The sequence below is a fragment of the Micromonospora sp. CNZ309 genome, assembly GCF_002846525.1.
In genome coordinates this window covers 1-113,266 of the sequence record NZ_PJNG01000001.1, presented here as the reverse complement: position 1 = coordinate 113,266, position 113,266 = coordinate 1, and the positions used below count along the sequence as shown (strand labels likewise).

Here is a 113,266-nt window from a genome sequence, read left to right as displayed (position 1 = left end):
GTGAGGCGCTGCTGGGCGGCGTCCCGGTCGCCCTGCACCCGCACCGTGTACTGGTGGTAGACGTGCCGGGCGGCGTCGGCGACCGGCGGGGTGACCATGCCGGTGATCTTCGAGTCGAGGAACTTGGCGTTGGCCCGGCGCTGCTCGGTCCACTCGCCCAGCTGGCCCAGCTGGACCCGGCCGATGGCCGCCGCGACGTCGGTCATCCGCATGTTCGCGCCGACGATCTCGTTGGCGTACCGCTGCTCCATGCCCTGGTTGCGCAGCAGCCGCAGGGTGCGGGCCAGCTCGGCGTCGCCGGTGCTGACCATGCCGCCCTCCAGGGCGTGCATGTTCTTGGTGGGGTAGAAGCTGAAGCAGCCGGCGGTGCCGAAGGCGCCGACCGGGGTGCCGTTCAGCGCGGCCCCGTGGGCCTGGGCGGCGTCCTCGACGACGGCCAGGCCGTGCCGCTCGGCGATCGCCATGATCCGGTCCATCGCGGCGGGGTGGCCGTAGAGGTGGACCGGCATGATCGCCACGGTGCGCGGGGTGACCGCGGCGGCGACCGCCTCGGGGTCGAGGCAGAAGCTGGCCGCCTCGATGTCCACGAAGACCGGCTCGGCGCCGACCAGCCGGACGGCGTTCGCGCTGGCCGCGAAGGAGAACGACGGCACGATGACCTCGTCACCCGGGCCGAAGCCGAGGGCCATGAGGGTGAGCTGCAGGGCGGAGGTGCCCGAGTTCACCGCGACGCAGTGCCGCCCGGCGACCAGCTCGCCGAACTCCTCCTCGAAGGCCGCGACCTCGGGACCCTGCACCACCCGGCCACTGCGGAGCACCCGAACAGCCGCTTCGATCTCGGCGTCACCGATGATCGGCCGCGCTGGGGGAATGAACTCTGGGTGCGGCCCAGCCATGGGGCATCCTCCTGTGTCAGATGGTGCTCGGGTGGGGTTCGGGGTGCGATACTAGCCCGTTACGGATCGGGTCGAGACCGACGAGGTCAACGTTCACGCACCGGCCCGGTGGGGTTCAGAAGCGGTCAGGGACCGGGTGTCCCACACCGCCGGCTCGTCGAGGGACGGACCGGTACATGCTACCCGTAGCGCCGCGACGATCGCGGCGGCCATGCGGGCGATCTCCGGCGTGTCAAGAGGTGTCCGCGAAATTGCCAGCCGCCAGTAGACCGGCCCGACGATCAGATCCGCCGCGCCGCGCCGGTCGGCTCCCGCCGGCAGCTCGCCCCGCTCGACCGCCCGGCCGATGACGAGCTCGCCGATCCGGTCCTGGTAGCCGGCGAGCGCGCGCTGGAGGGTCTCGGCGATCTGCGGGTTGCGCGCCGCCTCGGCGAGCAGGTCCGGGATGATCTGCGAGGCCAGCGGGTGGCGCAGCGCCCCGGCGGCGACGAGCAGCAGCAGCTCCACGTCGCCGCGCAGGCTCCCGGCGTCGACCATGGGCAGCTTGCGCCCGGCGACCGCGGAGACCATGTCGAGCACCAGTTCGAGCTTGGAGCGCCACCGGCGGTAGATCGCCGTCTTGCTGACCCCGGCCCGCCGGGCCACCGCCTCTATCGACAACCGGCCGTAGCCGACCTCCGCCAGCTCCTGCGTGACCGCGCGGCGGATGGCCGTGGTGATGTCGTCACGGAGCACCGCCGCACCGGCCGGCACCCGCCTCTTATCGGTCTTCACGTGCAACAATGTAGCGCAGCGACGGTACGGTTGCGTCCCGACGTGTTTTCCACTACGGTTCGCCCGGCGACGAGGCGGCGCTCCGCACCGGCCACGCTCTCCCGTCGTCGCGCGCAACCCGTTGGCACGAAAGAGATCGGAGCGCCAAACCATGGCCAACACCACGGTGGCCGACCCGGATTCCGGGCTCACCGGGGCCCAGCTCGCCAAGCGGTACGGGCTCCGGTTCGCCGGCGAGCGGCCGTCCCTGGGCGAATACGCGGGGCAGCTCTGGCGCTACCGGCACTTCATCGCCGCGTACGCCAACGCCAAGCTGGTGGCGTCGTTCAGCAACGCCCGGCTCGGGCAGCTCTGGCAGGTGCTCACCCCGCTGACCAACGCGGCGGTCTACTACCTGATCTTCGGCGTGGTGCTGGCGCAGAACAGGACCCCGAACTTCATCGCCTACCTCTGCACCGGCCTGTTCATCTTCAACTTCACCCAGACCGCGGTGCAGACCGGCACGCAGTCGATCACCAGCAACCTGGGCCTGATCCGGGCGCTGCACTTCCCCCGCGCCTGCCTGCCGCTGGCCGTGACCATCACCCAGTTCCAGCAGCTGCTCGGTTCGATGGTGGTGCTCCTCGTCATCGTGCTGGTGACCGGCGAGCCGATCACCCTGGCCTGGCTGATGCTGCCGCCGGCGATCCTGCTCCAGACGGTCTTCAACGCCGGGCTCACGATGGCGGTGGCCCGGATGGGCTCGAAGCTGGCGGACCTCAAGCAGGTCATGCCCTTCGTCTTGCGCACCTGGATGTACGGCTCCGGGGTGCTCTACAGCGTGGACCTCTTCAGCGAGCAGCTGCCGTCCTGGGCCTCCGGGCTGGTCGAGCTGAACCCGGCGCTGGTCTACATCGAGCTGGCCCGGTACGCGCTGCTGGAGAACACGCCACTGCTCAGTTCCTCCCTGCTCCAGCTCTGGGTGACGGCGCTGGGCTGGGCGATCGTGATGGGCGTCGGAGGTTTCATCTACTTCTGGCGGGGCGAACAGGAGTACGGCCGTGGTTGAGCACTTCGAGTCGTCCAACGACGTGACGGTGACGCTGCCCAAGGTGCAGGAGCGCATCCCCACCGTGGTGGTGGACGACGCGCACGTCATCTACCGGATCCACAAGGGCGCCGGTGGGGGCGGTGGCCCGGTCGGCGCGCTCAAGCGGATCGTGAGCCGCACCTCGGCGCCGAACATCCGGGAGGTGCACGCGGTCAAGGGGGTCAGCTTCACCGCGTACCGGGGCGAGGCGATCGGGCTGATCGGCAGCAACGGCTCCGGCAAGTCGACCATGTTGCGCGCCATCGCCGGCCTGCTGCCGGTCAACCGCGGCGCGGTCTACACGCAGGGGCAGCCGTCGCTGCTCGGGGTCAACGCGGCCCTGCTCAACGACCTCTCCGGCGAACGCAACGTCGTGCTGGGCTGCCTGGCCATGGGCATGTCGCCCGAGGAGGTGCAGCGGCGCACCCCGGAGATCATCGACTTCTCCGGCATCAACCAGCGGGGCGACTTCGCCTCGCTGCCGATGCGCACCTACTCCTCCGGCATGGGGGCCCGGCTGCGCTTCTCCATCGCCGCGGCCAAGAAGCACGACGTGCTGCTCATCGACGAGGCCCTCGCCACCGGCGACAAGATCTTCCGCAAGCGCAGCGAGCGGCGGGTGCGGGAGTTGCGCGAGGGCGCCGGCACGGTGTTCCTCGTCAGCCACCAACTCTCCTCGATCCGGGACACCTGCGAGCGGACGATCTGGCTGGAATCGGGCGTCCTGCGCATGGACGGCCCGACCGACGAGGTCGTCCGGGAGTACGAGGCGTTCAGCGGCAAGTAGCGCCCCGGCGCACGTACGGCATCCGCCCGGTGCCGGCCGACCGCGTCGCCCCGTGGGGGCGGCGCGGTCCGCGCGTTAAGGTTCATCCGGTCGCCGCCCGGGCGGAACCTTCTGTTCACGCACCCTGAGAGTGAGGCTTCGGCAATGACGCAGGACCACACCGCTGGCCCGACCGCCGCACCGGAGAACCCGGCACCGTGGCGGCCCTCGCGGACGGTGGCGGTGGTGCTGGCCGGCGGCACCGGGACCCGGCTGGGCCTCGGCATCCCGAAGCAGCTGCTCAAGATCGCCGGCAAGCCGATCATCGAGCACACCCTGGCGGTCTTCGAGGCGGCGCCCGAGATCGACGAGATCGTCGTGCTGATGGCCACGGGGCACGTCGCCGACGCCCAGCAGATCGTCGACAAGGCCGGCTTCCGCAAGGTCACCAAGGTGATCGAGGGCGGCGACACCCGCAACGCCACGACCCGGATCGCGCTCGACGCCGTCGGCGAGGGCGACTGCAACATCCTCTTCCACGACGCGGTGCGGCCCCTGGTCAGCGGCCGGATCGTCCGGGAGTGCGTGAACGCGCTCTGGACGTACTCGGCGGTCGACGTGGCGATCCCGTCGGCCGACACGATCGTCCAGGTCGACGAGGACGACTGCATCACCGACATCCCGGTGCGGTCCTCGCTGCGCCGGGGCCAGACGCCGCAGGCGTTCCGCTCGGGCACCATCCGCGAGGCCTACCGGCTCGCCGAGGGCGACCCGCACTTCGCCGCCACCGACGACTGCGGGGTGGTGCTGCGCTACCTGCCCGGCACCCCGATCAAGGTCATCGACGGCTCCGACGAGAACATCAAGGTCACCCACCCCGTCGACGTGCACCTGGCGGACAAGCTGTTCCAGCTCGCCGCCGCGCAGGCGCCCCGGGTGACCGACGAGCGCAGCTACACCGAGGAGCTGACCGGCCGGACCATCGTCGTCTTCGGCGGCAGCTACGGCATCGGCCACGACCTCGCCGAGCTGGCCCGCCGCTACGGCGCGCAGGTCTTCCCGTTCAGCCGCTCCAGCACCGGCACCCACGTCGAGCGCGCCGAGGACGTCGAGGCGGCGCTGAAGACCGCCTTCGAGGCCACCGGCCGGATCGACCACGTGGTGGTCACCGCCGGCATCCTGGAGAAGGGCGCCCTCGCCGAGATGGACCAGGACACCATGGACCGGGTGCTCCAGGTCAACTTCGTGGGGCCGGTCATCGTCGCCCGCCAGTCGCTGCCCTACCTCCAGCAGACCAAGGGCCAGCTGTTGCTCTACACCTCCAGCTCCTACACCCGGGGCCGGGCCCGCTACGCGCTCTACTCCTCCACCAAGGCGGCCCTGGTCAACCTCACCCAGGCGCTGTCGGACGAGTGGGCGGAGTTCGGCGTACGCGTCAACTGCGTCAACCCCGAGCGGACCGCGACCCCGATGCGCACCAAGGCGTTCGGCGAGGAGCCGGAGCACACCCTGCTCGCCGCCGAGACCGTCGCCCGGTCGTCGCTGGACGTGCTGATCTCCGACCTGACCGGACAGGTCATCGACGTGCGTCGCGCGCCCGGCGAGGTGCCGGCCCAGCCGGGGCCCGCGCGGGCCGAGCGGGACGCGAGCCTCGCCGACGCCGGCTGACGGCGGATTTCGGGCCACGGCGGGAAACGGAGCCGACATGCGTGGTGACCTGGTTCGGAAGCTGCTCGCCCGCGCGCTGGCCACCGGCCTGGCGGTGCTGGCGTTCCTCGTGGTCGCGCTGACCGGCGCGACCGGCTGGGGGCTGGGGCTGGCCGTGGGCGCCCTCGCGGCGGCCGCCTGGGAGCGGCGGGTACGCCCGGGCGCCGACAACGCGGCGGAGACCGCGCTGGTCGCGGCGGCGATCCTGGTCGGCTACGCCCGCCGCCTCGACGCCGGCTTCGATCCCGCGCTGGCCGCGACCGCGCTGGTCCTGCTGGGGCTGGTGCTGCTGGTCAATCCGCTGCGGGACGCGGGCGGCCTGGAGGTGCGCGCCGCGAACCTGCCGGTGCGCTCCTGGACGCCGCTGGTCGCCGCCCGCCTCGGCGACGCCCTGTCGGGGCTGCTGGCCCTGCTGGCGCTGGCGGCCGTCGCGAACCTGCCGGCCGGCGTCGCGCTGGCGGCCGTGCTGCTGGTGGCCGCCGGCGCCGGGGCGGTCGGGCTGGACCTGGCCCGGCGCCGGTTCCGCCCGGGTGCCGGCGGTTCGGCGGTGTCCCGCGCGCTGCGCCGGCACCAGCCCGAGTTCCTGCTGCACTTCTCCGCGCCGCCGGGCTCGGAGTACCAGGTCACCATGTGGCTGCCGTACCTGGAGCGGATCGACCGGCCGTTCCTGGTGATGGTGCGCGAGCCGGAGTTCCTGTCGTTGATCGCGGCGGCCACCAGCGCGCCGGTGGTCTACTGCCCCACCACCAGGGCGATGGACGAGGCGCTGGTGCCCAGCCTGCGGGTGGCCTTCTACGTCAACCACGGTGCGAAGAACAGCCACTGCATCCGCTTCACCCAGCTGACCCACGTCCAGCTGCACCACGGCGACAGCGACAAGGCCCCCAGCGCCAACCCCGTCTCGGCGATCTTCGACCGGATCTTCGTCGCCGGCCAGGCCGCCATCGACCGGTACGCCCGCGCCGGCGTGGACATCCCGGCGGAGAAGTTCGTCGTCGTCGGCCGCCCGCAGGTCGAGTCGATCGAGGTACGCCCCGAGCCGGCGTACGGCCGGGCCAACCCGACCGTGCTCTACACGCCGACCTGGACCGGGCACAACGCGGACGCGAACTACTGCTCCCTGCCGGTGGCCGAGACCCTGCTGCGCCGGCTGCTCGACCGGGGCGCGACGGTGATCCTGCGCGCCCACCCGTACACCTCGCAGAACCCGGCCTCCGCCCGGCAGCTGGGCCGGCTCACCGAACTGCTGGCCGCCGACCGGGCGCGCAGCGGCCGGCAGCACGTCTTCGGCACCGCCGCCAGCCGGGAGCTGACCCTCACCGAGTGCGTGAACCGCTCGGACGCGCTGATCTCCGACGTGTCCGGGGTGATCTCCGACTACCTCTACTCGGGCAAGCCGTACGCGGTGACCGACATGGTGGGCTCCGGCGACCGGTTCGGCGAGCAGTTCCCGCTCGCCGGGTCGGGCTACGTGCTGCGGCGCGACATGTCGAACGCGGACGAGGTGCTGACCGCGCTGCTGGACACCGATCCGCTGGCCTCGGCCCGCTGGGTCACCCGGAGCCGCTACCTGGGCGACTTCCCCGCCGAGACGTACGCCGAGGCGTTCCTGACGGCCGCGCGGCGCCAGCTCGACGAGGGCTGGAACCCGCCGGCCCCGCGTACCGCCGGCGGGCCCGGCCTGCCGGTCGATCCGGACGAGGCGACGCTCTCCCCCGCCACCTGACACGCCCGGCCGGCGGCGACGGGTCAGCGGTAGGGCTCGACGAGGTCCAGGACCGTCCCGGGGGCCTCCACGTGGGCGTTGTGCCCGAGGCCGGGCAGCGTGGCGACCGGCACGCCCAGCTCCTTGAGCTGGGCGTCGGTGACCATGGGGTCGTGCTCGCCACGGGCCAGCAGCACCGGCACGTCGGTCGCCGCCAGCAGGGCCGGCAGCTCCGGCTCGCCCACGTCGAACGCGGCGGGGTCCATCGCCAGCCGCCAGCGGCCGTCGACCTGCCGCAGCCCGGCCTCCACGACGGGATGGTCCGGTGCGAAGAGCCCGGTAAGGCCGGCCACCCGCAGGTAGCGGCGGGCCGCTTCGTCCCGGCTCGCGAACCAGGTCACCGGACGGGCCGCCAGCTCACCCGCCTTCGCCAGCTCGGCCGGCGACCAGACCGCCTTGATGCCGACCCCGACCACGGCCTCGACCGGCACCCCGGCGCCGCGGGCGGCGAGCGCCAGCCCGACCACCCCGCCGAGGGAGTGCCCCAGCACGACGAGCCGGTCGTCCGCCGTCAGCCCGGCGGCGATCCGCGCGGCCAGGCCCGCGAACGAGTACTCCGGCAGCGGCGGCGACCAGCCGTGACCGGCGAGGTCCGGCGCCAGCCACCGTCCCGCCCAGCGGCGCTCCAGCAGCGGCGCGCAGGGCAGCCACACGTCGCCGGTCGCGCCCATGCCGTGCAGCAGCAGGAGCACCCGCCGGCCGTCGCGGTCACCCGATTCATCGACCATGCCGCGCAGTCTGTCACCCAGCGGGGCGCCGGGCGAGGGCCGTGACCCGGACACGACAACGGGCGCCGGCCCCCGGGGTGGGGGGCCGACGCCCGTCGGTGTCGCTCAGGCGGAGTAGCCGCGGGTGGCGGCCCAGTTCGCCAGGGCGATGGTGCTCATCCAGTACGACGCGGTCGCCGGGTTCGCCGAGTCGGCGATCTTCACGAGCCGTCCCTCGTCCTGGTAGCCGACCACGGCCACGTAGTGGCCGCCGGGGAACGAGTGCCAGCCGCCGTCGGTGTCCGTGGCGCTGCCGGCGACGTTCACCACGACGCCCCGCCCGTCGCCGATGGCCGCGACGACGTCGGCCTGGAGCCGGTCCATCTGCGCCGGGGTGGCGGCGCCGCCCGGGATCATCCGGGTCCGGTACGGCTCGCCCTTCACCGTCGCGTTCAGCACGCGGGTGGTGTCCTGGGCCGAGTCGGTGCCCATCTGGTCGGTGCCCAACTGGGCACCGAGGGCGTCCTGGCTGCGCGCGATGCCGGCGGCGCTGAGGGCGTGCCGGACGGCCGCCGGACCGCAGTTGTAGAACGTGGTCTGGGCCTGGTAGTCGTAGTCCAGGCTCTTCGCGGCCGGTGGCTTCGGCGGCTCCGGCTTGCGGGTCAGGTCCGGGTCAGGGGCGGTGCTGGTGGCGCTGGCCGACGGGGCGGCGCTGGCGGCGGCCGGGGCCGCGCTGGACGGGGCCGTCGCGATCCGGGCCTGCCCGCGCGAGGCCGCGGTGGCCTCGCGTGGCTCGCTCGCGGCGACCGGGGCCTGCGCGGCGGCGGGGGCCTCGTCGGCTCCGGCCAGCAGCGCGCCCGTGCCCGACGCCAGCACGAGCGCCGCGGCGGACGCGGCGGCCAACTGGTACGGACGCTCGGACGTGAGGCGACGTAGCTGTCGCCTGAGGTGGTGCTTCACGGTTTCCTCCACGGGCTCGGGGGTGAGCGGCCGGCGGTCCGCGCCGAGGGCAGGGCGGACCGACCGCGCGGACGGGCGTCCGTGCGGGTGGTGGGCCACTCAGGGGATGCGCCCGGGATGCCGGGCGACGAACGGTGACCGGTCGGTCAGCTCGCTACCTGCGAAGGGGCGAGCGCGGGCACCGCGGCGCCGTGGAGACGGCGGAACAACCGGGGGGTGGGTGGGTGCTGCACGAGGATGGAACTCCTTCCGACGCCGCCGACCGGGTTAGCTGACGGATTCGGGCGGGAAGAACGCCCTACCACAGGCCTGCGGCCCACGGATTCACCCCACGAAGCACTGGGTCCCCGGCTCGTCGTTCACGATTAGGCGGGTCGGTGCGGCGTCGCCTCTGAGCGATCGGGTACCGCACCGGACGCGCCGACATTACTGGCCGGTCCGCGCCCTGCCAACCCAGCCCCACCTGCTTAAACCTTGATCTGGGCGCAATTTTTGCGGGCAGCTCGCCACTGACGTGACTCAATGGGACGACCGTTTCGGCCGGCGCCCGAGGGTGACAACGGGACGAGTGGCGGGCATCGACCCCGAAACCCCGGCGGGAAACGACCCGGCCGCGCCCGGTGACCGGTTCGGCGTCGCGGTGACCGGCGTCACGAAAACGGTCGGGCCTTCCCGACGGGTGGGATTTCCGCCCGGGGCGGTCAGCGCGAGTCGACGTACGCCGCCGGGTGGTCGGCGGGCCGGGGACGCGGCACGGCGTCGCCCCGCTTCCCCGGTGGTGGCCCGGAGGCGCCGGGGTCCGTCCCGCCGTCGTCCCCGCCCCGCGGCGTCGGGCGGGCCGTCCTGCGCGGGGTGAGCAGCCGCATCATCGGCGTCTCGACGAAGCGGTGCAGCAGGGCGGCCAGGGCCAGGTTGACCAGCAGGAAGCCGAGCACCACCGCCAGCCCCCACCAGCCGGGGAACCCGACGCCCCAGTCGCCGGTGAACCGCAGGACGCTGATCATCACCAGGACGTGCACCAGGTAGAAGGCGAAGGAGACCTCGCCGAGCCAGACCATCGGGCGGGACCGCCACGGCGAGCGCCGCCCGCGTACGTCGGCGTCCGCCGCCGCCGCGATGACCAGGATGTACGCCACGGAGAGCAGCGCCGCCCACAGTTCGGCGCGGACCCACTGCGCGGCGAGCACCCAGGTCGCCACGAACACCAGGCTGGCCACCGGCAGGCTCGGTCCCCGCCACCGGCCGCGCCGCATCAGCTCGGCGGCGGCCACGCCCATCCAGAACTCCAGCGACCGCACCGGCGGGAAGATCTGGGTGAACCACCACCGGCTCTCCTCCGGCACCAGGGACTGGGCCGGCCAGAGCGCCAGGATCAGCAGCGGCACCGCGACCACGACGGCCCACAGCGCCCACGGCCGGGCCCGGCGGATGAACGGCAGGGCCAACGGCAGGCAGAGGTAGAAGAAGAACTCGCAGGACAGCGACCAGCTGACCGTGTTGATGCTGTAGAAGTGGCCCGGCCGCGGGTCCCAGGCCTGGAGGAGGAAGAGGTTCTCCACCGCGACGACCCGGTCCACGGGGTCGGCGAACCAGGCCGCGACCGCCAGGGCCGCCACCCACAGGACCACGTGGCTCGGCCAGATCTTGGCCACCCGGCGGCGCCAGAACGCCCGGCGGGTGTCGCTGGGCCGGGCCGACCAGACCAGCACGAAGCCGCTGAGGATGAAGAAGAACTGCACGCCGGAGAGGCCGAGGGCGAAGGCCCAGTCCACGACGGCCTTGTGGCCGGGCTCGGCGATGATGCCCATCGTCGCGACGTGGAAACCGAAGACGAGCAGGGCGGCGACCCAGCGCAGCCCGGTCAGCGACGGCAGGCGGCTGGCCGGGGACGCGGGCCGGACTGCCGGCGCGGCGGTCGCGGTCCCCGTCATGCCGGCATCCCGGCGATCCGCAGGGTCACCAGCACGTACGTCTCCTCCTCGGCCCGTCGTCGGGCACCTGCGCGGGGGCCCGTCGGCGGCCCACCGGTCGGCGCCGCCCCGCCGGGCACCCTACCCGGCGGCCCTGAGACTCTTTTCCGTCCCGTCCGTGAGTGTCCGTTTCCGTCCCACCGGGCGGCGCGCGTTCCCCCTGCTCCTCGGTGACCGTTGCGTCCCGAACCGTGACGGGCGGCGACAGCCTCCGGATCCGCGCCGATCGGTGGCTAGTATTCCGGGACCCGGAGGCCACGAGAGGCGGGGACTGATGCACCAGCGGATCCTGATGCGGGCGAAGAAGGGCCCCTTCGACGTCTACTCGCCGGAGGAGACGCACGAACGGAACTGGATCGGCGACAACAACGGCAACCTGGTCTTCAGTCACGCCGCCCACAAGCTCCTGCGTACCGCCACCGCCGAGATCACCTCGACCGAGTTCAGGATCGACCCGCGCGACGCGGGCATGATCAACGAGCGGTACGACGTCTACGTGGTGCCGCTCGCCAACGCCTTCCGGCGCAGCTACGCCCACCGCGTCGAGGTCATGACGAAGCTCATCGAGCAGCTCAAGATCCCGGTGGTGGTGCTCGGGGTGGGTGTGCAGACCGACATCCACGGCGACCGGGAGTACCTGCGCCCGATCGACGACGTCGTGACCCGCTTCGTACGGGCCGTCCTCGACCGCTCGCACAGCATCGGCGTACGGGGCGAGATCACCCGCGACTACCTGCGCGCCCTGGGCTTCTCGGCCGTCGACGTGATCGGCTGCCCCTCGATGTTCCTGCACGGCGACGGCCTGCGGGTGGAGAAGCGCAAGGCCGCGCTGGAGCCGGAGGACCGGCTCGCGCTCACCGTCTCACCGTACGTCACCTCGATGGCGGAGATCATCGCCAGCCACCACGCGCGGTACCCGAACCTGCGCTACCTGCCGCAGGACCTCAAGACGCTCGGCACGCTGCTCTACGGCGACGCCCCCGCCGACCGCGGCCGGTCCAGCAAGATCCCGATCCACACCTCGCACCCGCTGTTCACCGAGGACAAGGTGCGGATGTTCGTCGACCCCTGGACCTGGATGGACTACCTCTCCGGGTTCGAGTTCGCGTTCGGCACCCGGATCCACGGCACCATCACCGCGCTGGTCTCCGGCACGCCCGGCTACCTCTTCGCCCACGACTCGCGCACCCTGGAACTCGCCCGGTACTTCGACATCCCGCACCGGGTGATGAAGGAGGTGCCGGTCGACGTCGACGCCGCCCAGCTCTACGCGGAGGCGGACTACACGGCGCTCAACGCGGGCCACAAGTCGCGCTACGAGACCATGCTCGCCTTCCTGGCCAAGCACGACCTGGGCAACGCCTTCGCCGACGGCGACAGCGCGGCCCGGTTCGACGCGCAGGTGCGCTCCACCGCCTTCCCGCCGGCCGTACGCCCCGCCGCCGCGACCCCCACCGACGCGCTGCTGGAGCGGATCCAGTGGCTGCGCGACCGCAACGCCGCGCTGCGCAAGGAGACCGAGGCCCTGCGCGGGCAACGGCTCCAGACCCGGGTGAAGCAGGTGATCGGCGGCCGGGTGCGCCGGATACTGAACCGCTGAGCCCCGCCCCACCGTCGCGGTCGCCGCCCCGCCTGGCGGGCCAGCGGGCCGCGCGTCCGTACACCTGTACCAACACGGCGGGTAGGCTGGGCGGATGACCGGGGCCACCTACCAGCCGTCGATGCTCGACCTCACCGCCGCCGGGCCGTCGCTGTCCCCGCTGGCCGGCCGGCTGCGCCGGCACCCGCTCAGCCACGGCGCGTGGGTCGACCACCTCCCCGGCTGGGTCACCGGCTCCGACGAGGTGTTCGACGTCCTGCTGCGCGACGTCCCCTGGCACGCCGAGCGCCGCACGATGTACGACGCCGAGGTCGACGTGCCCCGGCTGCTCTGCTGGTACGCCGGGCACCGACCGCTGCCGCACCCGCTGCTGAGCGAGGCGCGCGCCGCCCTCACCCGGCACTACGCCCCCGAGCTCGGCGAGCCCTTCGTCACCGCCGGCATGTGCCTGTACCGCTCCGGCCGGGACAGCGTCGCCTGGCACGGCGACACCCAGGGCCGTTCCGCGCACACCGACACGATGGTCGCCATCGTCTCGTTCGGCTCGCCCCGCCCGCTGCTGCTGCGGCCCTGCGGCGGCGGCGACAGTCTGCGCTTCCCGCTCGGCCACGGCGACCTCGTGGTGATGGGCGGCTCCTGCCAGCGCACCTGGGAGCACGCCGTGCCCAAGACCTCCCGACCCGTCGGGCCCCGCGTCAGCGTCCAGTTCCGCCCCGCCGGCGTCGCCTAGCCAGGGCGGCCCGCAGGGCCGCACCGGGCCTCTGCTAGAAACGACTCCTGGGTTTCACCTGCGCCCCCGTCACCTCTTCACGACGCGAAGGGCGTTCCATGACCCAGTCCTCCACCGAGCCGCGCTCCCGTTGGTCCGCGTGGGCGGTCCACGGCGACGGCCGGTCCATCCGCCCCGGCGACGTGGTCCACCCCGGCGAACGCCTCTCCTGGCCGCGAACCCTCGGCGTCGGCGTGCAGCACGTCGTGGCGATGTTCGGCGCCACCTTCACGGTGCCGCTGATCACCGGGTTCCCGCCCGCCACCACGCTCTTCTTCTCCGGGCTCGGCACGCTGCTGTTCCTGCTGATCACCGGCAACCGGCTGCCTTCGTACCTCGGCTCGTCCTTCGCCTTCATCGCGCCGGTGCTGGCGGCGAAGGCCGGCGGGGACATCGGCCCGGCGCTCGGCGGCATCGTCGTCGCCGGCGCGGCGCTGGCCGTCGTCGGGCTGGTCGTCCAGCTCGCCGGGTCGCGCTGGATCGACGCGCTGATGCCGCCCGTGGTCACCGGGGCGATCGTCGCGCTGATCGGCCTGAACCTCGCCCCGGTGGCCTGGGACGGCGACGGCAGCGGCACCGGCGTGAAGGCGCAGCCGCTGATCGCGGTGGTGACCCTGGCCGCGATCCTGCTCGCCACGGTGGCGTTCCGGGGCTTCCTGGCCCGGCTGTCCATCCTGCTCGGGGTGGGGGTCGGCTGGGCCCTCGCCGCCGCGCTCGGCAGCCTGGATCCGAAGGCGGTCGACGGGCTGCGCGACGCCGCCTGGGTCGGCCTGCCCGAGTTCCACGCGCCGAGCTTCAGCCTGCGCGCGGTCGTGCTGGTGATCCCGGTGATCCTGGTGCTGATCGCCGAGAACGCCGGGCACGTCAAGGCGGTCGCCGCGATGACCGGCCGCAACCTGGACCGGGACATGGGCCGGGCGTTCATGGGCGACGGGTTGGCCACGATGCTCGCCGGCTCCGGCGGCGGTTCCGGCACCACCACGTACGCGGAGAACATCGGCGTGATGGCGGCGACGCGGGTCTACTCCACCGCCGCGTACTGGGTCGCCGGCCTGACAGCGGTCCTGCTGGGGCTGAGCCCGAAGTTCGGGGCGCTGATCCTCACCGTGCCGGCCGGCGTGCTCGGCGGCGCCACCACCGCCCTGTACGGCCTGATCGCCATCCTCGGCGCGCGGATCTGGATCGAGAGCCGGGTGGACTTCCACGACCCGGTGAACCTCATGACCGCCGCCGTCGCGGTGATCGTCGGCGCGGCCAACTACACCCTCACCGCCGGCGACCTCTCGTTCAACGGCATCGCCCTGGGCACCGCCGCCGCCCTGATCGTCTACCACGGCATGCGCCTGGTCGCCCACCTTCGCGGCACCACCCCCACCCCAGCACCCTGACCCCACCCTGTGACCCCACCCCACGCTCCCCGGCCCGGCCCGGCCCCCGCTCCCGCTCCCGCTCCCGCTCCCGCTCCCGCTCCCGCTCCGGCGATCATGAGGTTGACCGACGGGAAGCGGACATTTCACGCCGCTAACCTCATGATCGACGGACAGAGGACAGAGGGCGGGGGCGGGGGCAGAGGGCGGGTGGATGGGGACGGGAAGGGGGCCGGCTGCAGTGCAACCGGCCCCCTTCTTCGGCGGCGGTCAGTCGCGGTCGATCTGGTGGCCGATGACCGTGGGGCCCAGCATCACGGCGAAGCCGGAGCCGTCGCGGCGCGGGTCCGCCGCCGGCAGTTCCACCGGCTCGCCGGTCGCCGTGGCGCCGACCGGCCGGGGCCCGACCCAGGCGACGGCCACGTCCGTCTCACCCTTGAGGAAGCGATGGGCGCGCACGCCGCCGGTCGCCCGCCCCTTCGCCGGGTACGCCTCGAACGGCGTGACCTTCACCGTGGCGCCCGTGGAGGTGACCACCATCGGCTCGCCGTGACCCGGGTCGTCGGTGCGTACGGCGCCGAAGAACACCACGCGGGCACCGGCGGGCAGGTTGATACCCGACATACCGCCGCCCTTGATCCCCTGCGGCCGGACGATACCGGCGGCGAAGCGCAGCAGCGACGCCTCCGAGGTGACGAAGGTCAGCGTCTCCGCGCCGTCGGTGAGCCAGGTCGCCCCGACCACCTCGTCGCCATCCCGCAGGCCGATCACCTCGAACTCGTCGGAGCGTACGGGCCACTCCGGCGCGCAGACCTTGACCACGCCCTGCCGGGTGCCCAGGGCCAGGCCCGGGGATCCCTCCGAGGTGGGCCCCAGCGGTGCCAGACCGACCACGGTCTCCCCCGGCTCCAGCGGCACCACCTCGGCGGCGGCCATCCCGCCGCGCAGTGAGACCGTGCCCGCCTGCTCGGGCAGGACCGGCAGCGGCAACACGTCGACCTTGAACGCCCGGCCGGCGCTGGTCACCAGCAGCACCCGCCCCCGGGCGGTGGAGTGCACGACGGCGCGTACGGCATCGTGCTTGACCCGGCCGTGCCGTCGGCGGCCCTCGGACGCCTCCTCCGACTCGGCCGCCGTCCGGGCGACCAGTCCGGTCGCGGAGAGGATCACCTGGCAGGGGTCGTCAGCCACCTCGAGCGGGCCGGCCGGCGCGGACGCTGCCAGCACCTCCTTGAGGTCGCCGTCGACGAGCGTGGTGCGCCGCGGCGCACCGAACTGCTTGACCACCGCCGCCAGCTCGTCGGAGACGACCTTCTTCAGCACCTTGGGGTCGTCGAGGATGGTGGAGAGCTCGGCGATCTCCTTGCGCAGCTTCTCCTGCTCGGCCTCCAGCTCGATGCGGTCGTACTTGGTCAGCCGGCGCAGCGGAGTGTCCAGGATGTAGGTGGCCTGGATCTCGGAGAGCCGGAACTTCTGCATCAGGCCGTCCTTGGCGGCCTGGGCGTCCTCGCTGGCCCGGATGAGCTTGACCACCTTGTCGATGTCGAGCAGGGCGATCAGCAGGCCGTCGACCAGGTGCAGCCGCTCCTCGCGCTTGCGGCGGCGGTAGGAGCTGCGCCGGGTCACCACCTCGTAGCGGTGGGCCAGGAACACCTCCAGCAGCGCCTTCAGCCCGAGGGTCCGCGGCTGCCCGTCGACCAGCACCAGGTTGTTGACGCCGAACGACTGCTCCAGCGGGGTGAGCCGGTAGAGGTCGGCGAGCAGTGCCTGCGGGTTGACGCCGACCTTGCACTCGACCACGAGGCGGGTGCCGCTCTCCCGGTCGGTGAGGTCCTTGACGTCGGCGATGCCGGTGAGCCGCTTGGTCTTGTTGACCTCGTTGGTGATGGCCGCGATGACCTTCTCCGCGCCGATGCCGTACGGCAGTTCCACGACGGTGATGGCCTGCCGGCCCCGGCTGCCCTCCAGCGGACCGATCTCGACCTTGCCCCGCATCCGGACGACCCCGCGCCCGGTCTCGTAGGCCCGCCGCACCTCGTCGAGCCCCAGCAGCAGGCCGCCGGTGGGCAGGTCCGGACCGGGGACGAACTCCATCAGCTTGTCGAGCGTGGCGTCCGGGTGGTTGATCAGCCACCGGGCGGCGGAGACGACCTCACCGAGGTTGTGCGGGATCATGTTGGTCGCCATGCCGACCGCGATGCCCGACGCGCCGTTGACCAGCAGGTTGGGGAACGCGGCGGGCAGCACCGTGGGCTGGGTCAGCGAGCCGTCGTAGTTGGGCTCGACATCGACCGTGTCCTCACCCAGCTCGCCGACGAGCAGCATCGCCTCGCGCGACATCCGGGCCTCGGTGTATCTCGACGCCGCCGGCCCGTCGTCCGGGCTGCCAAAATTTCCATGCCCGTCGATGAGTGGCACGTTCAGCGAGAAGCTCTGAGCCAGCCGGACCATCGCGTCGTAGATGGCGGTGTCGCCGTGCGGATGGTACTTGCCCATGCAGTTGTGGACCACGTAGCCCTCGGCCACGAAGGCGTGCTCGTCGGAGTCGACCTGGATGTCGTAGGTGGTGGCGGAAGCCACCACCTCAACGGAGACGACCCGCAGGAACGACCGCCCGGCCAACGCCTCGAGTCGGCCAGCGAGGGGCGAACCGATGCGCCGGAGTTTGCGAACCCAACCGTCCCGCTCCGCGCGCCAAAGCGGAAACGACCGCTCCGACAAGGGCAGGCCGTTGCGGTCCTTGCCGTACCGCACCTTGCTCCCGGGGCCTGACAGGGACGCCCGGAAGGCGTTGCCGTCCTCGTCGCGGAACCATCCACCGCCCTGATGGGCGTTGGTGAAATCCTGCATCACCGGCCGGCACGGCAGGCGGTCGTTGCCCTGTTTGCCCCCGTATCGATAGCCCAGCTCGACCACCCGCCGGAGGCCGTCGCTCTTGTAACCGATGCGTACCCAGGGCAGGAGCAACTCGGCGACCACAGCAGCATCCCGGCCGGTGACGGAGAGGCCGAGAAGCGGGCGGTGGCCGTCGCGTCCGCTGTTCCAGTGGTGACCGTGCACCCCCAGGTCGGCGAGCATGGAGTAGATCTGACGCACCAACACCTCGCTGGTGCTCACGAAGACGAGTTCGCGGTAACGCTTGCGGATGTAGCCGTCACCGTCGAAGAAGCCGGCGAGGAAAGGCGCCCATGCGGAACGATCTGCGAGCACGTCGTCGGGCACACGCTTCGCGTGACTGAGTGGCGTGCCGGCCTCGAGCAGCCCCTCGTGCCTGGCGAACGTGAGGATGTGCTGGTCACGATGGCACGGATCGCTTGCTTCGCGCTTGCCTCGGGAGGCGTTCAATCCGTTCGCGATGGCCCACCCGTGGGCGACGTCGAGCGGTTCGACGTCGCACATGTGCAGCCGTACGCGGCCGTCCGCGTCGCGGGACCGATCGACGGCGAAGCCTTCGGCCACCACGAGCCCACGGACGTAGTCGTACGGGTCGCCACCAGATGCGGGTGCCGTCCCTCGGCGCGTCCCGTACGCGACGGTGAGATGTCCGGTCAGGTCTCGGGCTTCCACCCACCGGACAGCCAGGTCTCCATCCACCACGCGAAACCGCTGCCCGGGCGTCACGACCATGGTGTGGCCATTGCTCCACGTGACCCGGACCAGGTCCGATTTCGGGTTCCGATAAGCAGCGACCACCGGGATGGCCGCCCCGTCGCCGTCCAACACGAGGTCACCGACGTCGACATCTTCGATCGGCCGCAGACCCCCGGGCGTCGAGACCAGGGTCCCGGCGACGAAGCAGTCGCCGACGATGCGGGCGGACTTGACGTGCCCCCGGTCGGGGCGGTGCCCCTGCTCGTACATGGACCAGAGGATGCGCCGGTGCACCGGCTTGAGGCCGTCGCGGGCGTCGGGCAGGGCCCGGGAGTGGATCACCGAGAAGGCGTACTCCAGGTAGGAGTCGGAGACCTCGGTGACCAGCGGGTTGTCGAAGACCCGCGCGCCGGCCTGGTCGAAGGCGGACAGGTCCGCCTTGGCGCGGTCGTCCTTACGGCGTGCCATCGTTCAGTTTCCCTCTCGGCGGGCGGTGCTCATGCGTCGATCGCCTCGCGGTCGACCCGGTCGGCGGAGTCGATCAGCCAGTTGCGGCGCGGCTCGACCTTCTCTCCCATCAGCAGTTCGAGGATCCGCTCGGCGGCGTCGACGTCGTCGAGGGTGATCCGGCGGACGGCGCGGGTGGCCGGGTTCATCGTCGTCTCCCACAACTCGTCGGCGTCCATCTCGCCGAGACCCTTGAAGCGCGGGATCGGGGTGACGATCTGCTTGCCGGCCTTCTCCAGCTTGCGGACCGTCGCCTCCATCTCCGCCTGGGTATAGGTGTAGATCGTCTGCGGGTTGCGCCCCCTGGTGGTGATCTTGTGTAGGGGCGGCATCGCCGCGTAGAGGCGGCCGGCCTCGATCAGCGGTCGCATGTAGCGGGCGAAGAGCGTGATCAGCAGGGTGCGGATGTGCGCGCCGTCCACGTCGGCGTCCGCCATGATCAGCACTCGGCCGTAGCGCATGGCCGACAGGTCGAACGTGCGACCGGAGCCCGCCCCGAGCACCTGCACGATGGCCGCGCACTCGGCGTTGTCGAGCACCTGCTGGAGGTTGGCCTTCTGCACGTTGAGGATCTTGCCTCGGATCGGAAGAAGCGCCTGATACTCGGCAGAACGGGCAAGTCGCCCCGTCCCCAACGCGCTGTCGCCCTCCACGATGAACAATTCACTGCGCTCGATGCCCGCCGCGCGGCAGTCGACCAGCTTCGGCGGCATCGACGCGCCCTCCAGGGCGGTCTTGCGCCGGGCGGCGTCCTTCTGCTGCTTCTGGGTCAGCCGCACGCGCGCCGCGTCGACGATCTTCTGCAGGACCGTACGCGCCTCGGCCTTGGTCCGCCGGTCCTCCAGCCAGGCCTTCAGGTGCTGCTCCACCAGCGTCTGGATCACCTTGGTGATGCCCGCGGTGGAGAGCTCGTCCTTGGTCTGCGAGGTGAACTGCGGCTCCGGGATCCGCACGTGCACGACGGCCGTCATGCCCTCCAGGACGTCGTCCAGGGTGGGCGGATCCTCCTTGGCCTTGAGCAGGCCACGGGTGTTGCGGACGGCCTCCGCCAGGGTACGCGCCAGACCCCGCTCGAAGCCCTTGCGGTGGGTGCCACCGTGCGCGTTGCGGATGGTGTTGGTGAAGCACTCGACGGTGCGCTCGTAGCCGGTGCCCCAGCGGAAGGCCACCTCGACCTCGGCCCGACGCTGCACGTTGGACTGCATGACGCCGTTGGCGTCGGCGGCGTTCTCGCGGTAGGTGCCCTCGCCGGTGACCATCAGCATGCCCGAGACGGGCCGGTCGCCGGCCGGCGCGAGGAACTCCACCATGTCGGTCAGGCCGTTGGGGTAGTGGAAGCTCTCCTCGGTCGGCTCCTCGCCGGTGTGGTCGCGCAGCGTGTAGCTGACGCCCGGCACCAGGAACGCGGTGTTGCGCAGCTTCATCCGCACCGCGTCGGCGTCCAGCGTGGCGCCGGTCTCGAAGTAGCGCGTGTCGTGCCACCAGCGGATCGACGTGCCGGTGCGCTGGCCGCGCTTCATCGCGCCGACGATCTGCAGCCCGGGCCCCGGGGTGAACGCGGCGTCGGGCCCGTCGCCGTCGAAGACTCCCGGCACGCCGTGCCGGAACGACATCGCGTGGACCTTGCCGCCCCGACGCACGGTGACGTCGAAGCGGCGGGACAGCGCGTTGACCGCCGAGGCGCCGACGCCGTGCAGACCGCCGGAGGTCTTGTAGCCGGAGCCGCCGAACTTGCCGCCGGCGTGCAGCCGGGTGAGCACCAGCTCGACGCCGGAGATGCCGGACTTGGCGTGCACGTCGGTGGGGATGCCCCGCCCGTCGTCGTCGACCTGGACCGAGCCGTCGGCGTGCAGCGTCACCTCCACCTTCGTGGCGTGGCCGGCGACGCCCTCGTCCGTGGAGTTGTCGAGGATCTCGTTGACGAGGTGACCCACGCCACGGCTGTCGGTGGAGCCGATGTACATGCCGGGCCGCTTCCGGACGGCGTCCAGCCCCTCGAGGTGCGTGAGGTCGTCGGCCCCGTACAGGGTCTCAGGCTCTGCGGTCAACTGGTCGTACTCCCAGGTCTCGGCGATGTGGTGCCGCGTCCGACGTCGCGGGTCGGCCGGCGCGCCGCAGCGAGCCTAACCGGGAGATGCGACAGGACGACGGCGCCCCGCAGCGAGGCACGCGGCTGGCGGCGGGGCGGGCCCGGGCGGCGGGGTCGCGCGGTCCGTCCGGTTCCGGCGCATCGGAGCCACCGTGACCGGTTTGCGAACGAGCCGGCGGCGGGTGGGGCCCAGCCGTGACAACAACGGCGCCCCGACCGGCCTTCCCGGCGCGGCGCGCCGGGGCGGATGTGTCCGCCATCGAAAGTTTCTGTTACCGGTCCATTGACGCCCGTCGCGTCCGGATGATGTGATCTCGCTCTCAGAGGATCTTTCATATTTCGATGGACAGATGGAGGACGTGATGTCCAGGTTCCGTCGTACCGCACTCGCGGCGGCGCTCGCCGTGGCCACCGCCACGCTGTCGACCGCCGTAGGGCTGTCCGCCCCGGCCTCGGCAGCCCCGCCCACCGCCGCGGTGGCGCTCGGCGACAGCTTCATCAGCGGCGAGGGCGCCGGGGCGTACACCCCGGTCGCCGACGTCAACGGGGTCGCCCAGGGCTTCCCGGGCTGGACCGCCGCGAACAGCAACGCGTACTTCTGCCACCGCTCGGCGAACGCCTCGCTGCACCGGGCCAACCTGCCGGGCATCCAGGACCGGTTCAACCTCGCCTGCTCCGGCGGCCAGCCGCACGACATCGCCGCCGCCTCCTCGGCCCGGGCCAACGGCCGCCAGGTGGCCGCCCAGCTCGACCAGCTCCGCGCGGTCGGCCGGACCCACGACATCGACCTGGTGCTGCTCGGGGTCGGCTCGAACAACAGCTCGTTCACCTTCGGCCAAGTCGCGGAGAAGTGCGCCAACCGCTTCATCGCCGACGCCTGGACCGGCTGGTGGGAGTTCTGGGCCTACCTCGGCGGACCGGTGGAGCAGAAGCCCTGCACCGACGCCGACCTGGCCACCGCCGCCCAGTGGAGCGCCGCGACCGCCGAGACCACCTCGGCCGTACGGCAGCTGCTCACCACGCTGCGCGAGATCGACGCCGACGGCCAGCACCGGATCGTCCTGCAGGACTACACCAACCCGCTGCCGTTCGACCTCGAGCCGCGCTTCCACGAGGAGGACGGCCGTAGCGACACCCGGGACAAGTTCCGCGCGCTGGGCGCCGAGCGGTACGCGGCCGGCTGCCCGATCCACCGGGCCAGCCTGCTGCCGGGGCACCGCTTCTCCCAGGGGCTGGGCACGATGGTGAAGTCCACCCGGGACACCCTGGCCGCCGAGTTCCCCGGCGCGGACCTGGTCTACCTCAACGTGCAGCGGGCCTTCGACGGCGCCCGGCTGTGCGAGTCCGGCACGAGCCCGACCGGCACCCTCGCCACCCCGATCCGCCTGCAGGACAGCCCGCCGAACGGCGTCTTCGTCACCAGCCTCGCGGGCAAGGACAAGATCGCCATCCAGCGGATCGCGAACACCTGCGTGAGCTACTTCCAGACCTGCCAGGAGTCGTGGCACCCGAACGCCGCCGGTCACCAGGTGCTCGGGCAGTGCCTGACGGGCGCGGCCACCACCGGTGCGCGCTCCGTGGCCTGCGTCCGCGCCGGGGACGGCTCGATCACGGTCTCCTGACCGCGACACCTCCCGGGACCCGGAACCCCGTGCCGTTCGGCGCGGGGTTCCGCCGCGTCCGCCCACCGAACGGCGGCGGGCAGGCGGCACGGCCCGTGGGCAGGCGGCACGGTCGCGGCCGGGGGCGGGTCAGTCGCGGGTGGCCGCGCCGAGCACGTGCGGGGCGGCCGGGGCCGGGAGCGCGCTGTCGGGGAAGCGGAACGCGTCCAGCTCGGTGACGGTGAAGCCCGCCGCCCGGATCGCGGCCACCGTGTCGCGGCCGGTGTGGCAGCCGCCGCAGAACAGCGGCCACACGGTCGCGTCGACCAGCCGCTGGACGCGGCGCAGGCCGGGCGTCTGCGCGCGTACGTGCTCGAAGAAGCGCACCTGCCCGCCGGGCCGCAGCACCCGGCGGGCCTCGCGCAGCGCGGCGGCCTGGTCGGCCACCGAGCAGAGCACCAGGGACAGCACCACCGCGTCGGCGTCGCCGTCGGGCGCCGGCAACGCCTCGGCGAGGCCGTCGACCACCTCGACGGGTACGGGCGCGTCGGCCGCCGCCACCCGCGCCGCCGCCCGCAGGCGGGGTTCCGGCTCGACCGCCAGCACCCGCTCGACGGTGCCCGGGTAGTGCGCGAAGGTGCGGCCGTTGCCGGCACCGACCTCGACCACCCGGCCCGCGAGGCCGGCCACGAGCCGGCGGCGGTGGGCGGCCGCGCCGGCGGCGTCCATCGCCACGCTCGCCCGCGCGAACACCCGGGCGAACACCGGGTGGGAGACCGCATCACGGGACATCGTCGCTCCTCAGACCGGATCGGGTACGGCCCGCCGGCCGACCGGGGGCGGCGTCGCGCCCGGCGCCGGTGCCGGGCGGGGGCGGGGCAGGCCGAGGGCGAGCAGCACCGGGCCGGTCGGCCCGTCGACGAGCCCGCCGAGGGTCACGCCGTCCAGGACGGCGAGGAAGGCGTCGCGGGCCCGGCGCAGCTCGCCGCGCAGCCGGCAGGCCGCGCGCAGCGAGCACGCCGGCTCGTCGCAGGAGACCACCTCGTCGTCGCCCTCGAAGGCCCGCACCACGTGCCCGACCGTGGTGTCGCCGCCGCCCTCGGCGAAGGCCACCCCGCCGGAGCGGCCCCGGATGGTGACGAGCACGCCGAGCCGCTGCAACCGCTGCACGACCTTGGCGACGTGGTTGCGGGGCAGGTCGAGCTGGTCGGACAGCTCGTCCACGGTCATCCGTCGCGGGTTCGCGGCGGCGAGCATGGCGATGCGCAGCGCCATGTCGGTGGACCGGTTGAGCTTCACGTCTCGACCCTAGCCACCGCGGTCGAGCCCCCACCACGGTCGACCGGACCCGGGATGTGATCCGGACGACCCTCGACCCGGGACCTTCGGCCCTGAAGAGGTATCTCGAATACCTGTTTTGCTGTCGGGGTTCGAGCGGTTCACCTCAGAAGGAGACAGTCGTGCTCTCGGAGTCCTCAGCAGCAGTGGTGACGGCGACCCTGCCCGCCGTGCAGGCGCACGGCGAGGCGATCACCGGCCGGTTCTACCAGCGGATGTTCGACGCGCACCCCGAACTGCTCGACATCTTCAACCGCAGCAACCAGGCCACCGGCACCCAGAAGGCCGCGCTCGCGGCCGCCGTGGTCGCGTACGCGGAGCACCTGACCGGCGGCAGCCACGCGCCGTGGGGGCCGATCCTGGACCGCATCGCGCACAAGCACGCCTCGCTCGGCATCACCGCCACCCAGTACACGATCGTCGGCCGGCACCTGCTCGCCGCCGTCGGCGAGGTGCTCGGCGACGCCGTCACCGCCGAGGTGGCGGCGGCCTGGGACGAGGTCTACTGGCTGCTGGCCTGCGAGCTGATCGCCCGGGAGGCCCGCCTCTACACCGAGGCCGGGCTGGCCGAGGGCGAGCCCGTGTGGCGCGACTGGCGGGTCACCGCCCGGACCACCGAGGCGCTGGACGTCGTGTCGTTCACCCTGGTCCCGGCCGACGGCGGACCGGTGCCCACCTTCGTCCCGGGCCAGTACACCTCCGTCGCCGTCGACCTGGACGGCGGGCGCGGTCAGCAGATCCGCCAGTACAGCCTCTCCGGCTGCCCCGGCGCCGCGCACTGGCGGATCACCGTCAAGCACGTACGCGGCGTCGGCGGCGCCCCCGACGGCATGGTCTCCACCTTCCTGCACGAGCGCGTGGGCGTCGACGACGTCCTCCGGCTCAGCCCGGCGTTCGGCGAGGTCAGCGCGGTGGCCGGGGAGGGCCCGCTGCTGCTGGTCAGCGCGGGCATCGGCCTGACCCCGGCGATGGCCGCGCTGGAGCACCTGGCCGCCACCGAGCCGCAGCGCCCGGTGGTGCTGGTGCACGCCGACCGGGCCGGCGCGGCGCACGCGTTCCGCGGCGAGCTGCCGCGCCTGCACGCCGCGCTGCCCAACCTGCGCACCGCCCTCTGGTACGAGGACCTCACCGACGGCGAGCTGGCCGGGGTGACCGCCGAGGTCATCGCGGGCCGGGTCGACCCGGCACTGATCCCGCTCTCCCCCGACGCCCACGTGCACCTGTGCGGGCCGTTGCCGTTCATGAACACCGTCCGGGGCGGCCTGCTGCGCCGGGGGGTGCCCGTGGAGCGGATCGCCTACGAGGTCTTCGGGCCGGGCATGCTCCACGACAACCGGTCCTGACCTGCTGTCGTCGGCCGGTCACGGGCGGTGGGGCGGTTCGCCCCGCCGCCCGTCGGCGTCTCCACACCCGACGGAGAGTCCCTCACGACGAGCTGGGCGGGTGGCGGTTAGGAGGGGAGGTCCAGGGTAGGGACTCCTGCGGCGGGGTCCGCCAGGCGGCGAGGAGACGCCCCGGGGCTCGACCGGGTCCCCGCCGACGGGCCGGCCGATGGAGGAAGCACATGCGTATCGCGATGATCTCGGAGCACGCCAGTCCGCTCGCCGTCGGAGGGGCGGGGGAGTCCGGCGGTCAGCACACGCACGTGGCGGAACTCGCCGCCGCCCTCGTGGGCGAGGGGCACGACGTGCGCGTCTACACCCGGCGCGACTCCACCGCCCCGCCCGACTCCGTGCTCACCTCCGACGGCTACCAGGTGTGCCACGTGCCGGCCGGGCCGGCGCTGCGGGTGCCGAGAGACGAGCTGCTGCCGCACCTGGGCGAGTTCGGTCGGTGGCTGGCCGGCCAGTGGCGCGACGGCGACTGGGTGCCGGACGTGGCGCACGCCCACTTCTGGACCAGCGGGCTGGCCACCCTGCACGCCGGCCGGCGTACCGGGGTGCCGGTGGTGCTGACGTACCACAGCCTCGGCTCCGTCAAGCGGCAGACGAAGGGCGGCCGGGACACCAGCCCACCAGGCCGGGTGGGCTACGAGCGGGCCCTGGGCCGGGCCGCGGACCGGGTCATCGTGCAGTGCCAGGACGAGGTGGGTGAGCTGGTCCGCCTCGGCGTGCCCCGGTCCCGGATGACGCTGGTCCCCGCCGGGGTCAACCAGGAACTGTTCCGTCCCGAGGGGCCCGTCGCCCCGCGCGATCCGGCCCGTCACCGGATCATCACCGTGGGACGGCTGGTGGAACGCAAGGGCATCCAGGACGTCGTACGGGCCCTGCCGGCCGTCCCGGACGCCGAGTGCGTGGTGGTGGGCGGACCGCCCGCGAAGCTGCTGCCGGCGGACGGCTTCGCCCGCCGCCTCCGCGCGCTCGCCGAGTCCTGCGGGGTCGCCGACCGGGTGAAGCTGCTGGGCGGGCTGCCCCGGCAGGAGCTGGCCCCGTGGTACCGCTCGGCGGACCTGCTGGTGGCCGCCCCCTGGTACGAGCCGTTTGGGCTCACCCCGCTGGAGAGCATGGCGTGCGGGGTGCCGGTCGTCGGCACGAACGTCGGCGGGATCGCCGACAGCGTGGTCGACGGCCTGACCGGCGACCTCGTGCCGCCGCGCGACCCCCGGATCCTCGGTTCCACGGTCCGCCGGCTGCTCGCCGACAAGGTCCGTCGTTTCGCGTACGCGACGGCGGCGCTGGACCGGATCCGCAACCGGTACTCGTGGAAGCGCTGCGCCGAGCAGCTGAGCGCGGTCTACGCCACGGTCAGCACGGTCGGCCGCCCCGCTCCGGCGGTGGCGTGACGCGGACGGCCCGGGGGCGTCACGCCGGCGATCCGACGGCACGCGCGTGACGCCCACCACCTGATGGTTACCCGTCGGTAGCCTCGGGCCGTAGCCTGGGGCGGTGAACGCGACGGGGGAATACCGGCAGGAGTTCGTCGAGGTCGACGGGGCCCGCCTCGGGCTACAGGTGTATCCCGATCCGGACGGCGTCACCGACGCCCCGCTCGTGCTGATCACGCCCGCCATGGGGGTCCGGGCGCGCTACTACCGCCCGTTCGCCGCCGCGCTGCGGGCCGCCGGCCTGGCCGTGGCGGTGGCCGACCTGCGCGGCACCGGGGAGAGCACCCCGGAACCGAGCCGCGCCTGCCGGTACGGCTACGCGGAGCTGACCGCCGACGTGGGCGCCGCGCTGGGGTCGCTCAAGGCCCGGCGGGACGGGCGCAGGACGCTGCTGCTCGGGCACTCCCTCGGCGGGCAGGCCGCCCTGCTGCATCTCGCCGTGCACGGCGGGCACGACGTCGACGGGCTGGCGCTGGTCGCCGTCGGCGTGCCGTGGTGGCGCAGCTATCCGGGCCTGCGCGGGTACGGCGTCCTGCCGTACACCCAGGGGATCGCGGCGACCGCCCGGCTGCTCGGCGTCTGGCCCGGCTGGGGCTTCGGCGGCCGGCAGGCACGCGGCGTCATCCGGGACTGGGCGCACACGGCGCGGACCGGGCGTTTCCCGCACCTGGACGGGGTGGACGCCGAGGCGGCCGTGCGGGCGCTGCGCACCCCCGTGCTCGCGGTCAGCGTCGACGACGACCAGTACACCCCGCACGAGACCCTCGACCACCTGTGCGCGAAGCTGGCCGCGGCGCCCGTCGCCCGCGAGCGCTACACGGCGGCACAGGCCGGCGCCCGGATGGACCACTTCACCTGGGTACGCGCGAGCGGGCCGCTGGCGGCCCGGGTGGCCCGCTTCGCGGCGGACCTGCCGGCCCGCTGACCGCCCTCAACCGACCCGCAGCGCCAGCAGGGCGACGTCGTCGTCCGGCTCGGCGGTGAGCCCGGCGAGCAGCGCGTCGCAGAACGCCTCCAACGGCAGGTGGCACAGCCGTCCGGCCGCCGCCCGCAGACGTTCGATGCCGGCGTCGATGGGCAGGTCGCGGCGCTCGACCAGCCCGTCTGTGTAGAGCACCAGGGTCGCGCCCGGTTCGAGGTCGGTCTCGTGGTCGCGGCGCGGCAGCGGCCCGACACCGAGCAGCGGGTCCGGGTCGGTGACCAGCAGCCGCGCGGTGCCGTCCGAGTGCACGAGCACCGGCGGCGGATGGCCGGCGTTGCACCAGGTGAGGTGCGCCGCCCGCGGGGCGTCTGCGGCGCCCGGGACGCGCACGTGCCCCACCACGGCCGAGGCGAACGTCGACACGCCCAGCCCGCGCAGGGCCCGTTCGAGCCCGGCGAAGATCGCCGCCGGCGGCTCGCCCAGCACGTACGCGACGCCGCGCAGCGTGCTGCGGATCTGGGCCATCGCGGCCATCGCGGCGCGGTCGTGCCCGGTGACGTCGCCGATCACGACGGTGGTGGCCCCGTCGGCGGCGGGGAACGCGTCGTACCAGTCCCCGCCGACCTGCTCGTGCTCCACCGCCGGGTGGTACCGCACCGCGATGTCGAGACCGGCCACCGGCGGCGGGTCGGAGAGCAGACTGCGTTGCAGCGTCTCCGAGGTGCGCCGCTGTTCCCCGTGCACCCGGATCCGGTCGAGCGTCTGCGCGCACTGCGCCGCGAACGCGCCCAGCACCTCCACCTCGCGCCGCTCGAACGGGTGCGGCGCGCGCCAGCCGACGGTCAGCGCGCCGAGCAGCCGCTCCCCCACCCGCAGCGGCAGCGAGGCCCACGCCTCCAGCCCCGTGGTGTCGACGACCTCCGCCATCTCCGGCGCGAAGTCCAGCGCGGCGGCCCGGTGGGGCAGGAACACCGTGCGACCCGCGTACGCCGAGACGCTGGACGGCAGCGGACCGGTCAGCGGCAGTTCGGCGTAGCGGGCGCGGGCGCCACCGCCGAGGCTGTCGGTCAACGTCAACCGCAACAGGTCGGTGGCGTCGCGCACGGCGACGGCGCCGCCGTCGGCGCCGAGCGCCCCGAGGCCCCGGTCGACGACCACCTCGGTCAACTCCGCGACGCTCTCGCAGCCGGCCAGGTCGGCGGCCAGGTCGACCAGGGTCGCGAGGCGCCGGTTGGCCACCGCGTGGGCCTCCAGCGCGCCGCGCAGTTCCTGCGCACGGGCGTACAGGTCGGCCTCGGCCGCCTCCATGCGCCGCCGGAAGCTCTCGCCGCGGGCCTGTTCGTCCCTGGTCCGCTGCCGCTGCCGGACGAAGTCCGTGACGTCCTCGGGCCGGTGCAGCAGCAGCACGACGCGCCCGTGGTCGTCGAGGATCGGCACGTTCATCGGGCTCCAGTACCGCCGCACGAAGCCGCCGACGCCGTCGGGGATGTCGTAGCGCTGCAACGCCATCGTGTCCGCCCGCCCCGTCTCCCGCGCCCGCAGCAGGGAGGCCCGCAGGTTCGGCACCCCGGTGCCCTCCGGGTCGTCCGGGTTCGCCGGGAACGCGGCGAACAGTTCCCGCCCGAGCAACTCCTCCCGGGTACGGACGGTGGCGCGCAGGTACGCCTCGTTGACCTCGACGATCACCAGGTCCGGATCGAGCACCAGGTACGGCGACGGCGCGGCGTCGAAGATCCGCGCGTGGTCCACCGCCGCCGGCCCGCCCGACCGGTCCCGCCCGTCGCCCACGTCCCTCGCTCCCGACCTCGCCCGTCCCCGTACGCCCGTCCCGGACGGCCCTGCGCCGCCCGGGACGCCGCTGATCACTCGTCGGTGTCGACGGGCACCATCTCGCCGTCGCGCTCCACACGGGTCTCGCCGCGCTCGGCCGGCGGCGGCACCTGGGCCGTGGTCTTGCGCGGATCGTTGTCCGGGTGCATCAGCACCGCGTCGGTCGACGCGGTCTTCTCCCGGCTCTCCTCCGGCTGCGACATCGGCTACCCCTCTCGTCGGGTCGTCCGACGACCTACCCGCCACCGGCCCCGCCGACTCCTCCCGGCCCCGTCCCGTCGTCGACCGGGTACGGACGCCGGCCCGGTATCTGCGCCGCCGGGGCGTATCAGCAGGTGACGGGCGGGATTAGCCGACCGGGCGGCGGGTATGCCGCACCGCCCGACACGGTGGAAGGGGATCAGATGTCCGAACGACACACCGCACTGCGCTCGATGCACGATCTGGGCCTGGCAGCCTGGTTCGGGGGCTCCCTGATGGGAGCGTTCGGTGTCAACGGCGCGGCGGCACAGATGAACGACTCGACCCAGCGGTTGCCGATGGCCTCGGCCGGCTGGGCCCGGTGGACCCCGGTGAACGCCGCGGCGATCGGCGCCCACCTGGCGGGGGCCGTCGGGGAACTGGTGACGGAGAGCCCTCGGGTGGCCGCCCAGTCGGGAGTGGCCCGGGCCAGCACGCTGAAGACGGCGTTGACGGTCGGCGCGCTGGCGGTGACCGGCTACAGCCGGCTGCTCGGCATGAAGCTGGAGAAGGCCGGCGGACCGGCGGTCGAGGGGGTCACCGAGCCGAACTCGCACACGCCGTCGAACGTGGCGTCGTGTCAGCGGCAGATGCGGATGCTCCAGTGGGCCATCCCGGCGATGACCGGGGCGCTCATCGTGATGACCGCGTACATGGGCGAGCAGCAGAAGCCCGGCGAGGTGTTCCGGGGCATGCTCGGGCGCGTCGGCGGCATGCGGAACGCCCCGAAGGGGATGGGCGCGCTCATGGCCATGGGCGCGGCCAACAAGAAGCGGATGGCGAAGTCCGGCCGCTGCTGACCGGCGTACCGCCGAGGGGCGTCCCGCCGACTCCTCGGCGGCGGGGCGCCACTCCGCGTCTCCTCCGCCCGCCGGGATCCGGCGCCGGGAGGCATGACCGCCCCGGCGACGGGGATTCGGAGCCTCTACCGGCGGACCGAGTAGCGAGGTGGCCATGACGGCAGGAGACGGACGCGGCGGGGACCGACGCCCACCGGAGGCGACCACGCCCTGGGTGACCAGGGACGGGCTGGACGCGGAGCCGCCGTGGGGCACCGGCGGGCACGACCCCATGGACGAGGGCAGCGAGGAGACCGCCGTACCGGAGGGGCGGCGCGGGGAGCGGCGGGCCGGTGAGCCGGCGGGAGCGTCGGGGCCGGCCGGGCGGCACGGTTTCGGCCCGGTCGAACCGACGCCCACGCGGCCGGCGGGCCCCGGCGCGCCGCCGGACCCGGCGCCGGCCCGCCGGACCTTTCCCGACGCCGCCGACGTCGAGCCCCGGACGGAGGACGCGCTGCGGACCCGGGGCCGACGGTCGTGACCGGTACGGACCCGGGCGCGGCGGGCCGGGTCACCCGGCGCCTGCTTGCGGCGGTCAGCCGCGTCCCGCGACGCGCAGCAGCCGGAGTTGGCCGATCTCGGCGGCGTTCTTCATCAGCTCGGCGTTGACCCAGGCGAGCATGTGCCCGACCGTGTGCCCGGCGTCCTCCTGCCACGGGAACGACGCGGGGGCGTCGAGGTCGGCGTCGGTGAGCCGGTCGAGCTGACCGAGCCACTCGGCGCGCAGCCCCCGCAGCCAGGTGATCGTCGGCCCGCCCGGGCCCGGCCATCCGACGTCGGTGCGCTGCCGCGGTGGCCGTCCGCCGAGATGGTCCATGGCCACGCTCCACCACCAGCCCATGTGCCACGACAGCCAGCCGATCGTCGGAACCGGCACGGGCTCGGGCTCGGTGTCCGCCCAGTCGGGGGTCCACCCGCCGGCGGGGCCGGGACGCACCGTCCAGCAGCGCGCCGCCGGTTCCCAGAGGAAGTCCGCCGCCTCGATGCGTTCGAGGTGGTATTCGAACAGCGACCACGTCAGGTCGAACTGCCAGCGCAGGAGCGCACGGGAGGTTGCCGCCATCGGGCGATCATGCCCGAGGCCGGCGGCCCCGGTCGACGCGATAAGGCCGCGTGCCGGGCCCCTCCCGGCGGTCGGCTCAGCCGCCGGCGGTGTCCTCCCCGGCGACCTCGGTGGGGTCGTCCGCCACCGGATGGCCGGTGTCGTCCACCAGACCGGGCGCCATGCTTCCGCCGTGGGCGTCCTGCGCCTGCCGGGTCTCGCGCGCCGCCGCGTCCTGCGGTACGCCCGGCGTCGCCTCCTCGCCGTGCTCCTGCCGCCGCTCACCCATCACCGCGTCCCCTTCCGTCGCTCACGCCCCGGGCGGTACCCGGGCGGCCGGTGGGAAAACCTCCCGCCGACGCCTCCGCCCGGGCCGGACGACACGCGGCGTGCTCAGGAGGAGGAGCCGGCTGCGGCCCGCTCCGCCCGACCCCGCCCCGCCGGCCGCACGCCCAGCAGCTCGGCGAGCCGGGCGGCGTCGCGTTGGGCCTGGTCCTCGCAGCAGTTGTTGAACAGCGCGTGCAGCTCCTGCGCCTGCCCGGCCAGCTCGACCAGCAGCTCCGACCAGCGGCGCAGCTCCTCGTCGCCGTACGCGTAGCGGAACTTCTCCTGCTTGTCCCCGGTCTCCCAGGCGGTGCTGTGCCCGTGGAACCGCACGACCGCCAGCTCCGCCGTGGCGAAGAGGATCGGCGGCACCGACGACGGATGCCCCTGCGGCATGTCGACGCAGACGAACGACAGGTTCCGGTCCCGCAGGAACGCGAGCGTGTCCAGCGCCGCCGTGCCGTCGAACCAGGACCCGTGGCGCAGCTCGACGGCGACCCGCCATGGTCGGCACCGCTCCGCCAGTTCGGCGATGCGCCGCTCGGCGGCGGCTCCCCGGGCCAGCCACGGTGGAAACTGGAGCAGGACCGCGCCGAGCCGGTCGGCCGCCGCGATCGGGTCCAGCGCCGCCCGGAACCGGTCCCACAGTTCGTCGTACGCGGCCGCCGGCAGGTCGCGGCGGCGGATGCGACCCGGGGCGCCGGCCGGGCGCAGGTCGCGCGGCAACGCCGCCACCGGTGTCGGGTGGCCGGTGAAGAGGCTGAATGCCTTGACGTCGAAGGTGAAGCCCTCGGGCGTGGCGTCGACCCAGCCCTGCGTCGTCTCCGGCACGGGGACCGCGTAGTAGGAGGTGTCCACCTCGACCATCGGGAAGTGCCCGGCGTAGAAGTCGAGCCGGCCGGCCGGGGTGTTCGCCGTGCGGGGATACCAGCCCGAGCGCAGCAGCATCCGGTCCGCCCAGGAGGACGTGCCCACCTTGATCACACCCATGTGGTCCAGTGCACCTCGGACCGGACGAAACGGCAACCGGTGGCGGAAACCCGGCGTCCTGGAAGCCGTTTCTGTCGGTGGGCGGTCCTAGGCTCAGCCGCGTTCCGAAGGAGCCCAGGAGGGAGCGTGGCGATGTCCACGACTGATCAGTTGACCGGCGAGCGGGCCGACCTGGTGGAGACGCTGCGTCTGCATCGCGGCTTCCTGCGGCAGACCGTCGAGGGTCTGACCGACGAGCAGGCCGCCACTCGCAGCACCGTCAGCGAGTTGTGTCCCGGCGGTCTGATCAAGCACGTGACGCAGGTCGAGCAGCGGTGGATGTGGTTCGCCGTCGGCGGTGCCGAGGCGATGAACAGCGAGCCGCTCGACTGGGCCGGCCAGTTCCGCATCCACGGGGGCGAGACGCTGGCGGGGCTGCTCGACGACTACGCCCGGGTGGCCGCCGAGACCGACGAACTGGTCGGCACCCTCGACCTCGACGCCACCCACCCGCTGCCGCAGGCCCCCTGGTTCCAGCCGGGCGCGAGCTGGTCCGTCCGCCGCGTCCTGCTGCACCTCGTCGCCGAGACGTCCCAGCACGCGGGGCACGCCGACATCCTGCGCGAGGCGATCGACGGCGCCAAGACGATGGGCTGAGCCAGGCCCCGGTCCCCCGATCCGGCCTTTGTCGGCCGTCACACCCCGACCCGTGTGACGGTCCGGCAGCCCGTGGCGCTGAGGGACACGAGATGAAAGCACACCGGATGGACCAGGAAACCGTCGAGCGGCTGCTCGGCGGTCCGGTCCTCGACCCGCAGGACGGCCCACGTCCCGTCGCCTCGCTGTTGACCGCGGTGCGCGCCGCGCCCCACCCCCGGGAGCTGGCCGGCGAGGAGGCCGCCGTCCGGGCCTACCGGCTGGTCCGGGCCGGGCACCCTCCCGAGCTGCCGCAGCGACGCCGCCCCGCCCTCGCGGGCTTCGGCGTGCGCGCCGCACTCGCCGGTGCGGCGCTCGCGCTCACGGGCGGGGTGGCCCTCGCCGCCACCGGGGGCACCCTGCCCCACCCGTTGCGGGCTCCGGCGCCCACCACCGCCGCTGTCCAGCCTGCCCCCGATCCGGACGCCTCCCGCACGGCGGTTCCCGACCCTTCGCGGGCGCCGACGGGCGGGGTGGACGGCCGGCCGGAACCCGACGCGGCCGTGCGGGAGTCCTGCCGGGCATACCGGACCGACGGCGACGACGGCCCGGGCGGTGCGCTCGACGACGACGCCTTCGCCAACCTGATCCGCGCCGCCGGTGGCCGCGAGAAGGTGGCCGGCTACTGCGAGCGGGTGCTGGCCGACGAGCCGCGCAGCCCCGACCCGGCCGGCAGCCCGTCCGGTCGGCCCGGCGCCGAGCCGACCGGCCCACCGGGAGCGGGACCGACCGGGCGTCCCGGAGCCGACCCGACGGCCCGCCCCGGAGCCGGACCGACCACCCGCCCGGGCACGGAGCCGACGAGCCGGCCGGGCACGGAGCCGACGAGCCGGCCGGGCACGGAGCCGACGAGCCGGCCGGGCACGGAGCCGACGAGCCGGCGCTCGGGGCCGTCCACGTTGTCGCCGTCGGAGGCGGCCGCCCGGACGACCCACCCACGGCCCGCCATGGGCCCCACCCTCGACGGGGTGGCCTCGCCGTGAGCCGCGTGCCATCGGCGGAATGACCGCCCCGTGGACCGCGCGTGCCCTTGGCGGAATGACCTGTCCTGTGGGCCGCCCTCGGCGACCCGGCGACCGGCCGCGTTCCCGGCTCACCCGGAAGGGGTGAGCCGACCCGCCGCGGGACCCGTTTGGCGGGTCGCTGAACGGGCAGCCGGCAGTCGGACCGGAAGCGGGAGAACAGGAGGCGTCTGATGCGCGCACTGCGGTTGCCGGGCTGGAAGTCCGAGCCCGAGTTGGTCGAGGTCGACGAGCCGACCCCCGGCCCGGGTCAGGTGGTGGTGAAGATCGGCGGTGCCGGGGCCTGCCACTCCGACCTGCACCTGATGCACGACTTCGAAGCCGGCGCGGTGCCCTGGAACCCGCCGTTCACCCTCGGCCACGAGAACGCCGGCTGGGTGCACGCGCTCGGGGACGGGGTCACCGGGCTGACGGTGGGCCAGCCGGTGGCCGTGTACGGACCGTGGGGCTGCGGCACCTGCGCCCGCTGCCGGGTGGGCGTCGACCCGTACTGCGAGAACGTCGCCGAGGCGCCGGTGCCCGGCGGGGGCGGCGGCCTCGGCCTCGACGGTGGCATGGCCGAGTACATGCTGGTGCCGCAGGCCCGGCAGGTGGTGCCGCTGCCCGACGGGCTCGACCCCGTGCTGGCGGCGCCGCTGACCGACGCGGGGCTCACCCCGTACCACGCGATCCGCCGTTCCTGGGCGAAGCTCGGCCCGACCAGCACCGCCGTGGTGATCGGCGTGGGTGGGCTCGGGCACGTCGGCGTGCAGATCCTCAAGGCCACCACCGCGGCGCGGGTGATCGCGGTGGACACCCGCGAGGAGGCGCTGCGGCTCGGCGAGGAGTGCGGCGCCGATCTGACCATGCTCTCCGGCGCGGACACCGCCCAGGAGATCCGCCAGGCCACCGGCGGCCGGGGCGCGGACGTGATCCTGGACTTCGTCGGCGCCGACCCCACCCTCGCGCTCGGCGCCGCCGCCGCCCGCACCGTCGGCGACCTCACCATCGTCGGCATCGGCGGCGGCACCCTGCCGGTGGGCTTCTTCTCGGTGCCGTACGAGGTGAGCATCCAGACCACGTACTGGGGCAGCCGGCCGGAACTCATCGAGGTGCTCGAACTGGGTGCCCGGGGGCTGGTGAAGCCGAAGGCCACCACCTTCTCGCTGGACGAGGCGGTCGACGCGTACCGGAAGATGGCCGACGGCACGCTGGAGGGCCGGGCCGTCGTCGTGCCGTGACCACCGCGACCCTAGAGTGATCATGTGGTCGCGGCGCTGGAGCTCTACCTGGACACCGACGCCACCCGACGGATCCGGGTGCTCTGGGAGGCGCTGGAGTCCGAGGGCGTGCAGAGCATGCGGTCGCTGCTGGAGCAGCGTCACCGGCCGCACGTCTCGCTCGCCGTCGCGCCCCGCTTCGATCCGGAGCGGGTCGCGGCGGCGCTGCGCGGGACGGTGGTGGCCGCGCCGCTGCGGCTGAGCTTCGAACACGCCGGGCAGTTCGTCGGCCGGGTCCTGTGGCTGGGCCCGACCCCCACCGTCGAGCTGCTCGCGCACCACGCGCGGGTGCACGGCCGGCTGGCCGGGGCCGGCATCGGGCTGGTCGAGCACTACCAGCCGGGGCGGTGGGTGCCGCACTGCACGCTGTCGATGCGGGTGCCGAACGTCCTGATGGCCGCCGCCGTACGCCGCTGCCTGGAGGTGCTGCCGCTGGAGGCGACCGTGGTCGGCGCCGCCCTCACCGACCATGCCCGGGGCATCTCCCACCCGCTGCCGTAGCCGGGCCGCCCCGATGCCACCGACACCGTCGGTGGCATCCCCACGAGCCGGACCGACCGGCCGCTTGTCCGCGTCACGCCCGGGGTGGATCCTTTAGGGAATCGACAGAAACGAATCTTTGGAGGTTCGATGCGTCGTTTCCCGCTCGCCCTGCTCCTGCTCGCCGCGCTGCTGCTCGGCCTGTCGGCGCCCGCCCACGCCGCCCCCATCCCCACCCCCGCCGAACGCGCCGCGACCGCGCTCGCGCAGATCCGCACCACCGGCACCGCCTGGGGCCTCGACCCCGCGACCGGCCGGATGACCCTGACCGTCGACGACACCGTCTCCGCCCGGGACGTTGCCGCGCTGCGGGCGACCGCCACCCGGGCCGGTGCGGTGCTCCGGCACGAGCCGGGTGAGCTGCGGCTGCTCATCGCCGGCGGTCAGGCGATCTACGGCGGCGGCGGGCGGTGCTCCCTCGGCGCCAACGTCCGCAGCGGCAGCACCTACTACTTCGTGACCGCCGGGCACTGCACCGCCGCCGGCGCGACCTGGTACGCCAACAGCGCGCAGACCACCGTGCTCGGCAGCCGGGTGGGCAGCAGCTTCCCCGGCAACGACTACGGGCTGGTCCGCTACACGAGCCTGGTCGCCCACCCCAGCGCCGTCTACACGTACCCCGGCCTGGTCACGATCAACGGTGCCGGCAACGCCTACGTCGGCCAGATGGTCTGCCGCAGCGGCTCCACGACCGGCGTCCGCTGCGGTACGGTCACCGGCCTCAACGCGACCGTGAACTTCGCCGGTGGCGCCGTCACCGGGCTGATCCGGACCAACATCTGCGCCGAGCCTGGCGACAGCGGCGGACCGCTCTACGTCCCCGGCACCGGCGTCGTCCTCGGCATCCTCTCCGGTGGCAGCGGCAACTGCACGACCGGCGGCACCACGTACTACCAGCCGATCGTCGAGATCCTGGCCGCGTACGGCGTGACGATTCCCTGAGCCCGCACGTGCCCGGCCCGGCCCGGAACGACGGGCCGGGCCGGGCACGGCGGGGTCAGCCCTTGCGTCCGGTGGTGGCGATGCCCTCGACGAAGTGCCGCTGGGCGAGGAAGAACAGCACCAGCATCGGCACGGTCGCGATGATGCTGCCCGCGAGCACGATCTCCCCCTGCTGCTCGCCGCCGTAGCCGAAGCGGGGCTGTTGAACGATCCCTGCGTCTGCCGGTTGCCGAAGTACATGGTGTAGACCTCGGTGAACATCTGCAGCGACGAGATGGTGTTGACGATCAGCGTGAAGAACAGCGCCCCGAGATCATCGGCAGTGTCACGTGCCGGAACCGGGCCCAGCCGCCGGCGCCGTCGATGCTCGCCGCCTCGTACAGGTCGCGCGGCACGTTCTGCAGGGCGGCCAGATAGATGATCACGGTGGAGCCGAGGCTCCACAGGCCCATCAGGACGATGCCGGGCATCACCCAGTCCGGGTCGGTGGTCCAGCTCGGGCCGTCGATCCCGACCAGGGCGAGGCCGCGGTTGATCAGGCCGTCCTGGGTGTTGAGCAGGAACAGGATGCCCACGGCCATCGTCGGGGTCATCACCGGCAGGTAGAAGACGGTACGGAAGAAGCCCTACAACCGCCCCACCCGCTTGAGCAGCAGCGCCAGCCCCAGCGAGATCGCCATCACCAGCGGCACGTGCAGGAGCGTGTAGTACACGGTGTTGCCCAGGCTGCGCTCCACCATCGGGTCGGCCATCAGCTCCCGGTAGTTGTCCAGGCCCGTGTACCGGGGAGCGTTGATGGCGTCGTACTCGGTGAGGCTGAGCCAGGCGCTGGCGATCATCGGGCCGGCGTTGAAGACCAGGAACCCGACGATCCACGGCGCCAGAAAGAGGTACGCCCAGCGCGCCTCCCGCCGGGCCAGCGCCTCCGCCGGCTGCGCCTGACCCGAGAGGACCCGGTTGACCGCGTCCGTCCAGGCCTTGTCGAACTCGGCGCCGGCGGGCGAGGCCGGCATCGCGAACGCGGCGTCCTGCACGGAGCGGAGGTGGCCACCGCGTCGTCGAAGCGCTTGTTGCCGGTGGGCTGGTACAGCTCGTCGAAGATCCGCTTGTCGGCGGCGACGTTGCCCGTGTAGACGCCGGTGAACGGCTGGCCGGCGGCCTTGCGCGCGTCGGCGCGGGCCTTGGCGGCGGCGACCCAGGTGTCGGTGGCGGTGACCTTCTTCATGAACGCGCACGCGGCGTCCGGAAACGGGGCGCGTCCGCAACGACGCCGCCGGCGGCAGCTGCTCAGGCGGCCCGGGGGGTGAGGAGGTAGTCGTCGGCCTCGGGGCTCCACCGCAGGTCGACGACGCCGCTGGTGGCGGCCGCCTTGCAGAACTGGAGGAAGCTGCGGTAGCCCAGCTTCTTCTCGCTGAAGTCCGGCCGCGCCCGGCGCAGCTGGTTCTTCAGGCCGGAGAGGGCCACCGCGCCCTCGTCGCCGGCGAGGTCCGCCACCACCGAGCCGAGCAGCCCGAACGCCACCTCGCGGTCGCCGTGCTCGGGCAGGGAGACCTCGGGGTCGCCCTTGGCGGGCCCCTCCGCCAGCTCGACCACGTTGTGCCCGGCGAGGTGCCGCAGCAGCTCCCCGAAGGTGCGGAACCCGTAGTCGGACTCGCTGAACGTCGGGTCCTTGCGCAGCAGGGTGCGCTTCAACGTCGAGGCGGTCACCTCGCCGCTCGAACTGCCCTGGAGGCCGGCGACGGTCTGGGCCACGAGCACGGCGAGCGTGTCGACGTCCCGGGCGGCCTCCTCGGCCGCCGGCTGCGCCTCGGGCTCGGGCTCCTGCTCCACCCGCGGCACGTCGGGGCTGGGCAGGCGGGCCGGGCGGCCGCGCCGGACCCGGGCGGGAGGGCTGTCGACGCCCTCCAGCCGGTCGTAGTAGAGGAACTCGTCGCACGCGGGCGGCAGCAGCGCCGAGGTCGAGTTCTCCACTCCGACGCCGATCACGCGCTTGTTCAGCTCACGCAGCTTGTGGACCAGTGGGGTGAAGTCGCTGTCGCCGGTGCAGATGACGAAGGTCGAGATGTACCCGCGCTCGAAGGCCAACTCCACGGCGTCCACGGCCATCTTGATGTCGGCGGCGTTCTTGCGCGACGCCCCCATCCGCTGGGGAATCTCGATGAGCTCGACGTGCGAGCGGGTGAGCATTCGCCGGTCCTCGTCGAAGTAGGACCAGTCCGCGTACGCCCGGCGCACCACCACCCGGCCGCGCTCGGCGAGGGCGTCGGCGATGGGGCGGAAGTCGAAGGCCACCCCGCCGAGGTGGTCGCGGGCCCCCAGCGCGAGGTTCTCGTAGTCGAGGAAGAGTGCGATGCGGTCTTCGTGATCCACGCAGGTCAGCCTACCCCCGGCGAGCGCCGGGCCGCCCCGTCCGTCGCCGCCCGGCGCGGTGACCGCCGGGTGCCGGCGTGGCGACACCTGACCTACCTGCGCGCCGGTCCGACGCCCGGGTAGCATGCTCCGGCCGGTGCTCCGCCCGGTGGTCAGGTACGCGCCGACGAGGCGCTGGCCGAAAGTTGCGCTCCCGCTCTCCCGGCGTTCACGCCCGCACCGCTAGCATCGCTGCTCATGAATATGAGGAGCAGTGCCCGCTCGGGGCCCAGAAGGCTGGCGATGGCGTTCGCGCTGGCCGTCGTGCTGGTGGCGCCCGTGGCGGTGACGGCGGCGGCGTCGGCCGCCACCACCCTGACCGTGGCCCAGGCGCTCGCCGCGCAGGACGGCCGGACGGCCACCGTGACCGGCTACGTCATCGGCCAGCCGACCAGCAACACGACGGTGCTCAGGTCCGGTTTCACCTCGGACACCGCGATCGCGATCGCCGACACGGCGGCCGAGACCGGGCCCAGCCGGATGCTCTACGTCCAGGTCACCACCGCCTACCGCAGCACGTTCGGGCTGCTCACCAACCCGGGGCTGCGGGGCCAGCGGGTCACCGCCACCGGCACCCTCACCGCGTACTTCAGCCACGGCGGCCTGAAGAACCCGACGGCGATGACCCTCGGCGGCACCGCTCCCTCGCCGAGCCAGTCGCCGACCCCGGTTCCGACCACCACCCCGGTACCCGGTGGCGACTACGACTCCACCTACTACGCCAACGCGATCGGCAAGTCCGGCCCGGCGCTGCGCAGCTCGTTGCATTCGATCATCAAGGTGCAGACGAAGCTCTCCTACGACCAGGTGTGGGAGGCGCTGCGCGACACCGACCAGGACCCGGCGAACAGCAGCAACGTCATCCTGCTCTACACCGGTCGCTCCCAGAGCAAGACCAGCAACGGCGGCGGCGTCAACGACTGGAACCGTGAGCACGTCTGGGCCAAGTCGCACGGCGACTTCGGCACCGCGACCGGGCCGGGAACCGACGTGCACCACCTGCGGCCGACCGACGTCTCGGTCAACTCGACGCGCGGCAACAAGGACTTCGACAACGGCGGTAGTCCGGTCACCGAGGCGCCGGGCTGCTACACCGACGCCGACTCGTGGGAGCCGCGCAACGCCGTCAAGGGCGACGTGGCACGCATGATCATGTATATGGCGATCCGGTACGAGGGCACCGACGGCTGGCCGAACCTGGAACTGAACCAGTCGGTCAACAACGGCACCGCGCCGTACCACGGCAAGATGTCGGTGCTGCTCCAGTGGAACCAGGCCGACCCGCCGGACGCGTTCGAGAAGCGCCGCAACCAGCGGATCTACGAGCGCTGGCAGGGCAACCGGAACCCGTTCGTCGACCATCCGGAGTGGGCGGGCGCCATCTGGGGCTGAGTCGTCCCGCCCGACGTCGCGGCCGGTCACCGATCCCGGGACCGGCCGCGCGTCGTGACGGGACGGGACGCACCGGTCAGCCGGTCGCCCTGGCGAACGCCGGCCACCCGCCGGCGGCTCCGGGACGGACGACAGGCTCCTCGTCCCGCCGGCCGATTGACCGTTCGGGCCGGTCGGGGCGCCGAGCAGCCCCGAGCCCGTGCCACCCCTCGTTGGCGAGGCTGCGCTCAGCGCAGGCGGGCGTACGCCAGGGGCAGCGGGGTGGGCTGGTCGCTCCACGTGCCGGTCAGCACGGCGCCGTCGGACGCGGTGTCGCCGTCGGGACGGCGCACGACGGCCAACTCCACGGAGTCGGTGACGATGAGGGTGAGGTCGTCCTCCACCACGCGGCGTACGGCGCCGACGGGCGGGACCTCGACGCCCCGGGTGCCGCTGCCGGCGATGTCCATCGTGGGCTCACGGTGCTCGCGCCGGCCGTCGACCTCGAAGAACTCCTCCGCCTGCCCGGCGTCGGCGAGGACGGCCGCCGCCAGCGTGGCGGCGTAGACGGGGTCGGCACAGCCGTCGTAGACCCAGCGGCGGCCGAGCACGGAGTGCTCGGTGGTGCCGACGAGCCAGTCGTCGCCGCCGTCGAGGGGCGCGCCGCGGTAGGTCAGCGGCACCTGGTGGACCGGCCCGTCGCCGGCCCTGACGAGCAGCGTCTCGACGCCGACTGCGCCGGCCGGATCGTCGAACCGGTAGGACGCCACGCGCTCGACGTCGGCGCCGGCCGGCCCCTGGTACCACGGTCGGCCGGGCAGCCACGCCGCCAGCAGTGCGAACTTGGTGGGGTGCATCTCCGCCCGGTGCAGCAGCGCCATAGGTCGCATCGTAGGGGCACGGCCGCCCTCCCCGCTGACCCGCCCGTGCCCGAGTGCCGGGGTCCCGCACCCGCGGCGCGGTCAGGCGGTGGCGTAGCGACGCACTCCCCCGGCGTCGGAGCGGGTCGACCGGCCCTGGGCGACCAGGAGGTCCAGGTGCGCCGCCGTCTCGGTGACCGCGAGCATCGCGTTGAACACGTCGAGGTCGCCCAGCCGGCGCTCGCGCCGGGTCCAGCGCAGCTGGGCGGCCACCTCGTACGCCGAACCCGCCCCACGGGCGACGGCGGCCTCCGTCTCGTCGAGCCGCGCGCCGTGGTGCGCCACGAGTTCGTCGACCCGCGCGTGCACGCTGGGCGTCACCGGCCCGTGCGCCGGGAGCAGCCGCGCGTCCGGTCGTCGCCGGACCAGCGCGAGCGAGCCGAGGAACTGGCCGAGCGGGTTCGCGGAGAGGGCGGCCTCGAACCCGATCGACGGCGTGATGGTGGGCAGCACGTGGTCACCGGCGAACAGCAGGGCCGAGCCGGTGTCGTGGAAGACGACGTGGCCACGGGTGTGGCCCGGCGTCTCGACGACGTGCAGGGTGCGCTCGCCGTGGGTGATCCGCTGACCGTCGTGGAACCAGTCGTCCGGCAGTTCCCAGTCCTCGGTGCTCAGCCGCACCCCGGTCAGCTCCGCCAGGGTGTCGGCCAGCTCACCGGCGCCCAGCAGGCGCAGGTGGTCGAGCTGCTCGGCGAGCGGGTTGCGGTGCGGGGTCATGGACACCGTCAGGCTCGCGCGCTCGCCGGCGCCGAGGCTCACCCGCGTGCCGTACTCGCGACGCAGGTGCACGGCCTGCGTGTAGTGGTCGCGGTGGACGTGCGTCACGAGGAACCGGCGTACGTCCGCCAGCGAGCAGTCCAGCTCCTTGAGTGCCGCCTCGAGCGCGGACCTCGCCTCGGCGACCGCCCAGCCGGAGTCGACGAGGACGAGTCCGTCGTCGTCGCGCAGGGCGTACACGTTCACCGCGCGCAGGCCGTCGTTGGGCAGCGGCAGCGGTACGCGGTGGACGCCGGGGGCGACCTCGTACGTCCCGGGCCTGGTCCAGTCGTCGCGGTTGCCGGTGTCCGGGGTCATGACGCCGACCATAGCCCCGGCGCGGCGTCCCCCGGGCGGCCGGCCGCCGCGCACCCCGCCTTGCCGGGCCGGCCGGGCGTGTGGTTGGTTTCGGGGACAGGCCAGATCAGCGGCACACCGAGGAGACGCGCGTGGACGACCCTGTTCTCGTCGAGCGGGACGGGCACATGGAGACGTGGACGATCAACCTGCCGGAGGCCCGCAACCCCATCTCCGGCGACGACGTGATCGACGCGCTGGTCGCCCGGGTCGACGCGGTCAACGCCGACCGGACGGTCCGGGCGGTCATCCTGACCGGCGCCGGCAGCGCCTTCTCCGCCGGCGGCAACGTCAAGGACATGGCGGAGCGGGTCGGCCTCTTCGGCGGCGCCCCGCACGAGTTGCGCGACGGCTACCGCCGCGGCATCCAGCGGATCCCCCGGGCGATGTACGCGTGCGACGTGCCGCTGATCGCGGCGGTGAACGGGGCGGCGGTCGGCGCCGGTTGCGACCTGGCGCTCATGTGCGACCTGCGGATCGCCTCGGAGCGGGCGTTCTTCGCGGAGAGCTTCGTCAAGCTCGGCATCATCCCCGGCGACGGCGGCGCCTGGCTGCTGCCCCGGGCCGTCGGGGCCGCGCGGGCCGCCGAGATGGCGCTGACCGGGGACCGGGTCGACGCCGCCACCGCCCTGGAGTGGGGGCTGGTCTCCCGGGTCGTGCCGCACGAGGAACTGCTCACCGAGGCGCGCCGGCTGGCCGACCGGGTGGCCGCGAACCCTCCGCACGCCGTACGGATGGCCAAGAAGCTGCTGCGCGAGGCCCAGCACCAGAGCCTCGACAGCATCCTGGAGCTCTCCGCCGCGATGCAGGCGCTGGCGCACCAGACCCGCGACCACGACGAGGCGGTCCGGGCCTTCCTCGACCGGCGCGACCCGCACTTCACCGGGGAGTGAGCGGGCCGGCCGGCCGGTGAGCCCGCCGCACCACTCGACGACCTCGGCCGTGCGCTCGATGCTGGCCCGCGCGGCCGACGACCCCGCCGCCGGTCAGCGCTGCACCCGCGCGCCGGCGCCCCGCACGAGCGCCTCGACCTCCCGGAGGCTCGCCATCGAGGTGTCGCCGGGCGTGGTCATCGCCAGCGCGCCGTGCGCCGCGCCGTACTCGACGGCCGTGGCGAGGTCGCCCTTCTCCAGCAGCCCGTAGATCAGGCCGGAGGCGAAGCTGTCGCCCCCGCCGACCCGGTCCATGATCTCCAGGCCGGGCCGGTGGGTCGCCTCGACGAACCGCCCGTCGCCCCAGGCGATCGCGCCCCAGTCGTTGACGGTGGCGGTGCGCACGGTGCGCAGGGTGGTGGCGACGACCTTGAAGTTGTCGTACGCCTCGGTGGCCGCCTCGATCATCCGCTGGAAGTTGGCCACCTTCAGCTGCGACAGGGAGGCGTCGGTGTCGGGCACCTCGAAGCCCAGCGAGGCGGTGAAGTCCTCCTCGTTGCCGATCATCACGTCGACGTAGCGGGCGAGCCGGCGGTTGACCTCCCGCGCGCGGTCCTGCCCGCCGACCGCCTTCCAGAGGCTGGGCCGGTAGTTGAGGTCGTACGAGACGACGGTGCCGTGCCGGGCGGCGGCGGCCATCGCGGCCTCCATCGTCTCCGGGGTGGTCTCGGACAGGGCCGCGTAGATGCCGCCGGTGTGCAGCCACCGCACCCCCAGCGTGCCGAACAGGTGGTCCCAGTCCACCTGGTCGGCCCGCAGTTGGCTGGCGGCGCTGTGGCCGCGGTCGGAGGTGCCGACGGCGCCCCGGACGCCGAAGCCGCGCTCGGTGAAGTTGAGCCCGTTGCGCACGGCGCGGCCGACGCCGTCGTAGGGCAGCCAGGTCACCAGTGACGTGTCCACCCCGCCCTGGAGTACGAGGTCCTCCAGCAGCCGGCCCACCTCGTTGTCGGCGAACGCGGTGACCACGGCGGTCCGCAGCCCGAAGCAGCGGCGCAGCCCGCGGGCCACGTTGTACTCGCCGCCGCCCTCCCAGGCCCGGAAGGTGCGCGCCGTGCGCACCCGCCCCTCGCCCGGGTCGAGCCGCAGCATGATCTCGCCCAGGGAGACCAGGTCGTACCGGCACTCGCCGGCCGGACGGATCGACAGCACGGCTCAAACCTCCACGGTGGGTCGGGCGGCTTCGACGGCCGCGGCGGTGCGGGCGGCGACCTCGTCCCAGCGCCCGGCGGCGATCAGGTCGGGGGCGACCATCCAGGTGCCGCCGACCGCCAGCACGGCGGGCAGGGCGAGGTAGTCCGCGAGGTTGGCGGTGTTGACCCCGCCGGTCGGGATGAACCGCACCGAGCGGAACGGCGCGGCGAGCGCCTTGATCATCCCGACGCCGCCGAGCTGCTCAGCGGGGAAGAACTTGACCGTGTCGAGCCCGGCGTCGAGGGCCATCTGGATCTCGGTGCCGGTGGCGACGCCGGGGAAGACGGGCACGCCCAGCTCCTGGCAGCGCCGGACGACCGCCGGGGAGAAACCGGGGGTGACGACGAACCGGGCGCCCGCCTCGACGGCCCGGTCGACCTGGTCGGGGGTCAGCACGGTGCCGGCGCCGACGAGCAGGTCGGGTCGCTCGGACATGACGCGGATCGCCTCGGCCGCGGCGTCGGTGCGGAAGGTCACCTCGGCCGAACGCAGCCCGCCACGGAGGAGGGCGTCGGCCAGCGGGGCGGCGTCGCGGGCGGCGTCCAGCACGACGACCGGCAGGATCCGGGCCGCACCGACGGCCGCGACGACCACATGTCTCTGTTCATCATTCTGTACGCCAGTCACATATGTGACCCTAGCCGTGCCGCCCGACCTGTCAACCCCGCTAGAGTGGCGCCCATGACGCTGCCCGGCGGGTTCCAACCGGTGAAGTCCTCCACCCGGACGCTGGAGGTGCTCGAGGCGCTCGCCGCCTCGCCGCAGCGGCGCTCGCTGGTCGACCTGGCCCGCGCGCTGGACATCCCGAAGAGCAGCCTGCACGGCATCCTGCGCACCATGGCCCAGCGCGGCTGGGTGGAGAGCGACCCGACCGGCACCCGGTTCGGGCTGGGGGTGCGCGCGCTCCAGGTGGGCGCCGCGTACCTCACCAGCGACGACACCGTGGGCCTGCTCGGCGGGGTGCTCGACGACCTGTCGCGGCAGTTCGGCGAGACCGTCCACCTTGGACGCCTGGACGGCGCGCACATCGTCTACCTCGCCAAGCGCGAGTCGGTGCACCCGCTGCGGCTCTACAGCGCGATCGGCCGGCAACTGCCGGCCCACGCCACCGCCCTGGGCAAGGCGCTGCTCGCCGAGCGCCCGGAAGACGTGCTCGACGGGCTGCTGAGCTGGCCGCTGCCCGCACTCACCCCGCACACCGTCACCGACCGCCAGGCACTGCGTGCCGAGCTCGCCGCCGTCCGCGAGCGCGGCTACGCGGTCGACCGCGAGGAGAACACCGAGGGCATCGTCTGCTTCGCGACGGCCGTACCCCTGGCGGCACCGGCCACCGACGCGATCAGCCTGTCGGTTCCGGTGGCCCGGCTCGACGCCGCCGGCGAGGACCGCATTGTCGCCGCCCTCCGGCGGGCCGTCGACCAGGTCCAGGCGGCGCGCGGCCTGCTCTCCACCGCCTGATCCGACGCCGCTCCGGCGCTCCCGCCGCCCGCCGAGCACCGGCAGGCCCGGCTTGTACCGCGTCGAGGTGGCCGAGCACGGCGGCGAGGTCGCTCGACGCGGCCCGGGTGCGCACGGCAGGCGGGCGCGGCCCGGATGCGGGGGCGCACCGGCGACGCCTCACCCCGGCGCGCCGGTCGTCGCCGAGGGCGACGTGCGGGCCATAACTGGCAACCTTCTTGACAGATGCGACAGGGCATCGACAGACTTCTTTCAGAGAGCGCTCTCCGCACCCGTCCGCCACCCCTCGCCGCATCCCCGGGAGGATCTCCTTGTCTCGAAGACTGCGCATGCTCGTCCCCGCCGCCGCCGGCCTCCTGCTCCTCGGCCTGACCCCGGCGGCCGGCCACGCGAGCGACACCACCGCCCCCGCCGCCCCGGCCCCCGCCACGGCGGCCACGGCCGACCTCAGCCCCGCCCTGGTCGAGGCGATGCGCCGCGACCTCGGCCTCACCCCCGCCCAGGTCGACGAACGCCTGCGCACCGAGGCGGCGGCGCCGGTGGTCGAGCGACGCCTGCGCGCGAAGCTCGGCGCCGCCTTCGCCGGCGCCTGGATCCCGTCCGGCGGGCAGCGCCTCACCGTCGCCGTCACCGACGCGGCGCTCGCCCCGGCCGTCCGCGCCGAGGGCGCCGACGTCACGGTCGTCGCCCGCAGCGAGCGCACCCTCGACACGGTCAAGCGCGCCCTCGACCGGCGCTCCGCCGCCGCGGACCCCCGCGACGTGCACGGCTGGCACGTCGACGTCGCCGGCAACAGCGTCGTCGTGTCGGCCCGGCCCGGCGCCGCCGACGAGGCGATCGCGTACGCGAAGGCCAGCGGCGTCCCCACGGACGCCATCCGGGTGGTCACCTCCCGCGACGCGCCGCGCCCGCTCTACGACATCCGGGGCGGCGACCAGTACGTGATCAACGGCAACACCCTCTGCTCGGTCGGCTTCGCGGTCGTCGGCGGCTTCGTCACCGCCGGCCACTGCGGCGGCGTGGGCAGCCCCACCCTCGGCTACAACAACGTCTCCCAGGGCACGTTCGCGGGATCGTCGTTCCCCGGCAACGACTACGGGTGGGTACGCACCAACGGTTCCTGGACGCCCCAGCCCTGGGTGAACAACTACGCCGGCGGCAACGTGACGGTGGCCGGCTCGCAGGACGCGGCGATCGGCAGCTCGGTCTGCCGCTCCGGGCGTACGACCGGCTGGCGCTGCGGCACCATCCTCGGCCGCAACGAGACCGTCAACTACCCGCAGGGCGCGGTGTCGGGCCTGACCCGCAGCAACGCCTGCGCCGAGGGCGGCGACTCCGGCGGCGCCTGGGTCTCCGGCAACCAGGCCCAGGGCGTCACGTCCGGCGGTTCCGGCAACTGCTCCACGGGCGGCACGACCTGGTTCCAGCCGGTCAACGAGATCCTGGGCGTCTACGGGCTGTCCCTGGTGACCACCGGTGGCGGCGGCGGAAGCCGGCTGATCAGCAACTGGAACAACCGCTGCATCGACGTGCCGAACTCCAACTTCTCCGACGGGGTGCCCCTGCAGACCTGGACCTGCAACGGCACCGCCGCGCAGTCCTGGACCTTCACCGGCGGCACGCTGCGTACGCAGAACAACAAGTGCATGGACGTGGCCTGGGGCTCCACCGCCAACGGCGCGACGATCCAGATCGCCAACTGCAGCGGCAACCCGGCCCAGCAGTTCGTCCTCTCGGCAGCCGGCGACCTGGTCAACCCGCAGGCCAACAAGTGCGTCGACATCAAGGAGTGGAACAACTCCGACGGCGCCCGCCTGCACCTGTGGGACTGCGTCGGCGGCGCCAACCAGAAGTGGCGGCGCGGCTGACCCGGTCCCGCCGCCGGGTCACCGCCGCTCGTCCCGCCGTCGCCGCGAGAGACGTCGCGCCGGCGCAGTTGCCAAGGAGGTCTACATGTTCAGAATCCGTACCCGCCGCCGGCCGTGGGCGCTCGCCCTCGCCGCGACCGCGATCATCGCCGCCACGACGGCCCTCGCCGTGCCGGTCCATCCCGAACCGGCGCAGGCCGCCATCGGGGGAATCACCTGGCAGGACGAGTTCAACGCCGCCGCCGGCACGCCCGTCGACCAGAGCAAGTGGCGCTTCGACATCGGCGGCGGCGGCTGGGGCAACAACGAGCGGCAGTACTACACCAACAGCACGAGCAACGCCGTGCACGACGGCCAGGGCAACCTGGTGATCACCGCCCGCCGGGAGAACCCGGCCAACTACCAGTGCCACTACGGCCGGTGCGAGTACACCTCGGCCCGGCTGCTCACGGCGGCCACGTTCACCCAGGCGTACGGCCGCTTCGAGGCCCGCATCAAGATCCCCCGGGGTCAGGGCATCTGGCCGGCGTTCTGGATGCTCGGCAACGACATGGGCAGCGTGGGCTGGCCGAACGCGGGCGAGATCGACATCATGGAGAACATCGGCCGGGAGCCCAACACCGTCTACGGCACCATCCACGGCCCGGGCTACTCGGGCGGCGGCGGCATCACCGGCAGCCGCACCATCGGCCAACCGCTCGCCGACGCCTTCCACACCTACCGGGTGGACTGGGAACCGAACTCGATCGTCTGGTACCTGGACGGCGTCGAGTACCACCGGGTGGACCCGGGTCGACTCGGCGGCAACCGGTGGGTTTTCGACCACCCGTTCTTCATGCTCCTCAACGTGGCGGTGGGCGGGAACTGGCCCGGCTACCCCGACGCCTCCACGCAGTTCCCGCAGCAGATGCTCGTCGACTACGTACGCGTCTCGGGCTACACCTCGGGGGGCAACCCGCCGGGCACCACCGCGATCAGGGGCGCGCTCAGCGGTCGCTGCATCGACATCCCGAGCGCCAACCCGGTCGACGGGGCCAAGCTGCAGATCTGGGACTGCAACGGCACCGTCGCGCAGGCCTGGACGTTCGCCTCCGACGGCACGATCCGGGCGATGGGCAAGTGCATGGATCCGGCCTGGGCCGGCACGGCGAACGGCACCGAGGTCAACCTCGTCACCTGCAACGGCAACCCGGCACAACGCTTCACGCTCAACGCCGCCGGTGACCTGGTCAACCTCAGCGCGAACCGCTGCGTCGACGTGCGGAACCGCAACACCGGCAACGGGGGCAAGCTGCAACTGTGGGACTGCACCGGTGACGCCAACCAGAAGTGGTCGCGCGTCTGACGGAACCCACGCGGGTCACGCACCCCGTCGGCGACCCGCCCAGCGGCGGGGTCGGCCGAGGCACCCGGCCTCGACCGGCCCCGCCGCCTGCTGTTCGCTCTCGCACCGGGCGGGTAGGGCGACACGGGGAGCTGCTGTGGACGCTGCCGCACCGATGGCCGCCGGGCCCGTCCGGTTGCGCACGTGAGGAGGTGTCGGAAGCGCCATCGAGATGTGAGGATCCGGTGGACCTTGGCGTACGCGATCAGGAGGCCGCCGTGAGTACCGGTTTGTCGCTCGTGCTCTTCCCTGTCGCGTTGGGCATCGTGATGCTCGGCCTCGGCCTCACCCTCACCGTGGCCGACTTCCGCCGCGTCGTCGCCTATCCCCGGGCGGTGGTCATCTCCCTGGTCTGCCAGATGCTGGTCCTGCCGGCCATCTGCCTCGGCCTGGTGCTCGCCGCCGACCTGCGCCCGGAACTGGCCGTCGGGATGATGCTGCTGGCCGCCTCCCCGGGCGGCAGCACGGCCAGTCTCTACAGCCACCTGTTCAAGGGCAACGTCGCGCTCAACGTCACCCTGACCGCCATCAACTCGGTGCTCGCCCTGTTCACGCTGCCCCTGGTCGTCAACCTCTCCGTCGCCGCGTTCATGGGTTCGGACAGCTCGCTCGGCCTCCAGTTCGACAAGGTGATCCAGGTCTTCGCCCTGGTGCTCATCCCGATCGTGATCGGCATGGCCGTCCGTCGCCGTCGCCCCGAGTTCGCCGCGCGCATGCAGCGACCCGTGAAGATCCTCTCCGTCGTGGTCCTCGCCGTCGTGATCACCGGCGCGGTGCTCGGCGTCAAGGACGAGTTCGCCGCCACCATCGGCGCCGTCGGCCTGGTCGCCCTGCTGTTCAACCTGCTCAGCCTGGGCATCGGGTACGCGGCGCCGCGGCTGCTGCGCGTCGGGCACCGGGACTCCGTCGCCTCGTCGTTCGAGATCGGCGTCCACAACGCCACCCTGGCCATCACGATCGCGCTCAGCCCCGCCCTGCTCGACAACACCGACATCGCCATGCCGGCCGCGATCTACGGCATCCTGATGTTCTTCACCGCCGCCGCCTTCGGCTTCGTGGCCGCGCGTCGGGGCAGCGCCGCGGCCGAGCCCACCCGGCCGTCGGCCACGACGGTGTGACCGGCGGGCTGCGGGCCCGCGTACGGGAAGCGAGGGCTCGGCGCGGGTAAGCCGGGACCCACCGGAGTTCGCAGCGTCCCTCCCGCTCCGGGGACGGAGCGGCGCGTCGCTCGACGGTGCCCACCGGTGGCTGTTCGACCCGGCGGGCCGGAGCCGTCGGGATCCGCCCGTTGCAGCCCAGCGCCGCGTGTGCAATCGATCACCCTCTGCGGTCGGCGTCTCCCTACGCTCCTGGCACGGTCGTCCCGACAGGAGAGGAACCGCCATGAAGCGTTGGTTAGCGGGGACGTTGAGCGTCCTGACGCCCACGGCCAGCCGTACCTGACGGCGCGGAGCCGGCGAGCGTCGCCCGTCCGGGTGTCCCGCCGGCTCCCTCGTCGCTCGTAGACTCGAACCAGGCCGGGCAGGGCCACGGAGGCGATGGGCATTCAGATGTCGCTGACAGCTCGACGTACGGACCGCGTCTTCTTCGACGAGCGCGTGGCGTGGATGCTGCGGGTCAACCGCACCCTCGGCGCCGACGACCGGTGGGTCAGGGCCAAGCGCTTCGCGGCGGCCTTCCACGGTGGTTCGTGGGAGAGGCTGGTCAGCGAGAGCAGCGTGTCGCGGTGGGAGACCGGCGGCAGCCGCCCGAGCCGGGCAGCCATCAGCCGGTACGAGGAGATCCTCGAACTCGATCCGGGCGAGATCACCGCGACGGTCGACACGATCCGGCGCTACGTCGACATCCCCGGATCCCCGGGCGCGGTGCCCACCGGCGCCGCGGACGGCGCCGCCACGGCCGAACTCGACGCTCTGCTCGACCGCGCCCTGTCCCGGGAGATCATGACCGGCGCCGGGTGGGACCGGCTCTCCGCGCTGGTGACGGCCGCCCCACACCTCGTCATCGCCCCGAGGTCCGCCCGGGAGAGCATCACGCAGCGCCTCGTCAGCGAGATGATCATCGCGCACGGTCGGCCGTGGCGGCAGCGCTTCGAAGCCCTCAACCGGCTGTTCGGCCACGAGACGCTGGGACGGGAGGCGGTCGCCGCCTGCGCGGCGCTGGGCGCCGACCGGGAGAACCAGATCTTCATCGAGACCGTCGGTGCCCTCGACGGCAGCCGGCACCCCGACGCCAGCGTCCACGTGGTCGCGCAACTGCACGACCCGACGAACGACCGGGCGCTGCGGGGCGCGCTCCTCGCCTGCCTCCGCAAGGTGCGGTTCGGGCACTTCACGCCCGGGCAGCGCCGGGTGCTGGTGCCGCGGATCAGGGATCTGCTGCGGGACCCGCTCTTCCACGCCGACGCCGTCCCGGTCGCGGCCGCCCTCCAGGCGGGCGCGGGTGTCCCGCTGGGCGGCCCGCAGGTCGCCCCGGCGCTGCCCCACCCGGTTCCGCACGTGGCCGCCACCGTCGCCCGCCGGGTCTTCGACGCCACGACCGCGCGGCTCCCGCGCGAGCCGCAGTCCGACTGCCGCGACGCGACGCTACTCACGCTGATCGGTGAGATCCTGCTCCATCCGGCCAGCGACCGACGTCTCTACGCGGCGATGCTCGTCGCCTCCACCCCGTACGGCCCGTCGCTCGCCGCCGCCCTGGCGGCCGAGGTCGCGCCCACCGCCGCCGACCGCGTGGAACTCAACGTCCGGCTGCTCGCCGGCCTGCGGGTGCTCGGCGGCCAGGCCGAGCGGCCGACGGTCGAGCGCCTCGTCACCGCGGCCCGGCTGCCGCGAAGCGTCGTCGATGCCGCCGCGTTCGCGATCGGGCATCTGCGGGGCACCAGCGAGCGGGGGTTCTGGGAGGCCGCGCTGCGGCACCACGCGCGTCGCTGGCGGGCCCGGCGCGACGCGCCCTCGGCCGCCGCGCTCACCGGCATCGTCTACAGCCTCGGCATCGCCGGACAACGGCAGATCCTGGCGGCCGTACGCGACGACCCGGGGTCACCCGAACCGAGCCGGGCCGCGGCCCGCTGGTGGCTCAACCTGCCCGGCCACGTCTACGACAGCTCACGCCTCTGAGGACAGCTCACGCCCCCGGGCCAACAGCTCCACCTCTACCAGGCGACTCCCCGCCGGACGCCCCGGCCCCCGCGGCGTTGCCGGGGGCCCGGGCGTCCGGACCGGTCTTCCGGGGCCGGGGCGGCGCGTCAGTGGATGATGACGGGGGCCTTCGCCTGCCCCGGCTGCTCGTCGTCGAGCAGGTGCGACGGCTCACGCCGGCGGGGCAGGAACGCGGCCGGGATGAACGTGAGCAGCACCAGCGCGAACGCGACCCAGAACGTGGTGGCGAAGGAACTGGCGGCGAAGTCGAGCCCACGGGAGAGCAGCGACGGGTCGACCGGGAACCGCTCGGCGAGCTCCGGCTGCTGCTGCACGGCGATGGCGATGGCCGCCTCGGTCAGCGGCTCACCGTCCGGGCCGACGGCGCCGGGGATCTGCCGGGAGCCGTTCATCTCGCTGGTGAGGATCACCGACATCGTGGCGGCGCCGACGGAGCCACCGATCTGCTGGAGGATATTGACCAGGGTGGAGCCGCGGGCCACCTCGTGGGCCTTCAGGGTCTTCAACGCCGAGGTCATGATCGGCATCATGGTGCCGCCCATGCCCAGGCCCATGACGAACAGCGACCCGCAGAGCAGCACGTAGGACGTCTGCGGGTCGATCTGGGTGAAGGTGAAGAACCCGAGGGCGATGAGCACCAGCGCGAACGGCACGGTACGGCCGACGGGGACCCGGTCGGCCAGCATCCCCGCCACCGGCATGGTCACCATCGCGCCGATGCCCTGCGGCGCCATCAGCAGGCCGGCGGTCAGCGTCGACTCACCGCGGATCTGCAGGAAGTAGCTGGGGAACAGCAGGCCGGCGCCCATGAACGCGATGATGAACACGAACATGGTCACCGTGGCGATGGTGAGGTTGCGGTTGGCGAACAGCCGCAGGTCGAGCAGGGGGTGCCGGGGCCGGAAGGAGTAGCGCACGAAGGCGACGACGAGCACTCCCCCGACCAGCATGGGCGCCCACACCTCGGGGTCGGCGAACGTGCCGGCGTCGGGCAGCGAGGAGACGCCGTAGAGGAAGAGGGCGAGGCCCGGCGAGAGCATCAGCATGCCGACGAAGTCGAACGACTCGGAGGGCTCGGGATTGTCCTTCGGCAGCGCCACGGCGGCGTAGACGAGCGCCACGGCACCGATCGGCAGGTTGATCAGGAAGATCCAGTGCCAGCTCGCGATGTCGATCAGCCAGCCGCCGAGGATCGGCCCTCCGATGGGCCCGAGCAGCATCGGGATGCCGAGGACGGCCATCAGCCGGCCGATCCGGTGCGGGCCCGCCGCCCGGGTCATGATCGTCATGCCGAGCGGCAGGAGCATGCCGCCGCCGAGGCCCTGGAGCACGCGGTAGCCGACCAGTTGCCCGATCGTATCGGCGTTGGCGCACAGCCCCGACCCGATCGTGAACAGCGCCAGGGCGATCATGTAGAGCCGCTTGGTGCCGAACCGGTCGGCGGCCCAGCCGCTGAGCGGGATCACCGTGGCCAGCGCGAGCGTGTAGGCCGTCATGGTCCAGGCGACGTCGGCGTACGACGCGTCGAACTCGCGCTGGAAGGTCGGCAACGCGACGCTGACGACCGTCACGTCGAGGATCGACATGATCGCGCCGAGGACGACGACCCCGGCCACCTTGAGCACCGAGGCGTCGAGTTTGTCCGAGGTCGCGATGGATTGCTGTGTCACGAATTCTCCTGAAGTCCCCGTGGTGGCCGGCACCGGGCCGTGCCTCGACCTGTCATCTGCCGAGCAGTGTCCGCAGGCAGACTAACGAGCGACACCGACGATCGGCCGACGATTTTCGACCGGCAGAACGGCGGGTGCCGACCGGCAGAAACGGCGGCCCGCCCCGGCGGCGACGTCGGCGCAGGCCCGGCGGCGCGCGGCTACCCCGCAAACGAGCCCGCGAGTTCGAGGCGGCTGCGCACCCCCAGCTTGTGGTACGAGCGCTGGAGGTGGTTCTCCACCGTGCGCACCGACAGGCGCAGCCGGTGGGCGATCGCGGTGTTGTCCAGCCCCGTGGCGGCCAGCTCGCAGATCTCGCGTTCCCGGCCGGTCAACGGGCTCGGCGCGGATTCGACCCGCCCGCACCAGGCCGGCCAGTACGCGTCGCAGTGGCCGCGCAGCTTCTCGGCGCGGGCGGCGTGGGCGTTGGCGGCGCGGTGGTCGCCGCGCCGGCGCCGGGCCGCGCCGGCGGCGATCGTCGCCTCCAGCTCCAGGGTGGTGTATCCCCGCTGCCCGAACGTCGCCGCCAACTCTTCCAGCGGGTCGGGATCCGCCCCCGCCAGCGCCGCGGCCAGGTCGGCGTAGAGCCCGAAGAGCGGGCTGTCGCAGGCGTCGGCGACCTGACGCAGCGCCGAGGCCGCCGAGGCGGACGGCGCCACCCGGGACAGCAGGTGCAGCGCCTGCGCGGCGATGGTGCGTACGCCGTTCTCGCGGGCCTGCGCGGCCAGCGCGGTGAGCTGCCCGGCCGCGACGGCGAGGCGCCCCTCGGCGACGTGCGCCCAGGCCTCGGCGAGGCCCCAGAAGTCGGCGGGCCCGCTGTGCGTGGGGAAGCTCCCACCCAGCTCGTCGCGGACCTCCCGGACGTCGCGCGCCGCACCGGCCTGCGCGGCGAACCAGGCGCTGACGGACAGGACGTAGCCTCGGATGGGGAACAGCGTGTGCCCGTCGACGAGGGCACGCGCCTCGCGCAGCCAGCGCAGCGCGTCCCCCAGGCGCCCCCGGTGGTAGCGGCAGTTGCCGACCATCAGGGCGAGCAGGGCCACGCCGTCGGCGGAGCCGCGGTCGACCGCGTCCAGGTAGTAGGCCTCCGCCGACTCCGTGGCCTGGGCCAGGTTCCCCGACATCACCAGCGCCTGCACGTGCAGGGCCTGGGTGGCGGCGCGCATGGTGGGCCAGGCCTGCGGGAAGGTGACCTCGTCGCCGTCGAACATCGCGGCGGCGCGGGCCGGCTGGCCGGAGAAGACCAGCAGGTAGGGCAGGAGCGGGGCGCCGGCCATGCCCAGCAGCGGGTCGCGCGGCGGGTGCTGGCCGAGCCGGGTGACGGCGTCGCGCCCCTCGGCTATCCGGCCGTCGAAGACGGCCATCGCGGCGACGGCGGTCAGCAGCCCGTCGTGCACGGCGGCGGGCAGCGCCGCCGCCGCGTCGGCGAGCACGGCGCTGGCGGCCCCGGGCCGGCGCAGCCCCCAGAACAGGTTCACCGCCCGCAGCGCCGCCGTCTCGGCGCGGTCGCGGGGGTCGTCCAGGGTGTCGTACGCGCGGCGCAGGTGCCCGTCGGCCTCCTCGCCGCGCCCCTGCGCGACCAGGGCGCGGCCGAGCTGGCGCGCGCCCCGGGGCGAGGCGACCCGCCGGGCGAGCCGCTCGGCGAGGCGGGCCCCGCGCCGCAGCAGCGCCGACTCGGAGGCGGCCAGCAGGTCCGCGTCGTCGACCGCCAGGTCGGCCTCGCACCGCCACGACACCACACGCAGGTGGTCCTCGTACTGGGCCGGCGAGGTGTCCTCCAGGGCGTCCGCCAACTCGCGCAGGATGCGGCGGGTACGCAGCGCGCCGGTGCTCGCCCGGGCCGCCTCGGCGTAGAGCGGGTGCGCCACCCGGACCAGGCCGCGCTGCTCGCCGGTGGTCAGCTCGATGAGCCCCCGCTCCTCCAGCCGTTCGGCGACCTGCGCCGGCACGAGCCGCTCGACGACGGGCAGCGGCGCGGGCTCGCCGTGCGCCACGTACTGCAACGCCTCGATCTCGTCGGGACCGAGCTGGCCCAGAGTCTCGGCGATGAGGTCGCTCAGGTGCGGGTGTTCCAGCGGGGTGCCGCGCCAGGTCCACACGCCGCGCCGCCGGGCGAGGGCGCCGGTCTGCCGCCCGCCGCGCAGCATCTCCCGCAGGAACAGGGGGTTGCCGCGTACCGCCTGCCAGACGGTGGCGAGGGTCAGGCCGTCGGTGGGCCCGCCGAGCATCGCCTGGATCAGCTCGGCCGTCTCCTCCTGGCTCATCGCCGCCAGCTCCACCCGCTCGACGGGGCCGAGGCGGCGCAGGGCGGTGACGGCCGGGCTGGCGACCGCCTCGCTGCGGGCGGTGGCGAGGACCCGCACCGCCTCGCCGGCCACGAGCCGCTCCAGCAGGGCCGACGACGCGTCGTCGAGCCAGTTCACGTCGTCGACGACGACGAGGACGGGCCGGTCGGCGGCGATGGCGCGCAGCCTGGCGGCCACGTCGCGGAAGGCCTCGACGACCGACGGACCCACCGGCTGGGCGACGAGCTGGGCGAGCACGCCGAAGGGCACGCTCTGCCAGCCCGGCGTCGCGGTCACCCGCAGTGCCAGGAAGCCGCGCCGCCCCGCCTCGGCCAGCACCTCCGTGGCGAGCCGGCTCTTGCCGATGCCGGCCTCCCCGGTCACCAGGGTGCAGCGGGTCACGCCGCCGTCGAGGCTGTCGAGCAGCCGGTCCAGCTCCCGCCGCCGCCCGACGAGTGGCCATGGTGTGGACAACGGGTCCCTCCCCACAAGACGTCTGCCGTGACAGACGCTGTCAGCGGCGCACGAGGTTGTCGGCCGGGATGACGGTAGGGCAACCGCGTTCGTTGAGTACCGAATTCCGCCGGCCCTGAGTAGCCCCGCTGGTGTCCGCGTACTCATGCTGACCTGCGCATGTAGCTATCTTTCAGCGCGATGCTCCTGTTTGGCGTCAGGTTTCAGACACCGTCGCGCACGTCGCCGTACGCGGTCGGCGGTGACCGGTTCGCGACTGCGGTGGAGTAGCCGCTACTCACGCCCCGGCCCGCGCCCCCGGCCAGTCTCGAAGGGACGGACCGCGGCACCCGGCCGCCGGTCGCGACCAAGGAGGAACCAGATGTCGATCACCGACGTCGTCCGTGCCTGGAAGGACGAGTACCACCGCAGCGAGACCTCGCTCGACCACCCCGTCGGCCTGGTCGAGCTGAGCCGCGAGGAGCTGGAGACGGTCGCCGGCGGCATGGCGCCGATCGACGGGCACACGGAGAAGTGCTGCCACTGCATGTCGCCCTGCTGACGAGACCTGTCCACCACGGCGACCGCGCCGGAGCCCGGCGAGCTGCCGGGCTCCGGCCCCGCCCCGCACCCGAGGATCGGCGATGACCGTTGGGTTCCTACCCGCCCTCTCGCTCACCGAGCGCGTCCCGGTCGACGGGGCCGGCGCGTACCCCGTCTCCGACCGCGCCCGCTGGCGGCTCTCCCGGTGGCGCGACTCGCAGGCCTTCGCCACCGCCGGGGCCTGGCAGCGCCGCCTCGCCGCCGACGCGTGCGACGAGGACGTCCTGCTGCGCCTGCTCGACGAGCCCGCCGCGGTGATCGCGGCCCGGCTCGCGCACCCCCCGGAGTGGTCGCGACGGTTGCAGGGCCTGTACTGCGGGCCGGCCCCCGACGACTGGCGCCCGCAGCGGCTGCCGGGCCGCCCGCTCGACGACGCGCTGGTCGTCGCCGCCCCGCTGCTCGCCGACGCCCGCCGCCGCGTGCGCGAGGCCGCAACGGAACTGGCCGGCCCCGCCACGCCCGTCGACCCCGCCGCCGTCGACGCGCTCGGCCTCGCCGAGCTGCTCGACGAGCTGGTCCGGCTGCTCAGCCGCGCGAGCGTGCTGGAGCTGAACGTCGCCCGCGTACGCGGCGAGCTGACCGGGCCGACGCCGGCGCGGCGCTTCGCCACCTTCTTCGCCCGGATGGCGCAGCCCCGCGTCGCGCTGGACTTCCTCACCGAGTACCCGGTGCTGGCCCGCCAGCTCCTGACCGTGGTCGACGCCTGGGCCTCGTCCACCGTCGAGTTCCTGCGCCGGCTGCACGGCGACTGGGCCGCGATCGCGCCGGCCCTCGGCGTACGCCCGGACGCACGGCTCACCGGGCTCACGCCCACCGGCGACGCCCACCGGGGCGGGCGGCGGGTGTGCGTCGCCCGCTTCGACGACGGCTCGCGCGTGGTCTACAAGCCCCGCGACCTCGCCGTGGACGCCCGCTTCCAGCGGCTGCTGGGCTGGCTCGCCCGGCGCGACGCCGACCTGGGCCTGCGCCCCTTCGGGGTGCTGACCCGCGACGGCTACGGCTGGACGGAGTTCGTCGCCGCCGCCGCACCGACGTCGCTGCCCCGCTACGCCCGCCACTACGGCAGCCTGCTCGCCCTGCTGCACGCGCTGGGCGCCGGCGACTGCCATCCCGGCAACGTGGTGGGCGCCGGCGACACACCGGTGCTCGTCGACCTGGAGACCCTGTTCACCCCGGCGCTGGAGCGCGGTCGCGGCGCCGCCGACGGCGCGACCGTGGCGTCCTGCGTCCTCGCCGTCGGGCTGCTGCCGGCCGGCGAGCCACCGGTGGGCGAGGCGGGTGCGTGCAACTGCGCCGAGTGGCTCGGCGCGGGCACCGACGAGATGCAGTTGCACGTGCCCGGCGTGCACGTCGGGCACGGGGCACCGGCCGCCGTCGAGGGCGTCCGGCCGGCGGACCTGCGGGCGTACGAGGCCGACGTCGTCGCCGGCTTCCGCCGCGCGTACGACGTGCTCGGCGCCGAGGCCGGGGTGCTGGCCGACCGGGTACGCGCCTTCGCCGGCGACGAGATCCGGGTGGTGCTGCGCCCGACGCGCACCTACGCCCGGCTCCAGGAGGCGCTGCTGCACACCGACCACCTGCGCGACGCCCTCGACCGGGACCGGCTGCTGGACTGGCTCTGGGTCGGCGTGGAGGAGCTGCCCGTGCTGGCCACCACGATCGCCGCCGAACGCGCCGACCTGGCGGCCGGGGACACGCCACTGTTCACCGCCCGGGTGGGCTCACGCGACCTGTGGGCCGGCCGCGACCGGCGGCTGCCCGGCGCCCTGGCCGGCTCGGCGCTGGACGGGGCGCTGCGTCGCATCGCCGGCCTGGGCGAGGCCGACCGGGAGCGGCAGGTGTGGCTCATCCGCGCCACGTTCGCGTCCCTGGCCGAGACGCCCGACGCCCCGCACGCCGAGGTCCGCTGGCGTCCCGGGCCGGTGCCGGCCGAACCGTCGACGTTCCGCCCGCTGCTCGCGCAGGCCGCCGAGATCGGCGAGCGGGTCGCGGCGATGGCCCACGGCGGGACGTGGTTCACGTTCGGTCCCACCGCCGGGGCCCGCTGGGCGCCGGTGCCGATGGGGGCCGGTCTCTACGACGGCCTGTCGGGCCTGGCCCTGTTCTACGGGTACCTGGGCGAGGTCACCGGGCACGAGGACTTCACCGACCTGGCCGCCGGGATCGCCCGGCGGCTCGGCGAGCGGCTGCGCGCCGACGGTTTCCCCCTGACCGCCGTCGGGGCGTTCAACGGCTGGGGCGGCCCTTGCTACGCGTACGGTCACCTGGCCGCCCTGTGGGGCGACGACCCGACCGTCCGCGCCGGGCTGGACCTGGCGCTCACCCGGCTGGCGGCGCTGGCCGACGACGCCGGCGACGCCGACGTGGTCGACGGGCTGGCCGGCGCGGTGCTCGCGGTGCTGGCGTGCGGTGCGGAGCCGCAGCGCACGGTCGACCTGGCGCGTCGCCTCGGCGACCGGCTCGTCGCGGCGCTGCCCGCCGCGCTCCGGCTGGGCGGCCTGTCGCACGGCGCCGCCGGGATGGCGACGGCGCTGTTCGAGCTGTGGAGCGCCACCGGCGTGGAGCGCTACGCCGAGGCGGGGCGCCGCGCCCTGGAGCTCGACCGCTCGCTGTACGACCCGGCCACGGGCAACTGGGCGGACCTGCGCCGGCCCGGCCTGCTCAGCAACGCCTGGTGCCACGGCGCACCCGGCATCGGGCTGTCGCGGGTGCGCATCCGGCGGGCGCTGTCCCGCCGCCCGCTGCCGCAGGTCGACGGCCTCGACGCCGAGATCGCGGTGGCGCTGCGCACCACGTTCGCGCACGGCTTCGGACGCAACCACAGCCTGTGCCACGGCGACCTCGGCAACCTCGACCTGCCCCTGCTCGCCGGGGCGGACCCGGCGGCGGTCGGCGCGGTCGTCGACGGCGTGCTGCGCGACGTGGCCGCCCACGGGTGGCGCTGCGCCAACCCGGCCGGGCTCGACTCGCCGGAACTGATGACCGGGCTGGCCGGCATCGGCTACCAGCTGATGCGGCTGGCGGAGCCGCAGCGCGTCCCGTCGGTGCTGACCCTGGCGGGTGCCCCGTGAGGCGGCGCGGCCGGGTGCCCGTCGTGTTGCAGATGACCGACACCGACTGCGGCGCCGCCTGCCTCGCGATGGTCCTGCGCCACGCGGGCGTACGCGCCTCGCTCGCCGGGTGCCGCGAACGCCTCGGCGTCGGCCGCGACGGGGTCAGCGCGCTGGCCCTGCTGGACGCGGCGCGGGAACTGGGGCTGCGCGCCAGCGCCTACCGGGCGACCCCCGAGGAGCTCGCGTCGCTGCCGATGCCGCTGATCGCGCACTGGGAAGGCTCGCACTTCGTCGTGGTGGAGCGCCGCACCCGGCACGGATTCTCGATGGTGGACCCCGCCCTCGGGCGCAGGACGGTCCCGTTCGCCGAGGCCGCCGAGTTCCTCACCGGCACCGTGCTGGTCTTCACCGGCCGCGCGACGGCGCCCGGCCCGACCGGACGCGCCGGGGCCGCCCGTACGCCGTGGCTGCGCCGGGGTTACCGGCTCGCGCGGGGGTTCCTGCCCGCGCTGGGGACCGTGCTGTCCGTCTCCGTCGCCCTGCAACTGCTCGGCCTCGCCCTGCCGCTGGCCATGTCGACGGCCCTCGACGCGATCCTGCCGGCGCGGGAGACCGGGCTGCTGCCCTACCTCGGCCTGGCGGTGCTGGCCCTGGCCCTGACCCAGTTCGGGCTGGCGCACCTGCGCTCGATGCTGCTGGTGAACCTCCAGTCGCGGGTGGACCGGGAGCTGATGACCCGGCTATTCGCCCACCTGATGAGCCTGCCGTTCCGCTTCTTCCAGCAGCGCTCCAGCGGCGACCTGATGCAGCGGCTGGCGAGCAGTGTGCTGCTGCGCGAGATCGTGACGACCCAGGTGCTGACCGCCGCCATCGACGGCGCGCTGGTGCTCGGCTACCTCGCGGTGCTCTTCGCCGCCGACACCGGGTTCGCCGTGGTGGCGCTGGGGATCGGCCTGGTCCAGGTCTGCGCGGTCGCGGCCGTCAACCGCCGCCTGCTGCGGCTGAACCACCGCCAGCTCACCGTGCAGGCGGAGGCGGAGAGCGTACTCATCGAGGCGCTCTCGGGCATCGCCACCATCAAGTCGATGGGCGCCGAGAAACAGGTGTACGACCACTGGCTGGGCCGCTACTCGGCGGCGCTCGCGGTGGACCGCGCGCGCAGCCGGCTGTCGTCGACCGTCGACAACGTGGCGGCGACCGTACGGCTCGTGGGACCGCTGGCCCTGCTCTGGCTGGGCATGTACCGCATCTTCGCCGACGGCATGAGCCTGGGCGACGCGATGGGCCTGCAGATGCTGGCCCTGGCCGTGATCGCCCCGCTGGGCTCGCTGGTCGCCAGCGCGCAGGTGCTCCAGTCGGTCGCCTCGACCGTGCAGCGGCTGCGCGACGTGTTCTCCGCCCGGCCCGAGGTCGAGGACCCGTCGCGGCTGCTGTCGCCGACGCTGCGCGGCAAGGTCGAGGTGCGCGGGCTCAGCTTCCGCTACGACGGCACGGGCCCGTACGTGCTGCGGGACGTCTCGTTCACCGTGCAGCCGGGCCGGACGGTGGCGGTCGTCGGCGCCTCGGGCAGCGGCAAGAGCACCCTGGCGATGCTGCTGACCGGGCTCTACCGGCCCAGCGGCGGCCAGGTCCTCCTCGACGGGGTGCCGCTGGAGCGGATCGCCCCGGACGCGCTGCGCCGCCAGTTCGGCGTGGTGTTCCAGGAGAGCTACCTGTTCCGCGACTCGATCCGGCGCAACATCGCCCTCGCCCGGCCGGACCTGCCGCTGGCGGACGTGCGGCGGGTCGCCCGGCTGGCCGCCATCGACACCGACGTCGAGGCCATGCCGCTGCGCTACGACACCCGGGTGGCCGAACGGGGCCAGGCGCTCTCCGGCGGGCAGCGCCAACGCCTCGCCATCGCGCGGGCGCTCGCCGGGGAGCCGGTGGTCCTGCTGCTCGACGAGGCCACCAGCCACCTGGACGTGGCCACCGAACGCCGGGTGAGCCAGGCCGTCGCGGCCCTGCGCTGCACCCAGATCGTCATCGCGCACCGGCTGAGCACGGTGCGCCACGCCGACGAGATCCTCGTGCTCGACGGCGGCACGGTCGTCGAGCGCGGCAGTCACGACGAGCTGCTGGCGCTCGGCGGCAGGTACGCGGCGCTGGTCCGCGCGCAGCTCGACGGCCAGGCCGCCGACGACGCCGCCGAGGTCGTACGCGGCAGCGCGGGAGCACCCGTGGAACACGAGCCGGTCGTCACCGGAGGGAGTCACCGATGAGCGTCACGTTGCCGTTCGAGCGGGTCCTCGTCGCCGCCTGCGGATCCAGCGGCGCCATGTCGCTGCCGCAGTCGTTGCTGGCGATGAGGCACGCGCTCCACCTCGAGGTGCGGGTGGTGATGACCGGGGCCGCCGCGACGTTCGTGACCCCGACGGCGCTCGCGGCGATCACCGGCCACCCGGTGACCGTCGAGGAGGCCCAGGGGCAGCCGGGGGTCCCCCACCTGGACCTGACCGAATGGGCGCAGCTGGTGCTCGTACTGCCAGCCACGGCCAACACCCTGGCCAAGGCGGCGGCGGGCATGGCCGACAACCTGGTCACCGCGTGCGTGCTGGCCTCCGCCGCGCCCGTGGTGTTCGTCCCCGCGATGAACGTACGGATGTGGGAGAAGCCGGCCGTCCAGCGCAACGTGGCGCAGCTGCGCGCGGACGGGCACGGCGTCGTACCGCCCTCGCGGGTCCTCGCGCTCAGCTCCGGCACGGCCACGGGCATCGGGGTGCCCGGCATCGAGACCGTGCTGGAGTGGACGGTGGCCCACCTGGCCTCGGCGGCCTCCGATGCCTGACGCGATCGACCGGGAGGCGCGGGCGACGCGGTGGGTGGCGGGGCTGATGGCGCTGCTGGGCGTCGGCCTGGCCTGCTGGGTGGCGGCGCCGGTCGCGCGGCAGCGGCTGGCTCCGCCCCCGCCGATCGCGTCGTTCGGGGTGCCCGAGGCGGCGGCCGGCTGCGATCCGGAGCTGACGGACCCGGTGTCGGGCAAGGGCGTCCACGTCGGGCGGGGCGCCCGCGTCGCCTACCTGACCGTGCCACCGTCGTCGGGGCCGCACTACGAACTGCCCGCGCCGCTGCGCCGGTTCTACCTGGACGGCGACCGACCCCCGGTGGAGGTGCTGGTGCACAACCTGGAGCACGGCTACACGGTGGTGTGGTACTCCGCCGACCTGCCGGCGCCCCAGGTGGAGGCCCTGCGCGGCCTGGCCGCCCGGCTCGGCGCCGACGAGCGGACCGCCAAGTTCGTCGCCGCCCCGTGGGACGCCTCCTACGGCCGGTTCCCGCCGGGGCGCCGCGTCGGCATCAGCCGCTGGGGCGCCACCGCCGGCTACCGCCTGCTGTGCGGGTCGGTCAGCGGCGCCGTCATCGAGCGCTTCCTCGCCGCCCACCCGGCGACCGACTCGCCCGAACCGGAGGGGGCGTGACGGCGGTCAGCCCACCTTGGGCACCGCGCGGGCGATGATCGCGGCGAAGTCGACGCCGCGGGGCAGCGTGCCGTACGCCTGGCCGTGGTCGCCGTCGAGGCGCGAGGCGCAGAAGGCGTCGGCGACGGCGGGGTGGCCGTGGCGCACCAGCAGCGCGCCCTGCAGGACCAACGCGAGGCGCTCGACGACGCGGCGGGCCCGCAGCTCGACGTCGTCGGGGTCGGCCAGCTCGGCCCGCACCCGGCGTACGGCGGCGTCGAGCCGGGCGTCGGCGCCGGCGGCGGCCGTGGCCTCGGCCTGGAACGCCGCCATGACCTCGGGCTCCCTGGCGAGGGCGCGCAGCACGTCCAGCGCGGCGACGTTGCCCGAGCCCTCCCAGATCGAGTTCAGCGGTGACTCGCGGAACAGCCGGGGCATGCCCGACTCCTCGACGTAGCCGTTGCCGCCCAGGCATTCGAGGGCCTCGGCGGCGTGCCCCGGCCAGCGCTTGCAGACCCAGTACTTGCCGACGGCGAGGGCGAGGCGCTTGAACGCGGTCTCGGCGGCGTCGCCGCGCGCGGACCGGTCGGTGGCCCCGGCGAGCCGCATCATCAGCACGGTGGCGGCCTCGCTCTCGACCGCCAGGTCGGCGAGCACGTTGCGCATCAGGGGCGCCTCGACGAGGTACCGGCCGAAGGCCCGCCGGTGGGTCGCGTGGTGGGCGGCGGTGGTCACGCCCTGGCGCATCCCGGCCGCCGCGCCGATGACGCAGTCCAGCCGGGTCAGGTTGACCATGTCGATGATGGTGCGTACGCCACGGCCCTCGTCGCCGACCCGCCAGGCGACCGCGTGCTCGTATTCGATTTCGGCCGAGGCGTTGGACCGGTTGCCGAGCTTGTCCTTGAGGCGCATGAGCCGCATCGGGTTGCGCGTGCCGTCGGGCAGGACGCGCGGCACGAGGAAGCAGGTGAGCCCGCCCGGCGCCTGGGCGAGGGTGAGGAAGACGTCGCACATGGGGGCCGACGTGAACCACTTGTGCCCGAGCAGGCGGTAGGTGCCGTCCGGCTCGGGGCGGGCGGTGGTGGTGTTGGCGCGTACGTCCGAGCCGCCCTGCTTCTCGGTCATCGACATGCCGGCCAGCAGTCCCCGCTTGGCCAGCGGCGCACGCAGCCCGAAGTCGTACGACGTGGCGGTGAGCAGCGGCTCGTAGCGCGCGGCCAGCTCCGGGGCGTGCCGCAGCGCCGGCACGGCCGCGTAGGTCATCGAGATCGGGCAGCCGTGCCCGGCGTCGGGACGCCAGGTGTAGAACTTGGCCGCCCGCGCCACGTGCGCGCCGGGCCGCTCGTCCGCCCACGGCGCGGCGTGCAGGCCGTGCGTGACCGCCGTGCGCATCAGCTCGTGCCAGGCGGGGTGGAACTCCACCTCGTCGACGCGGTTGCCGTGCCGGTCGTGGGTACGCAGGACCGGCGGGTGCTCGTTGGCCAGTCGGCCCTGCTCGACGGCCCACTCGCCACCGCCGAGGCGGCCCAGCTCGTGCAGCTCGGCGGCGGCCCAGCCGGCGCCCTCGCGGTCGAGCCCGTCGAGCAGGGCCGGGTCGTCGGCCGCGTCGTGACCGACCAGCGGCGGAACCTGGTTGAGGACCTCGTGCGTCGTCACGGCGACACTCCCAGCGCGCGGTGGAGGAAGGTGGTCAGGTGTGCGATGGTGCGCGGCCCGGCGACCCCGGCGGCCAGGGGACCGACCATGGCCTCGGCCAGGGCGCCGACCAGCGCGGTGGCGGTCAGCTCGGGATCCTGCGGGGGAAGCTCGCCGCTGGCCACGCCCTGCGCGACGTGGCCGGCGATCAGCTCGGCGTACGCGCGGCGGAAGACGAGCCGCTCGGCGTCGACCGCCGGGTCGGCCGGCTCGGCGAGCAGGGCGTACGCCAACCGGGGGGACCGCAGCGCCCGGCCGGAGAACGTCTCGATGACGGCGGTGACCCGCTCGGCGACCGTGTCCTCCCGCGCCGCCGCGCGCGCCACCGCGTCGACCTCGCGCTGCGAGGCCGTGCGGAACACCTCGGCGACCAGGTCGGCCTTGGTGGGGAAGTGCCGGTAGACGCTGCCGGTCGCCATCCCCGCCCGCTCGGCGACGGCGGCGACGGAGCAGCCGGCGTACCCGTGCTCGGCCATGATCTCCAGCGCGGCGGCGATGATCCGCTGCCGGGACGCGCTCAGCCGAGCCTGCACGCGCTCGGTGCTCCGGTAGACCACGCCAAGAATTGAACCATCGTTCACTCCTTGGCGGCAAGGCGCTCCTGGCCGGCGGAGGACGCCCGCGACGCCGTCTAGGATCACTCTCTTCGGCAGGCGTACGCCCCGGAGTCCTCGAAGGCGGCCCCACCGTGACCCCTGATCCGACCGACGTGAACCGCCGCCTGGACGCGGCGCTGACGGGCGTGGCCGACGCCTTCCAAGGCATGAGCGCCCACCGCCAGGAGACCAACTGCGAGTGTCACTGGGGCAGCGCCGAGGAGCTGGCACTACTCAAGACCCCCGACGCGCCGCTCGACGAGGACCTGCTGCGCCGCACGTACTGGACCACGGACTGGCGCTACCCGGGGCCGCTGCTGCGCCGCATCCTGCCCCCGGTGACCCGGCGCCTCGCGGCGGGTGAGGTGGAGCCGCTCTCCGGGATGGACCCCCTGTCCCGCCTGTTCGTGATGGGTCGCTGGCTGGACTGGCCCGCCGCGCAACGCGACGCGGTACGGGAGTTCCTGGACGCCTGGTGGCAGCACACCCTGGTGGACCCCGGGGCGAAGGTCCCCGCCCACGAGGCCCTGGCCTTCGTCGCCGAGGTCACCGGGCAACTCGCCCCGTGGCTGAACACCTGGGCGCAACTGCTGGCCGGCCCGACGGCGCGGCGGATGCTGGCCGGGGCGGCCGACGAGTGGCTGTCCGACCTGCTCAGCGACCGCCTGCCCTGGTCGAGCTGGCGCGACGAGGAGGACACGCCGTGCCTCGCGCTGTCGATGTGGGTGTTACGGCACGCGCCGCCCGTGCTGCGGGACCACGACGCGTCGGGCGAGCTGTGCGACCTCGTACGGCTGCTCGCCCTCCCCCACGCCGACCGGTGGGGCGAGCGCGGCTGAGGTCTGTCTCATAAGCCGTGATCGGCTGCGCCGGGCCTCGACGGCCCGGCGGTGTGGTCCCCCTCGCCTCGATACCACACAGGCATTTTCATGCCACACAGGTATCGGCGTTCCGACGGCAGCGGTCCGTCAGCCGCACGCGCCTTCCACGTCCTCCGTCAGCCAGAACGCCATCGCTGCCACGAACGGCGACAGGGGCACCCCGTCTCCGGGAGGTGCCCCTGTCGCGGCGGCCGGTACGCGGCCCGATGAGCTGCGGTCAGCAGCCCTGCCGTCGGCTGTAGATCTGGTGACGCTCACCCGCCCATCCGATGTAGCCGACCGCCTCGACGCAGTAGGACGCCACGCCGGTGACGCCGACCGGGCCGGCGTGGTAGCTGAAGTCGCCCGAGTCGGTGTCCGCGCTGCCCGAGCGGGTGCAGTGCGCGCCCTCGCCCGACCGCTCGGCGCAGCGGTAGATCTGCACGAAGGTAGGCGCCGACTTCCCGTAGGCCGCGCCACGGTGGTAGAAGCACGCGCTGTTGGTGCCCCCGTTGCTGCTGTTGTAGTAGATCACCAACTCGCCGAGGCCCGAGGACTGCACCTGGCTGTAGATGATCGTGCCCGAGCAGGAGCCGGCGGCCTGAGCGGCGGGCGCGCCGATCACCATGACCGACGCGACGGTCACCAGCGCCATCAGGGTCGAGAACAGTCTCTTCATGATCACCAAGCCTATCCACAGTCGACTGTCGTCTGTTGTGGATCATGATCGCACGACGCGGCCTCCGGCGGTGTCCCTGCCCGCGCCCGGCCTAGCGCCACCAGGGGCGGTCGACGACGAGTTCCTCGAGGTCACGGACGTTCTCGGCGACCACCCGCGCGGGGGTGGCCGGGCGATGCAGCGCGGCCCGGAGGTCCGAGGTGAGATAGCTCGCCTCACGCACCTCGCACTCCTGGCGCAGGGTCGCCGGGGACGTCTCCGTCGCGCCGGCGACGACGTCGAGGACGGCCTCCCGGTGCGGGCCGCTGAACCGGATCAGAAAGAACCAGTCGTCCATCGGCTCACCGAGACGCGCCCACTCGAAGTCCAGCAGCGCCGTGACGCGCCGGTCGCGGGCCAGCCAGTTGCCCCAGTGGCAGTCCGCGTGCACCGGCACGTCCGCGCGCGCCAGCGACGGTGCGTCCTGCGCCAGCGCGGTCAGACCGTCGAGCACCCGGCGGGCGACGATGCCGTCCCGGTCCAGGGCGGCGAGCTTCTCCACCTCGGCGAGAAGGGCGTCGCGGCTGACGAAACCGCCATGGTCCAGCGTCTCCCCCAGTGTCCGCCGGGCGTCGGCCCCGGGCGTCCAGCCGTGCAACCGGTGCAGCCGCTGGACGGCGTCCTCCGCCAACCGGCGCGCGGTCGCCTCGTCCACACCGGGCAGGCCCATGCCCGGGGTCACCCCCGGCACGCGGGCGTAGCAGGCGTAGCGGACCTCGCCGGTCGCCAGCTCGTGCAGCCCGCTGTCGAGCAGCGGCGCGGTGATGCCGGCGGGCAGGTGGGGCGCGAGGGCGATCTCCCGGTTCAGTCGCGAGTGGCCGGCGGCGTGGATGATCTTCACGACGACGTCGGCGCCGACGTGGACGTGGTGCGAGAGGCTGTCGGCCGTGGTCATCGGGCCGGGGTCGCGGCCCAGGGCCGAGGCGGCGATCGCGTGGGCGACGTCGTGGGACTGTCGCAGGTCGGTCGTCGGCGGTGGCGGGGTCGCCTCACCCGCGTCCTGGCGGGAGTCGTCCCAGTCGAGTCGGTAGCGCTGTTCGAGGCGACCGCTGCGCGGGTGCGGGACGGCCTCGCCGTGGGGCAGCCAGCCGGCGGCCTCGTACAGGCTCACCGCCCGCGGATTGTCGACGTAGACGCCCAGCTCGGCACGGGCGAAACCCGCCGCCGCGAGGTGGGCGGGGGCGGCCCGCAGCAACTGCCGGCCGACGCCCCGACCCCAGGCGGCGGGTTCCACGCCGAGGTACCGGATCTCGGCGGTCGAGCCGTCCGTCGGCACGGGCTCGACCGCCGCGAAACCGACGACCCGACCGGCGTCGAGGGCCACCAGCAGGAGCGAGCGGGGTGTGCCGTCGAGCACCGCCTGGATCAGGGGGCGGGCGAGGCGGAGCGGCGCGACCTCGGTGTCGCCGTCGCGGGCCGCGGTCGCCTCCGCCCAGATCCGGGCGGCCTCGTCGATGTGCCGTTCATGGGTGGCCGGCCGTACCCGCACGTCGCTCATCGACACAGTCTGTCGATGCGCCGTCCCGGTGGCGACCCGGTTTGTCGCGCCGCTCTCCGCGGCGCCGGCCCGCGAACCGCGCTACGGCTGGCGGGGCGACGGCACGAGCTTCCAGGCGATCACGCCGGCCGCGACCAGCAGGACGGCGGCGATGAGGGAGGTCGTCTGCATGGCGTGGACGAAGGCTTCCCGGGCGGCGGCCAGGATCTGGGCGCCCTGCTGCCCGTCGCCGGCCAGGGCCCGGCCTGCCGTGGCCAGCGACTCGTGCACCGCGTCGCGGCTCGGGCCGGGCAGCGTCGACAGGTCGGGCAGGGCCGAGCGGTAGAGGACGGTGTGCAGGGTGCCGAGCAGCGCGATGCCCAGGGCGACGCCCAGTTCGTACGCCATCTCGGAGATGGCCGAGGCGGAGCCGGCCCGGTCCTTCGGCACCGCGCCGAGCACGGCGTCGGTGGCGGCGGTGAAGGCGAGGCCGACGCCCAGGCCGATGACGACCAGGCCCAGCGCCAGCGGCGCGTAGCCGGCGTAACCCTCGCCGACCGTCAGCACGGCCATGCCGGCGCCCGCCGTCAGCAGCCCGACGGCGAGGGCGCGTCCCACGCCCAGGCGGGCGAGGACGGCGGCGGCGATGGCGACGACCGCGATGGACGCCAGCGTCAGCGGCAGCTCGCGCAGTCCCGCCTCCAGCGGCGAGTAGCCGCGGACGAGTTGCAGGTACTGGGAGAAGAAGAAGAGCAGGCCGCTGAAGGCGAAGATGGCGATCAGGCTGGCGACGACCGTACCGGTGAAGACCGGGCGGGCGAAGAGCGAGACGTCCACGAGCGGCGCCGACAGGCGGCGCTGGCGGCGCACGAACAGCATCCCGCCGACGAGGCCGGCCACGGCCGCGCCGACACCGACCGGGTCGACGCCGGCCTTGGCGGTGTGCTTGACGGCCCAGACCAGCGCGACGATCGCCGCCACGGACAGCAGCGCGCTGAGCAGGTCGAAGCGCCCGGGGCGCGGATCGCGCGACTCGGGCACCAGGGCGGCGACGCCGATCAGCACCAGCAGCATGATCGGGACGTTGATCACGAAGACGGAGCCCCACCAGTAGTGCTCCAGCAGCGCTCCGCCGACCAGGGGGCCGAGTGCCGCGCCGCCGGAGGCCCCGGCCGACCAGACGGCGATGGCGCGGGTGCGCTGACGCGCGTCCGTGAAGATGTTGCGGACGATCGACAGCGTCGAGGGCATGAGCGTCGCGCCGGCCACGCCGAGCAGGACCCGGGCGGCGATCAGCCAGCCGGCGCTGGGAGCGAAGGCCGCCAGCAGCGACGCGGCGCCGAAGCCGGCGACGCCGATCAGCAACAGCCGCCTGCGTCCGATGCGGTCGGCCAGGGTGCCCATGCTGATCAGCAGGCCGGCCAGCGCGAAGGAATAGGCGTCGCCGATCCAGAGCAGCTGGGTGGCGGTGGGCTGCAACTCCGCGACCAGCGCGGGCACGGCCAGCGCCAGCACGGTGCCGTCGACGGCCAGCAGCGTGACGGCCAGGGTCAACGCGGCCAGGGCTGCCCACTGCCGCACTCCGGCGCGTCCGCCGGCGGTCGCGCCGGTGGGCTCGGGGGCCAGGTCCGTGTTGCTCATGCGGCCACGCTACGGACCAAATGGTCGGCTGTGCAAGCCGATTGGTCGGCTAGGGTGGTGATGCGCCCGACACCTCCACGGCGCGTCGGAAGGCCCAGAGCGAAAGGAAGACGGCATGCCGGCTCGCGAGCGCGACACCGCCAGGACCCGCCGGGTGGTGCTGGACGCCGCCGCCCGTGCCGTCGTCGCACACGGCGCCGGCGTCAGCCTGGATCTCATCGCCCGCACGGCCGGGGTCTCCAAGGGCGGGCTGCTGCACCACTTCCGCAGCCGCGAACAGCTCCTGCTGGAGCTGGCCCGCGACCTGGCGGAACAGTTCACCGCCGCCGTGCACGCCGCCGTCGACCCGCGCGACCACGCCCGGGGCCGGCTGGTGCGCGGCTACGTCAGGGCGACCCTCGACGGGCTGGGCGACGGGTCGACCGTGCCGGAACACGTCATCCTGGCCGCCTCGCTGGCCGGCGTACCGGGCGTGGCCGAACTCCTCCAGGAGGACAACCGGCGCTGGGACGAGGCCCTGGAGGCCGACGGCCTCGACCCGGACCGCGTACGGCTGATCACCCTGGCCGCGGACGGCGCCGCCGTCGCCGGCCTCTACGGCGGCGGTACGGACCCGGACGACGCGAGGCGCCTGCGGGAGTTGCTCATCCGGCTGTCGACCGACGAGGGCCCCCTCGTCGGCCCGGCCTGATCGGACGACGAGGCCGCCTTCGGCCGCCCGACGCGTCAGGGCCGGGAACCCCCGGTCGCCCGGCGGCGAGTGGCCGAGCGGCCTTCAGCCCGGCCCTGCCAAGCGTGACCCACCCCGGCAGGAGTAGCCGGTGCGGGAACGGGCAGACGGGGGCGGTGAGCCAGCGTCGCGACGTTCCCGACGGTCGGGCCGGTGCCGCGCGCGCCGACCCCGAGCCGGAGGTGGCGCAGGCGTTCGACCGGCTGGTCGAGGAGGGCGACGTCCGGCTCGCCCGGCCCTGGCCGACGCTGATCGTCACCGGCCTGCTCGGCGGGATCGACGTGGGCACCGGAGTGCTGGCGTACCTGCTGGTCCTGGACGCCACCGGGCAGAAGCTGCTGGCGGGGCTCGCGTTCGGCATCGGGTTCGTGGCCCTGCTGCTGGCCCGCAGCGAACTGTTCACCGAGAACTTCCTGGTGCCGGTGACGGCCGTGGCCGCCCGCCGGAACTCACTCGCCGCCCTGGGCCGGCTCTGGGCCGTCACGCTGGCCGGCAACCTGCTGGGCGGCTGGCTGGTGGCGTGGCTGATCACCCGCGCGTTGCCCGGGCTGCGGGAGACCGCCACGTCGGTCGGCACCCACTTCGCCACGCTGGGCGTGAACCTGCACTCGTTCACCCTGGCGGTGCTCGCCGGTCTGGTGATCACCCTGATGACCCGGATGCAGCACTCCACCGAGAGCCTCGGCGTACGGCTGGTGCCGGCGCTGCTCTTCGGCGCGCTGCTCGCCGGCGGCGAACTCTTCCACAGCGTGCTCGACTCGATCCTGATGTTCGCCGCGCTCACCGCCGGCCGGGCGCCGTTCGGCTACCTGGACTGGCTCGGCGCCCTCGGCTGGTCGGTGCTGGGCAACATCGTCGGCGGGGTGGGCCTGGTGGCCTTCCTCCGCATGGCCCGGGTGCCGCACGAGCTCGCCCGGGAACGCGCCCGCAACCGCTGAGCGGAGGCACCGCATGCCGGCAGGAGGCGGGAGGGCGTGCGGAACCGCCCGGAACGCGGGCGAGCCCCGGCCGATCGTGCGATCGACCGGGGCTCGTCACGTGGCACGGGTCAGGCGAGGTCGAACCGGTCGAGTTCCATGACCTTCGTCCAGGCCGCGGCGAAGTCGGCGACGAACTTCTCGCGCGCGTCCTGGCTGGCGTAGACCTCCGCGAGGGCCCGCAGCTGGGAGTTCGAGCCGAAGACGAGGTCGACCGCGGTGGCGGTCCACTTCACCTCGTCGGTGGCCAGGTCCCGGATCTCGTAGACGTGCTCGTCGGACTGCGACGCCTTCCACCGGGTGCCCGGGGAGAGCAGGTTGGCGAAGAAGTCGTTGGTGAGCACGCCGGGCTTGTCGGTGAGGACGCCGTGCCGGCTGCCGCCGACGTTGGCCCCGAGCGAGCGCAGGCCGCCGACGAGGACGGTCATCTCGGGCGCGGTCAGGTTGAGCATGTACGCCCGGTCGAGCAGCAGCACCTCTGGCTGGGTCTTCTCGCCCGCCCGCAGGTAGTTGCGGAACCCGTCGGCGCGCGGCTCGAGGACCCGGAAGGACTCGACGTCGGTCTGCTCCTGGCTGGCGTCGGTGCGGCCCGGGTGGAACGGCACGGTCACGTCGACGCCGGCGTCGCGCGCCGCCTTCTCGACGGCCGCCGAGCCGGCCAGCACGATGAGGTCCGCGAGCGAGATCTTCGCCCCGCCGCTGGCGTTGAACTCCCGCCGGATGCCCTCCAAGGCCTCCAGGACCGTCGCGAGCTGCTCGGGCTGGTTGACCTCCCAGCTGCGCTGCGGCTCCAGGCGGATCCGCGCGCCGTTGGCGCCGCCGCGCTTGTCGGTGGAGCGGAAGCTGGCGGCCGAGGCCCAGGCGGTGGAGACGAGCTGGGTGGTCGTCAGGCCGGACTCCAGGACCTTCGCCTTGAGGGCGGCGACGTCGGCGTCACCGACCAGCTCGTGGTCGACGGCCGGCACCGGGTCCTGCCACAGCTGGGGCTCCGGCACCCACGGCCCGAGGAAGCGGCTGACCGGACCCATGTCGCGGTGCAGCAGCTTGTACCAGGCCTTGGCGAACGCCAGCGCGAACTCGTCGGGGTGCTCCAGGAAGCGGCGCGAGATCTTCTCGTACGCCGGGTCGACGCGCAGCGACAGGTCGGTCGTGAGCATCGTCGGCTTGTGCTTCTTCGACGGGTCGTGGGCGTCCGGGATGATCGCCTCGGCGTCCTTGGCGACCCACTGCTTCGCGCCGCCGGGGCTCGTGGTCAGCTCCCACTCGTAGCCGAAGAGGATCTCGAAGAACCGGTTGCTCCACTGCGTCGGCACGTCGGTCCACGTCACCTCGAGACCGCTGGTGATCGTGTCCGCGCCCTTGCCGCTGCCGTAGGTGCTCAGCCAGCCCAGGCCCTGCGCCTCCAGCGGGGCGCCCTCGGGCTCGGGGCCCACGTGGTCGTCGGCGACGCCGGCGCCATGGGTCTTGCCGAAGGTGTGGCCACCGGCGATGAGGGCGACGGTCTCCTCGTCGTTCATGGCCATCCGGGCGAAGGTCTCGCGGATGAAGTGGGCCGCCGCGAGCGGGTCGGCGTTGCCGTTCGGGCCCTCCGGGTTGACGTAGATCAGACCCATCTCGGTCGCCCCGACCTCCGGCGCCATCTCCTTCTCGGAGACGTAGCGCTCGTCGCCGAGCCAGGTGTCCTCCGGGCCCCAGAAGATCTCCTCGGGCTCCCAGACGTCCTCCCGGCCGAAGGCGAAGCCGAAGGTCTTGAAGCCCATCGACTCCAGGGCGACGTTGCCGGCGAGCACGAGCAGGTCGGCCCACGAGACCTTCTGGCCGTACTTCTGCTTCACCGGCCACAGCAGCCGGCGGGCCTTGTCCAGGTTGGCGTTGTCCGGCCAACTGTTGAGCGGGGCGAACCGCTGCCCGCCGTCGCCGGCGCCGCCGCGACCGTCGTGGATGCGGTAGGTGCCCGCCGCGTGCCAGCTCATCCGGATCATCAGGCCGCCGTAGTGGCCGAAGTCGGCCGGCCACCAGTCCTGCGAGGTGGTGAGGACCTCGACGATGTCCCGCTTGAGCGCCTCGACGTCGAGCTTGGCGAACTCCTTGGCGTAGCTGAAGTCCTCGCCCAGCGGGCTGGCCTTGGACGAGTGGGCGTGCAGCACCGACAGGTCGATCTGGTTGGGCCACCAGTCCCGGTTGGTACGCGGACGACCGCCGGTCTTCGGCGTCGGCGAGTCGATCGCCGGGTTCTCGCTCTCGCTGCCGTGCGCGGTCACGGAGTCGTGCGCGACCGGGCAGCCGGCCGCCTCCTTCTTGTCCACGCCCTGTGCGCTGGAGGGAGCGTTGTCCTGCATGTCGCTCATCTACTTCCTTCCGAACTGGCGGACCACTGGGAGGTGCGTTCGGCCGCACACCCGGGGCAGGTGCCCCAGAAGACGACCTCCGCCTCGTCGACCGTGAAGCCGTGGTCGTCGGAGGCGGTGAGACAGGGGGCACGGCCGACAGCGCAGTCGACGTCGGCGATCGCGCCGCAGGAGCGGCACACGACGTGGTGGTGGTTGTCGCCCACCCGGCACTCGTAGCGGGCGGTCGCCCCGGCGGGCTGGATGCGCCGCACCAGGCCGGCGTCGGTGAGCGCGCGCAGCACGTCGTAGACCGCCTGGTGGGAGACTGTGGGCTGGGCGACCCGCACCAGCGCGATCACCGTGTCGGTGTCGACGTGCGGATGGTCGCGCAGCGCTGCGAGCACCGCCAGTCGGGGCCGGGTCACGCGCAGCGAGACCGCCCGCAGCTGAGCTGCGAAGTCGGACGCCACGCGATGAATATAGTCCACTCTTCTGGAATGAATCAGGTTTTGCTCCAGCCGAATCCGCACGGGCACCGAGCGGTTCCGGGTGGTCGCCGAGGACGCGGCCCCGCGGACGTGTCAGCGGGCCGGGGCCCGTACGTCGGTGAAGTGTTTGGTGATGCGCAGCAGCACCCGGTCCGGTGGCCCGGGGACGAAGTCCGCCCCGTCGGCGAGTGCGGCGATCAGGGGCAGTCCACGGCCACCGACGGTCAGCGGGGCGGGGAGTTCGGCATCGAGTCCGACGCCGTCGGGGGGTGCTGCCGCGATTGCCGACCTCGAGTTGGCAGACATCGTCGTCGATCGTGATGGTGACGTCGACGGCGCTGTCCGAATCGGCGTGCAGCACCGCGTTGGCGCAGGCCTCGGTGATCAGCACGGCGAGGTGGCCACGGACCTCCTCGTCGGCGCCGGTGAGGCTCAGCAGGGTGGTGAGCACGTGCCGGGCACGGGTCACCGAGGATGGTTGACGCGGCAGTGACAGCGTCATGGCGATGCGCATCGCGCAGTTCCTCCTCGGCCCGTGGGTGACCGCGCCGGCTTACTGTGCCACACGCTGAGGCGGGACGCTCCGGTTGTGATCACCCCTACCCGGCGCTATCGGGGTGAAACCGCCGGGACCACGCGCTCGGGCGGGGCACCGTGTCGGGGCGTAGCCGGCCCTCGGCGGTTCGTCCGTCGGCGGAATATGGTGAGCGGGGATCATTCTGCGTTGGAGGTCGTTGTGGGTGTGCAGTTGACGGTCCGGCCGGGGCGGGGTTGCACCGTGCTCGAGGTGCGCGGCGAGCTGGACATGGCGACGTCCCCGCAGCTGCGCGAGGGCCTGCGACGGCTGATCGACGGCGGCGACCGCCAGGTGGTGGTGGATCTGGCCGAGGTCGGATTCATGGACTCCAGCGCGCTCGGCGCACTCGTGGTGAACTTCAAGGCCCTGCGGGAGGTCGGCGGCCGGTTGTGCCTCGCTGCGGTGCAGCCAGCCGTGCGCAGCGTCCTGACGGTCACGTCCGTGGATCGCGCCATCCAGGTCTACGGCACGGTGCAGGCCGCCGAGGCCGACGTGCCGACCACGGACGACACGGCGGCCCGGTAGTCAGTCCGGCAGCGCGGCGCTGGCCCGCGCCTGGTCGGCGCCGGCGCGGGTGTTCCGCTCCTCGCCGTGCCCGTCGTGCCAGTCGAGGACGAACAAGGTGGCGTCATCGGCCAGCGTCGGTCCGCTGACTTCGAGCACGGCATCGGCCAGCGCCCGGGCGGCCTCGCGCGGGTGCAGGTCGGTGATCGACCGCAACATGGCCGCCAGGTCCAGGTCGGCCGCGTTGCGCTCCCGCATGCCGTCGGTTATGACGACCAGGCGGTCGCCCGCCCGCAGCGTGATCTCGCCGGCCTGGTATTCGACGCCCTCGAACATGCCCAGCGGGAAGTTGGCCGGCAGCGACAGCGGGCGAGCGTCTCCGGCGCGTACCAGCAGCGGCGGCACGTGCCCGGCGTTGAGCAGCGCACACACTCCGGTACGCAGGTCGAGGCGGCCGAGGACCGCGGTGACGAAACTGCCGGGCACGGCGGCGTGCCCGGCCACGTCGGCGTTGGCGGCGTCGGCCTGCTCCACCAGGCCGGCGCCCCGGCGGCGGCTGTTGCGCAGGCTGCCCACCCCCAGCGTCGCCGTCAGCGCGCTCGCCACCCCGTGGCCCATCGCGTCGGTGACGCTGAAGTGCAGCACGTCCCGGGCGAGGCTGTAGTCGAAGGTGTCCCCGCCGATGCTGGCGGCGGGTTCGAGCCAGCCGGACAGGGTGAACGCGCTGCCCTCGCACGTGAACGACCCGGGCAGCACACGGCGCTGGATCTCCCCGGACAGGGTGAACGGGGTCGTGCGCTGGCCCCACTCGAAGAGGTCGGTGTGCCGGCGGTTGGCGATCACCACGAACGCCAACACGTGCGCCGCTCGGGCGATCTCCGCCAACCCCCGCGGCTCGGGCTCGTCCGCCAGGACCATCTCAAGCAGGCCGATCGCTTCACCACGGTCGGTCACCGGCGCCAGCACCGTCCACCCGTCCGGCTGTGCGACGACCCGCACCTCCTGGGTCCGGAGCGCCTGCTCGGCGGGGCCGCCGTCGAAGGGAAGCACCGTGGCGACCTCGGCGTCGTGCCGGCGTCCCGCACCGGCGTCGTCGAATGGCAGGTGGGCCAACCGGACCAGCGCACGGCCGCTGAGGTCCGCGATCAGGAACGCGACGGTACGGGCCCCCAGCGCCGCGCCGAGTTCCCGGGTGACCGCCCCGACCGCGTCGACCGGCGAGGCGTTCTCCGCCGCTTCCAGCATGTTGATCACGTGGTGCCCCCGGTCGCTTCTCACTGCCCGAGCCTATGAGACCGATCGGCCCACGCCGAGCACGAGGATCGTCACAGCGGGCGTCGCCAGCCCGGACCGGGTCCCGATCCCGTGCCCGCGGAGGGCCTGGGCCCACGGGTCCGGCCCCTCGGCTGGCGATCCGTCCCGCGCCGGTGGCGGCACGGCCGCCCGGCTCAGTCGGCCACCTCGACGTACGCCGCCAGGTTGGCCAGCGACGAGGCGATCCCGGCCTCGTGGTCCGCCTGGTCGATGCCGGGCGGCACGTCCGTGGCGGTGACGGTCACCCCGGTCCCCGCACCGGCGGCGGCGAGGTGCCAGGTCATCGTCATGGTGCCGGCGTACGAGGGGTCGTCCGCCTCGAAGACGGCCCGCTGCACCACGCGCTCCGGCGGCACCAGGGCGGCGAACCCGACCTCGACGACATCCGTTCCGGCCGACGTCTTGCCGGGACTGTCGGCGGCGTCGAGGTAGGTGAGGACCATCCGGAACCCGCCGCCGGGCCGGGGGTCCCACCGCTCGATGCGCCCGCGCATGCCGGCCGGCGGCAGCCACGCCTCCAGCGCCTCCCGGTCGAGCAGGGCGCCGTAGACGGTCCCCGGCGGTGCCGCGATCAGCCGGCTGGCGCGGTCGGTCCTTCCCATGACCCGATCCTAGGACCGCACCCCGACACCCACGTTCGCCCGTGGAGCGGCCCCGGCACCCGCCAGGACGGGGTCGTGGGCCCGTTCCCGACATGGGCGGCGCCCGCCCGCAGGAGGCGTGCATGGCCGGGCCGCCGTGGGGCAGTAGGTGGCGATGGATGAACAGGTGATGGTGTTCGCGCCCGCGCCGCTCTTGACCGTGACCATCGAGCAGCAGGCCGACGCGGTCGAGCTGCACCTGCACCCCGGCGGGCAGGGGGTGTGGCAGACCCGCATGATCGCGGCCCTCGGCACGCCGGTCACGCTGTGCGTGGCCGTCGGCGGCGAGGTCGGCGACGCGCTGCGCAAGCTGCTCGTCGACGAGGACGTGACGGTACGCGTGGTGAACCGGCAGTCGGGGACGGGCTGGTACGTGCACGACCGGCGCGACGGCTCGCGGGCGGAGATCGCCGAGGACCCGGGTGCGCCGATGGTCCGCCACGACATCGACGAGCTGTACACGGTGACCCTGACCGAGGGACTGCGCGCGCCGGTGAGCGTCCTCAGCGGTCCGGCCGACCCGGACATGGTCGACTCGGACATCTACCGGCGCCTGGCCGCCGACCTGAGCGCCAACGGCGGCACCGTCGTCGCGGACCTCTCCGGCCCGCACCTGGCGGCGGTGCTGGAGGGCGGCGTCGCCGTGCTCAAGGTCAGCCACGAGGAGCTGATGGACGACGGCTACGCGGACGACGACAGCGTCGAGTCCCTGCTCGACGCCGGCCGACGCCTGCAACGGAAGGGCGCGAAGTCCGTGCTGATCAGCCGGGCCGGGGAACCGGCCCTGGCCCTGCTCGACGACGGTACGGCGCTACAGGTGCACGCCCCGCCGCTGGAGCTGGCCGACCACCGGGGCGCCGGTGACTCGATGACCGCCGGCGTCGCCGCGGTGCTCGCCCGTGGCGGCGACCTGCGGAAGGCCATCCGCATCGGCGCCGCGGCCGGGGCGCTCAACGTCACCCGGCACGGCCTGGGCACCGGCCGGGCGGAGGCCGTACGGGAACTCGCCGGGCGGGTGCGGCTGACGCCGCTGGGGGACGCGTCGGGAGGCTCCGATGACGGGTGACCGGCCGGCGCGTGTCCTGGTGACCAACGACGACGGCGTGCTCGCCCCCGGCATCCGCTGGCTCGCCCGCGCCGCGTACGAACGCGGCCTCGACGTGGTGGTCGCCGCGCCGCAGTCCGAGGCGAGCGGGATGAGCGCGGCCCTGTCGGCGGTCACCGACGACGGGCGGGTGATGTTCACGCGGACGGCGCTGACCGGGCTGCCGGAGGTGCCCGCGTACGGCGTGGCGGCCTCGCCCGGCTACATCGCCATCCTGGCCGGGCTCGGAGTGTTCGGGCCGCCTCCGGAGCTGGTGCTCTCGGGCATCAACCGGGGTGCCAACGCGGGACACGCGATCCTGCACTCGGGCACCGTGGGCGCGGCGCTGACCGCCGGCAACGGCGGCGCCCGGGCCCTGGCCGTGTCGCTGGACGTGCTCTCGCCGGCTACGGCGGGCGCGGGCAGCGCGGGCGCGGCGATCGACGTGCTGGACACCGTCGACGACGAGGCCCGCCACTGGTCCACCGCCGCCGGACTGGCCGGGCACCTGCTGCCCTGGCTGCTCGACGCGGCCCCCGGCACGGTGCTGAACCTCAACGTGCCCGACCTGCCGGCCGAGCAGGTCGCCGGGCTGCGCCAGGCCACGCTCGCCCCGTTCGGGCAGGTGCAGGTCGCCATCGTCGAGAGCGGCCACGACTACGTCCGTACCGCCATCGAGGGGAACGGCGCCCGCCACGTCCCCGGCACCGACCTGGCCTGGCTGGCCGACGGCTACGCCGCCGTCACCGCCGTGCGGCCCCTGGGCGACCTGCCCGACGTGCGGATACCGGCGGCGCAGGCCGGCGACTGACCGGTCCCCGGAAGCGCCCGCCCCGCCGGTGGCCGGCGGGGCGGGGCCACGTCTCGTCGGGTCAGACTCCGCCGGCGGCGCGGTCGCGGTCGGCCTCGGCGTCGGCCGCGCCCGTCGGGACGCCGTCGCTGTCGCGGCCGGCCCGGGGCAGGTCCACGACCGAGCCTGCCCCTGCGTCGTCCCGAGTCGGCGCCCGCGCAGTTGCTACCCGAGTTCCTGTCGCGCGGCCTCGCCCATGGGGTCGTCGCGGGTGGGCAACTGCTGGATCATCGGCAGCACCTCTTCCTGGAAGAGGCAGTGCAGCCGGCGCAGTTCCCGCGCCGGATGGTCGGCGTCGTCGACCCGCACGTCCCACAGTGGGTACGGCTGGTCGCTGATCACCGTCACGGTCGCGGACCGTGCGCCGTGCCGGTCGCCGCCGGCCTCCTCGCCCGCCTCGATGGCCAGCACGAGCCGCTCCGCCAGGGCCAGTTCCTGGCTGTCCTCGAACACCCGGACGATCTCCGCGAGGGTCTCCGGGCCCACCAGGCGGTTGCCCTGCGCCGCGTAACCCGGCCCGGTGTGGTGCCCCGCCCATTCCCGCGCACGGGAGCCGGTGAAGGCGTACGAGCGGCCCTGACGGTCGACCATGCCGACCTGCCGCACCTCCCGACCCGGGTCCCGGGCCAGCAGCTCGGTCAGGACGTCCTGCGGCGAGCGGCCCTCGGCGAGCAGCGGCAGGCCGTCGTACGCCAGGAAGGGGTTGTGGGTGGCCTGGGTCGCCACCGCGCCACCGGAGCAGTGGACGTGCGCGACGAGCTTGCCGACCGCGGGACCGGCGGTCAGGGCGCCCACCCCGAGCTGGCCGGTACGCGGACACCGCGCCGCAATCGAAAAGGTCATGATCGGCAGTTACCCGACCGGACGCCCGCCATGCGGGAGCGGGATGCGCGGACGTCGGCGCGCTACCCGTTGGTGAGCTGCTCGCGGAGGATGTCGGCGTGCCCGCAGTGCTGGGCGAGCTCGCGCAGCACGTGGAGATACACCCAGCGCAGCGGAAGCGGGCCCCGCCGGTGCCCGTGGAGGATGTCGTCCAGGCCCAGGGACGACGTCGCGCGGCGTGATGCCGCGCAGGCTTCGCGGTGCGCGTGCCGGACGCTGGCGATCGTGTCGTCGTCAGCGAGGATGAACGAGTCCTCCGACCTCGCCGGGATGCCGATCTCGGCGCGCGAGCGGCCCGTGACGGCTTCGTCGAACCAGACCTTCTCCACGAAGGTCGCGTGCTTCACGAGACCGAGCAGCGTGGTCCGGGAGGCCACCAACGAGCGGCGTGCCTGTTCCTCGGTCAGCCCGTCCAGGCAGCCGTCGAGCGCGCCACGGTGCTCGTCGAGGAACGCCTCGAACTGGGCGCGGGACGGCAGCGCGACGACCCGGTCGTCGAAGGTGGGCGGATAGGAAGGCATGGACAGAGCATTCCAGACCGTGACCCGGGTCTCCGCCCCTGCGGTCAGTCGCCGATCGCCTGGTAGACGGCGGTCCAGAGGTCGAGCCACATCGGCATCCGCCGGTCGTCGGCGTGCGCCCGCTGCATCATGACGATCGCCGACAGGTCCTCGGCGGGATCGCTTCCACCAGCAGACGAACAGATGGAACTCACGTCCGGTCGGCCGCGCCGAACAGGTAGCGCAGCTCGTCCAGCATGACGACCAGCACCCCGGCGACCAGCGCACCGACGGCGGCCAGTGCCGCTTCACCAGGGCGTACGGGCCCGGCCGGGGCGAGCGCGCCGAGGATCGCGCAGCCGATGAGCAACGCGTTGCGCCACACGTGGTGCCGGCCCAGGGGGGCCGCGGTGCGGCCGAAGCAGCGGCAGGTGGCGCCGCCCCGCCGCAGGTTCGCGGTGATGGCGACGGTGAAGGCGAGCAGCAGGGCCGTTGACAGGAGGAAGCCGGCCATGGGGAACACGGCCAGCAGGACGACGGCGGTGAACTCGGCGGCGATCACGGCCGCGGCGAGCGGACCGGCCGGCTGGTAGCCCATGTCGTGCACCGAGCGCGTGAACTCGCGGTAGGCGGCACGCCCGGAGACCTTGCCGACCGCCGCCGCCAGCAGGACCGTGCCGAGCAGCACGCGGCACGCGATGTCGACGTACACCTGTTATCGCCTCTCTCTGGCCACGCCGAGGATCGCCTCGCGGGGCACCGCCCCGAAGTGCCGCGAGTCCTGGCTGTGGGGGTTGTCTCCGCGCACGGTCACGGCACCGTCGGGCTCGACCCGGTGCACGCGCTTGACCATCCACGTCAGGTCGGAGTCGGGGACGACGTCACGGGTCCGGAAGACGAGGAGGTCACCCGCGGCCGGCGGCCGCCCGACGCGGACGACGAGCCGGTCGCCGTCGCGCAGCGTCGGCGTCATGCTGTGCCCGCGTACGACAATCAGGCGCCAGCGGCGGCGCAGCCAGCCGGTCATGACGCGGCCAGCTGGTACCCGCCGGCCTGGAGGCGGAACAGCCGCGCGTACTCGCCGTCGGCCGCCATCAGCTCGTCGTGCGCGCCCGATTCGATGACGCGTCCGGCGTCCAGCACGACGATGCGCTGCGCGTCGCGCAGGGTGCTGAGCCGGTGGGAGATCAGCAACCCGGTGCGGCCGTGCCGGATCCGGGCCAGCGACGCGTGCACACGGGTCTCGGCGTCGGCGTCGAGCCCGGAGCTGGGCTCGTCCAGGATGAGCAGGTCGGCGTCGGCGCGCATCAGGGACCTGGCGAGCGCGACCCGTTGCCACTGCCCGCCGGAGAGTGTCACCCCGGGCTCGCCGTCCTGGTCGGCGAACGTACGGCTGAGCAACGTGGCGTACCCGTGGGGAAGGGCGCGGAGGCGGTCGTGGATCTCGGCACGCGCGGCGGCCTCCTCGACCTGCTCAGCCGTGTGCGGTAGCCGGCCGATGCCGACGTTCTCCGCCGCGCTGAGGTCGTAGCACATGAAGTCCTGGAACACCGCGCCCATCCGCCGGCGCAACGCCTCGACCCGCAGCTCGCGCAGGTCCATGCCGTCCCACGTGATGCGCCCACGGTCGGGGTCGTAGAACCGGCAGAGCAGCTTGACGAGGGTGCTCTTGCCGGCGCCGTTGAGGCCGACGAGCCCGACGGCCTCACCGGCGGGGATCGTGAGGTCGACGCCCCGCAGGACCCAGGGGCCACCCTCGTCGTAGCGGAACCACACGTCCTCGAACCTGATCCCGGTCTCCAGCGGCGGCGCCGGCAGGGTCCCGTCGGCCAGGTCGGCGGGACCGTCGAGGACGGCGACGTAGTGCCGGAACAGCCGGATGGCCGCGCCAGCCTCGCCGAGCTGCGCGGCGATGCCGGCCAGGCCGGCGTGCGCGGCGCCGAAGGCGGCCAGCAGGAGGGTCAGGTCGCCGAGGCTGAGTCGGCCGCGGACCGCGGCGTTCACGGCGATCACCGTCGCGGTGAGCGTCACGGCGGCGCCGGCCAGCGCCCAGCAGCTCTGCACCGCGGTGGCGTGCCGCGCGGCGGCCAGCTCGATCCGGCCGGCCGCCCGCAGGGTGCCCGTGAGCCGATCGCGGAAGAACCGGCCGAGCTGGTAGAGGCGTACCTCCCGGACGGCGCGCAGGTCGGTCAGCACGGCCTGGAACAGGAAGCGGGTCCGGAACAGGCCGGCGCCGTCCTCCACGGCGCGCGCCGCTCGCCGGGACAGCCGCAGCTGGATGAGGAACTCGGGGACCGCCACGGCGAGCAGGAGCAGGCCGGCCGGCGGCCAGAGCGACGCCAGGATCACGGCGAAGCCGCCGATGGTGACGACGCTCTGGGCCACGTCGACCGCGAACATGACGACCGCGTACGGCGCCTGGGTGGCGGCCTGCTGGGCCAGTGCCAGCCGATCGCGCATCGCCGGCTGCTCGAAGGGGCCCAGGCCGAGGAAGGTGTCCAGTTTCCGGTACAGCCGCACGTCGGCGGCGATGGCGATCGCGTTCTGCAACGCCGTGGTGAAGTAGCCGGACAGGCGGTTGGCGATCGCCGCCAGGGCTCCCAGGAGGGCGATCGCCACGGCGTACCAGGTGGCCGTCGACGGGCTGGCCGAGCGACCCCTGCCGACCTCGTCGAACAGCAGCTTCGTGAACCACGCGACGCCGAGCGGCGGCGCCGCGCCGACCGCCACGAGGGCGACCATGGCGGTGAGTGCCTTCGGGTCGGCACAGCCCAGCCGCAGGGCGGTTCGCAGCGTGGTCACGGTCAGGCCGGAACCGGGAGCTGGTGGCTGGACCCGACGATGACACCGTCGACGACCGACAGCACGGCCGGGAAGCCCTTGACGTGGAACTTCTTCTCGGCGAACTGTTCGGAGATCGTCGCCGTGTCGAAGCCGGTCAGGCGTGGCGCCATCGCCGCCGTCTCCGCCGGTGTGCCGATCATGAACACGAGGGTGTCGTGGCGGTAGCGCTCGGCGTCGGCGGTGAGGGCGTCCAGGAGATCCCGGCACGGTGGACAGGTCGGGGTCAGCATGACCACGGTGCGGCGGCCGGTGCTCAGGTCGGCGTGCGGGAGGCCGGTGACCTCCAGGCCCGGGTCGGGCAGCACCTCGGGGACGGCCTCGCCGTCGTGGGCGTGGCCGGTGCCCACCTCGCGCAGGCGCCGGGCGAGGGCAAGGGTCAGGACGAGGTTGAGCGCGGCGACCGCGCCGACAAGGGCGATGGCGGCGTACGCGAAACCCGGCATGGGAACTCCTCGGCGAGTCGGCGGTGGCGGGGGCCGCGCCGGTCGGCACGGCCCCCGGGGGGAAAGCCAGGTCAGCAGGCGCCGACCTTCTTGACGTAGCAGAGCGTCCGCGTCGTCGAGGTCACGCAGGCGCCGTTGCAGTTGTAGTAGCCCTGGCGGTAACGCCGGAAGTAGTCGCCGCCGGAGCAGTAGCCGTCGGACGCGACGCACGCGCACTTCTGGCCGTGCTCCGGCACGCAGGCGCCGGCCTCCTCGCGGCCGAGCACCTTGCCGAGGACGGCGTCGCCGACACGGGTCAGGATCCTGGTCATGGGCAGACCTCCTTTGTGGGTGGTTGCCCGCCACTGTGCCGGTCGCCGCTGCGCTCGCCCTGCGCTTCTACTGCGCGTGGGCTGCGCTCCGCCAGTCCGTCAGCCGTTCGCGCAGGTCGTCGGCGTACGCGGCGTCGAAGTGCTCGAAGATGCGCAGCGCCTCCTCGCCCAGCGTGGCCGCCCGATCGTGCCGCGCGAGGGTGGCGTACGCCCGCGCCAGCAGGCTCAGCGAGTTCGCCAGCGGGAACGGTTGCCCGATGCCACGCAGCATCGCCACGGAGCCCTCCAGCTCGGCGACCGCCCGCTCGGCGTCGCCCTCCTCGAGGTGCACCTTGCCGAGGAGCCGGCGGGAGATCGCCTCACCCCACTCGTGGCGCAGGTCGCGGAACGCGCGGACCGTACGGGTCAGCAACCGGCGTGCCGAGGCGCTGTCTCCGGCCGCGAGATACGTCGCGGCCAGCGCCTGCTCGGCGGTGGTCACGCTCATCCGGTCACCGAGCCGGCCGGCGTCGGTCACCGCCTGCCGCAGGTGCTCCAGTGCCTGCGGCCACTGCTCGGCGTGCCGGTGCAGCAGGCCGATGCTCTCCCGCGCGAGTGCCGCACCCCACAGGTCGCCGCCGTCGGCCAGCAGCCGCAGTCCGGCCTCGCAGGCGGCATAGGCCAACGGGGACGTGTGCTGGTACTGCCCGTACTGCATGCCGAGGGTCAGCAGCACGTGCCCGTCGACCGGGCCGACCGGCCAATGCGTGGCGCACGTGCGCACCATCAGCAGTAGCGCGGCGTCCGCCTCCCGCAGCCGGCCGAGCTGGCGGCAGCACAGCGAGTAGCCGTGCAGCGCGACGAGCCGGTGCGCCACCAGCGGCCCGCGACTGTCACGGTGCGCCGCGCGCAGCAGCGGCACGGCTTCGGCGTACCGGTTCAGCATCCGGTAGGCCGTGCCCAGGTGCAGCCGCAGCGACATCCGGGTCGGCGACGGCAGGTCGGCGTGGCGGTCGAGCACACCGCGCAGGCAGTCGACGAACTCGGGCAGGTGCTGGCTGCGCATCATCGCGAAGTTGCCCATCGTGCAGGCCAACCGCCCGGCCAGGTCGACGGCATCCAGCCCCAGCAGGTCCCGCACCGCCGCGAGGAGGCTCTCCCGCTCCGCCTCGAACCACTCGACGGCGTCCCAGGGGTCGATCACGCCCGTCGCGTCCGCGACCGGCAGGGCCTTGCAGGGCAGTGCGGCGGCCGCGCGTACGGCGTGCGCGTGCAGCCGCGTGTAGAAGGCGATCACCTGGTCGGCGTCGACGTCGGTGCGCTCCCGCGCGTGCAACCGGACCAGGTCGTGCATGCGTACCCGGCCGTCGGGGTCGGCGGTCAGCAGGTGGGCCCGGCACAGCTGTTCCAGCAGCGGCTCGGTGCTCTCGTCCGACATGCCGAAGCTGCGCAGCGACGTGCGGCTGAGCACGCCGAGCAGCCGCGCGGCGGACGGCGCCAACCGCTCGAACCCGACGGTGAAGCTGGTGCGCACGTCGAGCCCGTCGAGCGACAGTTCGTCGAGGCGGCGCCGCTCGTCGCGCAGCCGGTCGCGCAGCCGCGCCACGGTCATGGCCTCCCGCTCGGCCAGCCGTACCCCGGCGATGCGCAACGCCAGCGGCAGGCGACCGCACAGTTCCACGACGTCGGTCGCCGCGGCGGCCTCCCGGTCGATCCGCTCGGCGCCGGCCAGCCCGGCCAGCAGCTCCAGGCCGTCGTCGAGCGGCAGGACGTCGAGCGCGACCACCTCGGTGCCCGCCAGTCCGGGCAACGCCGCCGTGCTGGTGACGAGGGCGGTGCTGCCGCCGGGCGGCAGCAGCGGGCGCACCTGCGCCGCGTCCGCCGCGCTGTCCAGCATCACCAACATGGCCTGGTCGGCGAGGATGGACCGGTACAGCGCGGCGCGTTCCTCGGCCGCCGTCGGGATGGCCTCGCCGGCCACCCCGAGGGAGCGCAGGAAGGCGCCCAGCACCGCGCCGGGCCGGGCCGGGTCGGCGGTGTTGCCGCGCAGGTCGGCGTACAGGCAGCCGGCGGAGAACCGGTGGCGACTCGCGTGCGCCGCCCGCAGCGCCAGCGTGGTCTTGCCCGTCCCCGCCAGCCCGGTGACGACGACGACCTGGGCGGCCCCGGCCGGCGGGGTACGCCCCAGCAACGACAGCAGCAGCCCGAGTTCCTTGTCCCGCCCGACGAAGTCACCGGTGACGCCGGGCAGCTGACTGGGCCGCACCCAGGCTCGTGGGGACGTCTCCTGCTCGCTGCCGAGGATCTCCCGGTGCAGCTGCCGCAGCTGCGGCCCCGGGTCGATGCCGTGCTCCTCGGCGAGGATCCGGACGCCGTCCCGGTACACGGCGAGCGCCTCCGCCTGCCGGCCGCTGCGGTGCAGGGCCACCATGAGCTGACCGCGCAGCCGCTCCCGCAGGGGCCGGTCACGCACCAGCGTGGTCAGCTCCGGCACGACCTCCCGGTGCAGTCCGAGCGACAGCAGCGCCTCGACGCGCAGCTCGATCGCGTGCTCGCGCAGCTCGCGGAGCCGGTCGCGCTCGACGTCGACCAGCGTCGCACCGACGTCGACGAACGCGTCGTCGCGCCAGCGGGCCAGCGCCTGGTCCAGCAGCGTCACGGCGCGGCGGGCGTCGGTGGTGGCGGTGGCGGCCTGCACGGCGGCGGCGAACTCCGCCGCGTCCACGATCACCGCGGCGTTCAACTGGTAGCCGGGTGACCTGGTGAGGATCAACTCCGGCGTCGCGTTGCGCCGGACCGAGGCGACGATCGCCTGGACGCGGTTGCGTGCTCCCGCGGGCGGACGCTCGGGCCACAGGCCATCGATCAGGCGCTCGACGGAGACGATGCGCCCACGCCGGGCCGCCAGGCTCGCGACGAACGCCCGCTCCAGCGGGGCGAGCGGCACAGCGGTCCCGTCGACGCTCAACTCGACCCGTCCGAGGACGGCGATCCGATACCCGCGCACCGCGCAAAGCTAGCGCGCGGGCCTACCGGTCGTGCTCGGGGCGTTCCGGGAGGCCGGTGCCCCACGGATCGCGGCGCATCCGGACACGAATGTCGAGGTCACCGGACGACGTCGGTCCGGCTCGGGCACGATGGGCTGGTCGGAGCGGGAGGAGGACGCGATGCAGACCATCCGGAAGGTCCGCCACCGACGGGCCGACGTCGACGGGCTGGAGGTGTTCTTCCGCGAGGCCGGGCGCCCCGACCGGCCGGCGGTACTGCTGCTGCACGGCTTCCCCAGCTCGTCGCACACGTTCCGCGAGGTCATGCCCACACTCGCCGACGTCGCGCACGTGGTCGCGCCGGACCTGCCCGGCTTCGGGATGTCGTCGTCGCCGACCGTCGACACCTACGACTACACGTTCGAGAACCTCTCCCGGACGATCGGCCACCTTCTCGACCAGCTCGGGATCGAGCGGTTCTTCGTCTACCTGCACGACTTCGGCGCACCGGTGGGATACCACCTGGCCACCCGTACCCCGACCCGCATCCGCGGCCTTATCGTCCAGAGCGGCAACGCGCACGACGACGGCCTCGGCGGGCAGTGGGACAGCGCCAGGGCCTACTGGGCCGACCCGACCGACGCCAGGCGCGCCGAACTGCCGGACTGGTTGAACTTCGAAGGCACCCGCGAGCAGTACCTGGCCGGGCTGCCCGAACACCTGCGCACCCTGCACGCTCCCGAGTCGTGGCACCTCGATTGGGAACGCATGACCCGACCCGGCACCGTCGACGCGCAGTTCGCGCTGTTCACCGACTACGCCAACCACGTCGCCCGCTTCGACGAACTCGCCGCATACCACCGCGCCCACCAGCCACCAGCGCTCGTACTGTGGGGACGGCACGACGCGTACTTCGACGTCGACGAGGTCCTCGCCTACCACCGCGTCCTCGACCGCATGGACGCACACATCTACGACGGCGGCCACCTGCTGTTGGAGACGCACGCGGCGGAGTGCGCGCAGCTCATGCGAGCGTTCGTACTCGACAACACGTGAGCCGTTGGCGCACCGGTCCACGGGCTGCCGTCGGGCGCTGGGGCCGGGCCGGCGGATCAGCGTTGCGGAAAGCGTAACAACCTGGTTACCCTTTCGGCGTGGACGAGGTGGCGGCAGCGATCGCCGATCCGGTGCGGCGGGAGATCCTGCTGATGCTGCGCGACGAGCCGCTCTCGGCCGGCCAGATCGCCGACCGGTTCGTGATCAGCCGGCCGGCCGTCAGCCGTCACCTGCGCGTGTTACGCGAGGCCGGCCTGGTGCGCGACACGGCCGACGGCCGCAGGCGGGTCTACGCACTGGTCACCGCGCCGCTCGACGAGCTGGCCGGGTGGCTGGGACGACTGACGCGCCCGTCCGGCTGGCAGCACCGCCTCGACGCGCTGGAGACCGAGGTCTACCGCACCCGCCGCGAGCGGCAGACGGCCGCCGGGCGGCACCCAGCCCAGAAGGAGACCGCATGAGCCCGACACCCACCGGCCGACTGATCGGCGACGACCTCGTACTGACCCGCACCTTCCGCGCTCCCGTTGCTGACGTCTGGGCCAGCCTCACCGATCCGGCACGCACGGCACGCTGGTTCGGCCCGTGGCAGGGCGACGCCGCGCCGGGCCGCACGATCAAGGTCCAGATGGCGTACGAGGAGGGCACGCCCTGGATGGACATGACCATCGACGCGTGCGACCCGCCGCGCCGGCTGGCGGTCTCCGCGGTGGACGAGCACGGCAGCTGGCATCTGGACATGACGCTGGTCGAGAGCGCGGGCGTGACCGAGCTTCGGTTCACGCAGCACCTGACCGGCACGGAGGGCGTCGGCGAGGTCGGACCGGGCTGGGAGTACTACCTGGACGCCCTGGCAGCCGCGCACGACGGCCGGCCGGCACCGGACTTCGACGACTACTACCCCGCCATGAAGGAGCACTTCGAAGCACAGCGGTAGCGGGATCAGGCGGCGTGATTAGGACACCGATCCGAAGGAGCACGGCGGAGACCACACCGCTTCACCGGGGACTGATCACGCTCGCGCCGATAGTTGATGTACGTCAATTCGTCTGGCAGGCTCGGCATCCGGATCGAACAGAGTGGAGTCCGCATGTCTGCACTTCGTCGGACCGTCGCCGCCACCGCGGTGGCAGGGGCGGTGTCCGCGTCCGTCCTGCTCGCCGGGCCAGCGGTCGCCGCCGAAACGAAGGCCTTCTACGGCAACGGAATGAGCAACAACTACTTCACGGCGCTGACCAACGCCAACAACGCCGCGCGCGCCCTCGCCAGCGCGGACGGCTTCGACCCGGACACGCAGTGCACCCACGGTGGAAGCTTCACGACGCAGCCGTGGCCGGGCCTCTACAAGGTGCTGGCACAGATCAACTGCACCCGCTGAGCATCCGCCCCAGGGGCGTCGGGCACCAACTGCCCAGCGCGTACGTCGACCCGGCCCGTCGCCACACCGGCAGCTACATCGTCGACTGCCTGTCGGCGGGCCACGACCTGGTCGCCTTCGACTACCGCTCGCCCGGTCAGCCGGCCGTCGTACGCGTCGACCAGGAGCGGAACTGCCGGATCACGGTCCTCGCCCCCAACTTCGAGACCTTCGTGGCAGGCCTTGCCCACGGAGCCGAGATCGCGCAGATGCCTCGCTTCGGACCGAGGTACAGCCAGCATCCCGGATTCGACCCGCTGCGGACCGCCCCGTAGACGCCGCCTCGGCACCGTAGCGAGGTGAGCCCAGCCTGCCCCGAGTGCCACACCAAGGGCGTCCCGCTGCTCTTCGGACTGCCGGCCCCGGAAGCGAGGAAGGGCGCCTACCCCGGTTCCGTCGCTGGACACTGGATGGCACCTGGCAAAACCTCTTAACCGCGCGGTGCAGGCCGACCCTGATGCCGCACGCGGTGGCCGACCGTCATGTCAGACGCGGGCAGTAGCCGACCCTTGTGCAGGACGCATGCCGCTTGACGGACTACTTGCATTTTGCAAGCATGGCCGCATGAGCCTCTTCATCACCTGCCCGGTCGAGAGCGTTGAGCGCGCAACCGCCTTCTACACCGCCCTCGGCTGGGCCCTTAACGCCGAGATGTCCGACCACAACGTATCGTGCTTCGCGATCGCCCCCGAGCAGTACGTCATGCTCGGCAGCCGCGAGATGTACGCGAGCGTCGGCGGAGTCGAAGAGCTGATTGGCGGACCTCAGACGCCCTCGAAGGTCACGGTCTCGTTCGACCTGGGCAGCCGCGAGGCGGTCGACGAGCTCATCGACCGCGCCGGCGCCGCTGGCGGGCGGATCGGTGACACCGACGACTACCCCTTCATGTACCAGCGCCAATTCGACGACCCTGACGGCTACCACTACTCACCGTTCTGGATGAAGGCGGACGCCGATCCGACCGCGTGAGTGACCTCGCTGCGGCCCTCGACATCGTCGGAGCACGGTGGGCCCTGCTCATCGTGGAACGGCTGCTCGACGGGCCACAACGCTACGGCGATCTGCAGCGCGACCTCGGTGTGCCGACGAACATGCTCGCGACACGCCTGCGCGAGCTCGAAGCGGCTGGCGTGCTGCTCCGCCTGCCCCTTCGACACAACACCCGGGCCTATGCGCTGACCGATCGCGGGTTCGCCTTACGCGAGGCGATCGTCGCACTCGGCAACTGGGGCAAGAACGACGCCTAAGGAGCGGCTCTCCGGATCATGGCTTGGTCCAGAGCAAATCCCTGCAAGAGTGAGCGCGGCCTGGTAGTGCACAGCGAGTTTGTCGGTGCGCATGGCCAGGCCAGCGGCCGGGCCCTCGGCGAAGCATCGCAATGGCATTCATAACTGCCTCGAAATGTGGTGCGTCGCTGGCCTGACCCGCGGTGACCAGCAAACTCATCGGCCGGCAACGCGACTCCACCGCCAGATGAATCTTGGTGCTCAGGACGTCTCGCGACCGGCCGTGGCAATGGTCGGCCGGCTCATGGCGTCGTGGTCTTTTCCCGGCCGGAGCCCGGCGGGGTGCTGGTGGGCCCGGATGACCGTCGAGTCGACCGCAGTGAGCAGCCAGTCCAGCTCACCGGCGGCGTCAGCGTCGCCCTGCACCGCGATTAAGAGGTTTTGCCAGGTGCCATCCAGTGTCCAGCGACGAAACCGGGAGTGGGCGCCCTTCCAAGAGCCAAGTTCGTCAGGAGGGTCCCGCACGGGGCATCGTCTCACGCCCCGCGGTCTGCGATGATTGGTGCCGCGCATCGCCCGGTGCCCCTTTGTTGCAGGAGCGAGGCTTGAGTTCCGACGACGCTACGGTCCCGACAGCGGCGTCCGGCAATCGCAAGGACTACGCGCTCGATCCGCGGCCGATCGCCCGTGGCGGGCAGGCGACGGTCTTCGCCGCCACGCACAAGCGGAGCGGCCGCCGGGTGGCGTTCAAGCGGGTGAACATCCGGCACGTGGACATGGTCGCGCGCATGAAGCGGGAGATCGAGGCGGCAACGCTTTTCGGCGATCATCCCCATGTCATGCCGGTGCTCGACCACGATTCGGCCTTCGAATGGTTCGTCATGCCACTCGCGGAGGCTACCGCGCTCACCCTTGCCAGGGACCTGGCCGAGACCGGGGCACTGCGTGACCTGGTGAGCGCCATCTGCCAGGCTCTGCGCCTGCCGCACGAACAGGGCTGGATTCATCGGGACCTCAAGCCGGACAATCTGCTGCGGCTCGACGGGCGCTGGGTCGTTGCCGACTGGGGTCTGGGTCGGCGTCCACGGGGGCAGACGACCGACGCGCACCGCACGCGGATGGGCACCGCGTTCGGCACCGAGGGTTTCGCCGCACCCGAGCTCGCCGTGGACGCCCACGCTGCCGGTCCGCCGGCCGACATCTACAGCATCGGGCAGATCATCGGTTGGGCGCTGACCGGTGCTCTGCCGCATGCCAACATCCCCCTGTTGCCCGATGGCGGTCCTTGGCGGGCCATCGTCAAGGCGGCGACCCTGCATGACGTCGATCGGCGCATCGCCAGCGTCGACGATCTGCTCGCGATGATCGCCGACGAATTGGACAACCCGGACGTCGTGGTCCACCGTGGTGGCCAGCTGCTTGCCAGGGCGCGGACCGGGGATCCCGCTGCGCCGCTGGAGCTGTTGAGACTGGCAGCCCAGTCGGACGAGAACTGCCGGATATTGCGGGACGGCGTGCTCGGTCTTGCCGACGAGCAGACGCGCGGGGCGATCACCGCCGATCCGGGGGCTGCGGCCGAGGTCGTACGCCTGCTGCGCGTGCCGGTCAGCCGAGATCCCGAGGCTGCGACCAACCCACCTGACGTGGTCCGGTGGTTGCTGGTCGTGGCTCACCAGGCCGAGGAGGGTGAGCACTGGGATCTGCTGGACGAGACGATCGAGAGCCTTCTGCTGCTGAGTGCGCGAGTCGATGAGCGTAAGAGCCTTGCGGAGGTCTCGGAGTGGATGGGCGGCCGCACCGGACAAGCGTCCTCCAGCCTCGCCGTCGCTCTGCGTCGTTGGCCCGCGCATCCACGGATCCGCGAGGAGCTTTCCGGACGCGGCGACGTGGACTACAGGGTCAAGCAGAGCCTCCGGGTCCAGCCGAGCAAAGGTGCGCGACCCACCCGGCAGCGCGGCGTTCTTCGGCGACCCCGAGCGTGGCTCCTGGCCGGTGCGGTGGCTGCCGCACTGGGGATCTCCGCTCCAATCCTAATGGACCAACTGTACGCTGACGGATCGCCCGGTGAACACGGGTCCGCGCCAGAGGCCGGGGAGCCGAAGAATCCCTTCGTTGGTCTGCCGAAGACGCCGGGGGAACTGGCGTTGTTCGTGATGGACGACTTCGTGGCGCCCTGGAACAGCTATCCGAGCTGGGCGGGTTGCCGCAGTGGTTCAGGCGACACGGCCGTCGACGGGAGCTTCCCCTCGCAACCGGGTCCGAAGATTGCCCCGTCGAAGAGCATCCACTGCGACAACGGCGGAAACCTGGCGGTGATGTTCGCCGAGTTCCGGGACAGCAAAGACTTCACCGCTGTCCGCAACCGCTACTTCGCCGCAAAGCCTCCGGCCAACCCGAGGCCGGCTGAGGCCGTCGCTCCCCCGGGCTTGCACGTCTTCGAATGGAGTCAGACAGAACGGGCGGTCGCCTGGACGGATCCGAAGAACCAGCTCATCGGACTCCTGGTCACGGGAAGCAGCGGTACGGACCTCGTCGAGCTCTGGACCAGGTACCAGACCTGATCCGCCTCCCCTAGAGAATCTGATCCATGCGTACGTAGCCGCAGATCAGCTCGTCACCACGGGCCGCCCTCGCCAGCACCCAGTCCCCTTTCTGCTCCTCGGGTATGTAGGGCGACACCGCGAGCTCACTCACCAACAAGCTGTCGTACTTCTGCGCGGGCTCGACGACCGGCGCGCGGTCGTCGGTATCGACGCGTAGCTGGACCACCCCAACGGGGCGCAGCGGTACGATCAATTCCTGCGGGTTGCACGTCGCAAGCGGCCCGTACGTCGGCCTGATCCGGACCGGCCATCCGTCCCGCACGCCTGCCACGTACGAGATCGGCACGACGCCACCGCCCCCGCAGTTGTCCTTGTCGGAATGGAAGAGGAACGCCCGAACCTCGAACCCGCCCGTCACCGCGGTTACCGCCTCGATCGGGCGATCGCACCTGGTCGTTGACACAATTGGCTTCTGGAGTTGGACGGCGGAGCCGTCGCGCCACAGCCAGATGTACCAGGCGACATTCACGGATTGCCCGCCCGATGTACTCAAACCCACCGCAGCATCTTCGTCGCCGTCTCCATCCGCGTCCGCGAAGCGCGGCGCGTCGAGAAGCTTCCATGAACCACCACCGTCCATGGGACTGATGGAGGCGTCGTCGCTCCGCTTGGCCGAGCCATGTTCAAGTGTGACGGTCTCGGCCACCGACGTGTCGAACCACTCGGCGTTGGCGAAGTCGAAATCCCGGATCTCACGGGATGGTGCCGGCGTGGGCGACCCGTCAGGGGAGGAGCAACCCGACATCGCCAACAGCGCCCCGGCCAGCGAGCCGGTCACGAACCGGGGAACAGTCGCAAACACATCGACAGGCTATCGCTCGAACGAGCGGGACCAACCATCCGCTGAGCACTCCGTTTGAAGCAGGACGCTCCACTCATCGTGAGCGAGTTCCCGAAACGGCTCAACCGGGGGACGAGCCAGTTCGGCTGCAAACGCGCGGATCGCTGCATGGAGTGCCCGGTGCCGGCCCTCGACGCGGCGAAGCGAAGCACCCGGATGCCGGGCGACGTCGCGCGAGGAAGCGAGGGCTCAGCGGGCGGGGGCCGGCTCGGACGACGGCCGCCACTCCCGCCTGATCAGCCCGTAGACCCACGAGTCAGAGACCTCGCCGTTCACGACGCAGTCTTCCCGCAACGTCCCCTCACGCACGAACCCGAGCTTCTCCAGCACGCGGGCAGATGCCACGTTGCGGGTATCGGTCTCAGCCTGGACGCGATTCAGGTTGAGCGTGTCGAATGCCCACCGCAGCAGAGCGCGTGCGGCCTCCGTCGCGTAGCCGTGGCCCCACGCCGCATCGTCGAAGCAGTAGCCCAGCGATGCGCTGCGGTAGTCCGGGTTCCACGGGTTCAGGCTGCACCAGCCGATGAACGCCCCGTCGGAGACACGATCCACGGCCAGCCCCGTTCCGGTGCCTCCCTCTGCCATCCGTCGGCAAGCCGTGATGAACCGCTCGGCGCGCACGCGGTCGCTCCACGGCGGCGCGTCCCAGTAGCGCAGCACGTAGGCGTTGCTGTGCAGCGCGAAGAGGTCGTTCGCATCCGCGTCGTCGAAGGGACGCAGTCGAAGGCGAGGGGTGTGCAGCGTGGGGGTGGGCAGCGACACGGGGGTCATGTTGCCTCCTGTGATCGGTGGCCGATCAATCCGACATCCGGTGCCGGCCACTCGCAATGGGTTTTCTCGGCAGGGCGGGAGGAACGACGTGCTCGCTCATCGGCAGATCGGTGAACATCAACTGGCGGTGGGCGAGTTCTCCGCGCCTCTGACCGAGGCGGCACCCGGCGTCGTTGAGGTCTGCCCCTCCGCCGGTTGGGGTGGCTGCCTGTCGTCGGGTGGTTGCGGCGGTGAGATCCAGGTGACCAGCACGACAGAGATGATCATCAAGAGGAACCAGGAGGCCAGCTTTGTCAGCGAGACCGGATGCCAGCCGTCCGTCTGGCTCGGGTAGAGCCAGGCGTTGGACCAGGTGGCGATGTTCTCCGCGAGCCAGATGAAGAAGGCGACGAGGACGAAGGCCAGCAGCAGAGGCATGCGCCACCGTGCCCGGAAGATGCGGAAATGCATGACACAGCGTCCGAACACGAGTGCGACGGCCGCGATGAGCAGCCACCGCAGGTCGTGTACGTAGTGGTTGGCGAAGAAGTTGAGATAGATGGCGGCAGCCACCACGGCCGTCCACCAGCGTCTCGGGTAGCGCGTGAAGCGCAGGTTGAAAAGCCGATTCACTCGCACCATGTAGGAGCCGACCGCGGCGTACATGAAGCCGCTGAACAGGGGGACTCCTCCGAGCCTTAGCACGCCGTCGGGCTCGTAGGCCCATGAGCCGATGTGGGTCTTGAACAGTTCCATGAGGGTGCCGACGAGGTGGAACAGGACGATCACTCGTAGCTCGCGCAGGGTCTCCAGGCGTCCGGCGAGCATCGCGACCTGGATGACGACGGCGGCGACGGTGAGGGCATCGTTGCGGGCGAGCACGGCGTCGTCCGGATACCACAGGTGCGCCGCGCAGATGACCGCGAGCATGGCGGCACCGAAGACGCATGCCCAGGCCTGTTTGAGTCCGAAGGCCACGAACTCGGTCAACCACCCGGCCAGCCCGTGACGTGGCAGCTGGGCCAGCGCGGCACGGAGGTGGGCATCGATCGCGCGTTCGGTCGTGGTGAGCGTGGCCGTTGCGGCGGTGTCGTGTCGCATCGCCAGAGGTTAGGCCGCGTCCCACAATTCGACCGGTACGGGCGAGCCGTTGCTGGTCCTGGCACTGCGGGGACCGATCCGTGCCACGGGTAGTGCCGGCCCAGACCGCGCGGTGGCCGGCCTACGGAGCCGCGCTGGGCGATGATGCCAGCTGCATTCGATCAAGATCATCGATAGAATGGCGCAATGACCGTTCGACGACTGCTACTACACACGATGGCGGCCTGCCTCGCGACGACCACGCTGACGGCTCTCGTACCGGCCGGGACGGCGCAGGCGGCCTGCACGACGAGCAGCTTCACCGTCGTCTGGGACTACGCGGGCATGTATACCGCACCCAACGAGTCGACCCTGTACGGCACCCGCCGCTACGGACAGGTCGTCACCGGCCCCACCGGGAACACCGCCAACGGCTGGACAATCACCTACGACTACTGGAACGGCATGGCACTCTGGGCCTACATGAAGGACGCCGCCTTGCAGTACCGCGGCTGTGCCTGAAGCGGAACCGACGGGTGAAGTGACGCCAATCGGCCGGACTGTGTGTCAGAGGGGCAACACTGCGAAAGCCCGTTACCGGTGGTTCCGGTGACGGGCTCGCTACCTGCAACTATTAACGGCGGGCGATACTGGGATCGATCGAACCAGTGACCCCATCGGTGTGAACTGTCGGCGAGCAGGGCGGATCTGGCTCGATGCGAGATCAAACGGCCTGCTGAGGCGCTTATCGGTGCGGTTCGGTTGGCACCGTTGCTGCACTTCGCTGCTGTACTGCTGGCGTCAGACGAGGCGTTGAACGCGGACCTTGGGCTGCTCGTTCCTGAGGTGGCCTTCCTTGTGCTGGCGAACCTGCTCGTCCCAGACCTCCTGGTCGTAGTTCGGGTCCGGCGGGATCCACTTGTGGGAGCCGTCGCTGTAGTGGAACTTCTCGTCGCCGGGTCGCAGGATACTCATCGGGTCCAGCCGAGGAATCGATGGTGCAGGTGGCCGGCGGGGACGTGGGCCAGGTCCTGGGTGGCGTCGACGAGGTGAGCGCCCAGGTGAAGGGCCAGCGACACGGGGGCGCGGTCGTACTCGGCTCGCAGCTCCCGCCGCCGGGTCGGGCAGGGCCACTGCCCCGCACAGCCGCCACAGGTCCACGCCGGCTTGATTGGGTGGTGAGTGGTCATCGCGGGCCGTCCTGGCCGGGCCAGTGGCCGCGGTTGATAGGGATGCGGTGGCGGCTGCGGCACGGCAGGATCGCGCCGCAGCGGCAGATGTGGCGCCAGTGCCGCCAGGACCACATGGGCCGGTGGCGGCGGGCGAGGGTGAGCGCCGCCGCCATGACGTACTCGTCGTAGGAAACGCGCTTCATCGGCTCGCCCCAGCGTCCGAGGCCACGAAACCGCCGAGCTGGGGAGTTGGAAGGGAGCACTGCCGCCTCCTGGTGCCGCAGGTGTCCGGAGGCGTGGATGCCCGATCGCGGGGGTGCGCCGGACATCCACGCCGGCGAGGACGACCCACAGCGCCAACCGGGGGAATCGACCTCCTCGGCAACGTCCCATAGGTACCGTTGGGTAGTCAAGGGCTGACGTAGGTGGTCTACTCGTGTTGCCAACCGAGGGGAACACCGTGCCACCGCGTTACCGTTACGAGCAGATCGCCGACGACCTCGCCGAACGCATCGCGTCCGGCGAGTTCCCGCCAGGCTCCAAGCTGCCCAGCCGACGGGAGTTGATCGAGCACTACGGCGTTACCGAGCCGGTGATCGACCGTGCCATGCAGGTGCTGCGGATCAAGGGGATGACCGAGACACTGCCCGGCGTGGGCGTCTTCGTCACCGAGTAACCACGCCTGATCGCCACTCGGCTTCGTGACGAGAAACCTGAGCTTCACCACGACGACTGTCCGGAAGCCGACGCAAACGCCTATCAGGCTTGCTGCTTGCAGCGCGTTGTCGCACCATACGGCATCGCATTGAGGGCAGGGGTTGGCGTGGGGATTTTGGACCGAATTCGTGGACGACTGGGTGCTGCCAGCACCCTGCGGTTGCCTAGACAACTTCCGGATAGTGGCCCGCCCGCCGGGCCCTCTGCCTCTCCCACGAGCGGCTTTGCTGTTCTCGATGTCGAGACCACCGGCCTGATGACGCATCGAGATCGGGTTGTCGAGGTTGCCGTTATCACCACCGACCCCTACGGGCGGGTCATCGACGAGTGGACGACCCTCGTGAACCCGGACGGCCCGGTCGGCGCCACCAAGATCCACGGGATCACGGCAGCAGATGCCAGGAGAGCACCTCGATTCGCCGAGCTTATCGGCGAGATGAACGCCCGCCTATCTGGCCGGGCCCTGGTCGCGCACAACGCCCGGTTCGACCTTGGGTTCCTGAGCCGTGAATACGAGCGAGCAGGATGGACCATGCCCATCTGTCCACACCTCTGCACCTTCGAGGCAAGCTGGGTCTACCTTCCCGGCCTGGACCGTCGCCGCCTGGCCGACTGCTGCTGGGCAACCGGAATCTCGCTCGACAACGCTCACTCGGCACTCGGAGATGCTCGCGCAACCGCAAGCCTGCTGATGTCGTATCTCGATCGAAACTTCGGCCCTTCCCCAAAGCCGGACCATCTTCACCTGCCCGCCCGAGCCGCCCAAGTCGCTTGGCCAGCAGTCCCGCGTCAAGCGATCAACGTCACCCTCCGACGCCCGGCTGCCGCTACCCCTGTGCCCGCCGAGGCCAGCGCTCTGGCCGCCCTTCTCGACGACCTGCCCTTGTCATCGGCAATCGAAGAAGGTGCACCGATCAGCACCACCGGGTACTTGGAACTTCTGGCGGAAGCACTGGAAGACGGGGTCTTGACCGACGACGAGGCAGCTTCTCTCGCCAGCCTCGCAAAGACCTACTCACTGAGCCGTGAGCAGGTTGATGCGGCTCACCGGGGCTTCCTCCTAGCGCTGGCGCACAAGGCCATCGAAGACGGCAGGGTCACTCGCGACGAGCGTCAAGAGCTGCTGATGACCGCTCAGGCACTCGGATTCACCGACGGGATCGTCAAGGCCGTCCTCGATGAAGCGCGCACCGCTCTTGCCGAGCAACGCGGAAAGGCTTGCTTGCCGCTGCCAGCGTCGTGGCCATACGGTGAACCTCTGCGCATCGGGGAAGGTGTGGCCTTCACCGGTTGCGACGAGTTGCTACGCGCTCGTCTGGAAGGTCGGGCACAAGCAGTCGGCCTCCGCGTAACAGGCTCCGTGTCTCGCAAAACGGCCGTGCTCGTAACTGACGGGGCCGACCCAAACACAACCAAAGCCCAAGCAGCCCGAGAGTTCAAGACGCGTGTCGTGACTCCAGATGTCTTCGCCGAGATGATCCAGTTCATCCAGCCGGTAGAGACTGAGGCGCCAGCTCACACCTTGACGTTGACTGTTCCAACGCCTACCGCCTTCCCGGCTGCCAGTACGGCAGGACCCACCCTGCCAGCCCCTGGGCCTACGATTCGTGCGTGGGCCCGAGCTCAGGGCCTGCCAGTCGCCGTAAGGGGCCGACTCGCCACCGAGATCGTCAACGCATATGCGGTCGCCCATGGACTCGACATGAAGATGAACAGTGGTGCACCCACTGCCCCAGCCCGTTGAGTAGAAGCGGAACGTATAGCCTTTCTCATCGTGACGGTGCAGGTCACGGCAGGTGGGCCCCTGGCGTGCCAGTGCCGCGGCCCCCGCCGCGTCGGCTGCGAAAATCGCTGTCCGGTTGTCAGAGCACACTGGTAGAAATCCGGAGTGCAAAGGACTTTGGCGTTCTCTGATCATCTGCGGCTCATTGACGAACGGTCGACCGCCTTCCGCGCCGCGGTCGCCGCGGCGCCCAGCCTCGACGTGCCGGTTCTGACCAGCGATCCGCATGCCTCTCCCGAGCGGACGCTGTTCGACCTCGTACAACACGTGGGCATGGCCCGCCGCAAATCAGCCGCCATCGTCGCCGCAGGCCCTGCAGACGCGCCCCCGGAGAAGTCGGCTTGGGACGACGGCATGGGTGCGCCTCGGGAACGCGAGGCACTGCTGGCCTGGTGGACCGAGTCCATCGAGCTACTGACGAGCACGCTGCGTGAGGCCGGCCCGGATCGCAGTTGTTGGACGTGGTGGGATGACTCGCCGTCACCGCAAACCTCTGGTGCCTGGGCGCGGCGACAGGTCCCCGAGATCGCGGTGTACACCTACGACGCCCAGCTCACCGTGGGTGCCCCGCAGCCGCTACCGAACGAGGTCGCCCTCGACGGTTTCGACGACTGCCAGTTCACCCTCTGCGCAACGACGGTCGCCTGGCCACACCAACCCGCCGTCGTCGATTACCACGCCACCGAGGGCCGCTCCTGGCGCCTGCGGCTGTCCAGCGACGGGGCACGGGTCGCCCGCCTCGGCGAGCCCGCTGCCGGCGAGGCCCCGAACACGGCCGACGCCTCCGCCCGGGGCACGGCCAGTAACCTAGTCCTGATGTTCTACGGCCGCATACCGCTAAATTCCCTGAAGCTCGAAGGCGACCGTCGCATCTTCGATCAGCTCATCGCCTGGGACCCGTCCGTGTAACAACGATCCCTTCTATCCTGCGTAGGCCCGGTTCTCGACGTGATGCAGAACCAGGATCGCCTGCAGGATCGCGGTGGCGCGGTGTGGGCAACAGCGCCGTTTCGTCAGAACTTTCCAGGTCTTCAGGGTGGCGTTGGCGCGTTCACCGATGGCCCGGATCCGGGCGTGAGCGCGGTTGACCTTCTTCTGCCGGGCACTCTACTCGGCATCACCTGACGACTTTGCCGGGGCCCTGGGGCCAGCACGAGCAGCCCCTGCCTGCCCCGCGTCCGAGCGCGGATGCGGCCGGCGAGGTGGTTCAGGGTGCGGCTGGACAGCGGGATCGCGGACGCGCAAGACAGCACAGACGAGGCTCTCGGTCGGGGCAGTTTTCGCCCCGCGCCCTCGGCTCGATCCACATCGCTGACCCCGCAGTCAGGCCTTGTGCTCGGGGCCTGACTACCGACCCTTGCACCCGAAGGTCGACGTGCAGGGATCGGGGGGCTACAGGCTGTAGCTGCGTGGCTTAGGATCACTGCCGCAGGGTCATCGCCTGGCCTCGGACCTGGGGAGGTTGTCGTGCGGCGGGTCGCGGTGGTGTGTGCTGTTGCTGTGATGTTGAGCGGGTGCGGTGAAGGCTCGTCTCCCACGAGCGGTAGTGCACCGGTGGGTGACGACGGGGTGATCGAGCCGACGGGCAGGATCGGTCTGCCGTCGGGGATCGTCATCTCGCAGGACAACTTCTCCGCTGGCACCAAGGGTTTGCTGGTGTACGACGTCACCACGGGCAGTCTGCTCGCCACGGCGGTGGCGCCGGGCGAAGCCGACGTCAGGCACCGGGAGGCGTTCGACGCGACCATGCACCGGCTGGCCTACACCACCGACTGCGAGCTGCGTGTGGCGACGCTGACTGACGGCACCTATGTCCCGTCGGGACGGTGGAAGCCGCCGCAGGCGTTTGGTGAGGGCGAGCAGTGTTTCGACAACCCGACCTTCGGCGAGGGCGGCCGGATTCGGGCCACGCTCGGAGCCACGACGTCAGGATCTCGTCGGGTAATGTCCGTCGATCCGACCCAGCCGGACACGGCTCCGAGGGGTGAGGGTGCGGTCAGCTATCAACAGGAGAAGAAGTTCCGTATCGCCGGCTTGGACAAGTCCGATGTACGGGTCCATGTCAGCGGCGACACGGTCACCGCTCTCGACGTCTACGGGGTCAAGCCGGGCGGTGATGTCCTCAGCGGCGGCTTCTCGTACGACTGCGAGACGCAGGTCGACAAAGCTGCGTTCTTGTGTATCTCCTCCCTCAACAACTTTAACCAGTACTACGGCAGCATCGCCCTGGCCACGGTTGACGTGCCTGCTGGCACGGTGACGGTCAATCAGGTGGCGCCGGCGAGTAAGGCCTCCCGACCGACGGTCCTGCTCGCACCCGACCGCAAACAGGTGGCGATCCACGACTCCACTGGCTGGTACATTACGAGCCTCGATGGTGCTTCGAACCCGGTTCGCCAGCCCCTCAGTGGTCAGCAGAATTTTCTCGACATCCTCTTCTGGGCCTGAAGCCACCGTAGGGACCGCTGCGGTTGAGTGCAGATCAGCGCCGTTGCGTGCGCCGGGCTGCTCCCACCGGCTCCCCAATACCCGGCCCCACGGGGACTTCGTCGGCGCTCGGCCCGTGCGGGATTGGCGCCTTTGCGCGTGGCCCTGAGCGCCACGACCTGACGGGCGAGGCGGGAGCCCGCGTGCCGCACCAGGCCAAGCCGGTCCGGTCCGGCACGCTCGAAGATGATGTGACCAGGGTGGTGCCGCTGGCCGACTCGTGGCGACAAATAGACGATTGAGCAGACGGTGCGAAACCGGACGAGTGCCGCGAGCAGCGCTATACCTGAACCCAGCCCACCGGGCCCCAGCGCGTCGGTCATCTGGTGTACGGTGCTGCCGGCCGAGACGGAGACGGGGTGCGAGGTATGGCCAGAGCAAGACCGAACGGCGCCCTCAGGCGGCTGACTGGGGTCGTGATCGTGCTCCTGACTGGGCTGCTTGCCGCGACCGGGTGCACACGGCCCGGCGACACCCGCAAGTCAGAGGCGCAGACGGCCCCTTCCCGCACCATCACTGCCATGCGACTGGACAAGCCGAAACGGCTGCTGGACCGCTGGCCCGAATCGGTCGACCGATCACTGCGCACGACCGCCCAGCAAAACCTGGGGAACCTCAAGAAGCTGCTCAGCGGTGAACCGACAAGTGCCATCGGCACCGCCTACGTCACCTGGGAAGGCGAGTACTCGCCGGAGCGCGGCTGGCACCGACCAGCCGGAGGCAGCACCGTCGTCATCAGTGGAGTATCCGGCACTGTTAGTGACCCCGGGGCCACACTAGACGCCACCTTCGCCAACCTGACCGATCTCACCACAGTCACCTCCACCGCGCCTGGCCCACTCGGCGGCGAGGCCCGCTGCGGCACCGGCCAAGACAAGGGCATCCACATCGAAGTCTGCGGCTGGGCCGACCATCACACCTTCGCGCTGGTGACCTTCATCGGATTTCCCGCAGCACAGAGCCGAGCCGATGACTTCCGCCAGGTCCGATCACAACTGGAAAACCCCGTCCGGTAACCGAGCACGACAACGGCCACGACGCGACAACTTCTGCCCCTGGCGGCTGCCCAGCAACCCTCTCCAGCTCGCTGTCGAGCAGCGCCGAGGATCAGCACACGCTTTTCCGGATCCTGTCGCGGGTCGCTCATCACTTCGCGAACCCGCTCGGCCAACCAGACGGCAAGAGCGTCCCGATCAGGGTGCTGCTGCTGTGCGACTGCGACGAGCAGGCGATGCTGTTGCGGCAGGAGATTGCCTGCCGTCCTCAACATACGGTGGGATCGTCGACACGCACAATTGCCACCTGCCACCCGCGCATCGGCGCAACCGCGTGCGGGGCTCCGCCGCGCTGCACCGAATACCACGACGCGCCGATCGCGGCAGAGGCGTGCACCTGGTCAGGCGCCGCTGACCTTTTCAGTGTGAAGGAACCACTAACCGTCGATGAGCTGCGCCAGCAGCAGGACTGGGCTGTGCGAACGGTCCACCGCAGTCCAAGGACGTCCGGCGTTGCTCGCGCCCATCGTCACCCAGTTGGTCACCCAGCCAGCCGGGAGACTACAAGCGGACCGGAGGGGATTCGAACCCCTGGTGGGGCATGGCACGCCGGTGGCCCCACGCGCCTTCGCGCCGCCGCGCGTGCACGGCATCTGGCATCTCAGCGCTGCAATAACCCGGCTCTGCCACCGGTCCACCGACATTCTCCCCGGACACGGTCAGCTTGGGAATCGCCTTGATTAACACTCCGGGTAGCTGCGCGGCCGGCGGACAGGCACCGAGCGTTCGGCTCGACACCGTGGAAGTGCCGATGCTGGCCGATGTTGACCGCTATATCGGGCACAGATCGGGCACGCCTATCGTTTCTGTTCCTCCCGGTCAGAGGGTCTGCGGCGGCTCGTCGCGCTTCCGACGACTGCTCCGATGCCAGCAACCAAGAGGAATAGACCAAGGGCCAGCCCGAGGTAGAGCAGACGGTCAGACGCGGCAACCTCCTTGTCGTACTGCTGCGCCATCTCCGGAGTGGGGTCCTGGTAAGGGATCGTTGCTCCCATGCAGCAAGCGAACAGCGGAACCAAGATTCCCCCGCCGATCATGAACCAACCAACTACCCCAACAACCCTCAGCCGTCGCATCATTCAATGATCAATGAAGAGGCCCGAGACCTCTATCCGCCCCTCGTTCCGTGCCAAGGAACGATCATGGGCCGTCGACCTAGCCCGGGACACCCGCTGAGCTCCTGAAATCGTCTGTCACTGTCCGGGTGCGTCCGTGCATGGCCGTACCCGTCGTCACCCAGATTGTCCTCGCTGAGAGCCGACCCCCTGCTACCGCGCCACCCGCCGGGAGTGTGTCGATTTCCGTGTTTGGGCCTGTGGTGTGATCGAGGTTGTTAGATGGTGATCCGGTCGTCGTAGGCGAGGATCAGGGCGTTGAGGGCCTTGGCCCAACCGTAGACCCGGCCGGTGATGCTCCCGCCGCCCTTGCGTTTCTGCTGGACGACGAGGTAGAGGACCTTCATCGCGGCCTGCTCGGTCGGGAAGTGCCCGCGCCGGCGGGCCGCTTGCCGGAACCGGGCGTTCAAACTCTCGATGATGTTGGTCGTGTAGAGGACCTTGCGGACTTCGTGGTCGTAGTCGAGGAAGGGCACGAACTGCGGCCAGGAGGTGCGCCACAGCCGGATGACGGCGGGGTACTGGTCGCCGAACTCGGCGGCGAAGGCCTCGAAGCGTGCCTCGGCGGCGGCGACGGTGGGGGCGGTGTAGATCTCCCGCAGGGTGGGGGTGATCTTCTGCCAGTCCTTGCGGTTCGTATAGCGCAGTGACGCCCGGACGAGGTGCACGACGCACTGCTGGTGCACCGCCTGCGGCCAGACCTGTTCGATGGCGTCGGTCATGCCTTTGAGGCCGTCGGAGCAGACCATGAACACGTCCTCGACGCCCCGGTTACGCAGTTCGGTGAGGTAGCCGGCCCACTGCTTGGCGCCTTCCCCGCCGGTGCCGGCCCACATACCGAGCACGTCGCGTTCCCCGTCGAGGCTGATGCCGACAACGACGTAGACAGGCCGGTTCGCGACCTGCCCCTGGCGGATCTTCATCACCAGCGCGTCGATGAACACCACCGGATAGATCCTGTCGAGGGGCCGCTGCCGCCAGGCTTCCATCTCGTCCACGACGCTGTCGGTGACCCGGCTGATCAGCTCCCGGGACACGTCGGCGTCGTACACGTCCGCCAGATGCGCGGAGATCTCCCCGGTCGTCAATCCTTTCGCGTACAGCGACAGGATTGCCTCGTTGAACCCGTCCAGCCGGCGGGCGTGCTTCGGGACGATCCGCGGCGTGAACGACCCCGCCCGGTCCCGCGGGACCTGGATCCGCACCGGCCCGACCTCGGTCTGCACCGTCTTCGCCCCGTGCCCGTTACGGACGTTGGCCCGCCGGCCGGTAGCCTCGTCGACACCGGCCTCGTCGAGGTGCGCGTCCAGCTCCGCATCGAGCGCTGACTCGAGAACCGTGCGGGTGATCCCCGCGAGGAGCCCACCCGGCCCGACCAACGACACTCCGTCGGCCTTCGCCCGCTCGACCAGTTGCTGCGCGAACTCCACCTCCACCGCGGTCGGTTCAGGAAGCTGAGCAGCGTTCTTCTTGTCTGCCATGACGTGGTCCTTTCCGGACAGGATCAACGTCCTGTCCAACGGACCACACCCAGGTCAAACACGGAAATCTACGCAGTCCCCACCCGCCATCCCGATGCTCCTATGGAGGTCAAGGGGTGAGGGCGGCGAAGTCTGCGCGGAGGGCGGTGTAGACGTCGCGGACGATGTAGCGCTTGAGGCAGCGGAGGATCTCTTGCTTGCTGAGGCCTTCGGTGATGCGTCGTTGCTGGTAGGCGCGGGTGCGTGGGTCGTAGCGCAGGCGGCAGAGAGCGATGGTGTGTAGGGCGTGGTTGGCGCCGCGGTCGCCTCCTCGGTGGAGGCGGTGGCGGCGCACTCGTCCGGAGCTGGCGGGGATGGGTGCGGCGCCGCAGAGGTGGGCCAGGGCGGCTTCGGAGTGCAGCCGGTCGGGGTTGTCGCCGGCGGTGGTGAGCAGTTGCGCGGCGACGTCGGTGCCGACGCCGAACAGGGCGCTGGTGCGTGGTGCGGCTTGGCGGACCAGCGGTGCCAGCTGCCGGTCGAGAGTGGTGATCTCCTCGGTGAGTGCGACGACCCGTCGGGCGAGTCCGGCCAGTGCCTGAACCGGCACCTCCGCGCCCGTGCGCGTGCTCTCGGTGTCGGCTGGGTGGAGCAGGTCACCGACAGCGGCAAGGTCCGCCGCGTCCCGCCCGTGAAACTGTCGTTCGGGAAGGTTGCGGAGATGCAACGCAGGGGCGTCGTGCACTACCACGCCATCGTGCGTCTCGACGGCGTCGACCCCCTTGACCCGGCTGCCGTCATCCCGCCGCCGGACGACTTCGACGTCAACGACCTGGTCGCCGCCATTACCCACGCCGTGAGCGCGGTCAGCTTCACCACCGCCGGCCACCCGGTCAACCCCGCCGGGTGGCGTGTCGAATGGAGTGAGCAGGTCGACACCCGACCGGTCAACGCCGACGGTGACATCACCGACGGGAAGGTAGCCGGCTACCTCGCCAAGTACGCCACCAAGTCCACCGAAGCCACCGGGCATGTCTCCCGCCGCCTCGACGGTGAAGTCATCGACCTGTACGCGAACGAACACGGCAGCCACCCCGAACGGCTCATCGACGCCTGCTGGACCCTCGGCGCCCACCGCGACTGGCAACGCCTCCGCCGCTGGGCGCACATGCTCGGCTTCGGCGGCCACTTCCTCACCAAGAGCCGCCGCTACTCCCTCACCTTCCGCCTCCTGCGCGACGCCCGGATCATCTGGCGACGCACTGAGACCGGCCACGAATACCCCGACCAGCCCGAGGAGACCACCCTCATCATCGGCCTCCTCACCTACGCCGGCTCCGGATGGCGTACCACCGGAGACGCGCTACTCGCCAACACAGCCGCCGCCCTGGCCCGCGAGAGACGCGAGATCGCCCGAGAGGAAACCCTAACCGCCGCCTGACGATGCCTATCGATCCGCTGTCAAGGCTGACTTGACAGCCAGCCGTCGATCCGTGAAAGGACACCCGTTTGACCGCACCCGCCATCGACCCGCCCGTCAAGGCGCTCTACCGCATCCCTGAGGCTATGACCCTGCTGAGCCTGTCCCGGTCGGTGCTCTACGAACAGATCCGCGCCGGCCGGCTCCGCACCGTCCGGCAGGGCCGCACCCGCCTCGTCCCCGCCACCGCCATCACCGCCTACGTCACCCTGCTCGAACAGGAAGCCCAGAGAGGAGGAACCCGATGCCCCAACGCCGTGCCCGAGGAGAAGGCGGCCTGCACTGGGATGAGTCCTGGCAACGCTGGATCGCCACCCTCACCGTCGGCTACACCCCCGCCGGCAAGCGCATCGTGCGCAAAGGCAGCGGCAAGACCAAAACCGAAGCACGCACCAAACTCCGCGAGAAGATCCGCGACTACGAAGACGGACTCGCCATCGCTGAGCACCACTACACCGTGACCGACGCCGTGAACGACTGGCTGGCCTACGGCCTCAACGGCCGATCGGATCGCACCCGCACCAAGTGCGAGATCCTCTGCCGCACCCACATTATCCCTGCCCTCGGCGCTCGCAAGCTCCGCGAGCTTCACGCCCAGGACGTCGACCGGTGGCTAGCCGACAAGGCAACCACCCTGAGCACCCGCACACTCGGTGACCTCTACGGGTGCCTTAATCGCTCGATCAATCGAGCTATGGCCCGGGACAACGTGAAGCGCAATGTCGTTGCACTGTGCACCATCCCGCGCGGGCAGGAGGGAAGGCCCTCCAAGTCCCTGACTCTCTCTCAGGCTCGGGCGCTCCTGGATGCCGCTGAGAGCACGCGGCTTCACGCCTACGTCGTGCTGTCGCTCCTGACGGGAGCGCGCACCGAAGAACTCCGCGCGTTGCGCTGGGATCATGTCGACCTGATCGGCCGACCGAACCTCGACCCACCGACGCCGCCCTCTGTCCAGGTGTGGCGGTCGGTTCGGGCCGGGGGCGACACCAAGACCAAGAGGTCTCGTCGCACGCTCGCCCTTCCTCAACGCTGCGTTTCGGCCCTCCATCTCCACCGGCAGCAGCAGGACCAGGACCAGGCCGACGCCGGCAAGGACTGGCAACCGCTCGGGCTGGTCTTCACCACGTCACTCGGCACCGCATTAGACGCGGCTAACGTCCGCCGGGCCTTCCGCCGAGTCGTCACCCTCGCCGACCTCGAACCAGCCGCCTGGACACCCCGCGAGCTGCGGCACAGCTTCGTGTCGCTGCTCTCCGACAGCGGGGTGAGCCTCGAAGAAATCGCGGATCTCTGTGGGCACGCCGGCACAACGGTCACCGAGAAGGTCTACCGGCATCAATTGCGACCCGTTCTCCTCGGAGGCGCACAGGTCATGGATGACATTTTCGGGCCGACGCGCCCGTAGTCACCCAGTTAGTCACTCAGGCATGGAAAGAGGGCCAGGTCATCGATGTGACCTGGCCCTCTACGTGGTGGGCGATACTGGGATCGAACCAGTGACCTCTTCGGTGTGAACGAAGCGCTCTCCCGCTGAGCTAATCGCCCTCAGCGCCGCTGACTCTACCTGATCGAGGGACCGGACCGGAAATCCGGGGTCCGCGTGCCGCGCGACGGTCGGTCGCACCGGCGACGTGCCAGGCCAGCCCGGGTCAGTGGGTCGCCAGGTAGTGCAGCGCCTCGGCGACCACGTCGATGCCGAAGCTGTACTTCAGCGACAGCCAGACCACCGAGCCGACGAAGACCAGGCCGACGGAGCCGAGCAGGAAGCGTACGGCCAGTGACCGGTCCTTCACCCACTGCGTCCAGTTGTGCACGTGCCGGCGGGTGAAGCCGAGCAGCCGGCGGGCCCAGTGGAACTCGACGGCCCAGACGCCGAGGCCCGCGATGACCAGTAGCCAGCCGGGCCCGGGCAGCGGAATGAGGGCGATGCCGATGGTGACGACGAGCGCGCCGGCGATGGCGATGAAGATCTTGAGCGCGACCCGTCCGGTGGGGTTGGCCCGGATCAGTTCGAGGGTGGTGCTCAGCCGCTGCCGCCAGCGCGGTCGCTGCCGCCGTTCGGCCAGCATCGTCCGGCCGGCGTCACCCCGCTGGGCCCCCGGCCGGCCGGGCCGCTCGTGCTGCTCCATCGGCACCCCGTACCCCCGCTTTTCGGCTGGTCGGGCCGCGACTTTCGGCGGGCCCGGCTCTGCCATCGGATCCACTGAGGATCGTTTCGTAACCATTTCCTCCCCCAGTGTGGCTCGCGCCCGTCACTGCAACGGCCGACTGGACGTTACCGGAGTAAGTCGACGACTGAACCACCCGATGCCGGGCGGGATCACGCACTGGGCAGAACCGGAAATCCTACATGAATCTTCACATTCACGCGGCCTTTCCGACCCCCTTCCCACCACTGGGTGAAGTCAGCGTATGGCGGAGCGTAGCCAGGAGTAGCACCTGAGTATGGGAAAAGCGGGACACGCGCGTTCCGCAGCGGTGCCGGGGGGAGATCGTCCATGAGTGTCATCCGACCGACGACCGTAGAGGTCGAGACGTCGCTAAGGCTCGTCGCACCTGATGCCACCGCCTTGCCGGTGCGTGCCAGTCTGCGTTACGACCCTGCTGATCCGTATGCGGTCCATGTCCTGTTCCACGCCGAATCCGCCGGCGGCGAGGCGGTCAGCTGGTCGTTCGCCCGGGAGCTGCTGGTCACGGGTCTCGACGAGCCGGCGGGCATCGGGGACGTGCGGGTCTGGCCCTGGGCCACCCCGCGCGGGGACTTCGTCGCGCTGGCGCTGTCGTCGCCCGACGGCAACGCACTGTTCGAGGTGCCGCGCAGCGTCCTGGTGCGCTTCCTGCGCCGGACCTACGTCGTCGTCCCGCGCGGCCGCGAGGCCGAGCACCTGGACGTCGACACCGCGGTGAGCCGGCTGCTCGCCGGTCGCTGAACCACCGGCCACTCCGGCCGTCCGGAGCCGCGCGGATCTGCCGAGTCCGCGCGGCTCCGGCCTGCCAGGGGGTACGCGCACCGTCTCCCGCCTCCCGCCGTGCTCAGCCGTGGGTGGTGATGCCGCCGTCGACCGGGATCACCGCACCGGTGAGGTACGCGCCGGCGCGTGACGACAGGTAGATCGCGGTGCCGGCCATGTCCTCCGGCCGGCCGATCCGGCCCAGCGGCACCTGCTCCTCGATGGCGGCCCGGGACGCGGGGTCGTCCAGCGCGAACGCCATCATCTTGCTCTCGAACGGCCCCGGCGCGATCGCGTTGACGGTGATCCGCTCGCCGGCGAGCTGGTGCGCCAGACTGCGGGTGAGCATGTGCACGGCGGCCTTGGTCGCCGAGTACGCGTACACCTCCATCATCGGCACCCGGATGCCGTCGATGGAGCCGATGTTGATCACCCGGGCCGGGTCGTCGGCGCTGGCCGAGGCGCGCAGCGCGGGCAGCAGCGCGGTCGTCAGTCGGAAGACCGCCTTGACGTTGACGGCCCAGAGCTTGTCGAACGCGCTCTCCGGGTACGACTCCAGCGGCGCGCCCCAGGTGGCGCCCGCGTTGTTGACCAGCACGTCGAGCCGGTCGAACCGCTCCCGTACGGCGGCGGCCAGGCCCTCGGCGCCGGCGTCGTGGCCGAGGTCGGCGGGGATGGCCTCGCAGCGCCCCTCGGCGGAGAGTTCCTTGGCCACGGCCTCGCAGACGTCGGCCTTGCGGGACGAGATGATCACGCGTGCGCCCGCCCGGACGAAGCCCTGGGCGATCATCAGGCCGATCCCCCGCGAGCCGCCGGTGACCAGGACCGTCTTGCCTTCGACCGAGAACAGATCCGTCATGCCCATCCCATCGCGAGTCGGCCGGGGCCGCCGGGGCGGGGCGGCCCGACCGGCGCGGACCGGCTCCGGCCGTGCCTCGACCGGACGGCGCTACCGCTCGGTAACGTAGCCCGGCCCCGGTGACCTCGACAACCCCCGCCGGCCCCGTCGCGCCGCCCGGCCCGTGGCCGGGAGCCGCAGCGTGCCCGCACCGCCGCCCGGCCCGGGCGGCCGTCCCGGGATGCGTTGATCGTCGCCCCGGGCTACCGTCGCAGGCGATGGTCTCTTCCGGTCAGCTCTCCCCCGCTCCGCCCGGCAACCCGGCGACCGCCCCCGCCGAGATCGACACGGTGGCCCTCGGTGACCTCGCCTCCGAGCCGCGTTGGCGGCGCCCGGTGCTGCTGGACAGGGACCTGCTCGTGCTGACCACGGGCGGACACGGCACGGCCGAGCTGGATTTCCGCGCCCTGCCCTGCCGTCCCGGCACGCTGCTGCGGGTACGCGCCGGGCAGGTGCTGCGCTGCGCCGGCCCGCAGCTCGA

General features: G+C 72.4%; 104 protein-coding genes, 2 tRNA genes, 8 pseudogenes and 1 riboswitch (1 of these 115 cut by a window edge). Of the genes and pseudogenes, 55 read left to right on the top strand and 59 right to left on the bottom strand.

Features of this window, described 5'->3' with window-relative positions:
* Positions 1–896 carry the 5' portion of a DegT/DnrJ/EryC1/StrS family aminotransferase gene (locus CLT72_RS00545; protein ID WP_101409051.1) on the bottom strand. The gene continues 214 nt to the left of window position 1, outside the view, so 896 of the gene's 1,110 nt are visible here — the first part of the coding sequence; it begins with the start codon at positions 894–896; the stop codon falls past the left edge of the window.
* Positions 897–989: 93 nt separating this feature from the next.
* Positions 990–1,670: a TetR/AcrR family transcriptional regulator gene (locus CLT72_RS00540; RefSeq protein WP_101409050.1), complete on the bottom strand. Its 681-nt coding sequence runs from the start codon at positions 1,668–1,670 to the stop codon at positions 990–992.
* Between the two features lie 151 nt (positions 1,671–1,821).
* On the opposite strand from CLT72_RS00540, the gene CLT72_RS00535 reads away from it, so the two are divergent.
* The 4 genes from CLT72_RS00535 (at position 1,822) to CLT72_RS00520 (ending at position 6,938) form a co-directional block, all read left to right on the top strand.
* Positions 1,822–2,718, top strand: a complete 897-nt coding sequence (locus CLT72_RS00535; RefSeq protein WP_101409049.1) for an ABC transporter permease — start codon at positions 1,822–1,824, stop codon at positions 2,716–2,718.
* Complete coding sequence (locus CLT72_RS00530; protein WP_101409048.1) at positions 2,711–3,526, top strand: ABC transporter ATP-binding protein; 816 nt, start codon at positions 2,711–2,713, stop codon at positions 3,524–3,526. The genes CLT72_RS00535 and CLT72_RS00530 overlap by 8 nt, the downstream gene beginning before the upstream one ends.
* 144 nt (positions 3,527–3,670) lie before the next feature.
* Positions 3,671–5,173, top strand: a complete 1,503-nt coding sequence (locus tag CLT72_RS00525) for a bifunctional cytidylyltransferase/SDR family oxidoreductase (RefSeq protein ID WP_101409047.1) — start codon at positions 3,671–3,673, stop codon at positions 5,171–5,173.
* Positions 5,174–5,210: 37 nt separating this feature from the next.
* Positions 5,211–6,938: a CDP-glycerol glycerophosphotransferase family protein gene (locus CLT72_RS00520; protein ID WP_101409046.1), complete on the top strand. Its 1,728-nt coding sequence runs from the start codon at positions 5,211–5,213 to the stop codon at positions 6,936–6,938.
* Positions 6,939–6,961: 23 nt separating this feature from the next.
* Here CLT72_RS00520 and CLT72_RS00515 read toward each other — a convergent pair whose 3' ends face one another.
* The 3 genes from CLT72_RS00515 to CLT72_RS00505 all read right to left on the bottom strand — a co-directional run bounded on the left by CLT72_RS00515 (position 6,962) and on the right by CLT72_RS00505 (position 10,575).
* A complete protein-coding gene (locus tag CLT72_RS00515) occupies positions 6,962–7,705 on the bottom strand; it encodes an alpha/beta fold hydrolase (RefSeq protein WP_101409045.1) in 744 nt (247 codons plus the stop codon).
* A 105-nt stretch (positions 7,706–7,810) separates the two neighbouring features.
* Positions 7,811–8,656, bottom strand: a complete 846-nt coding sequence (locus tag CLT72_RS00510; protein ID WP_101414845.1) for a C39 family peptidase — start codon at positions 8,654–8,656, stop codon at positions 7,811–7,813.
* A gap of 229 nt (positions 8,657–8,885) precedes the next feature.
* Positions 8,886–9,026: riboswitch (cyclic di-AMP (ydaO/yuaA leader) on the bottom strand.
* Positions 9,027–9,345: 319 nt separating this feature from the next.
* A complete protein-coding gene (locus CLT72_RS00505) occupies positions 9,346–10,575 on the bottom strand; it encodes an acyltransferase family protein (protein ID WP_101409044.1) in 1,230 nt (409 codons plus the stop codon).
* A gap of 313 nt (positions 10,576–10,888) precedes the next feature.
* Here CLT72_RS00505 and CLT72_RS00500 point away from each other — a divergent pair, with 313 nt between their 5' ends.
* The 3 genes from CLT72_RS00500 (at position 10,889) to CLT72_RS00490 (ending at position 14,371) form a co-directional block, all read left to right on the top strand.
* A complete protein-coding gene (locus tag CLT72_RS00500) occupies positions 10,889–12,214 on the top strand; it encodes a polysaccharide pyruvyl transferase family protein (protein ID WP_101409043.1) in 1,326 nt (441 codons plus the stop codon).
* Positions 12,215–12,308: 94 nt separating this feature from the next.
* Complete coding sequence (locus CLT72_RS00495) at positions 12,309–12,944, top strand: alpha-ketoglutarate-dependent dioxygenase AlkB (protein ID WP_101409042.1); 636 nt, start codon at positions 12,309–12,311, stop codon at positions 12,942–12,944.
* Between the two features lie 98 nt (positions 12,945–13,042).
* Positions 13,043–14,371, top strand: a complete 1,329-nt coding sequence (locus CLT72_RS00490) for a solute carrier family 23 protein (RefSeq protein WP_101409041.1) — start codon at positions 13,043–13,045, stop codon at positions 14,369–14,371.
* Positions 14,372–14,620: 249 nt separating this feature from the next.
* Here CLT72_RS00490 and CLT72_RS00485 read toward each other — a convergent pair whose 3' ends face one another.
* The 4 genes and pseudogenes from CLT72_RS00485 to CLT72_RS00480 all read right to left on the bottom strand — a co-directional run bounded on the left by CLT72_RS00485 (position 14,621) and on the right by CLT72_RS00480 (position 20,496).
* Positions 14,621–17,200 (bottom strand): DNA gyrase/topoisomerase IV subunit A, encoded by a 2,580-nt coding sequence (locus CLT72_RS00485; protein ID WP_358166837.1) that lies wholly within the window; start codon positions 17,198–17,200, stop codon positions 14,621–14,623.
* A gap of 150 nt (positions 17,201–17,350) precedes the next feature.
* Positions 17,351–17,518: pseudogene (locus CLT72_RS32480) on the bottom strand (LAGLIDADG family homing endonuclease); the annotation flags it as partial.
* A gap of 387 nt (positions 17,519–17,905) precedes the next feature.
* Positions 17,906–18,409: pseudogene (locus tag CLT72_RS32475) on the bottom strand (DNA gyrase subunit A); the annotation flags it as partial.
* Positions 18,410–18,438: 29 nt separating this feature from the next.
* Entirely contained in the window at positions 18,439–20,496 is a 2,058-nt protein-coding gene (locus CLT72_RS00480) for a DNA gyrase/topoisomerase IV subunit B (RefSeq protein WP_101409039.1), read from the bottom strand.
* A 403-nt stretch (positions 20,497–20,899) separates the two neighbouring features.
* On the opposite strand from CLT72_RS00480, the gene CLT72_RS00475 reads away from it, so the two are divergent.
* Positions 20,900–22,159 (top strand): SGNH/GDSL hydrolase family protein, encoded by a 1,260-nt coding sequence (locus tag CLT72_RS00475; protein ID WP_101414844.1) that lies wholly within the window; start codon positions 20,900–20,902, stop codon positions 22,157–22,159.
* A 129-nt stretch (positions 22,160–22,288) separates the two neighbouring features.
* Here the strand turns inward: CLT72_RS00475 and CLT72_RS00470 are convergent, their stop codons facing one another.
* Together CLT72_RS00470 and CLT72_RS00465 are read right to left on the bottom strand one after the other, a co-directional pair.
* A complete protein-coding gene (locus CLT72_RS00470) occupies positions 22,289–22,930 on the bottom strand; it encodes a class I SAM-dependent methyltransferase (RefSeq protein WP_101409038.1) in 642 nt (213 codons plus the stop codon).
* Positions 22,931–22,939: 9 nt separating this feature from the next.
* Positions 22,940–23,437: an RrF2 family transcriptional regulator gene (locus CLT72_RS00465; protein WP_101409037.1), complete on the bottom strand. Its 498-nt coding sequence runs from the start codon at positions 23,435–23,437 to the stop codon at positions 22,940–22,942.
* Between the two features lie 113 nt (positions 23,438–23,550).
* Here CLT72_RS00465 and CLT72_RS00460 point away from each other — a divergent pair, with 113 nt between their 5' ends.
* From CLT72_RS00460 to CLT72_RS00450, 3 genes are all read left to right on the top strand, one after another.
* On the top strand, positions 23,551–24,819 hold the full coding sequence (locus CLT72_RS00460) for a globin domain-containing protein (RefSeq protein ID WP_486484357.1): 1,269 nt from the start codon (positions 23,551–23,553) through the stop codon (positions 24,817–24,819).
* A 221-nt stretch (positions 24,820–25,040) separates the two neighbouring features.
* Positions 25,041–26,258 carry a glycosyltransferase gene (locus tag CLT72_RS00455; protein ID WP_101409035.1) on the top strand — a complete coding sequence of 406 codons (1,218 nt, stop codon included), beginning with the start codon at positions 25,041–25,043 and terminating at the stop codon, positions 26,256–26,258.
* A gap of 103 nt (positions 26,259–26,361) precedes the next feature.
* On the top strand, positions 26,362–27,225 hold the full coding sequence (locus tag CLT72_RS00450) for an alpha/beta fold hydrolase (RefSeq protein WP_101409034.1): 864 nt from the start codon (positions 26,362–26,364) through the stop codon (positions 27,223–27,225).
* Positions 27,226–27,231: 6 nt separating this feature from the next.
* Here CLT72_RS00450 and CLT72_RS00445 read toward each other — a convergent pair whose 3' ends face one another.
* Both CLT72_RS00445 and CLT72_RS32080 read right to left on the bottom strand, forming a co-directional pair.
* Entirely contained in the window at positions 27,232–29,010 is a 1,779-nt protein-coding gene (locus CLT72_RS00445; RefSeq protein WP_158241940.1) for a SpoIIE family protein phosphatase, read from the bottom strand.
* A gap of 74 nt (positions 29,011–29,084) precedes the next feature.
* The gene (locus CLT72_RS32080; RefSeq protein WP_172896549.1) at positions 29,085–29,255 is read right to left on the bottom strand and encodes a hypothetical protein; all 171 of its coding nucleotides are present in this window, start codon (positions 29,253–29,255) and stop codon (positions 29,085–29,087) included.
* Between the two features lie 201 nt (positions 29,256–29,456).
* Here CLT72_RS32080 and CLT72_RS00440 point away from each other — a divergent pair, with 201 nt between their 5' ends.
* Both CLT72_RS00440 and CLT72_RS00435 read left to right on the top strand, forming a co-directional pair.
* Positions 29,457–30,092, top strand: a complete 636-nt coding sequence (locus CLT72_RS00440; RefSeq protein WP_101409032.1) for a hypothetical protein — start codon at positions 29,457–29,459, stop codon at positions 30,090–30,092.
* 154 nt (positions 30,093–30,246) lie between these two features.
* Positions 30,247–30,612, top strand: coding sequence for a hypothetical protein (locus CLT72_RS00435; protein ID WP_101409031.1), 366 nt, complete (start codon positions 30,247–30,249; stop codon positions 30,610–30,612).
* 54 nt (positions 30,613–30,666) lie between these two features.
* On the opposite strand, the gene CLT72_RS00430 is transcribed toward CLT72_RS00435, so the two are convergent.
* From CLT72_RS00430 to CLT72_RS00420, 3 genes are all read right to left on the bottom strand, one after another.
* On the bottom strand, positions 30,667–31,194 hold the full coding sequence (locus tag CLT72_RS00430; protein WP_101409030.1) for a DinB family protein: 528 nt from the start codon (positions 31,192–31,194) through the stop codon (positions 30,667–30,669).
* Between the two features lie 76 nt (positions 31,195–31,270).
* Entirely contained in the window at positions 31,271–31,462 is a 192-nt protein-coding gene (locus CLT72_RS00425) for a hypothetical protein (protein WP_101409029.1), read from the bottom strand.
* Between the two features lie 104 nt (positions 31,463–31,566).
* A complete protein-coding gene (locus CLT72_RS00420; RefSeq protein ID WP_101409028.1) occupies positions 31,567–32,487 on the bottom strand; it encodes a DUF72 domain-containing protein in 921 nt (306 codons plus the stop codon).
* A gap of 132 nt (positions 32,488–32,619) precedes the next feature.
* Here CLT72_RS00420 and CLT72_RS00415 point away from each other — a divergent pair, with 132 nt between their 5' ends.
* The 5 genes from CLT72_RS00415 (at position 32,620) to CLT72_RS00395 (ending at position 36,925) form a co-directional block, all read left to right on the top strand.
* Positions 32,620–33,123, top strand: a complete 504-nt coding sequence (locus CLT72_RS00415) for a DinB family protein (RefSeq protein WP_101409027.1) — start codon at positions 32,620–32,622, stop codon at positions 33,121–33,123.
* Positions 33,124–33,230: 107 nt separating this feature from the next.
* Positions 33,231–34,145, top strand: a complete 915-nt coding sequence (locus CLT72_RS00410) for a hypothetical protein (RefSeq protein WP_101409026.1) — start codon at positions 33,231–33,233, stop codon at positions 34,143–34,145.
* A gap of 212 nt (positions 34,146–34,357) precedes the next feature.
* Positions 34,358–35,404: an NAD(P)-dependent alcohol dehydrogenase gene (locus CLT72_RS00405; RefSeq protein ID WP_101409025.1), complete on the top strand. Its 1,047-nt coding sequence runs from the start codon at positions 34,358–34,360 to the stop codon at positions 35,402–35,404.
* Positions 35,405–35,428: 24 nt separating this feature from the next.
* Complete coding sequence (locus CLT72_RS00400; RefSeq protein ID WP_101409024.1) at positions 35,429–35,944, top strand: 2'-5' RNA ligase family protein; 516 nt, start codon at positions 35,429–35,431, stop codon at positions 35,942–35,944.
* Positions 35,945–36,073: 129 nt separating this feature from the next.
* Positions 36,074–36,925, top strand: a complete 852-nt coding sequence (locus CLT72_RS00395; RefSeq protein WP_101409023.1) for a S1 family peptidase — start codon at positions 36,074–36,076, stop codon at positions 36,923–36,925.
* Between the two features lie 287 nt (positions 36,926–37,212).
* Here the strand turns inward: CLT72_RS00395 and CLT72_RS32470 are convergent, their stop codons facing one another.
* The 3 genes from CLT72_RS32470 to CLT72_RS00380 form a co-directional block, all read right to left on the bottom strand.
* Positions 37,213–37,518: a carbohydrate ABC transporter permease gene (locus tag CLT72_RS32470; protein WP_250100575.1), complete on the bottom strand. Its 306-nt coding sequence runs from the start codon at positions 37,516–37,518 to the stop codon at positions 37,213–37,215.
* Positions 37,519–37,551: 33 nt separating this feature from the next.
* Positions 37,552–37,959 carry a carbohydrate ABC transporter permease gene (locus CLT72_RS32465; RefSeq protein ID WP_350820796.1) on the bottom strand — a complete coding sequence of 136 codons (408 nt, stop codon included), beginning with the start codon at positions 37,957–37,959 and terminating at the stop codon, positions 37,552–37,554.
* Positions 37,960–38,212: 253 nt separating this feature from the next.
* Positions 38,213–39,295 (bottom strand): NYN domain-containing protein, encoded by a 1,083-nt coding sequence (locus CLT72_RS00380; protein WP_101414843.1) that lies wholly within the window; start codon positions 39,293–39,295, stop codon positions 38,213–38,215.
* A gap of 282 nt (positions 39,296–39,577) precedes the next feature.
* Between CLT72_RS00380 and CLT72_RS00375 the strand changes: the two genes are divergently transcribed.
* On the top strand, positions 39,578–40,726 hold the full coding sequence (locus tag CLT72_RS00375; RefSeq protein WP_250100573.1) for an endonuclease: 1,149 nt from the start codon (positions 39,578–39,580) through the stop codon (positions 40,724–40,726).
* Between the two features lie 227 nt (positions 40,727–40,953).
* Here CLT72_RS00375 and CLT72_RS00370 read toward each other — a convergent pair whose 3' ends face one another.
* Together CLT72_RS00370 and CLT72_RS00365 are read right to left on the bottom strand one after the other, a co-directional pair.
* On the bottom strand, positions 40,954–41,586 hold the full coding sequence (locus CLT72_RS00370) for a CG0192-related protein (protein WP_101409021.1): 633 nt from the start codon (positions 41,584–41,586) through the stop codon (positions 40,954–40,956).
* Positions 41,587–41,667: 81 nt separating this feature from the next.
* On the bottom strand, positions 41,668–42,699 hold the full coding sequence (locus tag CLT72_RS00365; protein ID WP_101414842.1) for an MBL fold metallo-hydrolase: 1,032 nt from the start codon (positions 42,697–42,699) through the stop codon (positions 41,668–41,670).
* Positions 42,700–42,830: 131 nt separating this feature from the next.
* Between CLT72_RS00365 and CLT72_RS00360 the strand changes: the two genes are divergently transcribed.
* Entirely contained in the window at positions 42,831–43,631 is an 801-nt protein-coding gene (locus CLT72_RS00360; RefSeq protein ID WP_101409020.1) for a crotonase/enoyl-CoA hydratase family protein, read from the top strand.
* A gap of 93 nt (positions 43,632–43,724) precedes the next feature.
* Here CLT72_RS00360 and CLT72_RS00355 read toward each other — a convergent pair whose 3' ends face one another.
* Together CLT72_RS00355 and eda are read right to left on the bottom strand one after the other, a co-directional pair.
* A complete protein-coding gene (locus CLT72_RS00355; RefSeq protein WP_101409019.1) occupies positions 43,725–44,819 on the bottom strand; it encodes a sugar kinase in 1,095 nt (364 codons plus the stop codon).
* A gap of 3 nt (positions 44,820–44,822) precedes the next feature.
* Positions 44,823–45,488: a bifunctional 4-hydroxy-2-oxoglutarate aldolase/2-dehydro-3-deoxy-phosphogluconate aldolase gene (gene eda, locus CLT72_RS00350; RefSeq protein ID WP_486484154.1), complete on the bottom strand. Its 666-nt coding sequence runs from the start codon at positions 45,486–45,488 to the stop codon at positions 44,823–44,825.
* 54 nt (positions 45,489–45,542) lie between these two features.
* Here eda and CLT72_RS00345 point away from each other — a divergent pair, with 54 nt between their 5' ends.
* From CLT72_RS00345 to CLT72_RS00325, 5 genes are all read left to right on the top strand, one after another.
* Positions 45,543–46,319: an IclR family transcriptional regulator gene (locus CLT72_RS00345; RefSeq protein ID WP_486484153.1), complete on the top strand. Its 777-nt coding sequence runs from the start codon at positions 45,543–45,545 to the stop codon at positions 46,317–46,319.
* Positions 46,320–46,630: 311 nt separating this feature from the next.
* Complete coding sequence (locus tag CLT72_RS00340; protein WP_486484152.1) at positions 46,631–48,187, top strand: ricin-type beta-trefoil lectin domain protein; 1,557 nt, start codon at positions 46,631–46,633, stop codon at positions 48,185–48,187.
* An 85-nt stretch (positions 48,188–48,272) separates the two neighbouring features.
* Positions 48,273–49,532 carry a ricin-type beta-trefoil lectin domain protein gene (locus tag CLT72_RS00335; protein WP_199184438.1) on the top strand — a complete coding sequence of 420 codons (1,260 nt, stop codon included), beginning with the start codon at positions 48,273–48,275 and terminating at the stop codon, positions 49,530–49,532.
* Positions 49,533–49,789: 257 nt separating this feature from the next.
* Complete coding sequence (locus CLT72_RS00330) at positions 49,790–50,689, top strand: bile acid:sodium symporter family protein (RefSeq protein WP_101414840.1); 900 nt, start codon at positions 49,790–49,792, stop codon at positions 50,687–50,689.
* Between the two features lie 420 nt (positions 50,690–51,109).
* Positions 51,110–52,687 carry a helix-turn-helix domain-containing protein gene (locus tag CLT72_RS00325; protein ID WP_144082150.1) on the top strand — a complete coding sequence of 526 codons (1,578 nt, stop codon included), beginning with the start codon at positions 51,110–51,112 and terminating at the stop codon, positions 52,685–52,687.
* A gap of 128 nt (positions 52,688–52,815) precedes the next feature.
* Here CLT72_RS00325 and CLT72_RS00320 read toward each other — a convergent pair whose 3' ends face one another.
* Positions 52,816–54,399 (bottom strand): DHA2 family efflux MFS transporter permease subunit, encoded by a 1,584-nt coding sequence (locus tag CLT72_RS00320; RefSeq protein ID WP_101409014.1) that lies wholly within the window; start codon positions 54,397–54,399, stop codon positions 52,816–52,818.
* A gap of 200 nt (positions 54,400–54,599) precedes the next feature.
* Positions 54,600–57,197: a helix-turn-helix transcriptional regulator gene (locus tag CLT72_RS00315; RefSeq protein ID WP_158241939.1), complete on the bottom strand. Its 2,598-nt coding sequence runs from the start codon at positions 57,195–57,197 to the stop codon at positions 54,600–54,602.
* A 361-nt stretch (positions 57,198–57,558) separates the two neighbouring features.
* On the opposite strand from CLT72_RS00315, the gene CLT72_RS00310 reads away from it, so the two are divergent.
* From CLT72_RS00310 to CLT72_RS00290, 5 genes are all read left to right on the top strand, one after another.
* The gene (locus CLT72_RS00310; protein ID WP_101409012.1) at positions 57,559–57,738 is read left to right on the top strand and encodes a mersacidin/lichenicidin family type 2 lantibiotic; all 180 of its coding nucleotides are present in this window, start codon (positions 57,559–57,561) and stop codon (positions 57,736–57,738) included.
* 82 nt (positions 57,739–57,820) lie between these two features.
* Positions 57,821–60,850 (top strand): type 2 lanthipeptide synthetase LanM, encoded by a 3,030-nt coding sequence (lanM, locus tag CLT72_RS00305; RefSeq protein WP_101409011.1) that lies wholly within the window; start codon positions 57,821–57,823, stop codon positions 60,848–60,850.
* A gap of 23 nt (positions 60,851–60,873) precedes the next feature.
* On the top strand, positions 60,874–63,093 hold the full coding sequence (locus CLT72_RS00300; RefSeq protein ID WP_144082149.1) for a peptidase domain-containing ABC transporter: 2,220 nt from the start codon (positions 60,874–60,876) through the stop codon (positions 63,091–63,093).
* Positions 63,090–63,659 carry a flavoprotein gene (locus CLT72_RS00295; RefSeq protein ID WP_101409009.1) on the top strand — a complete coding sequence of 190 codons (570 nt, stop codon included), beginning with the start codon at positions 63,090–63,092 and terminating at the stop codon, positions 63,657–63,659. The genes CLT72_RS00300 and CLT72_RS00295 overlap by 4 nt, the downstream gene beginning before the upstream one ends.
* A complete protein-coding gene (locus CLT72_RS00290) occupies positions 63,652–64,290 on the top strand; it encodes a DUF3105 domain-containing protein (RefSeq protein WP_101409008.1) in 639 nt (212 codons plus the stop codon). The genes CLT72_RS00295 and CLT72_RS00290 overlap by 8 nt, the downstream gene beginning before the upstream one ends.
* 6 nt (positions 64,291–64,296) lie before the next feature.
* Here the strand turns inward: CLT72_RS00290 and CLT72_RS00285 are convergent, their stop codons facing one another.
* Positions 64,297–65,925, bottom strand: coding sequence for an acyl-CoA dehydrogenase family protein (locus tag CLT72_RS00285; protein WP_101409007.1), 1,629 nt, complete (start codon positions 65,923–65,925; stop codon positions 64,297–64,299).
* A complete protein-coding gene (locus CLT72_RS00280; RefSeq protein ID WP_101409006.1) occupies positions 65,922–66,521 on the bottom strand; it encodes a TetR/AcrR family transcriptional regulator in 600 nt (199 codons plus the stop codon). The genes CLT72_RS00285 and CLT72_RS00280 overlap by 4 nt, the downstream gene beginning before the upstream one ends.
* Positions 66,522–66,652: 131 nt before the next feature.
* On the opposite strand from CLT72_RS00280, the gene CLT72_RS00275 reads away from it, so the two are divergent.
* The gene (locus CLT72_RS00275; RefSeq protein ID WP_101409005.1) at positions 66,653–67,399 is read left to right on the top strand and encodes a hypothetical protein; all 747 of its coding nucleotides are present in this window, start codon (positions 66,653–66,655) and stop codon (positions 67,397–67,399) included.
* Positions 67,400–67,658: 259 nt separating this feature from the next.
* Here CLT72_RS00275 and CLT72_RS00270 read toward each other — a convergent pair whose 3' ends face one another.
* From CLT72_RS00270 to CLT72_RS00260, 3 genes are all read right to left on the bottom strand, one after another.
* Entirely contained in the window at positions 67,659–68,099 is a 441-nt protein-coding gene (locus CLT72_RS00270; RefSeq protein ID WP_101414839.1) for a hypothetical protein, read from the bottom strand.
* Between the two features lie 91 nt (positions 68,100–68,190).
* Positions 68,191–69,642 (bottom strand): GNAT family N-acetyltransferase, encoded by a 1,452-nt coding sequence (locus CLT72_RS00265; RefSeq protein WP_486484151.1) that lies wholly within the window; start codon positions 69,640–69,642, stop codon positions 68,191–68,193.
* 75 nt (positions 69,643–69,717) lie between these two features.
* On the bottom strand, positions 69,718–71,256 hold the full coding sequence (locus CLT72_RS00260) for an MFS transporter (RefSeq protein ID WP_101409003.1): 1,539 nt from the start codon (positions 71,254–71,256) through the stop codon (positions 69,718–69,720).
* Between the two features lie 115 nt (positions 71,257–71,371).
* On the opposite strand from CLT72_RS00260, the gene CLT72_RS00255 reads away from it, so the two are divergent.
* Together CLT72_RS00255 and CLT72_RS00250 are read left to right on the top strand one after the other, a co-directional pair.
* Positions 71,372–71,947: a TetR/AcrR family transcriptional regulator gene (locus tag CLT72_RS00255; protein ID WP_101409002.1), complete on the top strand. Its 576-nt coding sequence runs from the start codon at positions 71,372–71,374 to the stop codon at positions 71,945–71,947.
* 155 nt (positions 71,948–72,102) lie between these two features.
* A complete protein-coding gene (locus CLT72_RS00250) occupies positions 72,103–72,924 on the top strand; it encodes a formate/nitrite transporter family protein (protein ID WP_101409001.1) in 822 nt (273 codons plus the stop codon).
* A 110-nt stretch (positions 72,925–73,034) separates the two neighbouring features.
* Here the strand turns inward: CLT72_RS00250 and katG are convergent, their stop codons facing one another.
* From katG to CLT72_RS00230, 4 genes and pseudogenes are all read right to left on the bottom strand, one after another.
* A complete protein-coding gene (gene katG, locus CLT72_RS00245) occupies positions 73,035–75,311 on the bottom strand; it encodes a catalase/peroxidase HPI (RefSeq protein ID WP_101409000.1) in 2,277 nt (758 codons plus the stop codon).
* Positions 75,308–75,763 carry a Fur family transcriptional regulator gene (locus CLT72_RS00240; protein WP_101408999.1) on the bottom strand — a complete coding sequence of 152 codons (456 nt, stop codon included), beginning with the start codon at positions 75,761–75,763 and terminating at the stop codon, positions 75,308–75,310. The genes katG and CLT72_RS00240 overlap by 4 nt, the downstream gene beginning before the upstream one ends.
* Positions 75,764–75,874: 111 nt before the next feature.
* Complete coding sequence (locus CLT72_RS00235) at positions 75,875–76,087, bottom strand: hypothetical protein (RefSeq protein ID WP_101408998.1); 213 nt, start codon at positions 76,085–76,087, stop codon at positions 75,875–75,877.
* Positions 76,077–76,283 (bottom strand): annotated as a pseudogene (locus tag CLT72_RS00230) (ATP-binding protein); the annotation flags it as partial. The pseudogene CLT72_RS00230 and the gene CLT72_RS00235, both read right to left, overlap by 11 nt.
* A 222-nt stretch (positions 76,284–76,505) precedes the next feature.
* Here CLT72_RS00230 and CLT72_RS00225 point away from each other — a divergent pair.
* On the top strand, positions 76,506–76,883 hold the full coding sequence (locus CLT72_RS00225; RefSeq protein WP_486484150.1) for an STAS domain-containing protein: 378 nt from the start codon (positions 76,506–76,508) through the stop codon (positions 76,881–76,883).
* Here the strand turns inward: CLT72_RS00225 and CLT72_RS00220 are convergent, their stop codons facing one another.
* Positions 76,884–78,140 (bottom strand): PP2C family protein-serine/threonine phosphatase, encoded by a 1,257-nt coding sequence (locus CLT72_RS00220; RefSeq protein WP_486484149.1) that lies wholly within the window; start codon positions 78,138–78,140, stop codon positions 76,884–76,886.
* A 170-nt stretch (positions 78,141–78,310) separates the two neighbouring features.
* Positions 78,311–78,778, bottom strand: coding sequence for an SRPBCC family protein (locus tag CLT72_RS00215; protein ID WP_101408996.1), 468 nt, complete (start codon positions 78,776–78,778; stop codon positions 78,311–78,313).
* A 154-nt stretch (positions 78,779–78,932) separates the two neighbouring features.
* On the opposite strand from CLT72_RS00215, the gene CLT72_RS00210 reads away from it, so the two are divergent.
* Together CLT72_RS00210 and surE are read left to right on the top strand one after the other, a co-directional pair.
* Complete coding sequence (locus CLT72_RS00210) at positions 78,933–79,883, top strand: carbohydrate kinase family protein (RefSeq protein ID WP_486484148.1); 951 nt, start codon at positions 78,933–78,935, stop codon at positions 79,881–79,883.
* A complete protein-coding gene (surE, locus tag CLT72_RS00205; RefSeq protein WP_101408994.1) occupies positions 79,873–80,712 on the top strand; it encodes a 5'/3'-nucleotidase SurE in 840 nt (279 codons plus the stop codon). Before CLT72_RS00210 ends, surE begins: the two co-directional genes overlap by 11 nt.
* A gap of 204 nt (positions 80,713–80,916) precedes the next feature.
* On the opposite strand, the gene CLT72_RS00200 is transcribed toward surE, so the two are convergent.
* The 9 genes from CLT72_RS00200 to CLT72_RS00165 form a co-directional block, all read right to left on the bottom strand.
* Positions 80,917–81,594 (bottom strand): DUF1028 domain-containing protein, encoded by a 678-nt coding sequence (locus CLT72_RS00200; protein WP_101408993.1) that lies wholly within the window; start codon positions 81,592–81,594, stop codon positions 80,917–80,919.
* A 62-nt stretch (positions 81,595–81,656) separates the two neighbouring features.
* The gene (locus CLT72_RS00195) at positions 81,657–82,154 is read right to left on the bottom strand and encodes a DinB family protein (RefSeq protein ID WP_101408992.1); all 498 of its coding nucleotides are present in this window, start codon (positions 82,152–82,154) and stop codon (positions 81,657–81,659) included.
* A gap of 44 nt (positions 82,155–82,198) precedes the next feature.
* On the bottom strand, positions 82,199–82,348 hold the full coding sequence (locus CLT72_RS31770; protein WP_158241938.1) for a hypothetical protein: 150 nt from the start codon (positions 82,346–82,348) through the stop codon (positions 82,199–82,201).
* A complete protein-coding gene (locus CLT72_RS00190; RefSeq protein ID WP_101408991.1) occupies positions 82,345–82,845 on the bottom strand; it encodes a MauE/DoxX family redox-associated membrane protein in 501 nt (166 codons plus the stop codon). The genes CLT72_RS31770 and CLT72_RS00190 overlap by 4 nt, the downstream gene beginning before the upstream one ends.
* Positions 82,846–82,848: 3 nt before the next feature.
* Positions 82,849–83,160, bottom strand: a complete 312-nt coding sequence (locus CLT72_RS00185) for a S24/S26 family peptidase (RefSeq protein WP_101408990.1) — start codon at positions 83,158–83,160, stop codon at positions 82,849–82,851.
* Positions 83,157–84,935 (bottom strand): ABC transporter ATP-binding protein, encoded by a 1,779-nt coding sequence (locus CLT72_RS00180; RefSeq protein WP_101408989.1) that lies wholly within the window; start codon positions 84,933–84,935, stop codon positions 83,157–83,159. Before CLT72_RS00180 ends, CLT72_RS00185 begins: the two co-directional genes overlap by 4 nt.
* A 2-nt stretch (positions 84,936–84,937) precedes the next feature.
* On the bottom strand, positions 84,938–85,420 hold the full coding sequence (locus CLT72_RS00175) for a hypothetical protein (protein ID WP_101408988.1): 483 nt from the start codon (positions 85,418–85,420) through the stop codon (positions 84,938–84,940).
* Positions 85,421–85,491: 71 nt separating this feature from the next.
* Entirely contained in the window at positions 85,492–85,731 is a 240-nt protein-coding gene (locus CLT72_RS00170; protein ID WP_101408987.1) for a hypothetical protein, read from the bottom strand.
* 67 nt (positions 85,732–85,798) lie between these two features.
* Entirely contained in the window at positions 85,799–88,717 is a 2,919-nt protein-coding gene (locus CLT72_RS00165) for a BTAD domain-containing putative transcriptional regulator (RefSeq protein WP_101408986.1), read from the bottom strand.
* Positions 88,718–88,877: 160 nt separating this feature from the next.
* Between CLT72_RS00165 and CLT72_RS00160 the strand changes: the two genes are divergently transcribed.
* From CLT72_RS00160 to CLT72_RS00130, 7 genes are all read left to right on the top strand, one after another.
* A complete protein-coding gene (locus tag CLT72_RS00160) occupies positions 88,878–89,753 on the top strand; it encodes an alpha/beta fold hydrolase (protein ID WP_101414837.1) in 876 nt (291 codons plus the stop codon).
* A 98-nt stretch (positions 89,754–89,851) separates the two neighbouring features.
* Positions 89,852–90,214, top strand: coding sequence for a metalloregulator ArsR/SmtB family transcription factor (locus CLT72_RS00155; RefSeq protein ID WP_101408985.1), 363 nt, complete (start codon positions 89,852–89,854; stop codon positions 90,212–90,214).
* Positions 90,211–90,690: an SRPBCC family protein gene (locus CLT72_RS00150; RefSeq protein WP_101408984.1), complete on the top strand. Its 480-nt coding sequence runs from the start codon at positions 90,211–90,213 to the stop codon at positions 90,688–90,690. Before CLT72_RS00155 ends, CLT72_RS00150 begins: the two co-directional genes overlap by 4 nt.
* A gap of 153 nt (positions 90,691–90,843) precedes the next feature.
* Positions 90,844–91,131 (top strand): hypothetical protein, encoded by a 288-nt coding sequence (locus tag CLT72_RS00145; RefSeq protein ID WP_144082148.1) that lies wholly within the window; start codon positions 90,844–90,846, stop codon positions 91,129–91,131.
* Positions 91,083–91,445, top strand: coding sequence for an SMI1/KNR4 family protein (locus tag CLT72_RS00140; RefSeq protein ID WP_374208820.1), 363 nt, complete (start codon positions 91,083–91,085; stop codon positions 91,443–91,445). The genes CLT72_RS00145 and CLT72_RS00140 overlap by 49 nt, the downstream gene beginning before the upstream one ends.
* A 289-nt stretch (positions 91,446–91,734) precedes the next feature.
* A complete protein-coding gene (locus tag CLT72_RS00135; protein WP_101408982.1) occupies positions 91,735–92,139 on the top strand; it encodes a VOC family protein in 405 nt (134 codons plus the stop codon).
* Positions 92,136–92,417, top strand: a complete 282-nt coding sequence (locus CLT72_RS00130; protein ID WP_101408981.1) for a winged helix-turn-helix transcriptional regulator — start codon at positions 92,136–92,138, stop codon at positions 92,415–92,417. Before CLT72_RS00135 ends, CLT72_RS00130 begins: the two co-directional genes overlap by 4 nt.
* A 240-nt stretch (positions 92,418–92,657) precedes the next feature.
* Here the strand turns inward: CLT72_RS00130 and CLT72_RS31765 are convergent, their stop codons facing one another.
* Positions 92,658–92,822: a hypothetical protein gene (locus CLT72_RS31765; protein WP_158241937.1), complete on the bottom strand. Its 165-nt coding sequence runs from the start codon at positions 92,820–92,822 to the stop codon at positions 92,658–92,660.
* 179 nt (positions 92,823–93,001) lie between these two features.
* Between CLT72_RS31765 and CLT72_RS00120 the strand changes: the two genes are divergently transcribed.
* The gene (locus CLT72_RS00120) at positions 93,002–94,957 is read left to right on the top strand and encodes a serine/threonine-protein kinase (protein ID WP_158241936.1); all 1,956 of its coding nucleotides are present in this window, start codon (positions 93,002–93,004) and stop codon (positions 94,955–94,957) included.
* 10 nt (positions 94,958–94,967) lie between these two features.
* On the opposite strand, the gene CLT72_RS00115 is transcribed toward CLT72_RS00120, so the two are convergent.
* From CLT72_RS00115 to CLT72_RS00105, 3 genes are all read right to left on the bottom strand, one after another.
* Entirely contained in the window at positions 94,968–95,777 is an 810-nt protein-coding gene (locus CLT72_RS00115) for a hypothetical protein (protein ID WP_144082147.1), read from the bottom strand.
* Between the two features lie 252 nt (positions 95,778–96,029).
* Positions 96,030–96,602, bottom strand: coding sequence for a GNAT family N-acetyltransferase (locus tag CLT72_RS00110; protein ID WP_199184683.1), 573 nt, complete (start codon positions 96,600–96,602; stop codon positions 96,030–96,032).
* 126 nt (positions 96,603–96,728) lie between these two features.
* Positions 96,729–97,691: a DUF817 domain-containing protein gene (locus CLT72_RS00105; protein WP_101408977.1), complete on the bottom strand. Its 963-nt coding sequence runs from the start codon at positions 97,689–97,691 to the stop codon at positions 96,729–96,731.
* Positions 97,692–97,877: 186 nt separating this feature from the next.
* On the opposite strand from CLT72_RS00105, the gene CLT72_RS00100 reads away from it, so the two are divergent.
* Positions 97,878–98,192 carry a hypothetical protein gene (locus tag CLT72_RS00100; protein ID WP_144082146.1) on the top strand — a complete coding sequence of 105 codons (315 nt, stop codon included), beginning with the start codon at positions 97,878–97,880 and terminating at the stop codon, positions 98,190–98,192.
* Positions 98,193–98,471: 279 nt separating this feature from the next.
* Here the strand turns inward: CLT72_RS00100 and CLT72_RS32075 are convergent, their stop codons facing one another.
* Genes CLT72_RS32075 through CLT72_RS00090 form a run of 3 tightly spaced genes read right to left on the bottom strand, consistent with a single transcriptional unit; the run spans position 98,472 to position 99,045 of the window.
* The gene (locus tag CLT72_RS32075) at positions 98,472–98,645 is read right to left on the bottom strand and encodes a hypothetical protein (RefSeq protein WP_199184437.1); all 174 of its coding nucleotides are present in this window, start codon (positions 98,643–98,645) and stop codon (positions 98,472–98,474) included.
* Positions 98,642–98,860 (bottom strand): flavin reductase, encoded by a 219-nt coding sequence (locus CLT72_RS00095; RefSeq protein ID WP_101408975.1) that lies wholly within the window; start codon positions 98,858–98,860, stop codon positions 98,642–98,644. Before CLT72_RS00095 ends, CLT72_RS32075 begins: the two co-directional genes overlap by 4 nt.
* Positions 98,857–99,045 (bottom strand): hypothetical protein, encoded by a 189-nt coding sequence (locus tag CLT72_RS00090; protein WP_101408974.1) that lies wholly within the window; start codon positions 99,043–99,045, stop codon positions 98,857–98,859. Before CLT72_RS00090 ends, CLT72_RS00095 begins: the two co-directional genes overlap by 4 nt.
* 257 nt (positions 99,046–99,302) lie before the next feature.
* Between CLT72_RS00090 and CLT72_RS00085 the strand changes: the two genes are divergently transcribed.
* From CLT72_RS00085 to CLT72_RS00075, 3 genes are all read left to right on the top strand, one after another.
* Positions 99,303–99,518, top strand: a complete 216-nt coding sequence (locus CLT72_RS00085) for a winged helix-turn-helix domain-containing protein (RefSeq protein ID WP_250102012.1) — start codon at positions 99,303–99,305, stop codon at positions 99,516–99,518.
* A gap of 96 nt (positions 99,519–99,614) precedes the next feature.
* On the top strand, positions 99,615–101,303 hold the full coding sequence (locus CLT72_RS00080) for an exonuclease domain-containing protein (RefSeq protein WP_144082145.1): 1,689 nt from the start codon (positions 99,615–99,617) through the stop codon (positions 101,301–101,303).
* Positions 101,304–101,459: 156 nt separating this feature from the next.
* Positions 101,460–102,251: a maleylpyruvate isomerase N-terminal domain-containing protein gene (locus tag CLT72_RS00075; protein WP_284040255.1), complete on the top strand. Its 792-nt coding sequence runs from the start codon at positions 101,460–101,462 to the stop codon at positions 102,249–102,251.
* Positions 102,252–102,263: 12 nt separating this feature from the next.
* Here CLT72_RS00075 and CLT72_RS00070 read toward each other — a convergent pair.
* Positions 102,264–102,449, bottom strand: a pseudogene (locus CLT72_RS00070) (transposase family protein); the annotation flags it as partial.
* 462 nt (positions 102,450–102,911) lie between these two features.
* Between CLT72_RS00070 and CLT72_RS00065 the strand changes: the two are divergent.
* Both CLT72_RS00065 and CLT72_RS00060 read left to right on the top strand, forming a co-directional pair.
* Entirely contained in the window at positions 102,912–103,790 is an 879-nt protein-coding gene (locus CLT72_RS00065; protein WP_101408970.1) for a hypothetical protein, read from the top strand.
* Positions 103,791–104,350: 560 nt separating this feature from the next.
* Entirely contained in the window at positions 104,351–104,845 is a 495-nt protein-coding gene (locus tag CLT72_RS00060) for a hypothetical protein (protein ID WP_144082143.1), read from the top strand.
* A gap of 547 nt (positions 104,846–105,392) precedes the next feature.
* On the opposite strand, the gene CLT72_RS31760 is transcribed toward CLT72_RS00060, so the two are convergent.
* From CLT72_RS31760 to CLT72_RS00045, 3 genes and pseudogenes are all read right to left on the bottom strand, one after another.
* A tRNA-OTHER gene (locus CLT72_RS31760) sits at positions 105,393–105,520 on the bottom strand.
* Between the two features lie 697 nt (positions 105,521–106,217).
* A complete protein-coding gene (locus CLT72_RS00050) occupies positions 106,218–107,480 on the bottom strand; it encodes an IS256 family transposase (RefSeq protein ID WP_101408967.1) in 1,263 nt (420 codons plus the stop codon).
* Between the two features lie 109 nt (positions 107,481–107,589).
* Positions 107,590–108,054 (bottom strand): annotated as a pseudogene (locus CLT72_RS00045) (transposase); the annotation flags it as partial.
* Between CLT72_RS00045 and CLT72_RS00040 the strand changes: the two are divergent.
* From CLT72_RS00040 to CLT72_RS00030, 3 genes and pseudogenes are all read left to right on the top strand, one after another.
* Positions 108,055–108,897, top strand: a pseudogene (locus CLT72_RS00040) (replication initiator); the annotation flags it as partial.
* Positions 108,898–108,965: 68 nt separating this feature from the next.
* Positions 108,966–109,181: pseudogene (locus CLT72_RS00035) on the top strand (helix-turn-helix domain-containing protein); the annotation flags it as partial.
* A complete protein-coding gene (locus CLT72_RS00030) occupies positions 109,181–110,341 on the top strand; it encodes a site-specific integrase (RefSeq protein WP_101408966.1) in 1,161 nt (386 codons plus the stop codon). The pseudogene CLT72_RS00035 and the gene CLT72_RS00030, both read left to right, overlap by 1 nt.
* 65 nt (positions 110,342–110,406) lie before the next feature.
* Here the strand turns inward: CLT72_RS00030 and CLT72_RS00025 are convergent.
* Both CLT72_RS00025 and CLT72_RS00020 read right to left on the bottom strand, forming a co-directional pair.
* Positions 110,407–110,481: transfer RNA gene (locus CLT72_RS00025), tRNA-Val, on the bottom strand.
* A gap of 104 nt (positions 110,482–110,585) precedes the next feature.
* Entirely contained in the window at positions 110,586–111,131 is a 546-nt protein-coding gene (locus tag CLT72_RS00020) for a TIGR02611 family protein (RefSeq protein ID WP_101408965.1), read from the bottom strand.
* Positions 111,132–111,434: 303 nt separating this feature from the next.
* Between CLT72_RS00020 and CLT72_RS00015 the strand changes: the two genes are divergently transcribed.
* Positions 111,435–111,866 (top strand): SsgA family sporulation/cell division regulator, encoded by a 432-nt coding sequence (locus CLT72_RS00015; RefSeq protein ID WP_067311359.1) that lies wholly within the window; start codon positions 111,435–111,437, stop codon positions 111,864–111,866.
* Between the two features lie 103 nt (positions 111,867–111,969).
* Here the strand turns inward: CLT72_RS00015 and CLT72_RS00010 are convergent, their stop codons facing one another.
* On the bottom strand, positions 111,970–112,746 hold the full coding sequence (locus CLT72_RS00010) for a glucose 1-dehydrogenase (protein WP_101414835.1): 777 nt from the start codon (positions 112,744–112,746) through the stop codon (positions 111,970–111,972).
* Positions 112,747–113,003: 257 nt separating this feature from the next.
* Between CLT72_RS00010 and CLT72_RS00005 the strand changes: the two are divergent.
* A pseudogene (locus tag CLT72_RS00005) lies at positions 113,004–113,266 on the top strand (AraC family transcriptional regulator); the annotation flags it as partial.

Bases quoted from the DNA above. Each gene is read 5' to 3' on its own strand.
- surE (WP_101408994.1), top strand. From the start codon at position 79,873: ATGACGGGTGACCGGCCGGCGCGTGTCCTGGTGACCAACGACGACGGC.
- CLT72_RS00200 (WP_101408993.1), bottom strand. From the start codon at position 81,594: ATGACCTTTTCGATTGCGGCGCGGTGTCCGCGTACCGGCCAGCTCGGG.
- CLT72_RS00260 (WP_101409003.1), bottom strand. From the start codon at position 71,256: ATGAGCAACACGGACCTGGCCCCCGAGCCCACCGGCGCGACCGCCGGC.
- CLT72_RS00485 (WP_358166837.1), bottom strand. From the start codon at position 17,200: ATGCAGGATTTCACCAACGCCCATCAGGGCGGTGGATGGTTCCGCGAC.
- CLT72_RS00060 (WP_144082143.1), top strand. From the start codon at position 104,351: ATGCGACTGGACAAGCCGAAACGGCTGCTGGACCGCTGGCCCGAATCG.
- CLT72_RS00405 (WP_101409025.1), top strand. From the start codon at position 34,358: ATGCGCGCACTGCGGTTGCCGGGCTGGAAGTCCGAGCCCGAGTTGGTC.
- CLT72_RS00505 (WP_101409044.1), bottom strand. From the start codon at position 10,575: ATGACGGGGACCGCGACCGCCGCGCCGGCAGTCCGGCCCGCGTCCCCG.
- CLT72_RS32470 (WP_250100575.1), bottom strand. From the start codon at position 37,518: ATGACCCCGACGATGGCCGTGGGCATCCTGTTCCTGCTCAACACCCAG.
- CLT72_RS00440 (WP_101409032.1), top strand. From the start codon at position 29,457: ATGTCCGAACGACACACCGCACTGCGCTCGATGCACGATCTGGGCCTG.
- CLT72_RS00145 (WP_144082148.1), top strand. From the start codon at position 90,844: ATGTCTGCACTTCGTCGGACCGTCGCCGCCACCGCGGTGGCAGGGGCG.
- CLT72_RS00135 (WP_101408982.1), top strand. From the start codon at position 91,735: ATGAGCCTCTTCATCACCTGCCCGGTCGAGAGCGTTGAGCGCGCAACC.
- CLT72_RS00015 (WP_067311359.1), top strand. From the start codon at position 111,435: ATGAGTGTCATCCGACCGACGACCGTAGAGGTCGAGACGTCGCTAAGG.
- CLT72_RS00210 (WP_486484148.1), top strand. From the start codon at position 78,933: ATGGATGAACAGGTGATGGTGTTCGCGCCCGCGCCGCTCTTGACCGTG.
- CLT72_RS00515 (WP_101409045.1), bottom strand. From the start codon at position 7,705: ATGGTCGATGAATCGGGTGACCGCGACGGCCGGCGGGTGCTCCTGCTG.
- CLT72_RS00455 (WP_101409035.1), top strand. From the start codon at position 25,041: ATGCGTATCGCGATGATCTCGGAGCACGCCAGTCCGCTCGCCGTCGGA.
- CLT72_RS00020 (WP_101408965.1), bottom strand. From the start codon at position 111,131: ATGGCAGAGCCGGGCCCGCCGAAAGTCGCGGCCCGACCAGCCGAAAAG.
- CLT72_RS00270 (WP_101414839.1), bottom strand. From the start codon at position 68,099: ATGAAGAGACTGTTCTCGACCCTGATGGCGCTGGTGACCGTCGCGTCG.
- CLT72_RS00310 (WP_101409012.1), top strand. From the start codon at position 57,559: ATGTCGATCACCGACGTCGTCCGTGCCTGGAAGGACGAGTACCACCGC.
- CLT72_RS00425 (WP_101409029.1), bottom strand. From the start codon at position 31,462: ATGGGTGAGCGGCGGCAGGAGCACGGCGAGGAGGCGACGCCGGGCGTA.
- CLT72_RS00150 (WP_101408984.1), top strand. From the start codon at position 90,211: ATGAGCCCGACACCCACCGGCCGACTGATCGGCGACGACCTCGTACTG.
- CLT72_RS00520 (WP_101409046.1), top strand. From the start codon at position 5,211: ATGCGTGGTGACCTGGTTCGGAAGCTGCTCGCCCGCGCGCTGGCCACC.
- CLT72_RS00105 (WP_101408977.1), bottom strand. From the start codon at position 97,691: ATGCGACACGACACCGCCGCAACGGCCACGCTCACCACGACCGAACGC.
- CLT72_RS00050 (WP_101408967.1), bottom strand. From the start codon at position 107,480: ATGGCAGACAAGAAGAACGCTGCTCAGCTTCCTGAACCGACCGCGGTG.
- CLT72_RS00175 (WP_101408988.1), bottom strand. From the start codon at position 85,420: ATGCCGGGTTTCGCGTACGCCGCCATCGCCCTTGTCGGCGCGGTCGCC.
- CLT72_RS00420 (WP_101409028.1), bottom strand. From the start codon at position 32,487: ATGGGTGTGATCAAGGTGGGCACGTCCTCCTGGGCGGACCGGATGCTG.
- CLT72_RS00365 (WP_101414842.1), bottom strand. From the start codon at position 42,699: ATGACCCCGGACACCGGCAACCGCGACGACTGGACCAGGCCCGGGACG.
- CLT72_RS00430 (WP_101409030.1), bottom strand. From the start codon at position 31,194: ATGGCGGCAACCTCCCGTGCGCTCCTGCGCTGGCAGTTCGACCTGACG.
- CLT72_RS00500 (WP_101409043.1), top strand. From the start codon at position 10,889: ATGCACCAGCGGATCCTGATGCGGGCGAAGAAGGGCCCCTTCGACGTC.
- CLT72_RS00370 (WP_101409021.1), bottom strand. From the start codon at position 41,586: ATGGCGCTGCTGCACCGGGCGGAGATGCACCCCACCAAGTTCGCACTG.
- CLT72_RS00335 (WP_199184438.1), top strand. From the start codon at position 48,273: ATGTTCAGAATCCGTACCCGCCGCCGGCCGTGGGCGCTCGCCCTCGCC.
- CLT72_RS00375 (WP_250100573.1), top strand. From the start codon at position 39,578: ATGGCGTTCGCGCTGGCCGTCGTGCTGGTGGCGCCCGTGGCGGTGACG.
- katG (WP_101409000.1), bottom strand. From the start codon at position 75,311: ATGAGCGACATGCAGGACAACGCTCCCTCCAGCGCACAGGGCGTGGAC.
- CLT72_RS00160 (WP_101414837.1), top strand. From the start codon at position 88,878: ATGCAGACCATCCGGAAGGTCCGCCACCGACGGGCCGACGTCGACGGG.
- CLT72_RS00525 (WP_101409047.1), top strand. From the start codon at position 3,671: ATGACGCAGGACCACACCGCTGGCCCGACCGCCGCACCGGAGAACCCG.
- CLT72_RS00345 (WP_486484153.1), top strand. From the start codon at position 45,543: ATGACGCTGCCCGGCGGGTTCCAACCGGTGAAGTCCTCCACCCGGACG.
- CLT72_RS00415 (WP_101409027.1), top strand. From the start codon at position 32,620: ATGTCCACGACTGATCAGTTGACCGGCGAGCGGGCCGACCTGGTGGAG.
- CLT72_RS00010 (WP_101414835.1), bottom strand. From the start codon at position 112,746: ATGACGGATCTGTTCTCGGTCGAAGGCAAGACGGTCCTGGTCACCGGC.
- CLT72_RS32080 (WP_172896549.1), bottom strand. From the start codon at position 29,255: ATGTCGCAGCCGGAGGAGAGCCGGGAGAAGACCGCGTCGACCGACGCG.
- CLT72_RS00290 (WP_101409008.1), top strand. From the start codon at position 63,652: ATGCCTGACGCGATCGACCGGGAGGCGCGGGCGACGCGGTGGGTGGCG.
- lanM (WP_101409011.1), top strand. From the start codon at position 57,821: ATGACCGTTGGGTTCCTACCCGCCCTCTCGCTCACCGAGCGCGTCCCG.
- CLT72_RS00470 (WP_101409038.1), bottom strand. From the start codon at position 22,930: ATGTCCCGTGATGCGGTCTCCCACCCGGTGTTCGCCCGGGTGTTCGCG.
- CLT72_RS00095 (WP_101408975.1), bottom strand. From the start codon at position 98,860: ATGACCACTCACCACCCAATCAAGCCGGCGTGGACCTGTGGCGGCTGT.
- CLT72_RS00495 (WP_101409042.1), top strand. From the start codon at position 12,309: ATGACCGGGGCCACCTACCAGCCGTCGATGCTCGACCTCACCGCCGCC.
- CLT72_RS00395 (WP_101409023.1), top strand. From the start codon at position 36,074: ATGCGTCGTTTCCCGCTCGCCCTGCTCCTGCTCGCCGCGCTGCTGCTC.
- CLT72_RS00030 (WP_101408966.1), top strand. From the start codon at position 109,181: ATGCCCCAACGCCGTGCCCGAGGAGAAGGCGGCCTGCACTGGGATGAG.
- CLT72_RS00435 (WP_101409031.1), top strand. From the start codon at position 30,247: ATGACGGCAGGAGACGGACGCGGCGGGGACCGACGCCCACCGGAGGCG.
- CLT72_RS00325 (WP_144082150.1), top strand. From the start codon at position 51,110: ATGGGCATTCAGATGTCGCTGACAGCTCGACGTACGGACCGCGTCTTC.
- CLT72_RS32075 (WP_199184437.1), bottom strand. From the start codon at position 98,645: ATGAGTATCCTGCGACCCGGCGACGAGAAGTTCCACTACAGCGACGGC.
- CLT72_RS00100 (WP_144082146.1), top strand. From the start codon at position 97,878: ATGACCGTTCGACGACTGCTACTACACACGATGGCGGCCTGCCTCGCG.
- CLT72_RS00090 (WP_101408974.1), bottom strand. From the start codon at position 99,045: ATGAAGCGCGTTTCCTACGACGAGTACGTCATGGCGGCGGCGCTCACC.
- CLT72_RS00215 (WP_101408996.1), bottom strand. From the start codon at position 78,778: ATGGGAAGGACCGACCGCGCCAGCCGGCTGATCGCGGCACCGCCGGGG.
- CLT72_RS00490 (WP_101409041.1), top strand. From the start codon at position 13,043: ATGACCCAGTCCTCCACCGAGCCGCGCTCCCGTTGGTCCGCGTGGGCG.
- CLT72_RS00185 (WP_101408990.1), bottom strand. From the start codon at position 83,160: ATGACCGGCTGGCTGCGCCGCCGCTGGCGCCTGATTGTCGTACGCGGG.
- CLT72_RS00195 (WP_101408992.1), bottom strand. From the start codon at position 82,154: ATGCCTTCCTATCCGCCCACCTTCGACGACCGGGTCGTCGCGCTGCCG.
- CLT72_RS00475 (WP_101414844.1), top strand. From the start codon at position 20,900: ATGTCCAGGTTCCGTCGTACCGCACTCGCGGCGGCGCTCGCCGTGGCC.
- CLT72_RS00295 (WP_101409009.1), top strand. From the start codon at position 63,090: ATGAGCGTCACGTTGCCGTTCGAGCGGGTCCTCGTCGCCGCCTGCGGA.
- CLT72_RS00410 (WP_101409026.1), top strand. From the start codon at position 33,231: ATGGACCAGGAAACCGTCGAGCGGCTGCTCGGCGGTCCGGTCCTCGAC.
- CLT72_RS00235 (WP_101408998.1), bottom strand. From the start codon at position 76,087: ATGTCTGCCAACTCGAGGTCGGCAATCGCGGCAGCACCCCCCGACGGC.
- CLT72_RS00255 (WP_101409002.1), top strand. From the start codon at position 71,372: ATGCCGGCTCGCGAGCGCGACACCGCCAGGACCCGCCGGGTGGTGCTG.
- CLT72_RS00535 (WP_101409049.1), top strand. From the start codon at position 1,822: ATGGCCAACACCACGGTGGCCGACCCGGATTCCGGGCTCACCGGGGCC.
- CLT72_RS00170 (WP_101408987.1), bottom strand. From the start codon at position 85,731: ATGACCAGGATCCTGACCCGTGTCGGCGACGCCGTCCTCGGCAAGGTG.